The following is a 103,322-nucleotide window of genomic DNA, read 5'->3' as shown; positions in this document are numbered from 1 at the left end:
GGCTATCTCGCTCGAATCCTCAACGCCTGACCGTTAACCCGGATTCAGGGCCGTGTGATGGCACAGCGTCTCTCCCGATCCGCCGTTCTAGCAGGGAACGCGGTGCGGCCCAACCGCAGCGCCATCGGGGAATTGAACTGAGGCGCATTTGGCGGATCAGTTCAATATGATGGGCAAGCCGCAATAGGTCTCATTAGGAGGGCCTGCGAGGCAAGCAATCAGCAGGCTCTCGGCGCACGTAAAGGATGTGGCACCATTGTCGCGAAAAGCACTCGCCACCACCGGAAGCGATCGCTACATAGGTCAGCCGGCGACGTTTGGGGGCATTGCAAAAACAGAAACAAAAATTTTCAAATAAAAACATATCGTTATGTGCACAATTCGATGCCCTTCCGCGCACAAGTTTTCTTCAATGAAATCAATATCTTAGAAAGATGGCCGATTTTGAATTCGGCTTCGCGCGCCGTTCTTTCGGCACGCGGTCGGCACCACCGACGCGTTCATAACGATGGGTCGGGGTTCGGATCCCTTCCGAGAGCGACGTGTCGGCGATCGGGGCGATGTTCTCGCCGGTGCGGTCTCGACGATCGTCGGAATGCGGAAGCGGCGGCCATCGGTCGGCCGATCCGAGACGAAGTCGAGGCTCCGCCGCCGTTTTGCACCCGCCGGACGGTCGAGGTCGAAGACCGCCGGTTTCCCATGACGGGTCGGGCGAGCGTCGGCCCGGTCCGGGCGGACGGTGTCGCCGGAGATCGTGTCCGGGGCGGTCCGGGTCGACCGCGAGCGCTCGCCGCGGACCGGCGAAGGGTCTTCCGGTCGTACGCCGGGCGGAACGTCGCGGCTCGGCACGACGGGTCCGCTCGGCGCGCCTTCGTCAGCCGCCGAAGCCGAAGCCCTTGGGCATGTCGTCGAGCTTGATGCCGAAGGTGCCGAGGCTGTTGACGATCCAGGTCTGGTTGTTGCCGATGCGGCGATTGTAGTCGGCCCAGGCCGAGACGAAGGCCTTGAAGTTGGCATCGGCATTCTGGTTGATCGCCACCACCGACGGCGTCGACAGAACCGGGGTCGGCACCTTGACCGTCCCGAGGGTCGCGACCTTCTTGGTCATGACGAGGCCGTTCAGCATGGTGTTGACGAGACCGTCCGCTTTGCCGCCGGCGACCGCGACGATCGCCTCGTCACGAGTCTTGAAGCGCAGGATGTTGGCCTTGGGCAGATACTGCTGGGTGATCAGGTCCTGCGACGAGCCCATGTCGACCGAGAAGGTGTACTTCGAGTCGTTGAGCTGGGCCCAGCTCATCCCCTCGAGCTCCGGCTTCGGCGAGACGATGACGAAGCTGTTGAAGTAGGTCGGGTTGGAGAAGGACACCGACAGCGCCCGCTGCGGCGTGGCGGTGATGCCGAAGGCGACGTCGACCTTGCCGCTCTGCACGTCGAGGATCGAGTTGGCCCAGGAACTCTCGACCACCTCGAGCTTGACGCCGAGGGTCTTGGCGACGTCGCGCGCCATCTCGATGGCGAAGCCGCGCCACTCGCCGGTGCGCGGATCCTTGTTGAAATAGGGGTCCTCGTTGAGGATGCCGGGAATCTTCAGCACGCCACGGGCGCGGATCTGGTCGACGGTGCCGTCGGCATGGGCGGCGGTCGCGCCCAGCGAAGCGACCACGGCGACGGCCCCGAGGATCTTCTTCCACCAACTCATGTCCCGCTCTCCCTCTCTACGGATCCGTGTCGATCTCGACGTGATCCTGACGAGAAGTGTCGAGTGCGTCCGAGCCGGGAACAATGCTAGAAAGCCGGGGTGTCCTATCCCATTTCTTGTAGGAACACGCGGTCAGCCGGGGTCGTTCACGTCCCCCGATGGCGGTCGCAGCACGCTACCCACCAGACGTCGCCGGCAGATCTCGGAGAGGTCGCGGACGTAGGGGTTTGCGGTGAGATAGCCGGCACAGCCGAAATAGACGCGGATCTCCGGCAGGTTCTCGAGTGGAACCGCGGCGATACGCTCGTCGTGCGCGCCGACGCACCAGGACGGAATGATGGCGAAGCCCAGCCCCTCCTCGACGCAGCGCCGGATGTTCGAGCTGCCGGAGGCGGAGATCGACGGAGAGATGGTCTCACCGGTCTGACCGAGGAAGTTCATGGCGTGGTTGCGCAGGGTCTGGCCCGGCTCGAAGGTGACGAGCGGCCGGCCGATCGCCCAGGACGGGATGTCGTCCGGTGCCGGCGACGGCCCCCAGGACCGGGGATGCACGAGGCTCAGCCGATAGGTGCCGAGCAATTGCTGCGGCATCACCGGATCGCCGAAGTAGCGTTCGGAGAGGCATACGTCGAGGCTGCCGGAGGCGACGAGCTCGGCGAGCACCGTGTCGCGTTCGAACACCGCCAGTTCGAGATCGGGGTGGAGCGCCCGCAGCTCGGCCATGATGCCGGGGAAGAGGAAATAGAAGATCGCCTGCGGCATGCCGATGCGCAGGGTCGAGCGCTGGTTCTCGAGCAGCAGCGACAGCCGCTCCAGCATCACCTCGAGTTCGGGATCGAGGAGGCGGTAGAGCGCCCGTCCGCGCGGCGTCAGCGTCACCTGCTTGGCGCCCTGTTCGGAATCGATCAGCCGATCCTTGAGGATCTGCTCCAGCCGCCGCACGTGGTTGGCCGCCGACTGATAGGAGAGGTTCAGCTCGCGCGCCGCGGCCGAGAACGAGCCGCGTTTGGCCACCTGATAGAAGGTCTGGATGAGCGTCAGATTCAGCTTGGGCATGGGGCCACTCGGTGTCGAGCCGTCTCGGTAGGATGGGACGGACGTTCCGACGATACAAAAAATGCGAGGAGAGGGCTCGCCGTTCTTGTATCGACACCGGCGACGCGCCGACCCGACACTGACGCCGTCTTCGGATCAGCGGAAGGTGTCCGACGTGGCGTTCCCCTCCGATCTTCGCGTGGCCGTCGTCGGCGCCGGCATCGTCGGCGTCTCGACCGCGTGGTTCCTCGCCCGCGCCGGCGTCGACGTGCGTATCGTCGAGGCCCATGCGCCGGTCGCGGCCGCCACCGGGGCCGCCGACGGCGCGGTCTCGGTCGCCTCCAAGCGACCCGGCCCGATGATGCAGGCCGCCCTCGCCGGCATTCGCCTCTATCGCGAACTCGCCGAGAGCGGCGTCCTCGACGGGCTCTATCTCACCCGCTCGACCTTCCTCGTCGCCGCCGACCGAGCGGAGGCCACCGTCCTCGAGGGGCACGCCGCCGCTCTCGCCTCGGTCGGCGTCACGGTCGATCCGATCTCGGCCGCTCGGCTGCCCATCGTCGCTCCGGCTCTCTCGGATCGGGCCCGCGCGGCGATCGAGGTGCGCGGCGAGGGTCACGCCATCGGCTACGACATCGTCCGCCGGTTGGTGCACACCGGCGGCCTGCGCATCGATCGCGATCGCCGCGTCACCGGCCTGCGTCGCGCTCCGTCGACCGGCCGCCTCCTCGGGCTCGACACCGATCGCGGCCCCGTCGACGCCGATGTCGTCGTCATCGCCGCCGGAGGTGGATCGGCGGCCCTCCTCGGGCTCGGCGACGTCCTGCGCCCCCGACGCGGCCAGCTCCTCGTCACCGAGCGCGCGCCGGCCCTCGCCCGCGGCCTGCCGGGCGCGATCATGTCGGCGCGCTACCTCCTCTCCAAGGCGAGCGCCACCGGCGGTCCGCCGGTTTCGCCGCGCGGCTACGGACTGGTGATCGATCCGCTGCGCACCGGTCAGTTCCTGGTCGGCGGCACCCGCGAGAACGACGCCGAGCGTCCGGTCGCCGACCTCGAGGCGATCGCCCACGTCCTCGCCGATGCGGTCGCGCTGGTGCCCGGCCTCGCCGATGTGCGGCTGCTGCGCAGCTTCGCCGGCCTGCGCACCGCCGTCGTCGACGGCCTCCCCCTCGTCGGTCCGGTCGGCAGCGGCGACGTCCGCGTCGCCACCGGCTTCGAGGGCGACGGCATCTGCCTCGGCCCGCTGATGGGCCGCGCCACCGCCGATGCCATCCTCGGTCGGCCGAGTGAGATCGACCTCGCGCCTTTCGACCCCGCCCGCTTCACCGGAAGGATGGCCGCCGCATGAGCGCGAAGACCTTCCCGTGGAACGGCGTGCCGATCGCCTTCCGTGACGGCGAGACCATCGCCGCGGCGCTGGCGAACGCCGGGGTTCGAACTCTGGGCCGCGATCCCGCCGGGCGCGTGGCGCGCTATTTCTGCGGCATCGGCGCCTGCCAGAACTGCCTGGTTCGCGTCGACGGACGGGTGGTCGAAGCCTGCCTCACCCCGGCCGTGGAGGGCGTACCGGTCGAGAGCGCCGGTGAACCGACGGAGGCCGCACCATGAGCCCCGCTCCCGTCCTCGTCGTCGGCGGCGGCCCCGCCGGGCTCGCCGCCGCCGCCCATCTCGCCGCGGTCGGTCATGCGGTCGACCTCGTCGAGCTGCGCCCGGCGCTCGGCGGCGCCTATCACCGACGACCCATCCCCGGCGTCACGCCCCGGCCGATCGGGGCGGAGAGCGAGACGCGATGGGCGCGCCTCGTCGCCGGCATCGATCATCCCGCCATCCGCGTCCGGCTGCGCACCGGGTTCCTCGGCATCGACGGGGCCGGCTGTGCACTGCTCGACGACCGCACCGCCGGCCGGGTCGAGGCCGCTCGCCCCGCCGCCGTCGTCGTCGCCACCGGCGCACTCGAACGGGTTCGTCCGCGCCCCGGCTGGGAACTGCCCGGCGTCACCACCGCCGGCGGCCTCCAGGTGATGATGAAGGAAACGGGACGCATCCCCGAGGGGCGGATCCTCCTCGCCGGTTCCGGCCCCCTGCTCGTCGCCCTCGCCGGTCAGATGATCGCCGCGGGGCGTCCGCCGATCGCGGTGGTCGAGACCGGCGACCCGCTCCGCCGTCCGCTCGCCGGCTTCGGGCTGCTGCCCCATCCGGCGCGACTCGTCGAGGCGCTCGGACACCTCGGCCGGATCGTCGCGGCCGGCGTCCCCTGGCTGCGGGCGACGGCGCTCGAGACCATCGCGGCGGAAGGTGACGCACTCCGGGTCGAACTCCGCGACCGAAGGGAGCGCCGCCGCACCCTCTTCGCCGATCACGTCGCCCTCCACGACGGTATCCGTCCCAACGATCGCGGCTTCCCGGAGCCCTCGGTCTCCGCCGCCGATCGCCCCTTCGTCGCCCATGCCGGCGATTGCCGCGAGGTACTCGGCGTCGCCGCCGCCGAGATCGACGGGGCGCGGGTCGGCGCCGAGGTCGCGGCGATCCTCGCCGGGACGTCCACCACCGCCTCGAAGGCCCTCGCTCGCCTCGCCGCCGAGCGGCGGGTCCAGGCGGTCCTCACCCGTCTCTTCGCCCCGGCGATCCCGCCGACGCCGATCGCCGCTCTGCCGCGCGAGACGGTGCTCTGCCGCTGCGAGGGCCGCAGCGTCGGCGATCTCGCCGAACTCCTCGACGGGTCCGACGCACCCGGCGGACGGGAGATCAAGCTCTCCGGACGCTTCGCCATGGGCGTCTGCCAGGGCCGCTTCTGCGCGCACTGGGTGGCCGAGGCCGCGGCGACGCTGCGGCCCGAGGCGACGGCGCCGACTGCCGGCGATCTCATCGGCCGGCGTTGGCCGGCTCGCCCCGTCTCGATCGATGCGGTGATCGCCTCCGCCGATCGTTCCGATACCTCCCCTTCCCCCGAACGATGACGAGGTTCGCATGGTCCTGCCGCATCGCCTGCCGATCGAGGGCGAAGCTCTCCTGGTCGCCTCGCCCTTCTCCGGCCGTCCGGTCGGCGAAGTTCCGATCGCCGACGCCTCCGCCGTCATCGCCGCCGTCGTCCGCGCCAAGAGCGCCGCGAACGCCTTTCGCCGCTCCACCCCGGCCGAGCGCCGGGCGCTTCTCGTGACCCTCGCCGACCGCCTCGCGGCCGAGGCCGAGCCGATGGCCCGGCTGATCGCCGCCGAGATGGGCAAGACTCTCTTCGAGGCGCTGAACGAGATCCGCCGCGCCGGCAACACCCTGCGGCTGTCCGGCGACGCCGCCACCTTCCTCGACGGCGAGGTCCTGCACTGCGCCATCGTCGAAGGCTGCGCGGACCGGCTGGCCCGCATCACCCACGAACCGGTCGGCGTCGTCGGCGCGGTGACGCCGTTCAACTACCCGGTCAACCTGCTCTGCCACAAACTCGGCCCGGCGATCGCCGCCGGCAACGCGGTGGTGGCGAAGCCCTCGCCCAAGGCACCGCTCGCCGCGCAGCGCCTCGTCGAACTGGCCGAGGAGGCCGGTTGGCCGAAGCATCTCTTCCAGATGGTCCATGGCGGGGCCGAGACCGCGATCGCGCTGGCTCGCGCTCCGATCGACCTCCTGAGCTTCACCGGCGGCCCGACCGGCGGTCTGGCGCTGAAGACCGCCTCGGGTCTGGTGCGCTGCCTGATGGAACTCGGCGGCAACGACCCGCTCTTCGTCATGCCCGACGGCGACATGGACCGCGCCGTGGCGACCGCCGTCGCCCATCGCTTCGAGATCGCCGGCCAGAGCTGTTCGGCGGTGAAGAAGCTCTATCTCCACGCCGACATCGCCGACGCCTTCGTCGAACGCCTGCTGCCGGCGGTGGCCGCCCACCGCGTCGGCGATCCCGAGCGCGACGACGTCGACATGGGGCCGGTGATCGATCTCGCCGCCGCCGAGGAGGTGGAGCGCCGGATCCGCGCCACGGTCGCCGCCGGTGCGCGCCTCCTCGCCGGGGGCGGCCGCGACGGCACGCTCTTCGCACCGACGGTGCTCGCCGACGTCGCCACCGATGCCCCGGTGATCGCCGACGAGACCTTCGGGCCGGTGATCGCCATCCGCACCTTCCGCGATCCGGCCGAGGCGATCGCCGAAGTCAACGCCGGAAGCTGGGGTCTCCAGGCCGGCGTCTTCACCAACGACCACGCCGTCGTCAAACGCTTCACCCGCGATCTCGTCGTCGGCGGCGTCATGGTCAACGAAGGCCCCGACTTCCGCGCCGAGCACGTCCCCTTCGGCGGCGTGAAGAGCTCCGGCCTCGGCCGCGAGGGGGTGCGCGTCACCATGCGCGAGATGTCCGAAACCAAGGTGGTCATCGACTGATGCGCCGCTGCTTCTTCCGCACCGCTTCTCGCCCCCGAAAGGACGCCGCATGACCGCTTCCGCCGAACTCTCTCGCTGGGCGGGCGTCTTCACCGCCCTCGTCACACCGTTCCGCGACGGGGCACTCGATCTCGCCGCCTTCGATGCGCTGGTCGAACGCCAGCTCGCCGCCGGGATCGCCGGTCTGGTGCCGGTCGGCACCACCGGCGAGGCGGCGACGCTCGCCGACACCGAGAGCCGCGCCCTGATCGAGCGCTGCGTGGAGGCGGCGCGCGGCCGCGCCATGGTCGTCGCCGGCGCCGGCGGCAACGACACGGCGCGCACGGTCGAGAAGGTGCGCGCCGCCGAGGAGGCGGGGGCGGACGCCGTCCTGGTCGTCACGCCCTATTACAACAAGCCGTCGCAGGCCGGTCTCCTCGCCCATTACGGCGCGGTGGCGGGCGCGACCGGACTGCCGGTGATGCTCTATTCGGTGCCCGGCCGCACCGGCGTCGAGATCGCGCCGGAGACCTGCGCCCGGCTGATGGAGGCGCACGCCAACGTCCGTGTGATCAAGGAGGCCGGCGGCTCGGTCGAACGGGTGACGCGGCTCCGCGCCGCCTGCGGCGCGGATCTGGTGATCCACTCCGGCGATGACGCCCTCACCCTGCCCTTTCTCGCGCTCGGGGCGGTCGGCGTCACCAGTGTCGTCTCGAACCTGCTGCCGGAGGCCGTGGTCGCGCTGGTCGAGGCCTGGCGCCGTGGTGATCGCGCCGAAGCGCTGCGTCTCCACGAGGCGCTCGCCGAGGTCACCGCCGCGATGTTCGTCGAGTCGAACCCCGCGCCGGTGAAGGACGCCCTCGCTCACCGTGGTCTGATGACGCCGGAGTTGCGCCTGCCGCTCGCGCCGGTGACGCCCACCTCCCACGCGACCATCGTCGCGGCCGTGGCGCGCGCCGTCGATCTACCCGGAACGCGAGGGCTGGCGGCATGACCCCACCGCGCGCGCCTACAAGAAAGGCCACAGGCCCTACGCACGGCTTTGGATTGCGACGCCCGCCGAGCGCTCCGACAATGATCGAGGCCGGCCCGGACGCGACCCTCGCCCGATCGCGATCTCGGCGCGACCCGACCGCGGGAGATCTCGCATGACCTATCAATGGGACTTCCACGTCGTCGGGCAGTATCTCGACCTGTTCGTCTGGGGCGTGGTCTACACCGTGCTCTACACGCTCGGCTCGATCGTCATCGGCGTCGCGCTGGGGGCACTGGTCTGCGCCGCGCGCCTGTCGTCGTGGATGGCGTTCCGCGGTACGGCGCGGCTCTTCCAGGAGCTCTTTCGCTGCACCCCGCTGCTCGTCCAGTTGCTCTGGGTCTACTACGCCCTGCCGCTGTTGCTCGGCACCTCGATCGACAACCGGGCGGCGGCGCTGCTGACGCTCTCCTGCTACGTCGGGGCCTTCTATGCCGAGATCTTCCGCTCCGGCATCGTCTCCATCGACAGAGGGCAGCGGGAGGCGGCGCTGGCGCTCGGCATGAGCCGTGGCCAGTCGATGCGGCGCATCGTGCTGCCGCAGGCGATCAAGCGGATGCTGCCGTCGTTCATCAACCAGTCGGTGATCCAGTTCAAGAACACCTCGCTGATCTCGGTGATCTCGGTCGCCGACCTCGCCTACATGGCCTCGGTGGTCAACGGCCAGACCTATCGGCCGCTCGAGTCCTACACCGTGATGGCGCTGTTCTACATCGCCATGCTTCTGCCCCTGACCCAGGCCGCCGACTACGTCGAGAAGCGCCTCAGAGCGAGCGACTGAGAGGGATCCGCGCGATGAACGACACCACACGGGAAGCGCCGATCCTCGAGGCCGTCGGCATCCGCAAGAGCTTCGGCCCGCTCGAGGTGCTGAAGGGCATCGACCTGACGCTCGCCCGCGGCGAGGTGGTGGCCCTGATCGGCCCCTCGGGCTCGGGCAAATCCACCTTCATCCGCTGCCTCAACATGCTGGAGACGCCGACCGACGGGCTCATCCGCTTCCGCGAGAAGCCGATCGGCAAGGAGTTCCGCGACCGCGCCGACACGATCGGCATCGGCACGTTGCGTCGGCACGTCGGCATGGTGTTCCAGCACTTCAACCTGTTCCCGCACATGACGGCGCTCCAGAACGTCGTCGAGGGACCGATCACCGTCGCCAAGAAGCCGCGCGCCGAGGCCGAGGCCCATGCCCGCGATCTCCTCGGACGGGTCGGCCTCTCGGAGAAGTGCGACACCTATCCGGCCCATCTCTCCGGCGGACAGAAGCAGCGCGTCGCCATCGCCCGGGCGCTGGCCATGGAGCCGGAGGTGCTGCTCCTCGACGAGGTGACGAGCGCGCTCGATCCCGAACTCGTCGGCGAGGTGCTCAACGTCATCCGCTCGCTCGGCGAGGCCGGCATGACGATGGCGATCGTCACCCACGAGATGGCCTTCGCCGCCGACGTCGCCCATCGGGTCCTGTTCTTCGATCAGGGCGTGGTGGCCGAGCAGGGAACCCCGGACGAAATCATCGCCCATCCGCGGAGCGACCGCCTGCGCGGCTTCCTCGCGCGGTTCCATCAGTGAGGAGGCGCGCATGAAACCCTTCCGTGTCGTCGTCGTCGGCGCCGGCCGCGTCGGAACCGCCCTCGCCGTCGCCCTCGCCGATGCGCCCGGCATCTCGACCCTGCTCGTCGACGGCGTGCCCGAGGCGGTCGACGCCGCCGAACGCCTCGGATTCCGGGCGAAGGTCTGCGACGTCCTCGCGGAAGCCGAGCTCACCGCCATCCTGCGCGGCGGCGACGCCGTCGTCGCGGCGGTGCCGGAGTTCCTGGTCGCGCCGGTCGCGGCCGTCGCGGCGCGGGTCGGCATCCACCACATCGACTTCTGCGAGCCCGGCTCGACCGGCCTCGCGCGCCGCGAGGCGAGCGCCGACGCACCGGCCGTGCTGCCGGGATCGGGCGTTTCGCCGGGCCTCGTCGACGACCTCGTCGAGGATCTCCTGTCGCGCTTCGAACGGGTGGAGGATCTGGTGGTGCGCGTCGGGGCGATCCCGCGCGAGCCGATCGGTCGGCTCGGCTACGGCGACATCTGGGACGTCAACGGCCTGATCCGGGAGTACACCCGCCCGGCCGAGACCGTCGTCGACGGCCGGCCGGTCCACGTGCCGCCGCTCGGCGGCCACGAGACCTTCGAATGGGACGGCCGCACCTTCGAGGCCTTCGTCACCGCGGACGGATCGCGCAGTCTGATGGACCTCTGCCGAGGCCACGTCGCCCACGCCACGTTCAAGACCATCCGCCATCCCGGCCATCTCGACCACATGTTGTTCCTGCTCGACGAATTGGGATTGAGGTCGCGCCTCGACATGCTGGCCAACCTGCTGCGCAACGCCCTGCCCCATGTCGAGGAGGACATGGTGCTGATCCACGCGACGGCGCGCGGCCTCGTCGACGGGACGGCGACGGCGCAGACCATCGTTCACGAGATCGCCTCGGCCCCCGCGACGGCCGACCTGCCGGCGACCAGCGCGCTCGCACGCGGCGCCGCCGCTTACGCGAAACAGCAGCTGCTGCGCCTCTCCGAGACCCGAAGCCCGGAAAGCGCCCGGTGATACCGAGCCGATGAAGTTTCGACCTGTTCGGAACTTCATCCGCGAAGGCGAGCCCGAACGGGCGTCGGCCGGTCGGGCCGCAATCCACGAAATTCGGACGAGTCCGAATTTCGTGAACTCGTATGAGAACCGACCGGACGCCGATCGCACGGACCTCGTGTGGCGTGCCGGGAGTCCGATTCCGCCGCATCGCGGGCCTCCCCGACCCCTGCGCGGCGGCGTCGAGATGGTCGATTTCGAGCCGAAGGAGAGCCGGAGACGATGACCGCGTGAGCCCGAAAGACGGCCGCGGGGTCGGCCGCGAAGGCGTCGCGGAAGAGGGCCCGTATCGGTTCGTCCGTGCTCCGGACCTCATACCGGCGGGCATCGAAAAAGACCGTTTCATTCCCGACGCGAACTTCTCGTGCCTCTGATGCGAAAGAGAAATTCGCGTGTCTTCAGAAGGCCGCGCGCGTCGGTGCCTCCGGCCTGCGGCATTACGAGCGAGCCGGTCGACGCGGTGAAGGCGACCGATGCCAAACGACGGCGCCGAGGCGCCGTCGTTCGTCGCGGATCGTCGATCCGTCCGATCAGCGGATCGGATAGGTGACGAGCAGTCCTCCGTCCTTGGAGAGACGGTTCGGGGTCTTCGAACGGTCGATGCCGAGCGGCGTCGCCAGACCGAGGTGGCGGTCGAAGACGTCGCCGTAGGAGCCGACCTGTTTGACGATCTCGACCGCCCAGTTCGGGTGGATGCCGAGCTTCGTCGCCATGTCGGTCGCCGCGCCCTTGTCGCCGAAGATGCGTTGCACCGCCGGCGGCTGCGTGCCGATCTTGGCGACGATGTCGCCGATGTTCTTCTGGTTGATGCCGTACTGGTCGGCGGCGAGCATCACCTGGAAGCTCCAGAAGATCGCTTTCTGCAACTCGGTATCGGGGCGGGTGACGATCGTCAGCGGCTCCGAGGAGATCATCTCCGGCAGGAACTCGTAGGCGTCGGGCTTCTCCGCCAACTGGCGATTGGCGGCGAGCGCGGTGAAGTCGTTCGACATGACGTCGCACTTGCCGGAGAAGAACGCCTGCAGGCGGGCGTTCATGTCGGTGAAGTTCTCGATCTTGTACTTGAGCTTGTTCTCGCCGAACCAGTCGGCGAGGTTGAGAAGCGTGGTCGAGCCCTCCTCGGCGCAGACCGTGGCGCCGTCGAGCTGCTTGGCCGACTTCAGACTGGTGGCCTTGGGCACCATGAAGCCCTGGCCGTCGAAGAAGGTGGTGGCGACGAAGGCGAGACCGGGATCGGCGTCGCGGGTGCCGGTTTCGGTGATCGAGCGCGACGCCATGTGGCCACCGCCGGCGACCAGCGTCTTCAGGCTGTCGGAGAAGCCGACGCCGCGGATGTCGACCTTGGTGGCGTCACCGAAGATGGCGGCGGCGGCCATGCGGCAGAAGTCGACGTTGAAGCCCTGGAACACGCCCTGGGCGTCGGGAACCGAGAAGCCGGGGGACTTCGGGTTGACGATGCAGATGATCTTGCCGTCCTTCTTGATCTGGTCGAGGACGGGGCCGGCCTCGGCGGCGGCGGGGACGAGGACGGCGGCGGTGACGCACGCCGCCATGAGCGTTCTGATCGACATCTGAAACCTCTCCTGAGGTCGCCCGGGGGCGGTGAACCGTCGGACCTTAAGCTGGTTCAGCACCCCCTCACAAGCACGGCTGCGCCGGTTCTCGGACGAGTCCTCCGGCGGCGGCGGTGTCCGCCGACGAACTCACCATCTCAGCGCGAACCCCGTCCCGACAGGGCGCGCAGGTAGTCCACCTGCGCCGCGGTCTCCACCGCTTCGCCGGCATGGTCGCGCCTCACCAGGGCGATCGCCGCTTCGGCGTCGAAGCCGGCAGCTTCGACGACGAGACGCGCGGCGATCGTGCCCGTCCGCCCCAGACCGGCGCGGCAATGGAGCGCGACGGTCTCACCGCGGGCGAGCCGCTCGACGAGGCCCACCTCGCGCCACGCCGCCTCGAAGTCGACGTCGGGCACACCGAAATCGGCGATCGGCAGATGCAGGAGATCGAGGCCGGCCGCGGCGGCCTCTGCCCGCCAGTCTGCGAGCGGCAGGGGAAGTTCGGCCGCTTCGACGAGAGTGACGAGAAGGCGCGCCCCGCTCGCCGCGATACGCGCGAAATCCCGGCGCACCGCGGCGCGGTCGGCCGCGCCCTCCCAGGTACCCGGGCAGGCGGAGAGGTGGAGCCGCCCGGCCACGCCGGGAACCGAGACGAGAGAGGCGCGTCGGCGGTTTGCCATTTCGTCACATAGCCCTATGCTCGCGTTTCACGCCGCCGCGGGCCTCGGGCCGAAGGGGCGCCAGACCGCCGATCCGGAACCTCCATGGCCGCGACAGCCCCCGCCGCACCCGCCGACCTCGTGGTGGGCCGCCCGCCGCCGAAGCCCGTGCTCCTCACCCGCCGGCGGATCCGCTCGGCGACGTGGCAGACGGCGCTCGCCGTGGCGCTGATCGCCGCCGGCTATTACGCCCATCTCAATGTGACTCGCAATCTCGCCGCCTCCGGTGTCGCCATCGATTTCGGCTTCCTGACGCGCGAGGCCGGGTTCGACGTCTCCGAGCAACTCGTCGCCTACACGCCGAAGGACAGCTACGCCCGCGTCCTCTTCGTCGGTTTCCTCAACACCCTGCTGCTCGCGGCCACGACGCTCGTCCTGTCGAGCGCCATCGGCCTGGCCATCGGCATCGCCTCGACGAGCCGCAACTGGCTCGTCCGCAATCTCGCCCGCGTCTACATCGAACTGCTGCGCAATCTGCCGAAACTCCTGATCGTGCTGGCGCTCTACATCGCCATGGTGCGCGGCCTGCCACTCGTGCGGGCGGCCTGGACGCTGCCCGGCGGAGCGCTGCTCGCCAATCGCGGCCTCTACCTGCCGTGGCCCGAGATCCCGGTGGGGACGGCGGCGCTCGCGGCCATCGCCGTCGTCTGGATCGCCGCCACCTGGACCTGGGCGCGCGCGGTGAAGCGGCATCAGGACGTGACCGGCGTTCGCCGCGCTGTCGCGCTGCCCGCCGCCGCCGGTCTCGTCTTCGCGGTCGCGCTCGCACACGCCGCCGGGGTCGTCGAGGTCCGCTGGTCGGTGCCGGCACTGACGGGATTCAACATCACCGGCGGCGCCCATCTCACCGTCCAGTTCACCGCGCTGTGGCTGTCGCTGTCGATCTATCATGCCAGCCAGATCGCCGAGATCGTGCGCGGCGGCATCATCTCGGTCGACAAGGGGCAGCGCGAGGCCGCCGCCGCCCTCGGACTGAGGCCGAGCCGCGTGCTGCGGCTCATCGTGTTGCCGCAGGCGATCCGGGTCATCGTGCCACCGCTCGGCAATCAGTACCTCAACCTGATCAAGAACACCTCGATCGCCCTGGCGGTCGGCTATTCCGACCTCGTCGGGGTGATGAACACCGCCGTCAACCAGACCTTCCGTCCGGTGGAACTGATGCTGGTGGTGATGCTGGTCTTCCTCGCCATCAACCTGACGACGGCCGCCGCGCTGAACTGGTTCGCCGCCTGGGCGCGCCCGCCGGGGACGACGCGATGACCGACGCCGCCCCCGCCGCGCCCCCGCCGATCATCGATCTGCGGCCACGCCGACCCCGCCACGTCGTCGCCCTCGAATGGGCGCGCACCAATCTCTTCGACGGGGTGGTGAACACCCTCCTCACCCTCGCGACCGTCGCCTTCCTCCTGTGGTCGATACCGATCGCCCTGCGCTGGCTGGTGATCGACGCGGTCGGCATCGGCGGCGACGTCGCCGCCTGCAAGACCGCGGGCGGAGCCTGCTGGGCGTTCCTGCGCGTCAAGGGTGACGTCATCCTGACCGGCACCTACCCGTTCGACGAACGCTGGCGGGCGCAGATCGCCGCCGTCGTCACCCTCGCGACCGTCGCCGTGGCGCTGTTCTGGCGCGGCGGCGTCCTCGGATTGGCGGGGCTCTTCCTCGCCGGCTGCCTCGCCAATCTGGCGCTCCTGTCGGGCGGGGTCCTCGGCCTCGCACCGGTCGATGCGACCCGTTGGAACGGCTTGCCGCTCGTCCTCTTCCTGTCGGTCTTCACCATGGCGGCGGCGTTGCCGATCGGCATCTTCCTGGCGCTCGCCCGCAAGTCGCAGGCCGTGGTGATCCGACTGGTGGCGATCGCCTGGATCGAGACGATCCGCGGCATCCCCATGGTGGCGGTGCTCTTCGCCGGCGTCTTCATTCTGCCTCTGCTGATGCCGCCGGGTTGGTACACCTCGTCGATGGTCTCGATCTTCGTGGTGCTGACCGTCTTCCACGCCGCCTATTTCGCCGAGGATGTCCGATCCGGTCTCGACGACTTCGACGCCGGACAGATCGAAGCGGCCTATTCGATCGGGCTGACCCATTGGCGGACCCTGCGTCTGGTCGTCCTGCCGCAGGCTCTGCGCACCGCGTTGCCGGCGCTGACCAATTCGATCATCGGCGGCTACAAGGACACCTCGCTCGTCGCCATCGTCGGCCTGTTCGACCTGATGGCGACCTCGCGACTGGCCACCGCCGACGTCGAGTGGCAGGCCTATTCGCTGGAGGCCAACATCGTCGTCGGCGCCTTCTACCTCGTCACCTGCGTCGCGGTGTCCGAGCGTTTCCGCCGACTGGCCCACATCGACGCACCGAAATGAGGAGAAGGACGATCGGCTTCACCCGAATCGTCGAAGTGTCGCTCGGCGAACATACGACCCCGAAGTGATCCCGAAGCATCTCGCCTGCGCGCCGGTTCGGGTCGTCGACCACGACGGCGAATTGCTTCTTACGCAATTTCGCTTATCGTACCGGCAGGGTCACACGGCTTCCGAGGTTCTTCCAGTGCTCCGCCCCGGTGAAGTCGCTCTGGACAGGATCGGGTCGCGTCACGACGGCCGCCCTTATGTCGTGGCCCAGCTCGGCGTATCGCTGGACGGGCGCATCGCCACCCGCAACGGCGACTCCCGCGGGCTCGGCGGATCGCCCTCGCTCGACCATCTCCATGCCCTGCGCGCCCGCGTCGACGCCGTCCTCGTCGGCATCGGCACCGTCCTCGCCGACGACCCTCGCCTCAACGTCCGCCGCTGCGCCGGATCGAGCCCTGCCCGCGTGGTGCTCGACGCCCGCGGCGCCCTGCCCGCCTCGGCGCGGTGCCTCGAAGGCGGCGACGGCGCTCGGCGCATCGTCTTTCGCGGCGCCGACCGAGGCGGCGGCGACCTGCCGAGCGGGGTGGAGATCGTCCCCCTCCCGGCGCCGGAGGGCCGGTTCGACATGACCCGTGTGATGGAGATGCTCGCCGAGTTCGGCTTCGGCACCGTCCTCATCGAGGGCGGCGCCGGCATCGTGTCGCAGGCGATCGACACCGGTCTGGTCGATCGGCTCCACCTGATGGTTTCGCCCGTCATCCTCGGCTCGGGCCGCAACGGCCTCGATCTCTCGCCCATAGAACAGATCCGCGACGCCCGACGCCCGCCCACCGACGTCATCCCGCTCGGTGACGGCGATGTGCTGTTCGATTGCGACATGACGGCCGAAGAACCCAGGAGAAGCCCATGACGGAGCGCCCCGCCACCTATTCGGGTCTCCAGAAGCTCGTCCACTGGATCACTGCGCTCATGGTGTTCACCCTCGTTCCGGTCGGTGTCTACATGGTCCGCCGTGGCGCCGCGACCGACTTCGACGAACTCACCGGCCGGCTCTACACCGCCCACAAGACCTTCGGGGCGGTCGTCCTCGGGCTGGTGGTGCTGCGGATCGTCGTTCGGCTGACCCGCGGCACGCCGGCGCCGGACCCCTCTCTCGCTCGGATCCAGGTGATCGCGGCAGAGGCGGTGCACGGGCTCATCTATCTGGCGCTCGTCGCCGTGCCGATCCTCGGTTGGCTCGGCGTCTCGGCCTACGGCGCCCGCGAGATCCTCGGCGGTCTCTCGTTGCCCGAGATTCTCGCCAAGAACGAGGCCACGGCGAAGGTGCTGTTGGGGCTGCACGGCTGGGCCGCCTTCGGGCTCGCCGCCCTCGTCGCCGCCCATTTCGGAGCGGCGCTCATCCACCGCTTCGTCTTCAAGGACGGCGTGATGAAGCGGATGCTGTCCTGACCGGCGGATGGGCCAGGAGATCGGCGTGGCCGCAGACGATCCGCGCGCCCGCCTCGCCGCAGGTCGCGGCGCGGAAGGTGGCCCAGTCGTCGAGATCGGCGCGCGCCACCGCCCCGGTCTCGGCCACCGCTTCCGCCATGCCGGCGAGGAGCAGCCGCCCGAGATCCGCCTCCGCCGCGCCGAGCACCCAGTCCGAGGACCGTTCCGAGACCTCGTATCCGGCCGAACGCGCGGCGGCCGCGAGCACCGCGGTCGCCTCGGGCCCCGCCGCGATACCGAAGCCCTTGTCGCGCCGCATGTGACCGGCGAAGGCGGCGACCACCGCCGCGTCGAGCGGATGCGCGGGGGCGAAGGCGTCGCGGCCGTCGTAGGTGAGCACGGCATGGAGCATCGCCTGCCGCGCCGCCACGGCGGCCACCAATTCGGCCATCCAGGACGCCGACACGAGATCGAAGAGCGCCGACGCGGTCACCAGATCGCACGCCGCCGGGATCACCGCTTCGACCGCCGTCGCGAGATCGCCGGTGTGGAACTCGACGCGGATTTCGCGCCCCTTCTTCAGGAGGCGCAGCGTGTCGCCGGCCCTCTCGGCCTCGTCGGCCCAGTCCGCGAGCCGCCGCGCCGCCTCGTCCAGAAGGCCGGGATCGTCGTCGACGAGACGCCAGTCCTGCTTGGCAGGAAGAAGCGGCGCCAGCGCCCGGAGGTTCGAGCCCGTTCCGGCCCCGAGATCGACGACGCTGAGCACGTCTCGACCGACGAAGCGACGCGCCACGGCGTCCGCGAGGTCTCGCGACCGCGAACGATGATCGACCGGTTCGCGCAAGGCCAGCCACGCGGCCGAAAATCCGCTCATGCCCCGGTCTCCGCCGCTTCCTCGAGCACCGTGGCGACGATGTGCGCCGTCGCCTCCCAACTCGGCAGCGCCCGCCCGGCGGCGTAGGCGGCGGCGGCGAGATCGTGCCGCAGACCCGCGTCGTCGAGGCAGCGGCCGAGTGCGGCGGAAAGCCCCGTCGCGTCGCCCGCCGGCACCTTGAGCCCCGCACCCTCCGGCACGGTCTCCGTCGCCGCCCCGCCCGTGGTCGTCACGATCGCCACCCCTCGCCGCATGGCTTCGGCCAACGCCATTCCGTAGCCCTCGAAATGCGAGGCCGAAACGAAGAGATCGGCGCGCCCGATGAGCGCGTCGAGGTCCACCTCGTCGACGGCGCCGCGGAACCGGACCCGTTCACCGAGCCCGGCGGCGGCGATCCGCGCATCGAGCAAGTCGCGATGTTCCGGCTCCCGCTCCGCCCCGACGATGGCCAACCGCCAATCGCGGTCGACGAGCCTCGAAAGCGCCGCGATCAACAGGTCGTAGCCCTTGCGCGGCACCACCGCGCCGACCGCCAGGATCTCGACCCCGGGTCCGCCCGAACCGGTCGCGCGAGGCTTCGGCACCGTCCCCGGCGGCGCCACGGCGATGCGATCGGCCGGGACCGCGAAAGCCTCGACCAGGAGGCGGCCGGTGGCCGGCGAGGTGACGATCACCCGGCGTGCGAGCGCCAGCGCCCGCGTCTCGGACGCGCGAAGCCGGGCCACCCGCTCGGCCGAGAGGCCGCTTTCGAGCGCCAAGGGATGATGGCACAACGCCACGACCGGTCGGCCGAAGGCGCGGATGAGATCGGTCGGCATCGCCCCGTAGGCGAGCCCGTCGACGAGCACCGGGGTGCCTTCGGGAAGCGCGGCGACGCGTGCGGCGCAGGCCGCGAGATCCGCCGCCGTGGGGTCGGGGAAGCGACCGGACAGTTCGACATGGATCGGCGCCACACCGAAGGCGGGAAGATGGGCGAGCAGGGCGCGGTCGTAGGCGTAGCCACCGGTCGGCAGGCCGAGATCGCCGGGGATCAGGAAGCCGACCGTCCTCATCCCCCGACCGGACCTTCGAAGGACGCCCGCGCCAGATCGGTCTCCTGCAGGGTGACGCGGATGCGCGCGAGGTCGCGCCCGTCCTCGCCGAGACCGCCGTCGGCCACCGCCGAGGCGAGGCGGGTGAAGACGTGATGCGCGAGGAATTCGGTGGTGGTGAGGGTCCCGGCGAAGTCGGGAACCTCGTCGAGGTCTCGGTAGTGCAGCGGATCGAGCACCGCCTTCAAGAGGTCGATCGCCGCGCCGATGTCGACGACGACGTTGTGCGGGCCGAGTCGCGCGCGGAAGAAGGCGACGTCGACCACGAAGGTCGCGCCGTGCCTGCGTTGCGCCGGACCGAAGAACGGATCCGGCAACGAATGGGCGATCATGATGCGGTCACGGACTTCGACGCGGTACATCTTCACTCCTCGTAACGGACAAGGGTCACGATTCCCGGCGCCCCGGCCGCGAGCAGCCGCGGCATCGCCGCCGGCAGATCGGCGAAGGGCACGATCTCGCCGATCAGCCGGTCGAGACGGGGGTCGGCGGCGAGGTCGAGCGCCGCGGCGAGCCGCGACGCGAAGGTCCAGCCGCGCGCCGCGTGTCCGGGCGAGACCCGCCCGACCTGCGACGACACGAGGCCGATCCGGCCGGCGTGGAAGGCTCCGCCGAGCGCCACCGCGATCTCACCGGCCCCGTACCAGCTGAGTTCCACCACCTCGGCCTCCGGACCGGCCGCGGCGATCGCCGTCGCGAGGCCCGCCGCCGTCGCGGAGGTGTGGAACACCACGTCGGCACCTGTGGGCGCCGCCTCCGGCGGAGCGAAACTCGCCCCGAAATCCGCCGCCGCCGCCGCGCGAGAAGGATCGACGTCGACCACGGTGACCCGTGTCCCCGGCATGCCGGCGCACAAGGCGGCGACCAGGAGACCGACGAGACCACCGCCGACCACCACCACCCGGTCGGCGACGCTCACCCCGGAATCCCAGACCGCGTTGAGCGCCGTCTCCAGATTGGCGGCGAGCGTCGCCCGCATCGCCGGCACGGCGTCGGGGACGCGGTGGAGCCGCTCGAGCGGCGCCACGAACCGGTTCTGGTGGGGGTGGAGCGCGAAGACACGACGGCCGAGAAGATCCGCCGGTCCGTCCTCGACGATCCCGACGGCGGCATAGCCGTATTTGACGGGGAAGGGGAAGTCGCCCTCCTGCATCGGGCAACGCATGCGCCCATGTTCTTCGGCCGGCACCGCCCCCCGGGCGACCAGACGCTCGGTGCCGCGCGAGATCGCCGAGAATTCGGTGCGAACCAGCGCCTCGCCGGGGCCGGGCGCCGCGAGCGGCACCTCTCGCAATTCCGACCGCATCGGAGCGACGTGGAAGAGCGCGCGCGCGGTTTCCGCCATCCGGTTCCCTTCTCGTCGGCCGGTCGAGCGCCTAGGGTTGCGCATCATGCATCGGATTCGCAAGGTCGCCGATGCGTTCGGCTCGAACCACGGAGAGTTCCGCCCATGCAGCCGGACCCCGCGACCCCGTTCGGCGTGATCGCGACCACCCCGACCGGCACGCAGAGCGCAGCTCTGTTGACCCGCCGGCGGGTACTGGTGACCGCGATGAACCTCACACTCTTCGCGGCGCTCGCCGGCTGGGCCGTCGCCATCCTCGGTGTCGGCGGGTGGAGCGTGATCGACGTGCTCCTCCTCCTGTGCTTCCTCGCCATCCTGCCGTGGACGGTCCTCGGCGTCGTCAATGCGGCGATCGGCCTGTGGGTGCTGCACGGCGCCGCCGATCCGGTCGGCGAAGTCGCGCCCTTCGCCCGCTCGGTCGATCCCGCCGCGCCCGTCACCTCGAAGACCGTGGTCTTCATGACGCTGCGCAACGAGGATCCGCGCCGCGCGATCGATCGGCTGAAACTCGTCGAGGCCGATCTCGCGACGAGCGGCCAGGGCGACCACTTCGTCTGGTTCGTCCTCTCGGACACCGATCGAGACGCCGTCGCGGCGCTCGAAGAAGAGGCGGTGGCGCAATGGCGCGCCGAGATCGCCGGGCGGTCGCGCATCGTCTACCGCCGCCGCGCCGACAACACCGGATTCAAGGCCGGCAACGTCTTCGAGTTCCTCGATCGCTGGGGCGACGACCACGACCTGATGCTGCCGCTCGACGCCGACAGCCTGATGGACGCGGCGACCATCCTCCGACAGGTCCGGATCCTCGAGGCGCATCCGAAGATCGGCATTCTGCAGACCCTGGTGGTGGGGCTTCCCTCGGCGAGCGCCTTCGCCCGTATCTTCCAGTTCGGCATGCGCCAGGGCATGCGCACCTACATCAACGGGCAGGCGTGGTGGACCGGCGACTGCGGCCAGTTCTGGGGCCACAACGCCCTCGTCCGCATCGCCCCGTTCCGCGCGCACTGCCGGATACCGAAACTGCCGGGCGAGCCGCCCTTCGGCGGTCACATCCTCAGCCACGATCAGATCGAGGCCGCCCTGATGCGGCGCGCCGGATGGGAGGTGCGCATCGTGCCGGAGGAATGCGGCTCCTGGGAGGAGAACCCGCCGACCCTCCTCGACTACATGCGCCGCAACGTCCGTTGGTGTCAGGGCAATCTTCAGTACATCCGCCTGCTCGGCACCCCCGGTCTCCTGCCGGTGTCGCGCTTCCAGCTGATCTGGGCGATTCTGATGTTCGTCTCGATCCCCGGCGGCACGCTGATGCTGCCGCTGGCGGCGCTCAAACCCTTCGACGGCGAGAGCCTCGCCGATTTTCCCGTGGGCTCGGCGCTCGCCCTCCATCTCGTCTTTCTCCTCCTCGGCCAGATCCCCAAGCTCTGCGGCATCGCCGACATCCTCCTGACCCCCGGCGGCACCGCACGTTACGGCGGGCTTCGCCGCGTCCTCGCGGCCGGATCGCTCGAGATGGTGCACTCGTGGTTTCTCGCGGCGTCGGATTCCTTCCGCATCACGCTCTTCGTCGTCGCGCTGGCGTTCGGGCGGGCGGTCGGCTGGGGGGGTCAGTCACGTGACGCCCATGGCGTGTCGTGGCGTCGAGCCGTTGCCGAGCTGTGGCCGCAGACGCTGTTCGGCATCCTCGTGGTCGCGACCATGGCCGCGACGTCCCTCGTCTTCGCCGCGTGGGCGGCTCCGATCACCTTCGGTTACCTCTTCGCCATCCCCTTCTGCGTCGCCACCGCGTCACCGGCCACGGGTTCGCTGTTGCGCGCTCACCGTCTCTTCGCCGTTCCGGAGGAATTCGCGACGCCGGACATCGTCGCCCGCGCCCTCGCCGGCCACGATCGATCCGCCGGATGATCCGCCGGCCGCCGGACCGGACGATCGGAATCGGCGGCGCGGCGACGCGGGCGCGCGATGTGACGCCGATCACCCCGTCGACCGCGCCACGCCTTCGACGGCGGCCCAGGCCGTGGCGATCGCCAGTCCGGCGCCGCAGCGTTGGCGAACCCAATCCTGCCCGGCCAGGATCGCGCCGACCGCGAACAGATGGGGATGGACCGGCGACCCGTCGGAGCCCAGCGGTCGGAAATCGTCGTCGACGAGGAGGCCGGCGCGATTGATCGGATGGCCGCGCGGGTCGAACCAGTCGTCACGGTGCCAGTCGCCCCGCGTCGCCGGTTGGGCGACGGGAAGGTCGAAGAGCGTTTCGCGCACACCCGTCCGCTCGGCCGCCAGTCCGCCGGAAAGAAAGCGGCCGGTGGCCAGGATCGCCGTCGTCGCCTCGATCACCACCTCGCCGAAATTGTCGCGGTAGTGGAGGTCGATCCGGTCCGGCCTCAGCTCGGCGCGGGCCGCTTTGTGTTGGGAGACGAGCGTCGTCCCGCGCGCCGGCATCCCCTGTTCGAGAAGCTCGCGCAGGCGCAGGCCGGGAACGGCGGGCGGCATCGTCGGGATCTCGAAGATCGGCAGACCGACGAGCTCTTCCATCGCGGCGTGGACGCGATCGGGAGCGTGGACGCCGAGGATCGCCGGCAGACCGACGCATTCGGCCCCACCGACCACCGCCCGGATCCGTTCCGCCAACCGCTCGCGCGTCCCGCGGACCTCCAATGCCCGCGCCATCACTTCCGGGTAGGCTTCGGCACCGCTGTCGAGGTCGGGAAAGCCGATCCGCGCCGACGTCAGGCCCGGCCAATCGGCGGCGAAATTCGCGACGAATTCCTTGGCGCTGAAGCCGACCATACCGACGAGATCGAGGATCACCGTCCGCTTCTTCGCGGCCAGTGCCGCGGCGCCGCCGGCCATGGTCGCAGGAATGCTCAGGGTCGTCTTGGCGAGGCCGGTCGGCAGCAGCGCCCGGACGTTGGTCCCACCCGGCGGGACATAGGCGATGCCGAGGTCGCCGATCGCCTCGGTGAAGCGGCGCAGCGCCCGCTCGATGGTCGTGCGTGGCAGCCGCGCGAGCGGATGACCCGGCCATGTCGCGCCGAGATCGGCGAGCCCCGCCCAGGGATCCGCGATCGGCCGCCCTCGGTCGTAGCCGAGGAGATCGAAGTAGCCGGTGGTGTAGGAGAGCGCCCCGGCGTGGCCGAGCTGCACCGCGCGGATCCCCCGTTCGAGGCAGAAGACGGCGGCCGCGAAGCCGGCGATGCCGGTGCCGACGATGGCGACATCGGCCGTGATGCGGCGGGGCTCCGACTTCGTCACGGTTCGCCGTCCTCTCCATGGCCGTCGATCAGATCGAGGCCCGACAATCCGCAATGGAGCGTCTCGGCGAGTTCGGCCTGCGGCATCTGCGCCCCCCACAGCACCGGCCGGGTGCCCTTGTAGCGCTCGGCGAGGAAGTCGCGCATCGTCGCCAGCCCCTCGCGCCCGGTATAGGTGCCGCGGTCGTAGAGATGCGAGGTGACGCGGATCGAGCAGAAGGAGCCCTGACAGGTGCCCTTTCCGATACGGCTGCGCACCCCGATGGCTCTGAGCGGCATCTGTGGCTCGGCGCCGGGCGTGTCCTCCAGCACCGCATCGACGGTCGATTTCGGCACCATCTCGCATTCGCAGAGGATGTTGTCCGCCGGATTCTTGGCGGCGATCCAGACCCGCGCGGAATGACCGGGCTCGGTCCAACTCGACCGTTCCAGCGCCGGTAGCGGTTCGACCGCGGTCCGGCACGGTTCGCGGTTGCCGAGACGAGCGGCGACGAGGTCGCCGGTCCGCTCGGCCATCAGCCGGAAGGTGGTGAGCTTGCCGCCGGCGATGGTGGCGAAGTTCTCCAGCCCCTGGTCGAGATGGTCGAACAGGGTGAAGCCGCGGCTCGCCTTGCGGCCGTCGTCACCGATGCCGCCGGAGGGCAGGAGCAGAGGGCGGACGCCGGCGAAGGCGCGGATGAAGCGGGTTCGGGCGAGCGCCGGGATCAGCGCCGCCCCCTCTTGGATGTTGCGATCCACCTCCTCGGGCGTCGGTCGGATCACGTCGAGGCCGGCGATCGTGTCCGACGTGGTGCCGAGCAGCGAGACCGAGCCCCCGGGCACCAGGATGTCGCCGTCGCCGGAGCGCCTCAGGCGATTGACCACCCGGCGTGTCAGCCGGGTGTTGGCGATGACCAGCGTGCCCTTGGAATAGACGACGTGGACGTCGTCGCAGCCGGCGAGCCGCGCCACCGCCATCGACCACGCGCCGGCGGCGTTGACGAACTGGCGAGCCCGGATGATCCGCGTCTCGCCGGTCTTCGTGTCGCGGCAGCGGGCGGCGAGGATCCGACCGTTTTCGATCTCGAAACCGACGACCTCCGTGTGCGGCAGGAAGAGGCTGTCGGCGAGGCGACCCGCGTCGGCGACCTGCTCGATGGTCAGACGAAAGGGATCGACGGAGGCGTCCGGAACGGCATAGGCGGCGAAGGCCCGTTCCGAGATCGCCGGTTCCAGCCGCCGCGCCTCGGCGACGGTGAGCGGCACGCTATCGATGCCGGCGGCGGCGCAACGTTCGGCGAACCCTGCGGCGAAGGCCTCGTCGTCGCCCTCGACCGCGACGAACAGGCCGCCACAATCGTCGATCGCGCGCGGCGCCATGCGCTTGAGGATCTCGCCCTCGATGCGGCATTCGGCGGCGGTCTCGGTGTCGCTCGCGGCGTATCGCCCGCCGCTGTGCAGGAGGCCGTGGTTGCCGCCGGAAGCGCCCGAGGCGAGGTCGCCCTTGTCGATCAGGATGCCGCGGATGCCGCGCAGCGCCAGATCGCGCAGGATTCCGCAGCCGGTGACGCCGCCGCCGATGACGAGAACGTCCGCATCGTGGATCATTGCGGCAGCCCCAGGTCGCGAAGGTCCGGGCCGAGATACTTGCGTTCGTCGGGCCCGAGAATGCCGAGAGAGAGGCAGATCAGCGTCCAGAAGTGCACCACCCGGTAGCTCCCGCCGTAGTGATGGGCGAGGTCCTCCATCTGCGAATGGCAGTTGTGGCAGGGGGTGAGTACGTAGGTGGCTTCGGTCGCCTCGATCTGGTCGAACTTGCGCTTGCCGTAGGCGTGGCGCAATTCGTTCATCCCCGCCTGCAGGAAACCGCCGCCGCCGCCGCAACAATAGTTGGCGCTGCGGCAGGGCTGCATGTCGATGAAGTTCTCCTCGCCGACCAGCGTCCGGGCGACGAACCGCAGGTCGTCGGCGGCCGCGTCGCCGATCGACTTGCGCACCAGCTGGCAGGGATCCTGGAGGGTGAACCTGATGCCTCTGGTGTTCCAGTCGGAATTGACCGGCAGCTTCCCCTCGCGGATCCACTGGGCGTAATAGGTGACGAGGCTGGCATAATCGAAGTTCGCCGTCAGCCCGAAGCGCTCGACCCCCTTCCACAGCGTGTAGAAGGAATGGCCGCATTCGGTGTTGATCCACACCTTGCAGCCGAGCGCGTTGACCGCATCGACGCGCTTCTCGACCATCGCCTTCCAGGCCGCGTCGTCGCCCGAGAACATGCAGAAGTTCTCCGCCGCCCAGCCGCTCGAGCCGTAGGTCCAGTCGGCCCCGACGTAATCGAGCAGCTTCCACAGCGGCCGCATCTCCTCCGGTTCGGCGGCGGGCTCGCGCGAGTTCTGATTGATGAAGAAGAAGGCGCCCGGCTTGTCGATCGGCACTTCGATCTTCGCGAAGCGTTCGTCGTTGCGGCGCAGCTCCTCGGCGGTCTCCTCGACGATCTCGACGAAGTCCTCGGGGCTCACCCCCATGGCGCTGGTCGAATCCGACAGCATCTGTGCATGGCAGGAACGGACGATGCCACGCGGCTTCTTCTCCTCCGGCCACATCGAGCGCGCGTAGCCGACCAACACCGAGACGTCGATGTTCATCGGACAGACCTGGGCGCAGCGCTTGCACTGGGTGCAGGCCCAGATCCACGGCGTGGAGGTCAACTCTTCGTCGAGGCCGAGCATCGCCATGCGGATGAACCGCCGCGGGTCCATGCCCTCGAGCCCGGAGGCCGGACAGCCCGACGAGCACAGCCCGCAGGCGAGGCAACTGTCGTAGCTCGATCCGGCCGGTAGCAACCGATCGGCCACCGCCTTGAAATCGATGGCTGCGGACGCCTGCGACGCGCTCATCGCCACGTCTCCTCTTCGGCCGGGAACGACCGCCGGTCTCTCGTCATCGCATCGCTCCGGGACGCCGAAGCGTCCGAACCTCACGGAGGCGCGATGGTATCACACCGTCGTCGCGAAACGATCCGGACCATGCCTGCCTGCTCCGCGGCGACCGCGGCCCGAAGCATCGCCGCGAGGCCGCCGATGCGGCGGCGCCCCGGGCGCCGAGCCGAGCGGCGACGCGCGGTTCCGCCGCGCCACCCGACGGCGACGGCGAGGCCTGCGAGGTCGATCGGTCCGAACGCTCCGAGATATGGCCGAGCCGAGAGGAAATCGCGAAGGACGTCCATCCGTTGTCGAGGCCGGAAGAAGAGTCGAACCGTTTCGAAGCCAAGATCTTCCGTATCGACGTCCAGAAAACCGGTACGTCGACGATTCGAGATGCGCTGCGTATCTTGGGATGCCGCATCTGTGGCGTGCGCCGTCACCTGATACGGCCGATCCGCAGAGGCGCTCGGCTGTCCGAACCCGACGGCACCGGCCGCGGATCGGCCTTCGCACACGACGCACTCGATCCGCGGCGAGGATCACCCCGCCGCGGTCGGTGTGTCGCAGGAACGGACGAGCCCGTCAGGCGCCCTTGGTCTGGGCGAGGATCATCTTGGCGATCACGATCGAGATCGGGATCGTCACGACGAAGCCGGCGATCGACACGATCGGTAGCAGCTTCATGGCGTTGGCCGAGAGCGACGGAACGGCGAGCACGACGAGGAGCGCGGCACCGGCACCGACCACACCGATCAGAATCCAGACGAGAATGGCGACCTTCCACATGCGTGCGACCCTCCGCGACACGGCGGCGTCCCGATGAGGACCTCCGCCCTGCGGCACCCCTCGTGCCGCCTCCTCCGATGGTTAGAACCAGTTCCCCGTCGCTGCCTTTGACGTGAATCAAAATCGCTACCTGCGTAACGCCACGTACTGCCGTCTCGTTTTCGTCGCTCGAGGCTCATTCGTCGCAGAAATGTCGTACCGTCGACGTAATCGGCCCCACATCACCCCTTCACGCGAAATCGAACGACCTCGTGACGAGGCGGATTTCTCCGATATGACGGCGAATACACATGGTCGACACGTTCTGGACGGCATCCTACGGACGAATTCGCCGACAGGGTCACCGAGATCACGGGAGCGAGCGGCGAGCCGTTGGGGACATGCGGAATTTCTGAAGTGTTGCACGATTTCGTCTCGCCGCGACGAAACGCCACCGTGGACATGAAAACACCTCGACCCGCCGTCATACCTCACCTAAGTCAGGGTCGCCGTACGAGTGTTCGACAGGACGGATCACACGCCATGATCCATACCGTCTCCCGCGCCGCGGTGCGCTACGACGTGATCGTCACCGACATCACGACGCTCGACGTCGACGTGGTGGTGAACGCGGCGAACGCCGCTCTGCGCGGCGGCGGCGGTGTCGACGGCGCATCCACCGGGTCGCCGGCCCGGGCCTACTCGCCGAGTGCATCCCTCTCGGCGGTTGTCCGACCGGCGAGGCGCGGATCACCGGCGGTCATGCGCTCGCCGCCCGTCACGTGATCCACACCGTCGGTCCGGTGTGGCGCGGCGGCGGCCACGGCGAAGCCGACCTGCTGGCGAGTTGCTACCGCGCGTCGCTGCGCCTCGCCCGCGAACATCATCTGGAGACGATCGCCTTTCCGTCGATCTCCACCGGCATCTACGGCTTTCCCGGCGAGGAAGCCGCGGAAATCGCGGTGACCACCGTCCTCGCCGAGACGTTGCGCGCACCGCCCTCGCACGTCGTCTTCTGTTGCTTCTCTCCGCAGGCGGTCGATTGGCACCGCTCTGCGCTCGAAAGGTCTCTGCCGTCATGAATTGGCCGAAACTCGATCAGATCGCCGCCGTGGTCGTACTCGGCGCCGTCGGCGTGTGGGTCGGGCTCGGCGAGTTCGGTTCCTCCGGCTCGCGGCCCACCCCGGCCCGCGCCGCAGAAACCGCACCCACCGTGGTGAAGAAGGTCGGCGTCGTGAAGGTCGCCGCCGAGCCCTATCGCCGCAGCCTCATCGTCTCCGGCCGCACCGAAGCCAACAAGACGGTGGCGGTGAGCACGCGCGGACCCGGCATCGTCGACGAACTGCCGGTCGCCAAGGGCTCGACCGTGCCCGCCGGCACCGTCGTCGCCCGCCTCGCCGACGAGGGCCGCGGCGCGGCGCTCAAACAGGCCGAAGCCCAATACGCCCAGCGCCGGGCCGAATACGACGCCGCCGCCCGCCTGACCGAGACCGGCGCCAATCCGCGCCTCAACCTCTCCGCCTCGCGCGTCGCCGTCGACGCCGCGGCGGCGGCGCTGGAGATCGCCCGCGTCGAAGTCGACAAGAAGACGCTGGTGACCCCGATCGCCGGCATCGTCGACCAGATTCCGGTCGAACGCGGTCAGGCGCTCGGCGACGGCCGCCTGGTGGCGACCGTGCTGTCGCTCGATCCGATCGTCGTCGCCGGCGAGGTCTCCGAGCGCGCCGTCGTCCGCGTCGCCGTCGGTCGGCCGGCCGAGATCCGCCTCGTTTCCGGTGAGACCGTCCCCGCCAAGGTCTCCTACGTGTCGCGTTCCGCCGCCGAGCGCACCCGCACCTATCGCATCGAGGTGGAGGCGGCGAACCCGGAGAACCACATCGCCGCCGGCCTCACCGCCGAGATCTCGCTGCCCTCCGAACCGATGGCGGCGGTCCGCCTGCCGCGCTCGGTGCTGAGCCTCGCCGACGACGGCACCATCGGCGTCCGCTTCGTCGACGCCGCCTCCAAAGTGGTCTTCGCCCCCGTCGAACTCCTCGACGACACACCCCGGGGCCTGTGGCTCGGCGGTGTGCCGGACGGCGCCCGCGTGATCGTCGCCGGTCAGGAGTTCGTCAAGGCGGGCGAGACGGTGACCGCGGAGAACCTCGAATGAACCCGGTCGACATCGCCATCCGCAACTGGCGGCTGACCATCGTCTGTCTGGTCTTCACCCTGGTCGCCGGGGCCTTCTCCTATCTCGCCATCCCCAAGGAGGCGGAACCGGACGTCCGCATCCCGATCGTCTACGTCCAGCTCAGCCTGCGCGGCATCTCGCCGGAGGATTCCGAGCGCCTGTTGCTTCGGCCGATCGAGACGCGGCTGAAGTCGGTCACCAACGTCAAGGAGATGCGCTCCCAGGCCTTCGAGGGCGGTGGCTTCGTGCTGCTCGAGTTCAATGCCGGCTTCGATTCGTCGAAGGCGATCGCCGACGTGCGCGCCAAAGTCGACGACGCCAAGCGTGATCTGCCGACCTCGGCCGACGAACCCTCGGTGCACGAGGTCAATCTCTCGCTCTTCCCGGTCCTGGTCGTCACGCTCTCCGGCGAGGCGCCGGAGCGCACGCTGACGGCGCTCGCCCGCGAGCTGCGCCAACTGATCGAGCAGGTGCCCGGCGTACTCTCCGCCGACCTCCAGGGCGCCCGCGACGATCTCGTCGAGATCAATGTCGACCCGATGCTGCTCGACAGCTACGGCGTCTCCCTCGACCAGCTCCTGGCGGTCGCGGCCGGCTCCAACCAGCTCGTCGCCGCCGGCACGCTCGAGGGCTCGCAGGGCCGTTACGCCGTCAAGGTGCCGTCGCTCATCGAGGGCCTCGCCGACATCGCCGATCTGCCGATCGTCGCCGGGTCCAACGCGGTGATCCGCGCCCTCGAGGTGGCGAGCGTGCGTCGCACCTTCAAGGACGCCACCTCGATCACCCGCATCGACGGCCGTCCGGCGATCGCCATCGAGGTGGTCAAGCGCACCGGTTCGAACCTGATCGAGACCGTCGACGCGGTGAAATGGGTGGCCGGCAAGTTCGCCGAGCGGCTACCGGCCGGTGTCCACGTCGGCTTCAGCCAGGACAAGTCGACCGACATCCGTCGCCTGCTCGCCGAATTGCAGAACTCGGTGCTGGTGGCGGTGATCCTGGTCTTCGTCGTCATCCTGTGGGCGCTCGGCTTCCGCGCCTCGACGATGATCGGTCTCGCCATTCCGACGTCCTTCCTGATGGGCATCATGTGGCTGTCGCTGGCCGGGCTGACGGTCAACATCGTCGTGCTGTTCTCGCTGATCCTGGCGGTCGGCATGCTGGTCGACGACGCCATCATCGTCGCCGAATTCGCCGAACGACGGATGGAAGAGGGCATGCCGCCGAAGGAGGCCTATGCGCTGGCCGCCAAACGCATGGCCGGCCCGGTCTTCGCCGCCACCGCCACCCGCGTCGCCGCCTTTTCGCCGCTCCTCTTCTGGCCCGGCGTCGTCGGCGAGTTCATGAAGTACATGCCGATCACCCTGATCGCGACGCTGTCGGCGTCGCTGATCTTCTCGCTGATCTTCACCCCGACGCTGGGCTCGCTCTTCGGCCGGCCGCCGAAACACGAGGTGAAGAAGGTCGACGGCGCCTACATGGCGCTCGTTACCCGGGCGGTCGATCACCCCAAGACGGTGCTCGCCATCGCCGTCGTGCTGCTGATCGCGGTGCCGCAGGTCTACGGCCGCGTCGGCAAGGGCGTCGAGTTCTTCCCCGAGGTCGAACCCGACTACGGCCTCGTCCACGTCCACGCCCGTGGCAACCTCTCGCTCCACGAGAAGAACCTGGCGGTGAAGGCGGTCGAGGATCGGCTCCTCGCCATGCCCGAATTGAAGACCGTCTACACTCGCGTCGGCGAGCAGAAGGGCGGCTCGGGCGAAGTCGCCGAGGACGTCGTCGGCGTCATCCAGTTCGAGCTGGTCGACTGGCGCGAGCGCCGCCCGGCGCGCGAGGTCCTGGCCGAGATCCGCACCCGCACCGACGGCATGCCCGGCCTCGAGGTCGAGCCGCGCAAGCCCCAGGCGGGACCGCCGACCGGCAAGCCGATCCAGGTACAGCTCTCCGCCACCGACCCGGCGAAGCTGCCGGCCGCCGCCGAGAAGGTCGCCGCCCTCCTCGCCGGCCACCCCGAGATCGTCGACATCGACGACGCCAAGCCGGTGCCGGGCATCGATTGGCGGCTCGAGGTCAAGCGCTCGGAAGCGGCGAAATACGGCGTCTCCGTCGGCACCGTCGGCGCCGCCGTGCAGCTCGTCACCAATGGCCTCAAGCTCACCGAATATCGCCCCTCGGACACCACCGATTCCGTCGACATCGTGCTGCGCTATCCGCCGGAGCGGCGGACCCTGGCCACCCTCGACGAGTTGCGGATCGCCTCGCCGATGGGCTCGGTGCCGATCGGCAACGTCATGGAGCGCAAACCCGCCCAGCGCATCGGCCGCCTCGATCGCGTCGACGGCGAACGCGTGCTGACCGTCTCGGCCAACCTGCGCGAGGGCATCCAGGCGGCCGACGTGCAGGCCAAGGTGATCGCCGACGTCGAGAAGGCCGACCTCGGCACCGGCGTGCGTTGGAAGCTCAAGGGCGAGGACGAGGAGCGCCGCAAGGCCTCCGCCTTCCTGTCGAAAGCCTTCGGCACCGCCCTCTTCCTGATCTTCGCCGTCCTCCTCGCCCAGTTCGGCAAGTTCACCTCGGTCGGCCTCGTGCTCTCGGCGGTGATCTTCTCCACCATCGGCGTCTTCCTCGGCCTGATGGCGAGCGAGTTGTCGTTCTCGGTGGTGATGAGCGGCATCGGCATCATCGCGCTCGCCGGCGTGGTGGTGAACAACAACATCGTGCTGATCGACACCTTCGACCGGCTGATCGCCGAGGGTTGGGAGAAGCGGGCGGCAGCGCTCGAGACCTGTCGCGAACGCGCCCGCCCGGTGGTGCTCACCGCGGTGACCGCCATCCTCGGCGTCCTGCCGATCGCCTTCGGTATCAACCCCGACCTCATCCATCACGAGACGACGATCGGCGCACCCTCGACCCAGTGGTGGATCCACCTGTCGAGCGCCATCGTCTTCGGCCTGGCCTTCGCCACCGTGCTGACGCTGGTCGTCACCCCGTCGATGCTGATGATCTTCACCCGCAAGCGGAAATCGGCGCCGCCCTCGGTCGACATGACGTTGACGCAGCCGACCGCCGGTTCGTGAGCCACCGCCGCGGTCCGGCCACGGAGGATCGGAAAGCGCGATTCGGATCCGGCATCGAACTGCCTCGGCCGAGCGCCGGAAGTCAGTCGATGAGGGCGCGCCGAAGCGCCACGACGGCCGCCTGGGTGCGATTGACCGCACCGAGCTTGCGCGTCGCCGCGGCGATGTAGCCGTCGACGGTGTTGGTCGAGATCGCGAGAATCCCGGCGATCTCCCAGGTGGTCTTGCCGGCCGCCGTCCACTGCAGACACTCGCGTTCGCGCGGGCTGAGCGCCGGTCGCTCCGCCGCGCCGGACGAGCGGTCGGCGAGTTCGGCGAGCCGCGTCTCGGCGACGGAAACGAGCTGTCGTAAGAGATCCGCCTCGGAGCGGCCCGCGGGTACGCCGCCGGCGATCACGATCACCGGGTGGTCCGCCGGAGCCTCCGCGTCCGCGCCGGCGGAGGGCCGTGCCGGCTTCGCCGGCCGATCGGCCGAGCCCGCATCACCGGCCTGCGGCAATCGATGGACGACGGGTGCCGCCGGCGGCACCCGACCGACCGTCGCACCCGGGACCCCGACCCCGGCCACGTTCGCCGCACCGATCCCGTCGCCCGACCGCAACTCGAACCGCGCCACCACCGCGCCGACGGGCTCCGCCACATCCGCGACATCGAGCGCTCTCGAAATCATCCCGGCGGGATTTCGAAACCGGCGATCCGGAAAGGCGCGAAGTCTGTCGTGTCCACTCACCGGTCGCCTTCGACCTCCCCGGAGCGACCTTTCGCCGCGACGCCGACCACCGACGCCCGCACCCCGAAAGTGCCCGCCGAAGATCCGGCGAGCCAGCTCTCCAGAACGATAACTCGTTGTCGAATCGGGTCAATCGCACGCGCTGTCCGGTCCCGCCGGCCGAACTGGTTCCGGAGCATTTCCGTGACGCCGCTGTGACGCCGGCTGTGACGCTCCTCGGCAACACTCTTCAGAAAAACGTGATCGTGGCCGAGCTTTCGCCACGATCCGGTCAAGGCCGAGCCATGTTGAGGGGTGATCTTCACCTCATCGCAAAGGACGGTTCGGTCCCCGGTGGAGACCCCGGATACCCGAGCCCCCCAAGCCCCCGGACTTCGCCGGGGCCGGACCCTCCGAGCGACGGAAACGCCGAGCCCCCCCGACGGCGTATCCCGCCCCGAACGAGCGATATCCCTGGTACCCCCCGATACCCGAGACCCGTTGCCTCCCCCCGGCAGCGGGTTTCGCGTTTTCCGGGCGTGGTCGCGCCCGCGAGCGCTCAGGGCATCCTGGCGCCGTCTCCGAGCCAGTGGTCGAGAAAACGCTCCAACCACAACCGGTTGCGGTCGCCCCACAGACACTGGCCCTCGAAGTGGCGCTGGCGCGGCTGGGCGCCGGGGCTGTCGAGACGGCCGGCGCCGCGCACCGTCCACCGATGCATCATCGCCAGCGTCAGTTCGGGATGGAACTGCAGCCCGTAGGCGCGCCGCCCGACCCGGATCGCCTGATTGGGAAAGCGGTGGCCGGTGGCGAGCAGCTCGGCCCCGGCCGGAACTTCGAAGCCCTCGCGGTGCCATTGATAGACCTTCGACGGCCATCCCATCAGGTCGCGCCCGGCGCGAGTCGGCTCGATGTCGTACCAACCGACCTCGACCTCACCGGCGGCATGGGCCGTCACACGGCCGCCGAGGTGACGCACCATCATCTGCGCGCCGAGGCAGATGCCGAGAAACGGCTTCTCTTCGGTGAGCGCCACGCCGATCCAGTCGATCTCGCGATGCAGCCAGGCGTCGTCGTCGTTGGCGCTCATCGGCCCGCCGAAGATCGCCGCACCGGCATGATGGGCGAGGGTCTCGGGCAACGGATCGCCGTAGCGCGGCCGGCGGATGTCGAGACGATGGCCCCGACGGGTCAACGCCGTCCCCACCCGCCCGGGGGTGGAGGTGTCCTGATGCAGCACCACCAGGATCGGCGCCGGCGAGGTCGGATCGCGGTCTTCGAGGGGATCGGTCAAGAGGTCGGCTCGGAACGTCGGTGATCTCAGGTTTCGGGGCGAACGCCGATCTCGGCACGGCGCGCAGTGAAAATCAACGGCCGTCTTCCGCCGCCCGGAGCGCCGCGGCCTCGTGTTCGGCCTCGACCTCCTTTCGCAGGATCATGCGATCACGCGCCTCGACGCCGAGAAGACCGGCGATACGCCACACCACATTGTCCTCGAACTCCTGGATGACGCCGTCGGCGAGCACCAGGATCCACAGGCCGCGGACCAGATCCAGGCGTTCCTCGTGCGTGAGGTTGCGCTGGAGCCGTGCGGTGAAACTCGCCGGATCGGCGGTCTCGAGTTCGGCCGTCCGCCCGGCCTCCGCGAGCATCCGTGCCTCGTCGATCGACAGATCGAACCGGCGCGCCAGCTCCTCTTCCCAACGGCTCTTCTCGTTCGGCGTCACCCGGCCGTCGACCGAGATGACGTGGAACATCAACGCCGCCACCGCCAGGCGCGGATCGTCGAGATCGAAGGCCGCCTCCGGCCGCCGGGCGATCAGGTCGGAGACGAGGCGTCTGAAGAGGTTCGGCATGCCTGTTGCGGGTCTCCCGGCGGCTGTCGAGGCGATTTTCACCCCGACTATCGCAGATGGAAGGCCCCTTCGCCATCCGACGCTCCGCCGCGCCCCTCGTTGCGGCGGCGAACCGACGCCCTATAGTCGTGGATCGCGGCGAGAGGAGACGGCCGGATGCTTCTGAAACGGCTGTTCGACACCATCGAGGCGCGACGCGGCGAGCTCACCGCGCTGACCTGCGATCTCGTCCGCTTCCCGACCGTCAATCCGCCCGGCGAGGCCTACGAGCCTTGCGCCCGCTTCATCGGCGACCGCCTCGCCGCCCGCGGCTTCACGGTCGACTACGTCCGCGCCCACGGCACGCCCGGCGACAGCGACGCCCACCCGCGCGTCAACGTCGTCGCCCGCCGCGACGGCGCCCGGCCGGGCCCCTGCGTCCACTTCAACGGCCACATCGACGTGGTCGAGGCCGGTCACGGCTGGAGCGTCGACCCCTTCGCCGGCGTGGTCCGCGACGGCCGCGTCTACGGTCGCGGCACCGCCGACATGAAAGGCGGCCTCGCCGCGGCGATCGTCGCCGTCGAGGCGATCCTCGACGCCGGCATCGAATTTCCCGGTGCGCTGGAGATCTCCGGCACCGTCGACGAGGAATCCGGCGGCTTCGGCGGCGTCGCCCATCTCGCCCGCCACGGCTGGTTCGCCCCCGGCCGGGTCGATCACGTCATCATCCCCGAACCGCTCGACGTCGACCGCGTCTGCCTCGGCCATCGCGGCGTGTGGTGGGCGGAGGTCGAGGTGACCGGCCGCATCGGCCACGGCTCGATGCCTTTCCTCGGTGTCAACGCCATTCGCGGCATGGCCGACTTCCTGGCGCTCGTCGAGACCGAGCTGATGCCGAAGCTGGCGAGCCGGCGCACCCGCATGCCCTGCGTCCCCGACGGCGCCCGTCACGCCACCCTCAATCTCAATTCGATCCACGGCGGCCTCGCCGAAGCGATCGACGAGGGCCTGCCCGCCCCGGTGGTCGCCGACTCGTGCCGCCTCGTCCTCGATCGCCGCTGGCTGGTCGAAGAGGACCGCGAGGCGGTACGTTCGGAAGTGATCGAACTCCTCGACCGTATGAAGGCCCGCACCGCCGGTCTCGACTACCGGGTTCTCGATCTGATGGGCTTCGAACCGACCATGACCGAAGCGGACGCGCCGCTGGTCACCACCCTCGACCACTGGATCCACCGGGTGCTCGATCGCCCGGCGACCCACATCGCCTCGCCCGGCACCTACGACCAGAAGCACATCGCCCGCTTCGCCCCCCACGTCGCCTGCGTCGCCTACGGCCCCGGCGAACTCGACCTCGCCCACCAGCCCGACGAATGGGTGTCGGTCGACGACATGGTCGCCTCGGCGAAGATCATGGCGGCGACGGCGCTGAGCCTCCTCGGGGTGGACGTCGGCGAGGGGTGAGGCGTTGCGCCGGTACCGGTCCCGGCCGCCTCCGTTGCGGAGGTAGCGGAGTGCGCGATGGTTCGAGACGAGCGGCCCTGCCGCTCTCCTCACCATGAGGCGTTTGTTTTCAAAGAATTTTTCTTGAATGCCTCATGCTGAAGAGGCGTCCGCAGGACGTCGTCTCGAAGCATCGCGCACCGTCCCGAAGCCCGGGAGCCTTCACTCCACCACCGTGACCACCGCCCGGTTCTCGGTGTCGGAATCCGCCCCGACGAAGACCTCGAAGCGCCCCGGCTCGACCCGGTAGCGCCCGTGATCGTCATGGAAGCCGAGGTCCGCCACCGGCGCCTCGAGCCGCACCTCGCGGCTCTCGCCCGGCTTCAGATCCACCATGGCGAAGGCCTTCAACTCGCGCCGCGGCCGCGACCGCGAGGCGAGGAGGTCGTGGACGTAGAGCTGGACGCTCTCCCGGCCGGCCCGCGTCCCGGTGTTGGTCACCGTGACCGTCGCCGAGACGGTGTCGCCGAGACGGACGGTCCCCTGCGCCAGCTTCGGCGGCGAGATCGTGAAGCTCGTGTAGGAGAGGCCGAAGCCGAAGGGAAAGAGCGGTGTGATCTCCTCGTCGACGTAGCGGGTGGCGAGTTCGTCGCCCGGCTTCCACGGCCGCCCGGTCGGCAGCCGGTCGTAGGAAATCGGTACCTGCCCGACCGCCCGCGGCATCGACATCGGCAGCCGGCCAGACGGATTCGCCTCGCCGAGGATCAGATCGGTGAGCGCCGCTCCGCCCATCGTCCCCGGCGAATAGGCCCAGAGGATCGCCCGCGTCTTCGGCACCACGTCGCGCAGCACCATCGGCCGCCCGGCGAAGACGACGAGGAGGACCGGCTTGCCGGTCGCCGCCATCAGGTCGAGCAGCGCCTGTTGGTGATTGGGCAGGCCGAGGCGGGTGCGCGAGGTCGATTCCGCCGTCATCCACCACGGTTCGCCGAGCACCGCGACGACGAGATCGGCCGTCGCCGCCGTCTTCACCGCCGCGGCGAAGCCCTCGGTCGAGCGACAGGCATCGTCGCAGGCCGCCTCGTAGTCGACCGTCACGCCCTTCGCCGCGAGCCGCGTCCGCATCTCGTCGAGGAACAGCGGCACTTCTTCCCGCCGGCCCAAGGCCCCCCAGGCGCCCATGTGGTCGCCGGCGTCGGCCGCCATGGCGCCGATCACCGCGATCCGCTTCGGCGGTGCGACCAGCGGCAGGAGGTTCCCGTCGTTCTTCAGCAGCACCACGGAGCGCCGCGCCACGTCGCGCGCCGCCTCCCGCGTCTCGGGCCGGGCGAGCGCCGCGGCGGCCGTCGTCGGATCGAGCGAACGCCGCTTCTCCGCCGGCTCGAACAGCCCGAGGCGAAACTTGACCCGCAGCACCCGCGACACCGCCTCGTCGATCCGCGCCATCGGCACCCGACCGGTTTTCACCAGCTCGACCAGATGATCGCGGTAGAGCCCGCTCGCCATGTCGACGTCGACGCCGGCCATCACCGCCTTCTCGACCGCCTTGCGCTCGTCCGCCGCCACCCCGTGGGCGACGAGCTCGCGCACCGCGTCCCAATCGGACATGACGATGCCGTCGAAGCCCCATTCCCCGCGCAGGATCTCCGTGAGCGTGTGCGGATTGGCGGTGCCCGGCACGCCGTTCAGCGTGTTGAAGGCGGCCATCACCACCTGCGCCCCGGCGTCGATACCGGCCTTGAACGGCGGCAGGTAGAGATCGCGCAGGCGCGATTCGGAAAGATCGACGGCATTGTAGTCGCGTCCCGATTCGGCCGCGCCGTAACCGACGAAGTGCTTCAGCGTCGCCGCCATGCCGCCGGCCTTCAGTCCCCTGACCGCGGCGGCGGCGAAGCGGCGGGCGAGGAACGGATCCTCTCCCGGCCCCTCGACCACCCGCCCCCAGCGGGCGTCGCGCGACAGATCGAGCATCGGCCCGAGATTGAGATCGAGCCCCTGGGCCGAGCCCTCCTTCGCCGTGTGCAGCGCCGCGGTCTCCATCGCCGCCTCGTCGAAGGTCGCGGCGATGCCGAGCGGCATCGGAAAGAGGGTGCGATAGCCGTGGATGATGTCGCGCGAGAAGATGAGCGGAATGCCGTGGCGCACGCTCCGCGCCCGCCGATCGGCAGCGATGACGTTCGCCACCTCGTCGGTGTTGGAGAGGATGCCGATCGCCCCGTCGACGATCTCCTTGTCGTCGAACTGCGGCGACCAGCCGCCGAGGAACATCTGCCCGACCTTCTCCTCGAGGCTCATCCGCGACAGGAGATCGGCGACGCGCGCCTCGACCGCGGGATCGGCGGCCGGCCGCTCCCCGGCGGGGGCGCGGGCGGACGCGAAGGGCAGAAGCAGGGCGAGGAGAGCGAGGGCGGGGAAGAGTCGGGAACGGTTCGACATGGACCGGGCGATCGAGGAGAACGAGCCGCGCACCATCGCCCGCCCCGCCGGTCCGGTCAAACCCGCGAGAGCCCTTCCGACCCTCGCCTTGCGTGGAGACGCGAAGGGTGGTCTCTTGCGCGTCGTCGCGAGCGGGCGCGGATCGGGGGATTCGCGGCCGCACGATGCGTATCCGACGGCGGCTTCGGCCGGCGCGGACGGCGTCGACGCGACCCCGGGGGGCGACGACGAGAGGATGCCCATGGCGGCCCGCAAGATTCTCATCTGCGACGACGACGACGATCTGCGCGAGGCGCTGGTCGAGCAGTTGTCGCTCTACGAAGAATTCGAGACCCAGGCGACCGACGGCGCCACCAAGGCGATCGCCATCGCCCGCGCCGACCCGATCGACCTCCTGATCATGGACGTCGGCCTGCCCGAGATGGACGGCCGCGAGGCGGTGAAGCTGTTGCGCAAAGGCGGCTTCAAGGCGCCGATCATCATGCTGACCGGCCACGACACCGAGTCCGACACCATCCTCGGGCTGGAAGCCGGCGCCAACGACTACGTCACCAAGCCGTTCAAATTCGCCGTGCTGCTCGCCCGCATCCGCGCCCACCTGCGCCAGCACGAGCAGACCGAGGACGCCGTCTTCACCATCGGCCGCTACACCTTCCGCCCCTCGACCAAGCTGATGGTCGACGAGCGCGGCTCCAAGGTGCGGCTGACCGAGAAGGAGACCGCGATCCTGAAGTATCTCTACCGCGCCGGCGAGAAGCCGGTGACGCGCGAGGTGCTCCTCCACGAGGTCTGGGGTTACAATTCGGGCGTCACCACCCACACGCTCGAGACCCACATCTATCGCCTGCGCCAGAAGATCGAGCGCGATCCGTCGAACGCCGAGCTTCTCGTCACCGAGGCGGGCGGCTACAAACTGGTTCCCTGATCCCTCCGCCCCACCGAGCCGGCAGGCCTGAAGCCCTCTAGCGAAGCCGCAACCCGCGAACGCCCGTCGAATGACTCTCGAACGCGACATCGAACTCTTGAAGAGCGTTCCCTTCTTCGACGGGATTCCGGCGGAGCCGTTGAAGCTCATCGCCTTTTCCGCCGACAGCCGGGAGATCGAGGACGGCCGCTTCCTGTTCTCCGCCGGCGATTCGGCGGAAGGCGGCTTCGTCCTGGTCGAGGGTCGCATCGATCTCGTCGACGAGACGAAGACCCCGCCCAAGATCCTCGACCGCCTCGGCCCCGGCGCGCTGATCGGCGAATTGGCGCTGATCGTCGAGACGAAACGCCCGGCGACGGCGCTGGCCGTCGGCCGCGCCCGCGTCCTCGCCGTCCGCCGCTCCCTCTTCCGCCGCATGCTCGGGGAATACCCCGAGATCGCCGTCACTCTGCGCGACCGCATCGCCGAGCGCTTGGCATCCCTGGCGCCGGAGATCGGGCGGATCCGGGATGTGATGGCGACCCACGACGAGCGGGGGTGAGGAGGCCTACGCCGATCAATCCCGCGTGATGAAGGTAACATCGCTTCCGACCCGACGAAGACGGAATCGAGGCGCCAAGCGCCGATCCGTCGCGTCACGGGAGCGTCCCATGTCGATTCGAACCACCATCGCCGTCACCGTTCTCACTGCCGTCGAGCTCGCCACTGCAGTGACGGCGACCGCCGGTTCGCGACCGGTCGTCGTCGAACTCTTCACCAGCCAAGGCTGCAACTCCTGTCCGCCGGCCAACGCCAATTTCATCGGCATCATGGACCGCCAGAACGTCCTCGCCCTGAGTTTCGCCGTCACGTACTGGGATCGACTCGGTTGGAAGGACATCTTCGGCAAGCCCGAGTTCACAGCGCGCCAATACGCGTACGAGCCGGCTCTCGGCGAGAGTGGCCCGTTCACCCCGCAGATCGTCGTCGACGGTCGGGTGAGCGCTGTCGGCATGCGCCGTGGTGAAATCGAGTCCCTCATCGCCGCTGCCGGCGAACCCTCCAGCGTGGCGGTCGACCTCTCCCGTGACCGTGTCTCGATAGACGCCGGTGCGGCGCCCGCCGGCGGCGCCGACGTGTGGCTGGTGCGCTACCAGCCCGGCGTACTCGAGGTCTCCGTCGCTCGCGGCGAAAATGCCGGCCGCAAACTTCCGCACGGCCATGTCGTCCGCGATCTCGTACGCCTCGGCGGCTGGACCGGCGCGAAGACCGCCTTTCCGATCACGCCGGTCGACAGGCTGAAGACCGCCGTCCTGGTCCAGGCGGTGAATGGCGGCCCGATCCTCGGTGCGGCGGCCGAATGAGCGAAGCCCGGCTCAGGAGGCGGGCCCCCGCCCCCACCTCTCCTCGATGTACCGCCCCACCATCGCCTTGAACTCCTCGGCGATCCCCGCGCCCTTCAGCGTCGCGACCTTCTTGCCGTCGACGAAGACCGGGGCGGAGGGGGCTTCACCGGTGCCGGGGAGCGAGATGCCGATGTCGGCGTGTTTCGATTCGCCGGGGCCGTTGACGATGCAGCCCATCACCGCCACCTCGAGCGCCTCGACGCCGGGGTATTTCCCGCGCCATTCAGGCATCGACTCGCGGATGTGGGTCTGGATGTCGTGGGCGAGCTCCTGGAACACCGTCGAGGTCGTCCGCCCGCAGCCGGGACAGGCCGCGACGATCGGCGCGAAGGTCCTGAGCCCCATCGTCTGGAGGAGTTCCTGCGCCGCGATCACCTCTTTCGTCCGGTCACCGCCGGGCTCCGGGGTGAGCGAATAGCGGATCGTGTCGCCGATCCCCTGCTGCAACAGAATGCCGAGCGCGGCCGACGAGGCGACGAGCCCCTTCGAGCCCATCCCCGCCTCGGTCAACCCGAGATGCAGGGCATAAGGCGAGCGCGCCGCGATCTCGCAACTCACCTTCACCAGATCCTGGATCTGGCTGACCTTGGCCGAGACGACGATCTTGTCCCGCGAAAGGCCGATCTCCTCGGCCAGTTCGGCGGAGAGCACCGCCGACTGCACCATCGCCTCGTGCATCACCTCGCGCGCCGTCAGCGGCGCGCCTTTCGCCGTGTTCTCGTCCATCAGCCGGGTCAGCAGCTCCTGATCGAGCGAGCCCCAGTTGACGCCGATGCGCACCGGCTTGTCGTACCGGATCGCCGTCTCGACGATCGCCGCGAACTGGCGGTCGCGCTTGTCCTTGAAGCCGACGTTGCCCGGGTTGATGCGGTATTTCGCCAGCGCCGCGGCGCAGGCCGGGTGATCGGCGAGGAGCTTGTGGCCGATGTAGTGGAAGTCGCCGATCAGCGGCACGGAGATGCCCCAGGCGTCGAGCCGGTCGCGGATCTTCGGCACCGCGGCGGCCGCCTCGTCGCGATCGACGGTGATGCGGACGAGTTCGGAGCCGGCCCGCGCCAGCGCCTTGACCTGCTCGGCAGTGGCGAAGACGTCGGCGGTGTCGGTGTTGGTCATCGACTGCACGACGATCGGCGCCCCGCCGCCGATCTTCACCCCGCCGACGTCGACGGCGATGGACGAGCGACGGGCGAGCGGCGTGGCGAGCGGGTACATGGATCACTCCGGGCGGTCTGCGACGCCCGGGAATGTCGCCTTATTCGTGACGCCGTCAAGACGGGACGGCCGCCGCGGCGCTCACTTCTCGATCTTGCCGCCCGGCACCAGGAGACCGGCGAGCGCGCCCAGCGCCGTCGAGCCGATGGCGACGAGGAACTCGGGCACCTTCAGGTCTTCGGCACCGGGAATGGCGAACCACTTGTAGCCGACCACCCCGACGACGATCAGGATCACCGCCGACAACACCACCACCACCGCCGTCCGGTAGGTGATCTTGTCCTCGTTGGGAGGAACCGGCGGGTTCTCCTTCTTGGTTCGGGCCACGGCCTTGCGGATCGCCGCCTGCGGATCGACCCGCAGTTCCTCGGCCAGATCCTTGTCGTGTTCGAGGTGCGTCGAGAGCTTGTCGAGCAGCCGATACTCGATCCTTTCCAGCATGGCGGAACCCTCCCTCTGCCGCGATCGTCGCGCACGACCGAGTGTACGCGACCTCCGGTCGTAGAAATATAGGCCTGCCACCTTTCTTTCGCCGCTTCGTGACATGCCGGATGCGCCGCGTCACCCTTGCGCGGCGCGACGTTATGGCTAGAGTGCCGGCCGATTTCCGCCCTTCCCTCCACGCGATGCCTCGGAGACCTCGAGATGGCCGCGAACGACGTCAAGAAGGTGGTGCTGGCCTATTCCGGCGGCCTCGACACCTCGATCATCCTCAAGTGGCTGCAGGTCACCTACGGCTGCGAGGTGGTGACCTTCACCGCCGACCTCGGCCAAGGCGAGGAGCTGGAGCCGGCGCGCAAGAAGGCCGAGATGCTCGGCATCGAGGAGATCTTCATCGACGATCTGCGCGAGGAGTTCGTCCGCGACTTCGTCTTCCCGATGTTCCGGGCCAACGCCCAGTACGAGGGCGACTATCTGCTCGGCACCTCGATCGCCCGGCCGCTGATCGCCAAGCGCCAGATCGAGATCGCTCGGCAAGTCGGCGCCGACGCCGTCTGCCACGGCGCCACCGGCAAGGGCAACGATCAGGTCCGCTTCGAACTCGGCTACTACGCGCTCGAGCCCGACATCAAGATCATCGCCCCCTGGCGCGAATGGGACTTCAAGTCGCGCGAGGCGCTGATCGACTTCGCCGAGAAGCACCAGATCCAGATCGCCAAGGACAAGCGCGGCGAGGCCCCCTTCTCGGTCGACGCCAACCTGCTGCACTCCTCCTCCGAGGGTAAGGTGCTCGAGGATCCGTGGGTCGAGCCGCCCGAATACGTCCACATGCGCACCATCTCGCCGAAGGACGCCCCGGACGTGGCGACCGAGATCGTCGTCCGCTTCGAAAAGGGCGACGCGGTGGCGATCGACGGCGTCGAGATGAGCCCCGCGACCCTGCTCACCAAGCTCAACGAACTCGGCCGCGACAACGGCATCGGCCGCCTCGATCTGGTCGAGAACCGCTTCGTCGGCATGAAGTCGCGCGGCGTCTACGAGACCCCCGGCGGCACCATCCTGCTCGCCGCCCATCGCGGCATCGAGTCCATCACCCTCGACCGCGGCGCCGCCCATCTCAAGGACGAGATCATGCCGCGCTACGCCGAGCTGATCTACAACGGCTTCTGGTTCTCGCCCGAGCGCGAGATGCTCCAGGCGCTGATCGACCGCAGCCAGGAAGCGGTCACCGGCGAGGTCCGACTGGAACTCTACAAGGGCAACGTCCGCGTCACCGGCCGCCGCTCGCCCTGGTCGCTCTACGATCAGGAGCTGGTCACCTTCGAGGAAGGCAAGGTCGCCTACGACCACCGCGACGCCGCCGGCTTCATCAAGCTCAACGCCCTGCGCCTCAGGACCCTCGGCCGCCGCAAGAACCGCATGGGCGCCTGATCCCGGCGGATCGACGACGATCCTGAGAAGGGCGGCGGACCGACGGGTTCGCCGCCCTTCACGCTTCCCGAGGCACTTTCGATTCGGTGTCGAGAGTGAAGCCGCGATCGACGAGCCGTGCCCCCAGCGCCACGGCGAGCATCGTCGGAAACACCACCCCCAGCCCGACGACCGGATCGGCGAACACCGTCGCCGCGACGCCGCCGAGGAAGCCGGCGCCCATCTGGACGAAGCCGAGGAGTGACGAGGCCGAGCCGGCGTTCCGCGGGTGCAGCGCCATGGCGCGGGTGGTGAGCCCCGGGATGACCAGCGAGATCGAGAAGGCGAAGGCCCCGACCGGAATCATCACCGCCGGATAGGACGGGGCGAAGACCCGGCCGAGGAGCAGCGTGCCGCAGGCCCCGAGGAAGCCGAGGATCAGCCCCGGCAGGATCAGCCGTTCCGCCCCGACCCGCGGGATGAGGGCGCGGGCCACCACGCCGCCGGAGAGATAGGACAGCGTCTGCGCCAGCATGCCGACACCGAAGGTCGCCGGCGTGAGCCCGACGCGCTCGATCAGCACGAAGGGCAGCAGCGTGCCCAGGGTGAAGATCGCCCCGACCGAGAAGCCGATCGACAGGACCGGCAGGAGGAAGCGTCGATCGCGCGTCAACATCGCATAGGTGGCGATCACCCGATCGGGCCGTGCCTTGGCCGGATCACGGTCGCGATTGGTCTCCGGCAGAGCCGTGAACACGACGACCAGGGCCGTGATCCCGCACAGTGCCATGACGACGAAGACCGCACGCCAGCCGAACAGCGCCAGCAGAAAACCGCCGAGCGTCGGCGAGATCGCCGGGCCGATCGACAGCACGATGCCGATGGTGGCGAGGATGCCCGCCGCCTCCTCGCCGGTGAAGAGATCGCGCACCACCGCCCGTGACACGCCGACCCCGATCGCCGCACCGACTCCCTGCAGGGCGCGCGCCGCGATCAGCGTCTCGATCGTCTCGGCGAACAGCGCACCGACGCTGCCGAGGGTGTAGAGGGCGAGGAACAGCAGCGCGGCGAAGCGCCGGCCGAAGGCGTCGGACACCGGACCACAGACCAACTGCGACAGGGCGAAACCGGCGAAGAAGGCGGTGAGCGAGGTCTTCACCATCGCCATCGTCGTGCCGAAGGCGGCGACGAGCGTCGGCATCGCCGGCGTGTAGAGCGCCATCGACATCGAGGCGAGCGCCGTCAGCATGCCGCCGATGAGCACGGTTCGTGTGGCGGAGAGCGCGGGCGCCGTGACGGTCGCGGTCATGCGCGCGCCTCCCCTCGGGGCGCGGCAGCGAGATTGCCCCGGACCCGTTGCAGGAGCCCCCGCAAACTCGCGATCTCCGCCTCGTCGAACCCGGCCGTCTGCGCCGTGCGCACCCCCGCGGACGCCGCGCGCAGTTCTTCGAGCACACCCGCCGCCCGCTCGCTCGGATGCACCAGCTTCGCTCGCCGGTCACCGGGGTCGGGCCGCCGTTCGGCCAAACCCCGCCGCACCAGCCGGTCGAGATGGCCGACCAGCGTCATCGGCTCGATGTGGAGGCTCTCGGCGAGCTGCGCCTGACGCAGTCCCGGCTGCTCGACGATGGTCATCAGCACCCGCACCTCGGCCGAGCCGACATCGAAACCGGCTGCGCTCCACGCGCTTTCCAATCGTCGCCAGAAGAGCCGCGCCACGTCGGAGAACAGGATGCCGAGCGGTTCGTCCGCCGGATCGGTCGTCATGGGACCTCCATCATATATGTGGAGCATATGATAAGGGAGACTTATAAAATGTCGAGCCGACCGTCGCATGGCCGTCATGCGTACCTTCCATGGGAGAGCGACGGACCGGCTACGGCGGACCGCGCCGGCGCGCCGCCCCCTCTCGCGCTTGCGAAAGCCCCGCGAAGCGAGTAGAGACGGCGCAAATCCGTGACAGATCATCCGAACAGGACGCGGGCGGCCCAAAGCATCGTGGCGGCCCCGAACCCGGCAGGCGTTCCCATGAAGCTCCGCAACATCGCCATCATCGCGCACGTCGACCACGGCAAGACCACGCTGGTCGACGAACTCCTCAAGCAGTCCGGCACCTATCGCGAGAACCAGCGCGTCGCCGAACGCGTGATGGACTCCAACGAGCTGGAGAAGGAGCGCGGCATCACCATCCTCGCCAAGGCGACCTCGATCGTCTGGAAGGACACCCGCATCAACATCGTCGACACCCCCGGCCACGCCGATTTCGGCGGTGAGGTCGAGCGCATCCTCAACATGGTGGACGGCGCCATCGTGCTGGTCGACGCCGCCGAGGGTCCGATGCCGCAGACCAAGTTCGTCGTCGGCAAGGCGCTGAAGGTCGGCCTGCGCCCGATCGTCGCCATCAACAAGGTCGATCGCCACGACGCCCGCGCCCAGGAGGTGGTCAACGAGGTCTTCGATCTCTTCGCCGCCCTCGACGCCACCGAGGACCAGCTCGACTTCCCGATCCTCTACGGCTCGGGCCGCTCCGGCTGGATGGCCTATTCTCCGGAGGGTCCGGAGACCGACGGCATGGCGCCGCTCCTCGACCTCGTGCTCTCCCACGTGCCCGAGCCGCACGTCGAGGAAGGCCCCTTCCGCATGATCGGCACCATCCTCGAGGCCAATCCCTTCCTCGGCCGCATCGTCACCGGCCGCATCACCTCCGGAACGGTGAAGCCGAACCAGACCATCAAGGTGCTGCACCACGACGGTTCGCTGCTCGAGCAGGGCCGGGTCTCCAAGATCCTCGCCTTCCGCGGTCTCGAGCGCCAGCCGATCGAACTCGGCGAAGCCGGCGACATCGTCGCCATCGCCGGTCTCACCAAGGGCACCGTCGCCGACACCTTCTGCGATCCCTCGGTGACCCAGGCGATGACCGCCCAGCCGATCGACCCGCCGACCGTCACCATGTCCTTCCTGGTCAACGACAGCCCGCTCGCCGGCACCGAGGGCGACAAGGTGACGAGCCGCGTCATCCGCGATCGCCTGATGAAGGAGGCCGAGGGCAACGTCGCGCTGAAGATCGAGGAATCGGCCGACAAGGACTCGTTCTTCGTCTCCGGCCGCGGCGAACTCCAGCTCGCCGTCCTCATCGAGACCATGCGTCGCGAGGGCTTCGAACTCGCCGTGTCGCGTCCGCGCGTCGTCATGAAGAAGGACGAGGAGTCGGGTGAGACGCTGGAGCCGATCGAAGAGGTGCTGATCGACGTCGACGAGGAGTTCTCGGGCGTCGTCGTCCAGAAGATGTCTGAGCGCAAGGCCGACATGATCGAGATGCGCCCGTCCGGTGGCAACCGCCTGCGTCTGGTCTTCTACGCGCCGACCCGCGGCCTCATCGGCTACCAGTCGGAACTGATGACCGACACCCGCGGCACCGCCATCATGAACCGCCTGTTCCACGAGTACGCCCCCTACAAGGGCGAGATCCAGGGCCGCCGCAACGGCGTCCTGATCTCCAACGACCAGGGCGACTCGGTCGCCTATGCGATGTGGAAGCTGGAAGATCGCGGCCCGATGATGATCGAGCCCGGCTCCAAGGTCTATCGCGGCATGATCATCGGCGAGCACACCCGCGACAACGACCTCGAGGTCAACGTCCTCAAGGGCAAGCAGCTCACCAACATCCGCGCCGCCGGCAAGGACGAGGCGGTGAAGCTGACCCCGCCGATCCGCATGACCCTCGAGCGTTCGCTCGCCTGGATCCAGGACGACGAACTGGTCGAGGTGACGCCGAAGTCGATCCGCCTGCGCAAGGTCCACCTCGACCCCAACGACCGCAAGCGCCTCGCCAAGGCCGGCGCCGCCTGAGGCGACGCGTCTCCGCCACGCTCTGCCGAAGACCGGATCGCGCCCTGCGGGCCGTGGTCCGGTCTTCGTCGTTTCCGGACGACCGGCCGAGCCGACCCGCCGCGGGACGCCGGGATCCGCCCTGCGACGACGCGGCGCAGCCCGGAAGGTGGCGGATTCACCACATCCGACCAATTCCCGAGAGGCCTCGGCAATCTACTTATTGCGAATGATTTGCATAGTCGTTATTGCAAAGGTGTGAAGCCAACCGGGGCCGCGTCCGTCCATGAGTCTCGCCGTCGACATCGCCACCGCCGATCTCGTTCCTGCCGGCCTCGTCGCCGACACCTCCGATCGGCTCGGACGCCGGTCGCGCGGCTGGTCCGGCTGGGTCACCGGCCTCACGCCCGCCGCCGACCTCACCATCACCTGGACGGAGATGGAGCGTCGCCTGCTCGAGATGGGCTTCGTCGAGGGTGCGCGGGTCGAGATCCTCCAGGAAGGTCCGATCGGCCGCGATCCCATCGCCGTCCGTGTCGACGACCTCACCGTGGCGCTGCGCCGTCGCGATGCCGACGTGATCCTCGTCGCCGAGGCTTGAGGCATGAACGGCCCCGCCGCGCCGGAGATCGCTCTCGTCGGCTGCCCCAATTCCGGTAAGACCTCCCTCTTCAACGCTCTGACCGGTTCGCGCCAGAAAGTCGCGAACTACGCCGGCGTCACCGTCGAGCGCAAGGAAGGGTCCTTCGTCACCCCCTCCGGCCGGCCGGTGAAGATCCTCGACCTGCCCGGCACCTACTCGCTGCGCGGCCGCAGCCCCGACGAGATCGTCACCCGCGACGTCGTCCTCGGTCGCCTCGCCGGCGAGGAGATCCCCGACGCCGTCGTCTGCGTCGCCGACGCCACCAATCTGCGCCTCGTCCTGCGTCTGGTCATGGAACTCAAGGCCGTCGGCCGACCGATGGTCCTCGCCCTCAACATGATGGACGTGGTCGAGCGCCAGGGCGGCCGTATCGACGTCGAGCGCCTATCGCAGGAACTCGGCATCCCCGTCGTCTCCACCGTGGCGATCAAGAAGGGCGGCACCGCCGCGCTGCTGTCCGCCATCGACACCCTGCCGCTGCACGAGGATCCGCCGACCGAGCACGGCTGGCGCGAGCCCTCCGCCGCCGAGATCCGTGCCGCCCACGCCGAGGCCGCCCGCATCCTGCACGAATGCGCCTTCCACCCCGGCAACGAGCACCTCACCCGCAAGCTCGACGCGGTGCTGCTCCACCCGGTCTTCGGCATCGTCATCCTGCTCGCCGTGCTCTTCCTGATGTTCCAGGCGGTGTTCTCCTGGGCGGCGCCGGCGATGGACCTGATCAAGGCCACCATCGAATGGACCGGCGTCGAGGTCGGCGGCGTCCTGCCCGACGGATTGCTGAAGAGCCTCGTCGTCGACGGCATCTTCGCCGGCGTCGGTGCGGTGCTGGTCTTCCTGCCGCAGATCGTCATCCTCTTCTTCTTCATCATCCTGCTCGAGGATTTCGGCTACATGGCGCGGGCGGCGTTCCTGATGGATCGCCTGATGGCCGGCACCGGCCTGCACGGCCGCGCCTTCATCCCGCTCCTGTCGTCCTTCGCCTGCGCCATCCCCGGCATCATGGCGGCGCGCGTCATCGAGAACCGGCGCGACCGCATCGCCACCATCATGGTGGCGCCGCTGATGACCTGCTCGGCGCGCCTGCCGGTCTACACCCTGATCATCGCCGCCTTCATCCCCGACCGTCGTGTCCTCGGCGGCTTCGGCCTGCAGGGGCTGGTGATGTTCGGCCTCTTCGCCGCCGGCATCGTCTCGGCGCTGGCGGTCGCCTTCGTCATGAAGAAGCTCATCTGGCGCGAGGCGCCCGAGCCCTTCATCATGGAACTGCCGGACTACAAGATGCCGGCGCCGGCCAACGTGGCGCTGGGCCTGTGGATCCGCGCCGGCGCCTTCCTGCGCAAGGCCGGCACCGTCATCCTGGCGCTGATGATCCTGATCTGGTTCCTCTCCACCTTCCCGGCCCCGCCGGAAGGCGCGACCGGACCGGCCATCGACTGGTCGATCGCCGGCCGCATCGGCCATTTCCTGGCGCCCGTCTTCGAACCGATCGGCTTCAACTGGCAGATCGTCGTGGCGCTGATCCCGGGTATGGCGGCGCGCGAAGTCGCCGTCGGCGTCCTCGGCACCGTCTATGCGCTCTCCGCCACCGGCGACGAGGTCGGTCGGGCGCTGCAGCCGGTGCTCGCCGCCGCCTGGTCGCTGCCGACCGCCCTCTCCTTCCTGGTCTGGTACGTCTTCGCCCCGCAGTGCGTCTCGACCCTGGCGGTGGTGCGGCGCGAGACCAATTCGCGCTTCTGGCCGGCGGTGATGTTCGCCTATCAGTTCGCGCTCGCCTATGTCGCCGCCTTCGCCACGTTCCACATCGCCGGAGCACTCCTGAGATGAACGAGACGACCCTGATCTACGGCATCGTCCTCGGCGCCGCCGCCTTTCTCGCCCTGCGCTGGATGCCGGGAAGCCTCAGGACCCGCATCGGCCTGAAGAACGGCGCCGCCTGCGCCTCGAAGTCGGCCTGCGGCTCGAAGGACTGCGGCGGCTGCCACTGACCACCGGACCGTCGGCGCTCCCCAGGATCCCCCCCTCTTGCGCATCGCCGCCGCCGCCGCGATCCTGACGCCCCGCTCGCCCCCGGAGGACGCGTCCATCGTGGCTCATGACCTGAAGATCACCGCACCCCGCCGACCGACCGGCTCGAACCTCGCGGTTCTCGACGCCGAAGCCACCTGGGAAGCGCGGATAGATCTCGCCGCCTGCTTCCGCATGGCGGCCGCCCTCGGCCTGTCGGAGGGAGTGTGCAACCACTTCTCCGCGATGGTGCCGGGTTCCGACGACCTCTTCCTGGTCAACCCCTACGGCCGCGCCTTCTCCGAGGTGACCGCCTCGAGCCTGCTCGTCTGCGACTTCCACGGCAACGTCGTCGCCGGTGACGGCGTGCCGGAAGCGACCGCCTTCCACATCCACGCGCGCCTGCACGCCCGCTTGCCGCGCGCCCGCGTCGCCTTTCACACCCACATGCCCCGGGCGACGGCGCTGTGCATGGTCGAAGGCGATCCCCTGGTCTTCGCCGGCCAGTCGGCCCTGAAGTTCTGGGGTCGCGTCGCCGTCGATCCGGTCTACGGCGGCCTCGCACTGGACGAACGCGAAGGCGACCGCATCGCCGCCGCGATCGGCGACGCGGACATCGTCTTCATGCGCAGCCACGGCGTCATGGTCGTCGCCTCGACCATCGCCAAGGCCTGGGACGACCTCTACTTCCTCGAACGCGCCGCCGAGGTGCAGATCCTCGCCGAGAGCACCGGCCGCCGCCTCGTGCCGGTCCCGGCCGAAGTCGCCGCCCACACCGCTGCGCAGATGGCGATCGAGGACATCGACGCCCATCTCGTCTCGGTGAAGCGCCGGCTGGCGGTGACCGACCCGGATTTCGCCACCTGACGCCGCCGGCATCACGGCGGGGGAGACCTGCTCGCCGCCCTCTGGCGCTCCGTACTTCGCGACCTAAACTCGCCCATCGACCACGAAACCGGCTCCGGCCGGCTCCGACGCCACTCTCGGGAGTTCCCATGCCGACCACCAAGACCGATTTCTACATCGACGGCGCCTGGGTGGCGCCGCTCGCCCCCCGCACCCTCGAGGTGATCGACCCCTCCGACGAATCGGTCGCGGCGATCGTCTCGCTCGGGTCGGCGGCGGACGTCGACCGCGCCGTCGCCGCCGCCCGCCGCGCCTTCCCCGCCTGGGCCGCCACCCCGCAGGCCGAGCGCCGCGCCGCCCTCGTTCGGCTCGAGGAGGTCTACAAGGCCCGCTACGACGAGATGGCCGAGGCGATCTCGAAAGAAATGGGCGCCCCCATCGACTTCGCCCGTCGCGCCCAGGCGGCCGCCGGCCTCGAGGAAGTGACCGGCGCCATCGCCGCCCTCGACCGCTTCGCCTTCGAACGGCCGCTCAACCCCGACGGCTCCGGCGACCGGCTGTTCTGGGAGCCGATCGGCGTCTGCGGCCTGATCACGCCGTGGAACTGGCCGATGAACCAGATCGCGCTGAAGGTCGCCCCTGCCCTCGCCGTCGGCTGCACCGTGGTCCTGAAGCCCTCCGAGATCGCGCCGCTCTCGGGCCTGCTCTTCGCCGAGATGATCCACGAAGCCGGCTTCCCGGCCGGCGTCTTCAACCTCGTCGTCGGCGACGGCCCGACCGTCGGCGAGGCCATGTCGAACCACCCGGACATCGACATGATGAGCTTCACCGGCTCGACCCGCGCCGGCGCCGCGGTGATGCGCGCCTGCGCCGGCACGATCAAGAAGGTCGCGCTCGAACTCGGCGGCAAGTCGCCCAACCTGATCTTCGCCGACTGCGACGTCGAAGCGGCGGTGAAGCGCGGCACCCTCGCCGTCATGGGCAACACCGGCCAGTCCTGCAACGCGCCGACCCGCATGCTGGTCGAGCGTCCGATCTACGACAAGGCGGTCGAGGTCGCCGCGGCGATCGCCGCCAAGACGGAGGTCGGCCCGGCGTCGAAGCCCGGCCGCCACATCGGCCCGGTGGTGTCCGAAGCCCAGCGCGACAAGATCCGCAATCTGATCCGCATCGGCATCCAGGAGGGCGCCCGCCTCGTCGCCGGTGGCCCGGACGCCCCGGAAGGCCTGGACAAGGGCTACTTCATCCGCCCGACCGTCTTCGCCGACGTCACCAACGACATGACCATCGCCCGCGAGGAGATCTTCGGCCCGGTCCTGGCGATCATCCCCTTCGACACCGAGGAGCAAGCGATCGCCATCGCCAACGACACGCCCTACGGCCTCTCGTCGCGGCTCGAGACCGGCGACCCGGCCCGTGTCCGGCGCGTCGCCCGGGCGATCCGCGCCGGCATGGTCCACGTCAACGGCGTCCCCCGCACCCCTGGCGCTCCCTTCGGCGGCTACAAGCAGTCCGGCATCGGCCGCGAAGGCGGCACCTTCGGCCTCGAGGACTTCCTGGAGCTGAAGTCGGTGACGGGGTGGCCCGATCCGGCGTGAGCCGGCTCACACCGGCGTGGCGAAGCGCGGGTGATTGCGGCCGATGATCGGCGGCACCCGCGAGACGCCACGCCCGAGACCGACTCCGAGACCGCCGCCGCGCGGCGCCTCGAGGTCGAAGGCTTCCTCGACGATGTAGGGACCACCGCCACGCGAAGCGCGCGACGAGTAGAGGACGAAGCGCTCCGCCGTCCACGCCCCGCCGGTGAAACCGCCGCGCAGCGCCAGCCACTGCGCCACCGCCGAATGCGTCACCGCCTTGCAGCGAGCGATGGTGACGTGCGGTAGGAATTTGCGCGGCTCGGCCGGAAGCCCGAGGCGCTGGCAGATGCGCTCGTGCTCCGCCTGCAATTCGATCAGCGCCGGCACCGGCGTCACCTTGGCGATCAGCGAATGCGGCTGGCGCCCGCCGAAGGCGGTCACCCCCTCGATCCTCAGATCGAAACGCTGCCGACGCACCCGTCGCAGTTCGTGGGCGATCTCTGCGGCCGTCGGATCGTCGATATCGCCGATGAAGCGCAGGGTGACGTGGTAGTTCTCCACGTCGATCCACTTGGCGCCGGGCAGTCCGCCGCGCAGGAAGGAGAGCGACCGACCGAGATCTTCGGGAAGCTCGAGACCGGTGAAGAGGCGCGGCATCGTCAGGTCCCTCCGGTCTCGCCCGAGGACCGGGGATCCGGCCCTCCTACGAACTTCGGATGATCTCATCAGAAGTTCGTAGTCCGTTCGCCGAAAATGCGCCGTCCGAACAAGGGCGTTTTCGGCGAGCCGGATCCGGCGTCGCGAAGCGACCTGCCGGATCCCTAATCCGAACTCGGTCCCGCGGTCGAATCGCTTCGCCGCGATGCACCCGGAGAGAATCGTAGTCCACCCGAGTCGCGCATCAAGTCCATGTCGAATCATGACGATTCGCGGCCGGTCGAATCGGCGGAAATGTCACAGTTCACCCGGGGTGACCGCCACCGCCGCCGCCGCTCACAGGTCGAAGATCGCTTCGACCGGCACGTGGTCGGACGGCCGTTCCCAGCCGCGCGCCTCCCTGAGCACCTCCATGCCGAGAAGACGGCCGTCGAGATGCGGGCTCGCCCAGACGTGATCGAGCCGCCGACCCTTGTCGGCGGCGTTCCAGTCCGCCGCCCGATAGCTCCACCAGGTGTAGAGCTTACTCGACTCCGGCACGAAGCGGCGCATGACGTCGATCCACTCGCCACCCTTGCGGATCGTCTCGAAGGTCTCGGTCTCGATCGGCGTGTGCGAGACGACCTTGATGAGCGCCTTGTGCGACCAGACGTCTTCCACGAGCGGCGCGATGTTGAGATCGCCGACGACCACCGCCGGCGTCGCCGACGCCCCCGAACCGAGCCAGGCCTTCAATTCGTCGAGGAAGGCGAGCTTGTGGGCGAACTTGTCGTTCACCACCGGATCCGGCTCGTCGCCGCCGGCCGGGATGTAGAAATCGTGCAGATCCATCGGCCCGATCGCCGTGTCGATCGTCACCGCGAGATGGCGCGCATCGCCCTTCTCGCAGAAATCGCGCTTGTCGACGGAGAGGAACGGCCGTTTCGAGACGATGGCGACGCCATGATAGCCCTTCTGGCCGTGGATCGCCACGTGCTCGTAGCCGAGCCTACGGAACGCCGCGGCGGGAAACGACCCGTCCGGGCACTTGGTCTCCTGCAGGCACAGGATGTCGGGCGCGCGGCTCTCGAGATAGTGCTCGACGATCGGCAGGCGCAGGCGAACCGAATTGATGTTCCAGGTGGCGATGGACAGCGGCAAGGGTGACCTCGGCGGTGGGATCCCACCGCCGGCGTCGAGCCGCGAGGGACGTCAGCGGATGATGGTCCGATCGATCTTGAACAGCTTCTCGTCGGCCGGCTGGTTGGCGGTGACGTTGTAGACCGCCACCGACGTATCGTAGCCCTGCGCGTCGGTCACCGTCCATTGCTTCAGTTCGGAGGTCTTGCGGTCGAAGACCATGGTGAGGCGTCCGTCGCCGAACACCGTCGATTGCTCCAGCACCACCGACACCAGATCCGGCTCGATCGACACGTTGGTGATGTTCGCCTCCGAGGTCAGGTCGATGCGGTCGGCGAGCAGGAAGCGCAACGGCGTCTTCGACAGCGGATAGAGATCCTGCGTCTGGTTCTTGATGTCGCGCACGATCACGTCGATGCCGTCGGCGATGATGTCGAGATGCGACGGCTTGGCGTAGATGAAGCGGATCTTGCCCGGCCGCGACATGTGGAATTCGCCGCCCGACTTCTCGCCGTCGGGGCCGAACTGGACGAACTCGCCGTTCAGCGTACGCACCGAATTGAAGTACTTGTTGATCGCGCCGAGCGTCTCCTTCTGCTGGGCGCTGAGGCCGGCCGGCTTCACGCCCGGACCGGGTGCGGCGAGCACCGTCGGCGCGCCGGCCTTGGCCTGCTGCGCCACGGCGGCGGTCGGCAGCGACGCGACCACACCGACGCAGGCGGCGGCGGCGAGGAGACGGCGGAAGGTGGCGAACGACGGCATCGATGGACCTCGTGGATGTCTGTGAAGGACCCGCGGGCGAACCGTCTCGGTGATTCGCCGCACCGGCCCCGACCCTTTCGGCGAGGAGCTACCCCACCATCGTGGCGGAACCGGGGTGAGGGAGATCAGTCCCCCTCGCCCACCAGGATCTCGCGCTTGCCGGCGTGGTTGGCCGCGCCGACCAGCCCCTCGCGCTCCATCCGCTCGATCAGCGAAGCGGCGCGGTTGTAACCGATCTGCAGCCGCCGCTGGATGTAGGAGGTCGAGGCCTTCCTATCGCGCAGGACGAGCGCCACCGCCTTGTCGTAGAGATCGGCCGACTCCTCGAGATTGCCCATCTCGTCGCCCGGCACCGCCTCGTCCTCTTCCGCGGTGATCGCCTCGAGATACTGCGGCGCGCCCTGCTTCTTCAGGTGCGCCACCACCTTCTCGACCTCCTCGTCGGAGACGAACGGCCCGTGGACACGCTGGATACGACCACCGCCGGCCATGAACAACATGTCGCCCTGGCCGAGGAGCTGTTCCGCCCCCTGCTCGCCGAGGATGGTTCGGCTGTCGATCTTCGAAGTCACCTGGAAGGAGATGCGGGTCGGGAAATTGGCCTTGATCGTGCCGGTGATGACGTCGACCGACGGCCGCTGCGTCGCCATGACGATGTGGATGCCGGCGGCGCGCGCCATCTGGGCGAGGCGCTGGATCGCCCCTTCGATCTCCTTGCCGGCGACCATCATCAGGTCGGCCATCTCGTCGACGACGACGACGATGTAGGGCAAGGGCTCGAGCGCCAGCTCCTCCTGCTCGAAGATCGGCTCGCCGGTGGTGCGATGGAAGCCGGTCTGCACCTCGCGGGTCAGCACCTCGCCGCGGGCGTTCGCCTCGGCGACGCGGGCGTTGAAGCCGTCGATGTTGCGCACCCCGAGCTTGGACATCTTGCGATAGCGGTCCTCCATCTCGCGCACCGTCCACTTCAACGCCACCACCGCCTTCTTCGGGTCGGTGACGACGGGGGTGAGCAGGTGCGGGATATTGTCGTAGACCGACAGTTCCAACATCTTCGGATCGATCATGATCAGCCGGCACTGCTGCGGCGTCAGCCGGTAGAGCAGCGACACGATCATCGTGTTGATCGCCACCGATTTGCCCGAACCGGTGGTGCCGGCGACCAGGAGATGCGGCATGCGGGCGAGATCGGCGATGACCGATTCGCCGCCGATCGTCTTGCCGAGACAGAAGGCGAGCTTCGCTTTGGTTCCTTCGAAGTCGCGGCTCGACAGGAGCTCGCGCAGGAAGACCGTCTCGCGCCGCTGATTGGGCAGCTCGATGCCGATGACGTTGCGCCCCGGCACCACCGCCACACGGGCCGAGACCGCGCTCATCGAGCGGGCGATGTCGTCGGCGAGCCCGATGACGCGGGACGACTTCACCCCCGGCGCCGGCTCGAGCTCGTAGAGCGTCACCACCGGGCCCGGGCGGACGTGGTTGATCTCGCCCTTGATGCCGAAGTCGTCGAGCACGCCCTCGAGCGTCCCGGCGTTGCCCTCGAGGATGTCTTCGGAGAGCTCGCGGTCCGGCCCCATGCGTTTCGGCTCGGCGAGCAGCGACAGCGGCGGGAACTGGTAACCGCGTTCCGTCTCGACGACGTCGTCGCGCATGCCGACGTCGCGCGCCCCCGGCTTGCCCGGGGTCGGCGGCTTGGCGGCCGGCGTCACCGCGACGCGACGGTCGGCGGCGACCTGCGCCGCCGGTCCGCGCGACACCTGCGGCGCGGCGGGACGCGGCGCCGGGGCAGGGGCCGGCGCGATCTCGCGTTCTTGGATCTCCGGCTCGAAGGGCGGTTCGTCGTCCTCCCATTCCTCCTCCACCGGCGGAGCCGGCGGCGCAGCGACCCGCGGCGCGGCCTGGCGCGGCGCCGGCGCGAAGGCCGGCTCGACCCGCTGCGGCACCGGACGCGGCCTCAGGCCGACGCTCGGACGCGGCGCGTAGTCGTCCTCGTCGTCATAGCGATCGGCACGGCGATGGCGGAAGCGATCGAACAGACGACCGAGCGACAGGCCGTGGCGGCGATTGTCGAGGGTCGAGGAGCGGAACCCGAAGAAACGCAGCAGATTGGCCCGCACCACCATGAACGTGTGGTGCAGGTGCGCGAGCGGCATGAAGCCGCCGCGATCGTCGTCCCAATCCCCGTCGACCTCGTCCTCCTCGACCACCGTCGGATCCGGCCCGACCCAGGCGAGCGCCCGGAGATAGGCGTAGAGGGCGAGGCCACCGAAGCCGGCGACGAGCACCATGCGCATGATCTCGCCTTCGCCGAAGAGACGCTGCGGCATGCGGATCAGCATGTCGCCGACGACGCCGCCGAGACCCACCGGCAGCGGCCAGCCGTCGGCGAGCGGCAGCGCCGCGAAGGCACCCGCCGCGGCGATCGTGGCGATCACCCACCACACCCCGAAGCGGCGGTCGAAGCCGCCCGCTTCGCCGGTGACGAGGCGCCAGCCGACCACCAGGAACGGCGGCAACATCGTCGCCGAGGCGAGACCGAAGAGCTGCATCGCCAGATCGGCGATCGACGCGCCGAAGAAGCCGAGCGCGTTCTTCGCCGGAGCCGATGTGGCGTTCGACAGGCTGGGATCGGTCGCCGACCAGGTGGCGAGCGCCGCCGCCACCGCGGCGAGCCCTGCGATGGTGGCGAGCCCGGCCGCCCCACGCAGATTTCGCGCGAGGATCTGCCGGATGTCCTGGGCGGGCGCCGAGCGGGTCGGAACCGAACGTGCCGAACGCATGAGGAGCGTCCCCTTCCTGTCTCTCGGTCTCAGCCGAGGGTTTCGACGATGCGGCCGAGCGCTTCTTCCGTCAGCGCCGGCGATTCGACCATGGCGACCCTGAGATGGGCCGCCCCGGGATTGTGGCCGTCCGGCCCGATCCCGCAGAGATAACCGCCGGGCACGGTGCGCACGCCGGCGTCGCGCCACAGCCGCACCGCCACCGCTTCGCCGCCGCCGAGCGCCGCCACGTCGAGCCACAGGAAGAAGCCGGCCGGCGGCGTCGCGTAGCCGTATCGCGAGCCGAGGATGCGCGACGCCGCCTCGAACTTGACGTCGTAGAGCCGCCGGTTCTCGATCACATGGGCCTCGTCGCCGAAGGCCGCCATCGCCACCGCCTGGACCGGTCCGGGCACCTGCGGCGCCGCCATGCTGCGGAACCCCACCCAGGCGGCGAGGAAATCGGGATCGCCGGCGGCGAAGCCGCAGCGCAATCCCGGCAGGTTGGAGCGCTTCGACAACGAGTTGAAGGTGACCACCCGGGAGAGCCCGGCGCCGAGATCGTGCGCGGCGGAAAGCACGCCCTCCGGCGCGGCATCGCCGCGATAGATCTCCGAGTAGCACTCGTCGGCGAAGAGCATGAAGTCGTGCGCCCGCGCCCGCTCGATCACCCGCCGCCAGTCGGCCCGGCTCGCCACCGCGCCCTGTGGGTTGGCCGGCGAGGCGTAGTAGACCGCGATCACCCGATCGAGCAGCGCTTCGGGAAGCGCCTCGAGATCGGGCAGGAAGCCGGTCTCCGGTCCGGCGTCGATCATCACCGCCTCGCAACCCGCCGCCACCGCACCGGCCGCATAGGCCTGATAGAAGGGATTGGGCAGCAGGATCGCCGGCCGATCGGCCGGCTTCTTCGAGCGCCGCTTCGCCTCGAGCGCGGCGAAGAACAACCCCTCGCGCGACCCGTTGAGCGGCAGCACGCCCCGCTCCGGATCGACCGCGCCGACGAGCCCGTAGCGCCGATCGAGCCAGTCCGCCACCGCCTGCCGGAAGGCGTCGGTGCCGCGAATCGCCGGATAGCGACCGAAGCCGTCGATCTCACGCGCCAGAACCGGCCCGACGAAGCCCGGCACCGCATGGCGCGGCTCGCCCACCGTCAGATTGATCGGCGCGCGACCGGGCTGGATCGGAGCGAGAAGATCGGCGAGCCGCTGGAACGGCGACACGAAGGTCGCGTTCGCCGCCTCGGTGCTCGGAGAAGGGGATGCGATGGTCGATGCGGTCATGGAGCTCGAACGTCCGTTGTCGCATCCGAGCCTAGAGGTCGACGGTTAAGGCGCTGTTAACCAAGCCCGCTCCCGCACCGACGTTCTCGCCTTGTGACCCCGGCGCGCCTTCGCTCGGGCCGTTTCGAACCGGGTGTCACGAAAGAGAGAACCCCGGACGGCGGGCCGTCCGGGGTTCGAGAAGTCCAGGGAGGAACGATGAAGGGGGATCGGCGGCGGACCGCCGATCCCGTTCGCATCAGTTGTAGGCGCGTTCGCCGTGGGTCGAGATGTCGAGACCCTCGCGTTCGGCCTGCTCGGAGACGCGGACGCCGAAGAGCAGCTTGATGACGTAGAGGGCGACCAGGGAGACGACGCTCGTCAGGACGATGCAGACGAGGACGGCCTTGGCCTGGGTCATGAGCTGACCGGCGATGGTGTATTCGCCGACGCCGAAGCCACCGAGCGACGGGGCCGCGACGATCGCGGTGCCCAGCGCACCGACGATACCGCCGACGCCGTGCACACCGAAGACGTCGAGGCTGTCGTCGTAGCCGAGCATCGGCTTCAGCGACACGACGGCCCACAGGCAGACCACACCGGCGACGGCGCCGAGGACGATGGCACCACCCGCACCGGCGAGACCGGCGGCCGGGGTGATCGCGACGAGACCGGCGACGGCACCCGAAGCGGCACCCAGCACCGAGGCGTGACCACGGGTCAGCCACTCGACGAACATCCAGGCCAGGGCGGCCGCGGCGGTGGCGACGGTGGTGTTGAGGATCGCCTGAGCGGTGAGGCCGTTGGACTCGAGGTTGGAGCCGGCGTTGAAGCCGAACCAACCGACCCACAGCAGGCACGCGCCGATCATGGTCATCGGCAGGTTGTGCGGAGCCATGTTGTCCTTGTTGAAGCCGACGCGACGGCCGAGGACGATGGCGCCGACGAGACCCGCGACACCGGCGTTGATGTGAACGACCGTGCCGCCGGCGAAGTCGAGAGCACCCCAGCCGAACAGCAGACCCGACGGAGCGTCGGGCGCCGACGGGCCGCCCCACCACCAGACCATGTGGGCCATCGGCAGGTAGGAGAAGGTGAACCAGATCACCAGGAAGATCATGACCGCAGCGAACTTGATGCGCTCGGCGAAGGCGCCGATGATCAGCGCCGGGGTGATCGCGGCGAAGGTCAGCTGGAAGATGACGAAGCTGAGCTCGGGGATGTAGACGCCCTTCGTGAACGTCTCGGCGACGCTCTCGATGGTCACGCCGGAGAGGAACATCTTGTCGAGCGTGCCGATGAACGGCGTCAGAGCGGTGACTTCTTCGGCCTTGCCGGCGCCGGTGAAGGCGAGCGAGTAGCCGTAGACGACCCAGAGGATCGAGATCATCGAGAAGCCGGCGAACACCTGGACCAGAACCGACAGCACGTTCTTGGCGCGGACGAGACCACCGTAGAAGAGCGCCAGACCCGGAATGGTCATCATGATGACCAGGATCGTGGAGATCAGCATCCAGGTGGTGTCACCCTTGTCCACCTTGGGAGCGGCGGCGGCGGCGGCAGCGTCCTGGGCGAGGGCGGGCATGGCGGCGAAGGCACTCATGGCCGCCGCGAGCGCGGCGGTCTTGGCGGCGTCGGCGCCCCGGTGAAGAGTACGTACGAGATTCATTCGGATGACTCCCCTGGAAACTCAGAGCGCTTCGGAATCGGTTTCGCCGGTGCGGATGCGAACCGCCTGGTCGATGCCGTAGACGAAGATCTTGCCGTCGCCGATCTGGCCGGTCTTGGCGGCCGAGGAGATCGCCGCGACAACCTTGTCGACCTGGTCGGTGCCGACCGCGATCTCGATCTTGATCTTCGGCAGGAAGCTGACCGCGTACTCGGTGCCGCGGTAGATCTCGGTATGACCCTTCTGGCGGCCGTAGCCCTTCACCTCGGTCACGGTGAGACCCTGGACGCCGATCGCGGTGAGGGCGTCACGCACCTCGTCCAGCTTGAACGGCTTGATGATGGCCATCACGAACTTCATGTGGTGGTTCCCGTTTGCCTGTTGCCCGATGGTGGGCCCTGAACTGACGAATGGTGACGGCGGGCCCATGGTCCGTCGGCGCCGCCCTCTTGGAATCAAGCTTCGTGCCAACTCCCTCGCGATCGCGGCAACTCTTTGAAAAAACACCAATTTCGAGGCATTTCGCGAATCGGTCCGCTCAATCTCGATTCAGCGTTTGCATAAAATATGGGCGGCTCGGCGGGGATTCGTCGGCTGCGCCCCGATTCCGCCGTCATTTGTGCCGCGATTTTGTGCAGAGTTACGAGCGGCCGGTGATCCGGGCCGGATTTTCGCCGTCTTCGCGATGACCTGCCGCAGAAGAGGGTTGATCGAAAGACAGGCAATCGCGGCCGCACACCGTCATCCCGTCGCCACGATCGGACCGCCGCTCGATCGGCGGCCGCCGAGCGCGCGACGGCGGCGTCGCGGACGGGTGAACACTCGTCGGTTCGATCGGTGAGGCTGGATCAGCTCTTCGGCCGCGCCCGGCGGATCAGGCCTTCCTGGGCGGTGGAGACCACCAGCCGGCCGTCCGGCGTGAACAGCGACCCCCGACAGAAGCCGCGTGCGCCGCCGGTATAGGGGCTGTCTTGGGCGTAGAGCAGCCAGTCGTCCACCCGGAAGGGGGCGTGGAACCACATGGCGTGGTCGAGGCTGGCGAGCTGCAGGTCCTTGTCGAACACCGACCGGCCGTGGGCGAAGAGCGCGGTGTCGAGCAGGGTGAAGTCCGAGGCGTAGGCGAGGACCGCGGCGTGGATATCCGGGTCGTCGGGCAACGCTCCGGTCGTGCGCACCCACACCTGCTGGTTCGCCTCGCGTCGGTGACGGCTCAGGTAGTGATCGAAATCGACCGGCCGCATCTCGATCGGCCGCTCCCGTTCCCAATAGTGCCGAACGTTGGGCGGCGCCTTCGACAGGAACTTGGCCTTGAGCTCCGCCTCGCCCGGCAGAAGCTCCGGCGCGGTCGTCTCCGGCATCGGCATCTGATGTTCCAGACCGTCCTCGCGGATGTGGAACGATGCCTCCATGGAGAAGATCGCCGCACCGTGCTGGATGCCGCGCACCCGCCGCGTGGTGAAGGAGCCACCGTCGCGGATCCGGTCGACCTCGTAGATGATCGGCACCGACGGATCGCCCGGCCGCATGAAATAGCCGTGCAACGAGTGCACCGGCCGCCCGGTCACCGTCCGTGTCGCCGCCACCAGCGCCTGCGAGATCACCTGCCCGCCGAAAACGCGCTGCCAACCGACCTGCGGACTACGTCCGCGGAAGAGATCGACCTCGAGCCTTTCGAGGTCGAGGATCTGCAACAGCCCGGCGACGGCGGAGGACATGGCGATTCCCGAGAAGAGATGGACGAATAGGGAAAGTCTCTCTCCGAAGGTGAGCCGGCGACCGGGACCGCGTCAAGTCGACGATCGTCCGTCGGTGGCCTTCGCGGCGCGCCCGGTTTATGAGTGATGACCGACCGGCCGCCGCGCGGCGGAGCGGAGAAGCGAGGATTGCGCCCCATGTCGTCCGAATTCGATGTCGTCGTCGCCGGGGGCGGCCATGTCGGGGCCTCGCTGGCCTTGGCGCTGAAGCAGGGCGATCCGCGTCTCACCGTCGCCGTGATCGACCCGACCCCGCCGACCGCCGGCCCCGACGCCCGCGCCTCGGCGATCGCCGCCGCCGCCCGCCGCATGCTCGAACGCCTCGGCGTCTGGGGTGAGATCGCCCCACACGCCCAGCCGATCGTCGACATGATCGTCACCGATTCGCGTCTCGACGATGCCGTTCGCCCGGTGTTCCTCACCTTCGACGGGGCGCTTTCGACCGGCGAACCCTTCGCCCACATGGTGCCGAACGCGGTGATGGTCTCCGCCCTTCTCGCCGCCGCGCGCGACCTCGGCGTCGCCGTTCTGATGCCCGAACGGGTGACCGGCTTCGACGTCGGCGAGACCCGCGTCGACGTCCGCCTCGCTTCGGGCGCGACCCTCTCCGCCGGCCTGCTCGTCGCCGCCGACGGTGTCCGTTCGAAACTACGCGATCTCGCCGGCATCGGTGTGGTGCGCTGGGACTACGGCCAGTCGGGCATCGTCACCACGGTCGCTCACGAGCGGCCGCACGATGGCCGGGCGGAAGAGCACTTCCTGCCCTCCGGCCCCTTCGCCATCCTGCCGCTCACCGACGATGCCGCCGGCCGCCACCGGTCGTCGCTGGTGTGGAGCGAGAAATCCACCACCGCCGACCGTCTGGTGAAGGGCGACGACTTCACCTTCGGCCTCGAACTCGAGCGCCGCTTCGGCCGCCATCTCGGTGCGGTGGAGGTGCTGGCGAAGCCGAAGGCCTTCCCGCTCGGCCTGACGCTCGCCCGCGATTTCGTCCGGCCGCGCTTCGCTCTCGTCGGCGACGCCGCGCACGGCATCCACCCGATCGCCGGCCAGGGCCTCAACATGGGCTTCCGCGACGTCGCGGCCCTCGCCGAAGTGATCGTCGAAGCCCGCCGTCTCGGCCTCGATCCCGGCCGCATCGACGTACTCGAGCGCTATCAGCGCTGGCGCCGCTTCGACGCTGTCGAGATGGGCATCGTCACCGACGTGCTCAATCGCCTCTTCTCCAACGACCTCGGCCCGCTCCGGGCCTTGCGCGACTTCGGCCTCGGCGTCGTCGATCGCCTCGCCACCCTCAAGGCGCGCTTCATCGGTGAGGCCGCCGGCGTCGGCGGATCGATCCCGCGACTGCTGCGCGGCGAGGCGTTGTGAGCGGCCTCTTCGCGGCTTTCCGTCGTGAACGGCCGATTAACGACGGCCTCAGGGATCGTTCACGGCTCCTGCAGTACGGTACGACCATGGAATTTCGCGAACGGAGGTCGGCACGGCCTTCGATGAGATCGAATGAATTCGCCGAAGGAGGGTGACCTCATGTGGAAGAAGACGCTCCTGGCGCTCGCCGCCGTCGTCGCATTCGCCGGACTGACCGCCGTCGTGGACAGTGCCCCCGCCGCCGCTCAGCCGGGAATGCACCGCCCGCCGATGGCCGGCATGCCGTCCGCGCGCCCGCGCATGGGCGGGATCCATCGTCCCCCGTCCGGCCGTTTCGTCGGCGCGCCGCGCCATCGCTGGGACGGCCCGCGCCGTCATCACCGCTCGCGCGGTTGGTATGGCCCCGGACTGCTGGTCCCCCCGGGCGTCTACGGCTTCTACGACGGCTATACCGATTGCCGGATCGTGCGGAAGCGCGTCCGCGTGCTGACCGACCACGGCTGGCGCTGGCGTTGGCGCAAGGTTCGTTACTGCTCGTGACGGCCGCGAGGCGGTGATCGTCGACCACCGCACCATCCAAAATCGCGACGGCCGGCCCGAAAGGGCCGGCCGTTCGTCGTTTTCGCCCATTCGGCCGAAAGGCGCGGCGGTTCAGACGAGGTTCATCCTCGACCCGCCAGTCTGGTGGCAGGGAACCCCGTCGCCCGCGAGTCCGTGCCCGCCGGCGACGTCACAGCGGCGCCTCGCCACGAAGAGAGGAGAACCCCGTGAAGAAGATCATCACCGCCTTCGCGCTCGCCACCGGCATCCTCTTCGCCGACGGTCTCGCCGTCGCCGAAGCCCAGATCATCGTTCCCGGCTCGGGTGTCATCGTCGGAGCCCCGCCGCCGCCCGGCTTCCGCCGCCATCGTCACTGGCGTCGCGACGGATGCTACACCGAGCGTCGCCGCGTCCGGGTGATGACCAGCTACGGCCCGCGTTGGCGCTGGCGTCGGGTGCGGGTCTGCTACTGATCGCTTCGAAACGATCGGTCGGCGTGTTTCGGCGCGCCGGCCCCCTCACGAGGCGGGCTTGCCGCGCGCCGCCGCCTTGTCGATTTCCGGTGCGAGAACCTGCTTCAACGAGGTTTCCGACAGCGGACCGACGAATTTGTAGGTGATGGTGCCCGTCGCATCGACGACGAAGGTCTCCGGCACGCCGTAGACGCCCCAGTCGATCCCGACCCGCCCCTTCTCGTCGGCACCGATCGCCGAATAGGGATTGCCGAGCGCGGCGAGGAACCGGCGGGCGTTCTCGGGCTGGTCCTTGTAGTTCAGCCCGACGAGCCGAACCCGCGGATCCTTCTCGATCAGCGACAGGATCGGGTGCTCCTGTCGGCACGGCACGCACCACGACGCGAAGACGTTGACCACCGTCACCTTGCCCGGCGTCTTCAGCTCGCTGCTGCCGAACCCCGGCACCGGCTTGCCGTCGCGCGACATGCCCTCGAGCGCCGGCAGGGCGAAATCGGGCACCGGTTTGCCCACCAGCGCCGACGGCAGCTTGTGCGGGTCGTGACCGCTCTCCAGCTGATAGAGGAAGAGCCCGGCCAGCGCCGCGAACACGATCGCCGGCAGCGCCACCAGAATGCGCCGGTTGCCGGGTCGGCCCGTCGCTTCGGCTTCGGGTTCGGCGGGCGTGTCGTTCATGCCGTTCCTCCGTCGGCGCTGCGCTCGGAGCGACGACGCACCCCGCGAGATTCGAGATCGGCGAGCTGCCGGCGCTGACTGCGACCGTCGACGACGATCCAGACGAACAGCGCCGCGATCACCAGAATGGCGATGCCGTAGGCGGCGAAGATGAAGCCGGCGTGGTTTCCGAACATGGTCATTCCGCTCCCGCCGCTTCGATCATGCGCATGGCGCGGATCCGTCGCCTCAGGATCTCGTTGCGCATCGCCATGAGATGGAAGACGAGGAAGAGCAGGGTGAAGGCGACCGCCATGACCAGGAGCGGCACCAGCATCGACGTCGCGATGGTCGATCCGCCCATGCGGAACACCGACGACGGCTGATGCAGCGTGTTCCACCAGTCGACCGAGAACTTGATGATCGGGATGTTGACGACGCCGACCAGCGTCAGGATGGCGCTCGCCTTGGCGGCCCGCGCCGGATCCTCGATCGTCTCCTGCAGTGCGATCAGGCCGAGATACATGATGAACAGCACCAGCACCGAGGTGAGGCGGGCGTCCCACACCCACCAGGTGCCCCACATCGGCTTGCCCCACAGCGAACCGGTCGCCAGCGCCAGGAAGGTGAAGGCCGCACCGATCGGCGCCGCACACTTGGCCGAAACGTCGGCGAGCGGATGGCGCCACACCAGCGTGCCGAAAGCCGAGGCCGCCATGGTCATGTAGCAGAACATCGACAACCACGCGAAAGGCACGTGGATGTACATGATCTTCACCGTCTCGCCCTGCTGATAGTCGGCCGGCGCGACGAAGAAGACCATGTAGAGCCCGACCGCGAAGGTGATCGCCGTCACCGCGGCGAGCCATGGCAGCAGCGTCGCCGACAGGCCGAGGAAACGTGTGGGATTGGCGTAATCGATCAGACGCATCGTCTCGTCCCGTGGGGTCCCCGTCTCGGGTCCCGGCGTCGTCGGCGACCTTCCGGCCCACCGCTTCCGCTCTGCTTCTCCGTCGCGACCCGTTCTAGAGCCCGAACGGCGCGGCATCAATGAGGCGTATTCGGCCGCAACGCCTTGCGACGGATCAAGTCGACGTGACCTCAGTCGCCGGCGAAGCGCAGCGCCGCCGCCCCGGCGATCGGCCCGAGCACCATCGAGAACAGTCCGAGCGCGGCGAGGATCGAGAACGGCGTGGCGAACGGCACCGGTTCCTGGACCGCCGCCGTCGCCGCCGACACCCCGAAGATCATCACCGGCACGGTGAGCGGCAACACCAGGATGGCGAGCAGCAGCCCGCCGCGCCGCAAGGAGACGGTGAGCGCCGCGCCGATCGCCCCGACGAAGGTCAGGGCCGGCGTACCGACCGCCAGCGTCAGCGTCGTCGCACCGATCGCCACCGGCTCCATGTTCATGAAGATCGCCAGCACCGGCGAGGCGATCACCAGCGGCAGCCCGGTCGCCGTCCAATGGGCCAGGCACTTCACCAGCACCACCAGCTCGAGCGGCGTTTCGCCCATCAGGATCAGATCGAGCCCGCCGTCGTCGCGGTCGGCCTGGAACAGGCGATCGAGCGATAGCAGCGTGGCGAGCAGGGCGCCGATCCACAGGATCGCCGGACCGATTCGGGCGAGGAGATTGAGGTCCGGTCCGACGCCGAAGGGGACCACCGTCACCACGATCAGGAAGAACAGCGCCCCCATCAGCGCGCCGCCGCCGACCCGGGTGGCGAGCTTCATCTCGCGCACGAAGAGGGAGGAGAGCGCGCTCATGCCGCCTCCACCACGCTGGCGCCGAGGCGCAGGCTGTCCATGCGCTCGAACGGCAGGGCGAGATGCGTCGCCGCCACCACCAGACCGCCGGCGGTGAGATGTTCGCCGACGATCTCGAGCAACCGCGCCTCCGACGCCGCGTCGAGCGCCGAGGTCGGCTCGTCGAGCAGCCAGATCGGCCGCTTCGTGACGAGCAGCCGCGCGAAGGCGAGGCGCCGCCGCTGGCCGGCCGACAGATACGCCGCCGGCAGCGTCGCCAGACGTGCCAGCCCGACGCGATCGAGCGCCTCGATCACCGTGTCGTCCGGCGTGCCGGCGAAGGTACGCCAGAAGCCGAGATTCTCCTCCACCGACAGCTGCGGTTTGAGAGCGTCCATATGGCCGAAATAGTGGCACTGCTGCGGAATGGTCAGCTCCGGATCGCCGCCCTCGACGGAGATCTCCCCGGCGACCGGCCGGAGCAGCCCGGCGATCAGGCGCAGCAGCGTCGACTTGCCGGCGCCGTTGGAGCCGGTGACGACGAGCGCGCTGCCGGCCACCGCCTCGAAGGAGAGATCCTGCAACACCCGTCGGCCACCGCGATCGAGCGACAGGGAACGGCCGATGAGGCGTTTCACGCTGGTCGACATGCTCCCGTCCGCTCGTCTGAAGGCGCCGACCTCTCGGCGCGACCGGTTCTCGCCTGCCTCTTACAGGAAGACGCCGCGACGGGAAACCGCGAGAATGTCGGTCGGTGGAGCGCGGATCGGTCGCGACGGCCAGGGTTCACGACGAAATTCCGTCATTTCGCGGGTTCTCACCCCGAAGTGACTGGTTCGAGAGCCGACCAGCGGACTATTCTCCGCCCGCGGTTCCGACCGACGCCGTCGCCCCTGGACGACGTCGGCGCGCCACGCATCAACCCCGACGAGGTGGAACAGGTGTCGACGAAACCGGGCGCACTCGCCATAGCGGTCACCGCCGCATGTGCCGCCGTCGTCGCAACGGTCTTCGTCGCGGGTGGGGCCGCCGTCGCCGGCGAGAGCCGGCCGCGCGCCGTCATCGAGCTCTTCACCAGCCAGGGCTGCGGCAAGTGCCCGCCCGCCGACGCCCTCCTCGGCCGCCTCGCCGCCGACGACACGCTGGTCGCGCTCACCTTCGCCGTCGACTACTGGGACTATCTCGGCTGGAAGGACACCGCCGCCCGCCCCGAATTCACCCAGCGCCAACGCGGCTATGCCGAAGCGCGCGGCGACCGCACCGTCTACACCCCGCAGGTGGTGATCGACGGCCGCACCCATGTCGTCGGCAGCGATCGCGACGCGATCGAGAGCACCGTTTCGGCCCTCGTCGACAAGAACGAGGCGCCGATGGTCGACGTCGACGCCGAGACGACCCGCGATTCGCTCGTCGTTCGTATCGCCGACGGGCCGGACGCCCTCGCCGGAACCCGCGCCACCGTCTGGCTCGTCCGCTACGACCGCACCCGCACGATCCCGATCGGCCGCGGCGAGAACTCCGGCAGGACCGTCACCTACACCCACCTGGTCAAGGCGCTCCAGCCGATCGGCATGTGGAAGGGCAAGGCGCTGCGCATCGAGTTGCCGCGCCAGGAGATGGTCCACGAGAACGAGGAAGGGTGCGCCATCCTGTTGCAGGCGGAAGGCGAGGGCGGTCCCGGCCCGATCCTCGGCGCCCGCCGGGTCGAGCGGCTCGGCTCCTGAGCCCCCCGCGCGAAAGCGCCGGCCGCATCGTTCGGTGCGGCGTGATCGTCAGATTTCGACGAGTTTCGGCTTCTTCTCCAGCACCGCGACGACGCGGGCGAGATCGGCACCGCGCTTGAGGATGCGCCCGCCCTGGTCGATCACCGCATAGGCGCCCTGACGCGCCGCCAGTTTCGGGGTCTTCTCGATGCGGAAGAGCGGCGTCTCCGAAGTGCGCCGGAACACCGAGAACACCGCCCGATCGGCGAGATGGTCGATGGCGTAGTCGCGCCACTCGCCGCTCGCCACCATCCGCCCGTAGACGCGCAGGATCTCGAAGAGCTCGCGCCGATCGAAGGTGACCTCGCGATCCTCCTTCGCCCGAGCCAGCCGGATCACCGACGGTCCGGCGTCGTCGCCCCCCGGCACGCCGCCGCCCATACCCTCGCTCAAGAGACCGCCTCCCGAACCGTTTCGTCGAAATGTCATGATCCGACGGACCGCCGGTGCTGGCAAGCGGTGATCTCCGGGGCGGCGCCCGGCATGATTCCGGGGCGGCGCCGGCATTTGCGCGACACGGCGATTGCCAAGTGGCGCGCCCGCGGCGAAGGTCGATCTCCGAGCGCATTCTCGAGGAGGCTCGTTGCCCTTGTCGCTTCGCCGCCCCGCCGCCGCCTCGAAGCCGCGTCTCCTTCGCGTCCGCCGGCGTCCCGGCGCCGCGCCGCATCTCGGCCTCCTCACCGTCGCCGGCATCACCCTGCCGTGCGCCCTCGGTCGCTCCGGCCTGACGCGTTTCAAGCGGGAAGGCGACGGCGCCACTCCGGTCGGCCGCTTCGCCCTGCTCTACGGCCATCGCCGCGCCGATCGCGCTCTGCCGCCGGGCGGTCCGGTGCCGCTCTCGCCGATTCGCGCCGACGACGGCTGGTGCGACGATGTGGCCGACGGCCGCTACAATCGCCCGGTCCGTCTACCGTTCCGCGGATCGCACGAAGTGATGCGGCGCGACGATCATCTCTACGACGTGGTGATCGTCCTCGATGCCAACGTCCGGCGGCGGGTGATCGGGCGTGGCAGTGCCATCTTCTTCCACCTCGCCCGCGACGGCTTCGAGCCGACCGCCGGCTGCGTCGCGCTCCGCCCCGAGGACATGCGCCGGCTGTTGCCGCGGCTCGGTCCACACCCGGTGATGGTGATCGGCTGACCGACTCGGGCAGAGAGCAGACGGCTCGGTGACCGACCTCGCTTCGGCCGAATCGAAACGGGCTCGAATCGAAGATCGACGCCAAGGCCCCTGAGAGTCTCACCCACGGCCGTTCGTCGCCGCTGCACCGAAGGGTCGAACCACTGCGGAAACAGCCGCCCAGGAGTCTCTGTGCGAGTCTATCGTTTCGATATCGAAATCATTTCGTGATTGCATCGAATCGCCGGACTCGTCCGACGGGCACTCACACCGGTTTCGGTCGCGTCCCGAAGATGGCGCTGCCGACGCGGACATGGGTGGCGCCGAGATCGATCGCCGTCTCGAAGTCGGACGACATGCCCATCGACAGCCCGCCGGCCCCCGCCTCCTTCGCCAGCATGGCCAACAGCGCGAAATGCGGACCCGGCGCGTCCTCGGCCGGCGGGATGCACATCAGCCCGTCGATCGCCAATCCGTGCTCGTTCCGGCACCGCTCGACGAAGGCGACCGCCTCCCGCGGATCGACACCCGCCTTCTGCGGCTCCGCCCCGGTGTTGACCTGGACGAAGAGCCGCGGCCGCCGTCCCTGCTTCGCCATCTCGGCTGCGAGTGCCGCGGCGATCTTGTCGCGATCGACCGTGTGGATCACGTCGAAGAGCTCGACCGCCTCGCCGGCCTTGTTCGACTGCAGCGGACCGATGAGGTGCAGCTCGAGATCGCCCGTCTCGGCGCGCAGGGTCGGCCACTTGGCCTTCGCCTCCTGCACCCGGTTCTCGCCGAACACCCGCTGCCCCGCTTCGATCACCGGGCGGATCTCTTCGATCGAGAAGGTCTTCGACACCGCCACCAGCGTGACCGATCCGGCCGGGCGGCCGGCGATGCGGGTGGCGCGGGTGATGCGGTTGCGGATCTCGGCGAGATTGTCGGCGGCGGTCATGGATGAGCGGTCCTCGCGGGTCTCGATGCCCGCCGCCTTAGCACGAAGGGCGACCGATCCGCCACGCACCCTCTCGCGAACGCTGCCGCAGGCGCCGGAATCGGCCGGAAACCATTGACCCGTCCGCGTCTTTCTGGTGAAGGTCGGCGCCGACCAGAGACGACGCACATCGCGCGATCCCGAACTCTCGCGTGGCGCCGCCCGAACCCGACCCGACGGACGACGAGATCCATGGCTTCCGAGCGCTACAACCCCCGCGAATCCGAACCGAAGTGGCAGAAGACCTGGGCCGAGAAGGACGTCTTCGCCACCTCCAACGACGATACGCGGCCGAAGTACTACGTCCTCGAGATGTTCCCCTATCCGTCGGGACGCATCCACATGGGTCACGTCCGCAACTACACCATGGGCGACGTGGTGGCACGCTACAAGCGCGCCAAGGGCTTCTCGGTGCTGCACCCGATGGGCTGGGATGCCTTCGGCCTGCCGGCCGAGAACGCCGCCATGCAGATGAAGGTCCATCCCGCCAAGTGGACCTACGAGAACATCGCCACCATGCGCAACCAGCTGAAGACCATGGGTCTGTCGCTGGACTGGAAGCGCGAGGTCGCCACCTGCTCGCCGGACTACTACCGCCACCAGCAGAAGATGTTCGTCGACTTCTTCGAGGCCGGCCTCGCCTATCGCCGCGCATCCAAGGTCAACTGGGACCCGGTCGACATGACCGTGCTCGCCAACGAGCAGGTGATCGACGGCCGCGGCTGGCGCTCCGGCGCCCTGGTCGAGCAGAAGGAGCTCGTCCAGTGGTTCCTGAAGATCACCCACTATTCCGACGACCTGCTCTCCGCCCTCGACCGCCTCGATCGCTGGCCGGACAAGGTGCGGCTGATGCAGAGGAACTGGATCGGCAAGTCGACCGGCCTCGAGGTCCGCTTCGAACTCGCGGCCCCCGGTCCGTCCGGTGAGACCACCCTCGAGATCTTCACCACCCGCCCCGACACGCTGTTCGGCGCGTCCTTCCTCGCCATGTCGCCGGATCATCCGCTGGCCAAGGCGCTGGGTGACAAGGATGCCGATCTCGCCGCCTTCCAGGAGAAGTGCCGGCGCATGGGCACCTCGGTCGCCGTGCTCGAGACCGCCGAGAAGGAGGGTTACGACACCGGCCTGCGGGTGAAGCACCCCTTTGTCGAGGGCAAGACGCTGCCGCTGTGGGTGGCGAACTTCATCCTCATGGACTACGGCACCGGCGCCATCTTCGGCTGTCCGGCCCACGACCAGCGCGACCTCGACTTCGCTCGCAAGTACGGCCTCGAAGTCACGCCCGTGGTGCTGCCGCGCGGCACCGATCCGGCGACCAACACGGTCGAAAACGTCGCCTTCGACGGTGACGGCACCCTCTACAACTCCGACTTCCTCGACGGTCTCGAGGTCGACGCCGCCTTCGAGGCCACCGCCGACCGCCTGGAAGCCCGCATCGTCGACGGTGCGCCGATGGGCAAGCGTCGGGTGAACTTCCGCCTGCGCGACTGGCTGATCTCGCGCCAGCGCTACTGGGGTTGCCCGATCCCGATGATCCACTGCGACGACTGCGGCACCGTTCCGGTCCCGGTCGCCGATCTGCCGGTGCTGCTGCCCGACGACGCCTCCTTCGACCGTCCCGGCAACCCGCTCGATCATCATCCGACCTGGAAGCACGTCGGCTGTCCGAAGTGCGGCAAGCCCGCCCGGCGCGAAACCGACACCATGGACACCTTTGTCGATTCGTCCTGGTACTTCGCCCGCTTCACCGATCCGTGGAACGAGACCGCCCCGACGACCCGCCCGGTCGTCGATCGTTGGCTGCCGGTCGACCAGTACATCGGCGGCATCGAGCACGCGATCCTGCACCTGCTCTATTCGCGCTTCTTCACCCGCGCCATGAAGGCGACCGGCCACGCCGGTCTCGACGAGCCCTTCGCCGGCCTGTTCACGCAAGGAATGGTGGTCCACGAAACCTACAAGAGCCCCGAGGGCAAGTGGGTCTCGCCGGCCGAGATCCTCGTCGAAGAGGTCGACGGCAAGCGCTCCGCCACCATGAAGGACGGCTCCGGCCCGGTCGAGATCGGCGGCATCGAGAAGATGTCGAAGTCGAAGAAGAACACCGTCGATCCCGACGAGATCCTCTCGACCTGGGGCGCCGACACCGCCCGCTGGTTCATGCTCTCCGACAGCCCGCCGGATCGCGACGTCATCTGGACCGAGGCCGGCGTCGAGGGCGCCCATCGCTTCGTCCAGCGCGTCTGGCGCCTGATGAGCGACGGCATCGCCCTCACCGCCGGCAAGGGTCCGGGCGAGCGCTCCGCCGCCGCCATGGCCCTCGCCAAGGCCACCCACAAGACGCTGGCCGCCGTCGAGGACGACATCGAGAAGCTCGGCTTCAACCGCGCCGTCGCCCGCCTCTACGAGTTCGCCAACACCATCGGCCGCGTCGTCGCCTCCGCCGAGGCGATCGCCGACGATCCGACGCTGGCGAGCGCGCTCGACGAGGCCCTCGATGTCCTCGTCCGCCTCATCGCCCCGATGATGCCGCATCTCGCCGAAGAATGCTGGACGGCGCTCGGCCGCGGCGGTCTCGTCTCACAGGCCGCCTGGCCGGTGGTCGACCGCGCTCTGGTGATCGACGACACGGTCACACTGCCGATCCAGATCAACGGCAAGAAGCGAGCGGAGTTGACGATAGCCCGTTCGGCGGGCGAGGCTGAGGTTCGCGAAGCGGTTCTCGCTCTCGACGCGGTCAAGGCCGCGCTCGGCGGCAAGGACCCCAAGAAGGTCATCGTCGTACCGCTGAGGATCGTCAATGTCGTCGCCTGATCGGTTCGCCCACCTTCGCCGCCTCGTCCTCGGCACCACCCTCGGCCTCGCCGCCGCCGGCCTCGCCGGCTGCACCGAAGGCCCGCGTCCGCTCTACGGCAAGGCCTCCGGCACCGTCCCGGCGATGCGCTCGATCGACGTCGGCGCGGTCTCCGGCCGGGTCGGCCAGCAGGTGCGCAACGAACTGGTCTTCGGCCTCTACGGCGGCGCCGGCGACGTCGAAGGCAAGCCGGTCTATCGCCTCGAGCTGACCGTGACCTCGATCGACAATGCCGTCGGCGTCGAGCGCTATCGCAATCTGCCGTCCGCCTATGTCGAGCGGATCACCGCGACCTACGCCCTGGTCGACATCGCTTCCGGCGCCACCGTCACCACCGGCACCAGCTTCGCGCAGGCGGCTTACGACTATTCGCCCCAGCGCTACGCCGACGTCCGCGCCAAGCGCGACGCCGAGAACCGCGTCGCCACCGTCGTCGCCGGCGACATCCGCAACAAGCTCGCGGTCTTCTTCGCCACGCACCGCTGACGTCGGCGCGCGGCGTTTCGGAAGCGAATCATGGTCGCGTTGAAACCGTCGGAGATCGAGCCTTTCATCCGCCGCCCGTCCGAACGGGCGGCGGTCGTGCTCGTCTACGGCCCGGACGACGGCCTCGTCGCCGAACGCGCCTCGGCGATCGTCAAGGCGGCCGCCGGAAAGGTCGACGATCCCTTCTCCCTCGTCCGTCTCGACGGCACCGAGATCTCCTCCGACCCGGCCCGATTGATCGACGAGGCGACGACCGTCTCGCTCTTCGGCGATCGCCGCGTCGTGTGGGTACGCGATTGCGGCGCCCGAAACGTCCTGCCCGCCGTCCAACCTCTGCTCGAACGCCCCGATACCGGGTCGCTGGTGGTGATCGAGGCCGGCGATCTGAAGAAGGGCACCGGCCTCAGGAAGAAGGTCGAGGACCATCCGACCGCCGTCGCCATCCCCTGCTACCCCGACACCGCCCAGGACATCGCCCGCCTGGTCGATCAGGAACTGAAGGAGGCGAAGCTCGACATCGATCGCGACGCCCGCGAGGCCCTCGAAGCCCACCTCGGCGCCGATCGCCTCGCCTCCCGCGGAGAATTGCGCAAACTCTGCCTCTATGCCCACGGACAGCCGCGCATCACCCTCGCAGATGTCGCCGCCATCGTCGGCGACGCTTCCGCCTTCGCCATGGATGAACTCATCGACGCGGCCGCCGGCGGCGATCTCGCCGATGCCGACGCCACCCTGCGCAAACTCGAGGCCTCCGGCATTCCGCCCTCGGTCGCCGGCACCATGCTGATCCGCCATTTCCAGCTGCTCGACCGCGCTCGCGCCGAGATCGGCCCCGGTCGCAGTGCCACCGACGTCGTCGAGCGCCTGCAGCCGCCGGTCTTCTTCCGCCGCCGCCCGGTCGTCGCCCGCCAGCTCGGCCTGTGGTCGAAGGAGCGCATCGCCCGCGCCCTCGACCTCCTCGACGAGACCATGCATCAGAGCCGCGCCAAGCCACATCTGGCCGGCGCCATCGTTTCGGAGGCGATTCTGAAGCTCGCCCGGGCCGCATCGGTCGCCGCACGCCGCTGAGCCGGCGCGACAGGATCTCTTCCGTCTGCCGTAGCGCAAAAGGTGCAATTCGCTTCGCTCATTGCACCCTATCGTCCGCCGCTCCGAAGCCTGCCGAAACGAAAAAGGCGGACCCCTACGGATCCGCCCCCTCGAACTCCGATGCGATGCGATGCGACCGGATCAGCCGCGCTGCAGCCGCTGGCAGACCTCGTCGAGCTGCTCCAGTGAGCGATAGCGGACCTTCACCTCGCCCGAGCCGTCCGGCTTGTGGTCGATGATGACCGCGAGGCCGAGCGCGTCGGAAAGCGTCTTCTCCAGCGCCAGCGTATCGGCATCTTTGTCCTTGCGCGGCCGGCCGGGCTTCGGTGTGTCGTTCGGCCGCGGCGCCTGGGCGAGCGCTTCCGCCTGCCGCACCGAAAGCCCCTCGTCGACGATCTTCGACGCCAACCCTTCCGGATCGGCCGCCGCGAGCACCGCACGGGCGTGACCGGCGGTGATCCGGCCCGAACGCAGATGCGCCTTCACCGGCTCCGACACCTTGAGGAGGCGCAGCGTGTTGGCGACGTGGCTGCGGCTCTTGCCGATGATCTCACCGAGATCCTGCTGGGTGTAGCCGAACTCGGCGATCAGCTGCTCGTAGCCGAAGGCCTCTTCCAACGGGTTGAGATCGGTCCGCTGGACGTTCTCGATGATCGCCAGTTCCAGCGCCTCCTTGTCGGAGACGTCCTGGACGATCACCGGGATCTCGTGCTGCCCGGCGCGCTGCGACGCCCGCCACCGCCGCTCGCCGGCGATGATCTCGAAATGACCCGCCATGCCGCGCGCCGGCCGCACCAGGATCGGCTGGACCACACCCTTCTCGCGGATCGACTTGGCCAGATCGGCGAGGTCGGCCTCGTCGAAGGCGCGACGCGGATTGCGCGGATTGGGGTGGACCATCTCGATCGGCACCCGCTTCGACCCGGCGCGTTCCGCCGCCGCGATCTCCGGCTCGGCCATGTCGCCGAGCAGCGCCGCCAATCCACGTCCGAGCCGCCTGCGTTCTTCCACTGTCGCCTCCCGAGGTTCCGGGCCGCCGCCGACCCGCCCCTGTCCGTCCGATCCCGGCGTCACGCCGGGACGATGTCACCGATCGATCAGGCCGCCACTTCGGCCCGGATGCGCCGTTCGCGCTGGATGATCTCCGAAGCGAGGCGCAGATAGGCCTGACTGCCGGCCGACTTCAGATCGTAGAGCAGCGCCGGCTTGCCGTGCGACGGCGCCTCCGAGATGCGCACGTTGCGCGGAATGATCGTGTCGTAGACCGCCGAGCCCATGTGCTCGCGCACGTCCGCCACCACCTGACCGGAGAGATTGTTGCGCGCGTCGTACATGGTCAGCACGATGCCGTGGATGGTCAGCTCCGGATTGAGCGCACCCTTGACCTGCTCGACCGTCGACAGCAGCTGCGACAGACCCTCCAGCGCGAAGAACTCGCACTGCAGCGGCACCAGCACCGAATGCGACGCACTCATCGCATTGATGGTCAGCAGGTTCAGCGACGGCGGGCAGTCGACCAGCACGTAGCTGAACTGCGGGCCGCCGTCCTGCGCCGTCTCGATGTAGTCGGCGATCGCCTTGCGCAGCCGATAGGCGCGGTCGGCGGTCGCGGCGATCTCCAGCTCGACGCCGAGCAGATCGAGCGTCGACGGCGCCACCCACAGCCGCGGCACGGCGGTCTCGATCAACACCTCTTCGAGGCTGTGGTCGCCGACCAGCACGTCGTAGGTGGAGCGCTTACGCGCCCGCCGATCGATCCCCAGACCCGTCGAGGCGTTGCCCTGCGGATCGAGATCGACGATCAGCACCTCCTCGCCGATGGCGGCGAGGGCGGTGCCGAGATTGATGGCGGTCGTGGTCTTGCCCACGCCGCCCTTCTGGTTGGCCAGGGCGAGAACGCGAGGCGACTTGGCGAGCTTGGCCATGAAAGGCGCTCCGTCAGGACATTTCACGTGAAACGATCTTGCGAACCTCGACCACGCGGCCCGTCGGTTCCGTCTTACTCATATGTTCTACCAGATCCAGATCCCAAGATAGAGTGGCTTCCGCCAATTCGGACGCAAAATCTTGTCCTTTGTGGAAAACCGCGACGGCTCCTCGAGCCACCAACGGCGCTGCCCAACCGCACAGCCGCGAGAACGCCGAAAGCGCCCGCGCCGACACGCCGTCGACCGATTCCGAGAAGTTTTCGACGAAATCCTCGATGCGTTCGTCGTGCACGACCGCCGGCGCCCCGGTCTCCCGCGCGACGGTTCTGAGGAACGCCGCCTTGCCCTTGTTGCTCTCGACCAGATGGACCACCGCCCCGGGCGTCTCGGCGAGCAGGATCGACGTCACCAGTCCCGGAAAGCCGGCCCCGGAGCCCAGATCGACCCAGCGCGTCGCCTTCGGTAGCAGGGCATGGACCTGCGCCGAATCGGCGACGTGGCGACGCCAGATGTGGGGGAGGGTGCTCGGCGCCACCAGGTTCTGGCTCTTCTGCCATTTCCGCACGAGCCCGACGTAGGCCTCGAGACGCGCCGTCGTTTCACGTGAAACCGCGATCACGTCGTCCAGCGCCGCGGAGCCGTCCTCTCCGGCCGGTGTGGTCTTCATCGTTGCCTCTCCGAATCGATGCCCGTCATCGCGGCCGGCCATCCACACCGACACCGCTGCCGGCAGTGAACCGCCCGGGGATCTCGCTTTCCCCGAAATCGACGCCGTCCGTCCCCGCGGCCACCTCGACCCGGCGATTCTTCCGGACGTGTGCCAGCAACAGCGTCAACGCCGCCGGGGTCATCCCGTCGATACGCCCCGCCTGCCCGAGCGTGCGTGGCCCGACCGTCACGAGCTTCTGCCGGATCTCGTTCGACAGACCGGCGATCTCCGCGAAGTCGAGATCCTCCGGCAATGCCACCGCTTCCTCGCGCCGCAGTTCGCCGATATCGGCTTCCTGACGCCGCATGTAGACCGCGTATTTCGCATCGATCTCGACCTGCTCGACGACATCGGCCCGCAGCGCATCCAGCTCCGGCCAAACCACCCGAAGCCGCTCGATGGTCACATCCGGATAGGCGAGCAGGTCGAAAGCGCTGCGCCGGACGCCGTCGCGATTGACCGTGATCCCGTATCGCTCGGCTTCCGTCGGCGTCAGCGACAACGACCCGGCCAGTTCGAGCCCCTGCGCGATCGCCTCCGACTTCGCAGCGAAGGCCGCCCGACGCGCCGATCCCACCAGCCCGAGCCGATCCCCGATCGGCGTCAGCCGCCGATCGGCGTTGTCGGCCCGCAGCGTCAGCCGATATTCCGACCGCGACGTGAACATCCGATAGGGCTCGGTGATCCCCCGCGTGATCAGATCGTCGATCATCACTCCGAGATAACCGTCGCCGCGATCGAAACCTTGCGGGGTCGTTCCGCCGGCGAATCGAGCTGCGTTGAGACCCGCCACCAACCCTTGCGCCGCCGCTTCTTCGTAGCCGGTCGTACCGTTGATCTGCCCGGCGAGAAACAGTCCCTCTGCGCTCTTCACCGCCAACGACGCATCGAGCTCTCGCGGATCGACGTGGTCGTATTCGATGGCATACCCCGGCCGGAACAGCTCCACCCGCTCGAGCCCCGGGATCGACCGCAGCATCGCCACTTGAGCGTCCGCTGGCAGGGAAGTCGACAATCCGTTCGGATAGACCGTCGGGTCGTCCAGCCCTTCCGGCTCGAGGAAGATCTGATGTCCCTCGCGATCGCCGAAGCGAACGATCTTGTCCTCGATCGACGGGCAGTAACGCGGACCGCGACTGTCGATATGCCCCCCGTACATCGCCGACCGTGAGAGGTTCTCCCGGATGATCCGATGTGTTTCCGGCGTCGTCCGGGTGATGCCGCAGGCGATCTGCGGATTGACGATCCGTTCGGTGAGCGTCGAGAACGGGATGGGAGCCGCGTCGGCCTCCTGCCTCTCGATCGATGCCCAATCGATCGTCCGCCCGTCGAGTCGCGCCGGCGTACCGGTCTTCAGGCGACCGAGCCGAAGATCCAGCTCCGTCAGACTCTCCGACAGCCCGGTCGCCGCGCGCTCTCCGACGCGCCCCCCCGACGTCCGCACGTCACCGATGTGCATCAGCCCGTTGAGGAACGTCCCGGTGGCGATCACGACCGCGCCGCAGTCGATCTCCCGCCCGTCCTCGAGTACCACCCCGATCACCCGCCGCCCGTCGAACTTCAGCCGCGCCGCTTCACCCTCGACGACCGAGAGACCGGCGATCGCACCGATCTCAGCCTGCATCGCCGCGGCGTAGAGTTTGCGGTCCGCCTGGGTCCGCGGTCCCCGCACCGCCGGACCCTTGCGGCGGTTGAGCATACGGAACTGGATGCCCCCGGCGTCGGCGATGCGCCCCATCAGGCCGTCGAGAGCGTCGACCTCGCGCACGAGATGGCCCTTACCGAGACCGCCGATCGCCGGATTGCACGACATGGCACCGATCGTGTCGAACCGATGGGTGAGCAGGATCGTCCGCGCCCCGACGCGCGCCGCAGCCGCAGCCGCCTCGCAACCAGCATGCCCACCCCCGATCACCACCACATCTTCGAACCGCACACCCACGTCTCGGCCTTCCCGTTTTCACTTTCGTCGCGACCGATTTCGTCCGACCCACCAGAGCAGCGCCGCGTTCGCGTCCCGCGACCTTGCGGAGCCGTATCGAGTCGATGTTCCAATTCGAACCGGTTTCGAATCCATGTTTCACGTGAAACAGAATCGATCAGGTTACGAATCGAATATCGCCTATTTCCCGATACAGAACTCGCCGAAGATCACATCCAGAAGATCTTCCACGCCGATCTCCCCGGTTATCCTCCCGAGTTCGTCACCCGCTCGCCGCAGGTCTTCCGACCTCAGTTCCGCATCCTTCTCGCCATCACCCACCGCACGATCCAACTCGACGAGCGCCTCCGCCAAATGGATGCGATGTCTTTCCCGGCTCGGCACGGCACCGGCACCACCTCCTGCCAGCTCCGCTTCTTTCGCCAGAGCGGCGATCAACGTCTCGATGCCCTCTCCGGTCTTCGCCGACACCGCCAGCGATTTCGTTGCGGCACCGAATCGCTCTCCTCCCTCGAGCGGGACGCCCAGATCGGCCTTGGTCACGACTCTCCAGATAGTCGTACCCGGAAAATCCGCCTCCAATTCGTCCCCGTCCCCCTCGTCCGCAGCTTTCAACCACAGAACAAGATCGGCGCCCCGGCCCCGCTCGACCGCCCGCCGGATCCCCTCGGCCTCCGCACGCCCGACATCCTGCCGGAGACCCGCCGTGTCGACGAGCGTCACCGCCCAACCGCCGAGATCGAGATGCACCTCGATCAGATCACGCGTCGTACCGGCCTCTTCCGTGACGATCGCCACATCGCGGCGCGCCAGTGCATTGAGGAGGCTCGACTTGCCGGCATTCGGCCGCCCCATCAGAACCACCTGCAGGCCGGTCCGCACCCGTTCGCCGCGTTCTGCCTCGCCGAGGTGAGACCGGATCTCCTCCGCCAGACGCGACGCGTCGCGCCAGGCTTCGTCCGCGACCGATCCCGGCACATCCTCCTCGTCGGCAAAATCGAAATCGGCTTCGATCAGAGCTCGAATGCGAACGAGGCGCTCCCGCCAGGTTCCATAGAGCCGCCGGAGAGCACCCGACGCCTGCGTCGCCGCCTGCCTTCGCTGCGATTCCGTTTCGGCCGCGAGAAGATCGGCCAGACCTTCCGCCTCGGTGAGATCGATCCGGCCCGCGAGAAACGCCCGCCGGGTGAACTCTCCCGGATCGGCCGGCCGCAGCCCACCGATCTCGCCGAGACGCCGAAAAATCGAGTTGATCACCGCCCGACTTCCGTGGACCTGGAACTCCGCCATGTCCTCGCCGGTGAAACTCGTGGGCCCGGGAAACCACAGCACCAGACCGCGATCGATCTCCGAACCGTTCCGGTCACGAATCGACCGCAGGGTCGCCCGTCGTGTCTCCGGGAGGACCCCGCTCATCGTTTCGAGGACGAATCGGCATCTCGGCCCGCTGAGCCGGATCAGCGCGACACCGCTGGGAACGCCACCACTCGACAGGGCGTAGATCGTCTCCATATCGTCTCCACTGTTCCACTCGCCACCCCTCGCGCACGCCCTATCTACCGAATCGACCCCCTCGATCGGAGTTCTCTTCGTGCCGCTGCCTCCCGCCAATCTCCTCGCCGGATCCGCCAGCCCCTACCTCCTGCAGCACGCGGACAATCCCGTCCACTGGCGCCCCTGGGGAGCGGAGGCGCTCGCCGAAGCGAAGGAGACGGGGAAGCCCATCCTCCTGTCGGTCGGATATGCCGCCTGTCACTGGTGCCACGTGATGGCGCACGAGTCCTTCGAGGATCCCCGTATCGCCGAGGTGATGAACCGATTGTTCGTGAACATCAAGGTCGATCGCGAAGAACGCCCCGACGTCGATCAGATCTACATGAGCGCCCTTCACGCCCTCGGAGAGCAGGGCGGCTGGCCTCTGACCATGTTCCTCGATTCCGCGGCGAAGCCCTTCTGGGGCGGCACGTACTTCCCGCCCGCCGCCCGCTGGGGCAAACCCGGCTTCGTCGATCTGTTGCGCGAGATCGCCCGCATCCACGCCGAAGAGCCGGACAAGGTCGCCCACAACGCCGAAGCCATCCGCGACCATCTCGCCGAGCGCGTCCCCTCGCCCCCCGCCGATCTTGGCGTCGCCTTCCTCGACGGCGCCGCCGCGCGCCTGCTCGGCGCCGCCGACCCGATAGAGGGCGGCATTCGCGGCGCTCCGAAGTTTCCCCAGACACCGATCCTCGAAAGCTGGTGGCGCGCAGCCCGCCGCGGCCCCGGCCGCCCGGCCCGCGATGCGGTGTTGCGCACGCTCGAACGCATGAGCCTCGGCGGCATCTGGGATCACCTCGGCGGCGGCTTCGCCCGCTATTCCACCGACGAGCACTGGCTGGTGCCGCATTTCGAGAAGATGCTCTACGACAACGCCCAGCTGCTCGACCTCCTCGGCCGAGCGTGGTCGGCGACCGGCGATACCCTGTTTCGCGACCGAATCGGAGAGATCGTCGGATGGCTCACGCGAGAGATGCGCCGTCCGGAAGGCGCCTTCGCCGCGGCGATCGATGCCGACAGCGAGCACGAGGAGGGCCGCTTCTACGTCTGGACACTCGCCGAGATCCGCGAGGTGCTGGGAGACGACGCCGACCTCTTCGCCGACGCCTACGACGTCCGCCGTCACGGCAACTGGGAAGGCCACACCATCCTCAACCGGTCGAGCGACGCCTCCCGCGGCGATCCGGCCCGCGAGGCCGTGCTCGCCGATTGCCGCCGGCGTCTGTTCGAGCGCCGCGCCGGCCGCGTCCGTCCGATGACCGACGACAAGGTCCTCGCCGATTGGAACGGCGGGCTCATCCATTCCCTGACGCTCGCCGCAAGGCGCCTCTCTCGCCCCGATTGGCTCGACCTCGCCCGCTCCGCCTACGGCTTCATCCGCGACGTCATGGGACGCGACGACCGCCTCGCCCATGCCTGGCGCGACGGCGTCTCCGTCTATCCCGGACTGTCGAGCGATCTCGCCCAGATGTCTCGCGCCGCCCTGACCCTGCACGAGACCACCCGCGAACCCGGTTTCCTCACCGACGCCCGACGCTGGATGGCCTCCCTCGACCGCCACCATGCCGACCCTGCCGGCGGTTGGTATCTCACCGCCGACGACGCCGAAGCCCTGATCGTCCGCCCGGCCTCACCCCGTGACGAGGCGACCCCCAACCCCAATGCGGTCGCGATCGAGAACCTGCTGCGCCTCGCCGTCTTCACCGGCGATGACGAATACACCCGGCGCGCCGAAGAGACGCTGCGCCGCTTCGCCGCCATCATGACCGCCGACATCTTCTCGACCGCGTCGCTGGCGAACGCCCTCGATCTCGCTCTCGGCCTCGTCGAAGTCGTCCTCGTCTCACCGCCCGGCGGCGACCCGGAGCCGCTGCGCCGTGTCGTCTACGAATCGACCGACCCGCGCATCGTCCTTTTCGAAACCGAATCGACCGCTTCGCTGCCGCCGTCGCACCCGGCGCACGGCAAGACGCCGATCGACGGTCGCCCCACCGTCTGGGTCTGCCGCCGCGGCGCCTGCGGACTGCCCACCATGGATCCCGCCATGTTGCGGATCACCCTCGAGGACGGTGGATCCGAATGAGTTTCGGCCCGGTCGGTTCGCATCCGATTCGATCGTGATTCACGTGAAACACCGCCGGAAAGCAGAAGGGCGCCACGGTCCCCCGTGACGCCCTTCGCCGTTTCGATCGATCCGACGATCATGTGTTCATCGAATCGAAGAAGTCGGCATTGCGCTTGGTCTGGCGCAGCTTGTCGAGCAGGAACTCGATGGCGTCGACCGTACCCATCGGCGTGAGGATGCGGCGCAGGACATACATCTTTTTGAGCTGGTCCGACGGCACTAAGAGCTCTTCCTTGCGGGTGCCGGAGCGGGTGATGTCGATCGCCGGGAACACGCGCTTGTCGGCCACCTTGCGGTCGAGAATGATCTCCGAGTTGCCGGTGCCCTTGAACTCTTCGAAGATGACTTCGTCCATGCGGGAGCCGGTGTCGATCAGCGCCGTGGCGATGATGGTCAGCGAGCCGCCTTCTTCGATGTTGCGGGCCGCGCCGAAGAAGCGCTTCGGCCGCTGCAGCGCGTTGGCGTCAACACCGCCGGTCAGGACCTTGCCCGACGACGGCACCACGGTGTTGTAGGCGCGACCGAGGCGGGTGATCGAGTCGAGCAGGATGACCACGTCGCGGCCGTGTTCGACCAGACGCTTCGCCTTCTCGATCACCATCTCGGCGACCTGGACGTGACGCGACGCCGGCTCGTCGAAGGTGGAGGAGACGACCTCGCCCTTCACCGTGCGCTGCATGTCGGTCACTTCCTCCGGCCGCTCGTCGATGAGCAGCACGATGAGAAAACACTCCGGATGATTGGTGGTGATCGACTTGGCGATGTTCTGCAAGAGAACCGTCTTACCGGTGCGCGGCGGCGCGACGATCAGACCGCGCTGACCCTTGCCGAGCGGCGTGACGATGTCCATGACCCGCGCCGACATGTCCTTGGACGTCGGCTCCTCCGGCTCCATGCGGAAACGTTCGTCCGGGTAGAGCGGCGTGAGGTTGTCGAAGTGGACCTTGTGACGGGTCTTCTCCGGGTCCTCGAAATTGATGGTGTTGACCTTGAGAAGGGCGAAATAGCGCTCGCCTTCCTTCGGGCTGCGGATCTGACCCTCGACCGTGTCGCCGGTGCGGAGCGAGAAGCGGCGGATCTGCGACGGCGACACGTAGATGTCGTCCGGTCCGGCGAGATAGTTGGCGTCCGGCGAACGCAGGAAGCCGAAGCCGTCCTGCAGCACCTCGACGACACCCTCGCCGATGATCTCGACGTCGCGGGCCGCCAGCTGCTTGAGGATGGCGAACATCAGCTCCTGCTTGCGCATGGTGCTGGCGTTCTCCACCTCCAGCTCCTCGGCGAAGGCGAGGAGTTCGGTCGGCGACTTGGACTTGAGGTCCTGGAGCTTCAATTGCTGCATGAGGCGGGTCTTTCGGGGGGAAGCATCGGAAACGTCGTCGGATCCTGGCGGCCCGGCGACGCGGAATCACGGTGAGACGAGACATCGCACGGGATACGCGACCGGCCGCGCGATGATCGAAGAGGAAGGGCAGACGGCAGGGCGGCGCTTCGGCCGCGCCTCTCACCGCACCGGTCGACGAAAGCGACGAATGCGGGGTCTGCTTCGGTGGGACGCGACGAAAATAGTCCGCCTCGCCGTATCCCACAAGCCCCTGCGACGGGCAGGTCGGAAGCTCGCCTGCGAATGGGCCGAAATCGTGACGGCCGCCCGTCCGATCAGACGAAGGGCTTGACGATGACCAGGATGACGATGGCGATCATCAAGAGGGTCGGCACTTCGTTCATGAAGCGCCAGAAGCGATGATCGCGCCGGCCCTCGTCGCGGGCGAAGTCGGCGACCGCCTTGGCCAGATACCCGTGCACCGCCGACAGCGCGATCACCCCGGCGAGTTTCGCATGGAACCAGCCGTCGCTCAGGAACGACATCCGCCAGGCGATCCACAAACCGGCCGCCCACGACACGATCATCGCCGGGTTGATGATGTAGCGCAGCAGCTTGCGCTCCATCACCTTGAACGTCTCCGACGTTTCGGAGCCGACGGCGACGCCACAGTGATAGACGAAGAGTCGCGGCAGATAGAGCATGCCGGCCATCCAGGAGATGATCGCCACCACGTGCAGCGCCTTCATCCACAGATAGGCGCCGTCGCCGAGCACCCCGACGAAGAAGCCGATGAGGCCCACCGTCACCGCCAGGAAGACCACGGCGCGTTTCGTCCGCCGAATCACCTCCTCGTGGGTCGCCGCCATCTCGTCACTCCTCACCGCTTCGCCGCGCGGACCCGTTCGACCAATCGGGCGACGTTGGCCGGATCCGCATCCGGGGTGATGCCGTGGCCGAGGTTGAAGACCAGCCGACCGCCGCCGAGTCCTTCGAGCACCCGGTCGACGCCCTCGTCGAGCGCCCGACCACCGATAACCACCCGCATCGGATCGAGATTGCCCTGCACGGCCACCTTCGACTGGATCCGATCCCGCGCGAACCGCGCCGGCATGGTCCAGTCGAGACCGACCGCATCCACTTTCGTCTCGTCGATGTAACGCTCCAACGACGCCTGCGCCCCTTTCGGGAAACCGATGACCCGCGCGCCCGAATGGATCTCGCGCAGCCCCGCGACGATTCGCTTCGTCGGCGCGATCACCCAGCGCTCGAACTCGTACTCGTCGAGGACGCCCGCCCAGGTGTCGAAGATCTGCACCGCATCGGCCCCGCGCCGGATCTGTTCGGCGAGATAACGGATCGAAGACCGAACCAGAACGTCGATCAGCCGGGCGAAGCCGTCCGGGTCGGTCAACGCCGCTCGCCGCGCCGGTGCCTGATCCGGTGTTCCTCGACCGGCGATCATGTAGGTCGCCACCGTCCAGGGAGCCCCACAGAAGCCGAGGAAGGTCGTCTCCCTCGGCAGACCCGCGCGGATCATCTCGACCGCCTCGTAGACCGGTCCCAGGCGTCCATCGATCCCGTCCGGATCGAGCTCGCCGACGCGGGCCAGGTCGAGCGGCTCCAGTACCGGTCCTTCGCCTTCCTGGAACGCCACCTTGCGACCCAGCGCATCGGGGATCACCAGGATGTCGGAGAACAGGATCGCCGCATCGAAGCCGTAACGCCGGATCGGCTGAAGGGTCACTTCGGTCGCCAGCTTCGGCGTGTAGCAGAGATCGAGGAAGCCGCCGGCTTCCGCCCTGGTCGCCCGATATTCCGGCAGATAGCGACCCGCCTGCCGCATCACCCAGATCGGCGGAGGGAAGAGCGCTTCACCCGCCAGCACCTGCAGCACCTTCCGCACGGGAGCGGATCCTTCGGTCGCCGGCGTCGTCACGCACACCCCCTTCTTCAAATCATTCTTCGAATGAAGATCTGTTGAGACTCTTTGACCGTGGATTACCGGGATCCGCGATGAACCACAATGACTCACGTGAAACACGCCGCCGCACCCCGGCTGTGGACGACGAATCCGAGCCCCGATCCGAGCCACCGCGTTAACCGAATTTCAACCTTGGTTACCAAAGGGTTTACGACGACCCCGGGCCCGGCGCTCCTGTGGACCGCACGTCGATCGATTCCGGACGGCTCGCCGCTCGTCCCCGCAGTCGTCCGAAGCCCCTCTCTCGCCCTTCGTCCTTCGACCCTGTTGATCGTTTTGCTCGAAGGGGAGAAAGTCGGCGGGCCGAAGCCGATCGACGGGGGTTCTCCACCGCTCGCCCTCGGCCTGGGGACAGACCTGTGACGACACAGTCCAACTTCTTCCATCTCCATCTGATTTCGGATTCGACCGGCGAAACGCTGGTGACCGTGGCGCGCGCCGCCGCGGCCCAGTACGAGGCGATCGAGCCGATCGAACACGTCCACCCGCTGGTACGGACCGACCGCCATCTTGATCGCGCCCTGGTCGAGATCGAGCAGTTCCCCGGGATCGTTCTCTACACCCTGGTCAACCGCGATCTCGCCGACCGGCTCGAGCGCTTCTGCCGCGACCAGGGACTACCCTGCGTCTCGGTGTTGGCGCCGGTGCTCGATATCTTCCGGTCGTTCCTCAACGTCTCGCAGACCCATCGCGCCGGTGCCCAACACGCCCTCGACGCCGACTATTTCCGCCGCATCGAGGCGATGAACTTCACTCTCGCTCACGACGACGGCCAGCTGCCGCACGATCTCGACGACGCCGACGTCGTCGTCCTCGGCGTGTCGCGCACCTCCAAGACGCCGACCTCGATCTATCTCGCCGGTCGCGGCATCAAGACCGCCAACATCCCGATCGTCCCCGGCATCGAGCCGCCGCCGGCCTTGAAGACGGTCTCCAAGCCACTGGTCGTCGGCCTCATCGCCAGCCCCGACCGAATCGCCCAGATCCGCGAGAACCGCGTCCTCGCCATGGGATCGAAGAGTTTCGACACCACCTATGTCGACCGCCCCTCGATCGCCATCGAACTGACCCTGATGCGGCGGCTCTGCGCCGATCACGACTGGCCGGTGATCGACGTCACCCGCCGTTCGATCGAAGAGACCGCGGCGGCGATCATCGCCCTGCTGCGGGCTCGCCGCTGACCCCATCCACGACGGAGCCGCATGTCCTCTCTCGTCCTCGCCTCGAAGAGCCCCTCGCGCTCCGCCCTTCTCGCCGGCGCCGGCCTCGCCTTCGCCACCGAACCGTCGAACATCGACGAGCGCGCCGTCGAAGAACCGCTGCTCGCCGCCGGCGCCGATCCGGGGGCGATCGCGCTGCACCTCGCCGAGGCCAAGGCCCTCGACGTCGCCACCCGCCGCCCCGGCGAACTGATCCTCGGCGCCGACCAGACCCTCGGGCTCGGTGCCGAGCGATTCGTCAAACCCGATTCGGTCGCCGAGGCCCGCACGCATCTCGAGCGCCTGCGCGGTCGCGCGCATCGGCTCCATTCGGCGCTGGTGCTCGCTCGAAACGGCGCCGTGCTGTGGCGCCACGTCTCCGTCGCCACCCTGACAATGCGCGCCTTCTCCGACGCCTTCCTCGACCGCTATCTCGAAACCGTCGCCGACGAGGTGACCGGCACCGTCGGCTGCTATCGGCTCGAGGGGCCGGGCATCCAGCTGTTCGAGACGATCGACGGCGACTATTTCACCATTCTCGGCCTGCCGCTGTTGCCGCTGCTCGCCGAACTCCGAAACCGGGGGATCGTCGAGGGATGACCGCAACCTCCACCGCAGTCCGGCGCGCCTTCGTCGTCGGCTGGCCCATCGCCCAGTCGCGCTCACCGCTGATCCACGGTCACTGGCTGAAGGTGCACGGCCTCGCCGGCTCCTACGAGAAACTGGCGGTCCCGCCGGAGGAGATCGAGGCCTTCCTGCGCGATCTGCCGACCTCCGGCTGGGTCGGCGGCAACGTCACCGTCCCCCACAAGGAGGTCGCCTATCGGATCGCCACCGAAAGGGACGAGATCGCCGAGGCCATGGGGGCGGTGAACACCCTGTGGATCGACGGTAGACGGATCTGCGGAACCAACACCGATGCGATCGGCTTCATCGCCAATCTCGATGATCGCGCCGCCGGTTGGGACGCGAACCCGGGCGTCGCCGTGGTGCTGGGGGCGGGCGGCGCCGCGCGCGCCGTGGTCTGGGGACTGATCCGCCGCGGCTTCACCGTGCGCGTCGTCAACCGCACCCTCGCCCGCGCCGAGGAGCTCGCGGCACGTTTCGGCCGCGGCACCACCGCGCACGGCTTCGACGAGCTGCCCCGCCTCCTCGGCGAGGCGAAGGTGCTGGTCAACACCACCTCCCTCGGCATGACCGGCAAGGACGGCCTGACGATCGATCTCTCGGCCCTTTCGCCCGACACGCTCGTCACCGACATCGTCTACGTGCCGCTCGTCACGCCGCTCCTCGCCGCGGCCGAGGCCCGCGGCCTCAGGACCGTCGACGGTCTCGGCATGTTGCTGCATCAGGCGGTCGGCGGGTTCGAACGCTGGTTCGGGGTGCGGCCGACCGTCACCGACGAACTGCGCGCCCTCGTCCTCGCCGACATCGGGTGATGCCATGATCCGTCTCGGCCTCACCGGATCGATCGGCATGGGCAAGTCGACCACCGCGGCTTTCTTCCGCGGCTTCGGCGTGCCGGTCCACGACGCCGACGCCACCGTCCACGCTCTCTATCGCGGTGCCGCCGTCGCGCCGATCGAGGCGGCCTTCCCGGGGACGACCCGTGACGGCGTGGTCGATCGGCCGATGCTGGCCGCCCGCGTCCTCGGCGACGATGCCGCGGTGAAACGGCTCGAGGCGATCGTCCATCCGCTGGTGCGCGACGCCGAGATCGCTTTTCTCGGCAAGGCCCGCGCCGAAGGCCGGCGGATCGTCGTCCTCGACATCCCGCTGCTGTTCGAGACCGGCGGCGACACCCGCGTCGACGCCGTCGTCACCGTGACCGCGCCGGCCGAGGTCCAGCGGGCGCGCGTCCTCGCCCGTCCCGGCATGACCGCCGAGAAGTTCGAGCAGATCCTCGCCCGGCAGGTCTCCGACGCCGAGAAGCGCTGCCGGTCGCATTTCCTCGTCGACACCGCCGGCGGTCTCGAGCCGGCACGCCGCCAGGTCGGTGCCGTTCTCGCCGCGCTGGCGGCGATGAACCGTTGAGAAACGGCCGCCGCGCTCTCGTCCCGCTTGAAACCGCCGCACCGTCCTGATTCTCTCGTCTCCGGTCGGAGCATGGTCTCTCCGACCGGGTCGGTTCGACCCGATCGGAACATCCTCTGCCGAACCGCGACGCGGAGAGAAACCTTGCGCGAGATCGTCTTCGACACCGAAACCACCGGCTTCGACCCGCGCACCGGCGACCGAGTGGTGGAGATCGGCTGCGTCGAGCTGGTCAACCACATCGTCACCGGCCAGACCTTTCACGTCTATCTGAACCCCGAACGGTCGATGCCGCGCGCCGCCTTCGAGGTCCACGGCCTCTCCGACGAGTTCCTCGCCGACAAGCCGAAATTCGCCGAGGTCGCGGAAGATTTCCTCGCCTTCGTCGGCGAGGCCCGCCTCGTCGCCCACAACGCCGAATTCGACTTCAAGTTCATCAATGCCGAATTCGGCCGCCTCGGCCTGCCGCCGATCGGCCTCGAACGGATGGTCGACACGCTGGCGTTGGCCAAGCGCAAGCACCCCGCCGGCCCCAATTCGCTCGACGCGCTGTGCTCGCGCTACGGCATCGACAATTCCCGCCGCGACCATCACGGGGCGCTGCTCGACAGCGAGCTTCTCGCCGAGGTCTACGTCGAACTGATCGGCGGCAAGCAGGCCGCCCTCACCCTGGTCTCCGCCGACGAGCCGCGCGGCGGCGGCGCCAAGGTCGCCGGCCGGACCGCGGCCGGTCCGCGGACCCGCCCCGCCCCGCTCGCCTCCCGCCTGAGCGAGGCCGAACGCATCGCCCACGACGCCTTCGTCGCCAAGATGGGCGAGAGTGCACTCTGGCGACGCTACGCCGACGACTGATCCGCGAAACACGCGATCCCCGAAAACGCGAAACCCCGGCGCCCTCCCGCTGGAGCGACGCCGGGGTCACGAATGTCGTGGTCGCGATCGACCGATGTCATACCGAGTTCACGAAATTCGGACTCGTCCGAATTTCGTGGGTTGCGGCCCGACCGGCCGACGCCCGTTCGGGCTTGCCTTCGCGGATGACGTTCCGAACAGGTCGGAACTTCATCCGCTCGGTATCACCGGTCCGCGCCGAGCCGCCGTCCGGTGGCGCCGACTTTCGCCGAGGCGGCGGTCAGCGGAAACGGTCGCGCAGCGCCCGGGTGGCGTTGCGGAACACCCCGAGATCCGAACCGACCGCCACGAGGTTCACGCCGAGGTCGAGATAGCGGCGCGCATCGGCTTCGACCGGCGCCAGGATGCCGCTCGACTTTCCCGCCTTCGCCGCCGCCGCGAAGACGAGGGCCATCGCCGACTGAACCTCGGGGTGACCTGGGTCGCCGAGGTGGCCGAGCGCCGCCGCCAGATCGGACGGTCCGACGAAGAGACCGTCGACCCCGTCGACCTCGGCGATCTCCGCCGCCGCCTCAACGCCTGCGAGATTCTCGATCTGCACCACGACGGCGATGTTGTCGTTCACGATCTTCAGGTAGTCGGCGACCGTTCCGTAGCGATTGGAGCGTTGAGCGACCGAGACGCCCCGCACCCCCTGCGGCGGATAGCGGGTCGCCGCCACCGCGCGCCTCGCCTCCTCCGCCGACTGGACGAAGGGAACGAGGAAGTTGTGGAAACCGGCGTCGATCAGACGCTTGATCTGCACCGTGTCGTTCCACGCCGGCCGCACCACCGCGGCGGAGGGACTGTCCTTGAGCGCCATCAGTTGCGGAATGAGCGTGAGGACGTCGTTCGGCGCGTGTTCGGCGTCGAGCAGGATCCAATCGAACCCGGCGAGCCCCAGGATCTCCGTCGTGATCGGCCCGGCGAGGGAACACCAGACGCCGATCAGGCGATCCCTGGTCGCGAGCGCCGAGCGAAAACGATTGGGGAAGGCCTCCTGGGGACCGGACTCGCTCATCGAAATCACACTCCGTGTTCGCTCGGGAGCCGGCACGCGCCAGCGTCGGGGTTAGGCCATCGTCGCACCACCTTCGGGTCGCCGTCGAGGGCGGACTTCGCCTCGCCCGGCCGAAGTCGACCCGTCGTTCGGCCCCCGACGGCGGGTCGCGAGCGGCAGCGGGCCGTCGGTCTTGTGGCTGCGCATGGCGAAGGAGGTGCGGATGTCGGCGACCGCCGGCAGGGACAGCATCCGCCGCAGCACGGTCGATTCGTAGGTCGCCATGTCGGGCACCACCACCTCGAGCAGGTAGTCGGTGTCGCCGGAGGTCAGGTGACAGGCGACCACCTCGGGCATGGCGAGCACCGCGTCGACGAAGGCCTCGGCGTTCTCGCGCGAATGGCGGGCGACGCGGACCCCGGCGAAGACGGTCAGGCCGAAGCCGACGGCGGCGCGATCGAGGACGGCACGGTAGGCGGCGACGACACCGGCCTCTTCCAGGAGCCGCACCCGGCGCGAACAGGGGGACGGCGACAGGCCGACCTTGTCCGCCAACACGATGTTGGGGATACGGGCGTCGGCCTGAAGCTCGCGGAGGATCTTCAGGTCGATGTCGCCGAGGGCGATGTTGGCACGATCGGTCATTTTTGATCTCTCGAGGGAACGAAGCTGCGACGACGGATGGTCGTTCGAAGCGAATTCGGCATGATCGCACGGGGCGAGCGGCGTATCATCTCCTCTCGAAGGAGATCGCCATGTCGGACACCTCGCACTTCCGCGGCTTCGCCACACGCGCCATCCACCACGGCTATGATCCGTTCGAGCACCAGGGGGCGCTCAATCCGCCGGTCTTCCTCACCTCGACCTACGCTTTCGGCAGCGTCGACACCGGTGCGGCCCGCTTCGCCGGCACGGCCGAGGGCTACATCTACAGCCGGGTCGGCAATCCGACGGTGACGGTGCTGGAGAAGCGGCTCGCCGATCTCGAGGAGGGTGAGGCCGGGCTCGCCACCTCCTCGGGCATGGGGGCGTTGACCGCGGTGTTGTGGACGCTGCTCGCATCCGGCGACGAGGTCGTCGCCGACGAGACGCTCTACGGCTGCACCTTCGGGCTGCTCGAGCACCACATGCCGAAATTCGGGGTGACGACGCGCTTCGCCGATCTGACCGACCCGGCGAACCTCGGTGCCGCGATGAGCGCCAAGACGCGGCTGGTGATCACCGAGACGCCGTCGAACCCCAACATGCGGGTCATCGACATCGCGGCGATCGCCGAGATCTGCCGCGCCGCCGGGGCGACCTTCGTCGTCGACAACACCTACTGCACCCCCTATCTGCAGCGGCCGCTGACGCTCGGCGCCGACGTGGTGATCCATTCGGCGACGAAATATCTCGGCGGCCACGGCGATCTCCTCGCCGGGGCGGTCGTCGCCTCCAAGGAACTCGTCGATCGGTTTCGTTTCGTCGGCATCAAGGAGCTGAACGGCGCCTGCATCTCGGCTCTCGACGCCTTCCTGGTGCTGCGCGGCCTGAAGACGCTCGCCCTGCGCATGGACCGTCACTGCGAGACCGCGGCCCTTCTGGCGGCAGAGCTCGAGGCCCATCCGGCGGTCGAACGGGTATGGTATCCCGGCCTCGACAGCCACCCGCAGAAGGCTCTCGCCACCCGGCAGATGCGGGCGATGGGCGGCATGATCGCGCTGGAGCTGAAGGGCGGGCTCGAGGCCGGCAGAACCTTCATGGACGCGGTCGAACTCGCCACGCGGGCAGTCAGCCTCGGCGACGCCGAAACCCTGGTTCAGCACCCGGCGAGCATGACCCACTCGACCTATGCGCCGGAGGAGCGGGCGAAGCACGGCTTCACCGACGGTCTCGTCCGCCTGTCGGTCGGGCTCGAGGACCACGACGACATCCGCGCCGACCTGTTCCGGGCGCTCGATCGGGTCGGGCGCTAGAGCGCGCGTCTCGGGCCTCGGCGGGAACCGCGGGCGGCGGCGCGATGCGGGGAGCCCGGCTCCGCCGCGACGGCGGATCTCACGGCTCGGACCCCGATCGATCGGTGGGCAGGCTCGCCGGGATCACCACGGCGCGGCCGTGACGCACGCCGCGTTCGGCCTGCACCGCCTCGACGAAGGCGCGCACCGCCGGGGTCGGCCCCTCCAGCACCGCCACCTCCAACACGTCGCCGCCGTCGAGCGGGCGTTGCAGACGGGTGCTGCGCAGATCGGATCGATCGCGGAAGGCGGCGGCGAGGCGTTTCGACAATTCGCGGGTCTGCGGATCGAAGACGTAGGTGAGGGTGGCGACGCAGTCGCGCGTCTCGCCCACCGCCTCGACGCCGTGGGCGAGACCGGCGCGGGCGAGATCGCGCACCGCCTCGGAGCGGTTGGAGTAGCCGCGCGACTCCATGAAGCGGTCGATCTCGGCCATCAGGTCGTCGTCGAAGGTCAGGGTCACGCGTTGCAAGGGGTCCGGCTCCGGCGGGCATCGACAGGTCGTCGGGATCCTACGCCGATCGAGGCGCGTGAGAAGTCGGGACGATCACGTCGCCGGGTCTTCGGGGGCGTGAACGTGGGGGTGGGCCCGGGGATGGGTGTGACCGTGGTCGTCGTCGAGCCCGTGGATGTGGACGTGGTCGTGCACGTGGACATGGCGATGCAGGCTCGCCGGCGCGAGGCGGCCGTTCTTCAGCAGCACGGCGCGAGTGGCGAGTTTCTCGAGGAACAGCCGATCGTGGGCGACGATCACCATCGCCACGTCGAGGCCGGCGAGGATGTCGATCAACCGGTCACGATGGGTCTCGTCGAGGGCGTTGGTCGGCTCGTCGAGCAGCAGCGCCCGTGGCTCCATGGCGAGCACTGTGGCCAGACTCACCAGCCGCTTCTCACCGCCCGAGAGGCGATGGGTGACGCGCGCGGCGAGGCCGGCGAGGCCGAGGCGATCGAGGGTGGCGCGGGCGCGGGCTTCGGCCGCGGCCGCCGACAGGCCGAGATTGAGCGGGCCGAAGGCGACGTCCTCGATCACCGTCGGCGAGAACAGCTGGTCGTCGGGGTCCTGGAAGAGGAAACCGGCGCGGGCGCGGACCTCGTGGAAGTCCTTCTCGATGCGGCGTTCGCGACCGAAGGCGACGATCCGGCCGGCGCTCGGCCGCTCGAGGCCGACGAGGGTTCGAAGCAGCGTCGTCTTGCCGGCGCCGTTCGCCCCCACGAGCGCCAGACGCTCGCCCGGTTCCAGCGTCATCGACACCGAAGTGAGGATCGGCCGGCCGGCGCGCGCCACGGCGACGTCGACGAGATCGAAGAGCGCGCTCACGTCAGCCGCTCCGTCACCAGGGGGAGGAGCAGAAGAACGGTGGCGACCACGGCAAAGCGACGATCGGCGGTACCGTAACCGCCGCCGTCGACGAGGGCGAAGCGGCCGGTGAAGGCACGGCAGCGCATCGCCTCGTCGACCCGCTCGGCGCGCTCGACGGCACCGACGAGCAGGCGGCCGGTGAGATGGGCGAGAGTGCGCAGGGTGTGGATCGAGGTGCGGGGGCGGAAGGCGCGGGCGCGGAGCGAATCGTGACGGCGGGCCACCTCCTCGCGCAGCAGCGCGACGAAGCGCACGGCGAAGAGCAACAGATGCACCAGTTTCCTCGGCATCCCGAGCCGGGCGAGGGCGTGGCCGAAGCGCACCGGTTCGAGCCCGGCGACGAGAGTGAAGATCACCGCCGCCGCCAGGGTCACTCGCAGCACCACCAGCACGGCGCGGTCGACCCCCGGCTGGGACAGCACGAGCGGCCCGAGCCGCGCCCAGTCCGGACCCGGCACGGTGAGCGGCAGCAGCACCAGCAGCACGGCGAGAAAACCCTCGACATGGGCGAGGCGGCGCAGCAGGTCGCCGGGCTTCGCGCCGACGGCGAGCGCGAGCCCGATGGCGAGCGCCGTGGATGCGGCGAGGACCGGCGGCGAGCGCAGCGCGAGGACCACGGCCACGGCGACGACGGACGCGAGGATCCGGCTGCGCGGGTCGAGCCGGTCGAGGAGCGGCCGGGCGGCGACGGCGCGATCGTCGAGGAACGCTTCGCTCACGGCTTCTCCTCCGGGTCGCGGCGACGGCGCGACGAGGCCCACAGAGCCGCCCCGGCGAGACCGACGATCATGCCGATGCCGCCCATGATGTCGTTGAAGCGCAATCGCCCTTCGGCTCGCTCGTAGGCCTCCTCGAGCGGCCGCAACCGCCGTTCGAGCGCCGCGTCGACCCGATATTCGACGAGACGGGCGAGGGCGTCCTCGTCGATCCCCGACGGGCGCGGCGGGGCGGCGGAGGGCGGCGAGGGGGCCGGCGGGGGAGCCGCCGCGGGGGCCATCGACGGCTCGGGTGGCGGCGAGGCGGGCTTTTCGGTCCGGTCGGCGGACGTCGGCTCGGTCGGCCAGGCCGGTCCGGCGAGGCGATCGGCGGTGACGGTTCCGCTCACCCAGTGGCCGTCGCCGGCGTTCACCGTCACCGCGTAGTCGGCGGCCGAGACCGGCCGCCAGCGGAAGGCGCCGTGTTCGTCGGTTCGACCGCGGTGGACCTCGCGGCCGGCCGCATCGGCGACGACGTAGTCGACGCCGTCGGGCCGGCCACCGCCGACGAAGAAGGCGTAGCCGGCGATTTCGCCGGCCTCGGTCGTGAGGAAGAGCTTCAGGCGATGGGCTGCGGCCGGAGCCACGCCGGCTGCGATCGTCGCCGCGGCGAGCACGGCGACGGCGAGGCGGCGAGCGAGGGCGCGCGCGGCGATCATCCGGTCGCCCCCGCCGGGGCGAAGGGCAGGATCTCGGGCTTCACCCGCTTCAGGTAGGCGACGACGAAGCCGGTGACGACGGCCTCGACCGCGGCGAGCGGCAGGCCGGTGAGCACGACGACGCGCAGGCTCGGCAGGTAGTCGGCCGAAGAGAGCGCCAGCGCCAGGGCGACGCAGGCGAGCGTGCCGAGCACCGACGCGGCGGCCACCGCGGCGGCGATTCCCCCGGCGAGGAGACCGTCGGTGCGGGCGAGGAGCGGCGCGGCGAGTGTGCCGAGGATCACCCCGGGAAAGGCGATGTCGACCACGTCGACGCCGAGCGACGTCAGCCCGCCGAAGCCGAAGAACACCGCCTGCAGTAGAAGGCCGACGAAGATCGCCGGGATCGCCTTCACCCCGAGAACGATGCCCATCAGGCCGGAGAGCAGCAGATGGACGCTCGACGGGCCGAGCGGCACCGAGACCAGCGAGACGACGAAGAACACGGCGGCGAGGATCGCGGTCGCCGGAATGTCGCGTTCGTCGAGCCGCGACAGCCCGAGGGCGAGGCCGCCGGCGGCGAGAACGCCGCCGCCGAGGAGGACGGGGAGCGAGAGGACACCGTCGGGGATGTGGGCCATGGCGATCTCCTCAGCGCTTCGGGGCGGGGGCGGTGCCCATGTCGGTGGTCTTGACCCAGATGAGGCCGCCGCGTTCGGTCGGCGCAGGCTTACCGTCGGGGCCCGGGGCTTCCGGCCCGTCGACGAGGGCGGCGAAGCCCCACCAGCCGGCGCGCGGCATGGCGTAGGCGAAGACGCCGCGCTCGTCGGCCCTGATCACCTGGGTGAGGAAGGCGTCGTTCGGCGGTGTCACCGAGCCGTCGTTGGCCCATTCCACCTCGATCTCGGCGAAGGGCACCGGCTCGCCGTCGCGACGGACGATGCCGCGGAAGAGGTTGCCGGTCCACAGGCCGGTCGGGCGGACGAGCGGTTCGATCTCGACCGGCAGGCCGACCGAGGCCGCCCAACCCTCGCCCGAGGCGAAGGCGTCGACCACCACCTTGGCGTAGTGGACGATCCATTTCTTCTCCGCCGCCTCCCAATAGGGTTTCGGCTCGACGAAGAAGACGCCGGCGCCGGGCCCGGCGAGCCGGGTGGCGAGACGCCAGGCGGTCCTGCCGCCGATGTCGACCGCGGTGAGCGAGCCGATGAGGTCGACGGTCTTGCCGTCACGGACCATGCCGACCCGCGCCGGACGCGCCATCTCCATCACCGGGCCGCGTTCCATCGGATGGGTGAAGACGAGGTCGAAACTCACCTCGCCGCCCTCCGGCAGGACGTCGGAGGAGGGGATGATCTCCTGGAAATGGGCGAAAGACGGCGTCGCCGTGAGCGCGAGGACGAACGAGGCGATCGCGAGGCTGCGCATGACGGGCTCCGAAGCGGGAAGCGACCAGCGTCAGGATAGGACGTTTTTCGGCATTCTGCATACTCGAAAAAACACGATCCCCGCCTCGATCTCGAGCACGCCGGTGCGGGAGCCGAGGCGCCGGAGGTTTCGGACGTCCGCGAAGGGCGGATCGATGCCCGCAGGCGGCGACCGGAAGGGTCGGTCGCGCCGAAAGCGCGACCGTGAGCCGCACGACGAAGCTCGAGCCGTGTCGGGCGCGGCGGCGACGGAGGAGCAGCCGAAGCGGATACTTCGGCATCTCCTCCCGCCGCGCGTCCGACCTCAGCCGTAGCGCTCGACGTAGAGCCACTGCGACGGGCTGTAACGGTCGCCGGCGGCGAAGCCCGGCGGCAGCAGATGTTCGAGTTCGGCGATGCGCTCCGCCGTCAATTCGACCGACCCGGCGCTCGCATCGTCCTCGAGATGGGCAGCGGTGCGGGTTCCCGGGATCGGGACGACGTGGGATCCCTTGGCCAGCGTCCAGGCGATGGCCAGCGCGGAGGGCGTGACCCCCCAGGATGCCGCCAGTTCGAGATACGCCTGCAGCTTGGCGCGGTTGCGCTGCCAGTTGACGCCTTCGAAGCGCGGGTTGGCGCGACGGAAGTCGGACGGCGCGAGGGTGCCGGGATCTTCGAGGTCGCCGCAGAAGTAGCCGCGGCCGAGCGGCGAGAAGGCGACGAAGAGGGCGCCGAGTTCGGCGCAGGCGTCGAGGAGGCCGAGTTCGGGGGTGCGCGTCCACAGCGAATATTCCGACTGGACGGCGGCGATCGGGTGGATGGCCGCGGCCCGGCGCAGGGTGTCGGGCGAAACCTCGGAGAGACCGATGGCGCCGATCCGGCCGGCCTTCACTTCGTCGGCGAGCGCCCCGATGGTCTCCTCGATCGGCACGGCCGGGTCGTAGCGGTGGACGTAGTAGAGATCGACACGGTCGGTTCCGAGCCGTTTCAGCGAGGCGGAGAGCGCCTCGCGCATATGGCCCGGCGAGTTGTCGATCACCCGTTTGCCGTCCGGCGACTTGGTGATGGCGAACTTGGTGGCGAGCATGACGCGGTCGCGGGTGCCGGGGTGGTCGGCGAAGAAGCGGCCGATGAATTCCTCGCTGACGCCCTCGCCGTAGATGTTGGCGGTGTCCCAGAAGGTGACGCCGAGGTCGAGGGCGCGAGCGAGCGTGGCGCGGCTCGTCGCCTCGTCGGTCGGCCCGTACATACCGCCGAAACTCATGCAGCCGAGACCGACGGGAGAATGGCCACGGGCACGTTCGGCGTAGAATCGATCGACGAGAGTCATGGACGGCTCCGGAAAGGACGAGGGGGAGGTGGCGCGATCATGGCCGACCGGGCGGGTCCGCGCCAGTGTCTGCGACCCCGATCCCGGTTCGACCGCCCGACGACGACGAGAAGCCGTTGGTTCGTCGTATGAATTCGGTGCAGCGTGACCGACCGCATCGGTCCGGTCCGGCAGGAGGAGATCGGGTCCGCCGACCTCGGACGAAGAGGAAGTCGGCGGCGGTGATCTCGGCGGCATCCACATCGACCAGCAGCGGGCTGCCGGCGACGGTGGCCGTGACGCGAACGTGATCCCGTGAGCCGCTGAGCATGATCTCGCCCTCACCGTCGGTGAAATCGCCGATCCTGTCGTTGCCCGCCGTTCCGGCGAAGTCGAACTCGTCGGCGCCCGCTTCACCCCACGGGTGGTCGCCGCCGGTGCCGCCGTAGAGTTCGTCGGTGCCGTCCTCGTCGAGGAACGAGTTGGCCGGCGGCGCCCACGACGGCGCCACCGGCCCGAGACGATCGACGGGACGACCGCGGATCGATCCGATCAATCCAGCGGCTCCGGCCTCCGCCGGGGCCCCTCTCCGCGATTGTTCCCCAGACCGTTCAGAATGCCCTCCAGGACCTTCCGCCCGGCGTCCGGATCACGACGCGGGCGTTCCTGCTGCGGCCGGCGATTGTCGGGCCTGCGCTGCTGTTCGCGGGCCGGACGGGCGGGCTTGACCTCGCGCGGAGGACGTTGCTGCTTCTCCGACTGCCGCTTGCTCGGCCGGACCGGCTCGGTCCGCGACGGCCTCGCCGGCACGTAGCGCTGGGTGGGAGCGTTCGACCGATAGGCCGGCGCGGGCGGCGTATAGGCCGGTGCTGCAGGCCTGTAGGTCGGTGCCGCCGGGGCGTACGCCGGGGCGGGCGGCGTGCGTCCACCGGTGCAGCTGCGGGTGCGCGGGTCGTAGGTCGTTCCGGCCTCACAGACGCAGCGCCCCGCCGCATTGAGGACCTGTCCCGGGATCACGCAGACCGGAGCCTGTCGGGCGGACGACGGCGGAGCGACCGGCGGCGGCAGGTTGCGCGGCAGTTCCTGGGAGGGCACCGGCGGCGGGAGGTTGCGTGGCAGCTCCTGGGTCGGTACCGGCGGCGGCAGACCGACCGCCCCGCGCGGAATCACCGGTGGCGGCGGGACGGGCGCCGGCGGAACGTCGATCGGGGGCTTTTCGATCTTCGGAATCCGGATCTTCGCCGTGGCACAGGACTGCGGTCCGGCACCGCCCGCGGAGTCGCGGAGCGCCGCGCAGTTGGTGACGTCGGCCATCCCTCCGTTCGCCGACGCGGCCAGCGCCGGGTCGACGGTGACTTCCACGAGCAGGGTCATCACCGCCCTCGGCGGCAGCACCGCATCGCTCCTGGTGCGGCACGAAAGGCGTCCCGCCTGCGGAATCTGGCAGTTCCACCGATCGGCGGGGCTGATCCGGATCTTCTTCGGATTCTTGTACGCCAGTTGGTCGTCCAGAGAGACCGGACCGCGATGGGGCGTGCCGCCGATGTTCGTGACCTCGATGGCGAACCGACACACTCCGCTGGCCGAGCAGACCGGAGAGAGCGTCTTCTTCTCGAGCTTCAACCGTGGCGGCTCGTTCACCGTCTTCTTCGGCGGCGGCGTGGAGCCGAAAGCACAGGCGACGTCCGACCGGCGGCGTGCATTCCGAGGAATCTGGCCGTCGATCCGCGCGCAGTTGAGCGCCTGGTTCCACCGGCGCGTCGAGAGATCGTCGAGCGTCAGGTCGACCGAGATCGACTGCCCCGGCGCCAGCGTGGTGGCCGGATGGCGACAGACGGTCGGCGTGGCCGTGGCGGAGCACTGCCACGGGGCCGCGGGCGCAACCGCGATCCGAGCCTGACCGCCCATGATGGTGTCGGTGAAGCTCAACTCGCCGACATGAGGCGCGGTGCCACGATTGGTGAGCGTGATGCGGAAGGTGCACTGCGCGGCGCCGGGATCGCAGCGGCCGGGCAGAGCCTGCTTCTGCACCACGAGCCTCGGCCGTTCGGGCCGCGGGCAATCTTCGACGGGAACGACGATCTCGACGAGTTGCCTGCAGCAGATGCCCCAGCCTTCCGCCGGTCCGGTGGTCACCTCGTGGCCGACGGTGGAGAAGAGGAGCGTCATGCCCGGCCGGGCGCCGTGGATGGTCCATTCGAGAACGCCACCGCCGTTCGGCACCACGGCCATCGGCGGATCGACGAAGACGCCCGGCGTGCCCGGCATGAACTCGACGGTCCTGCCGCTCATCTCCGGGCCGAAGGGCATGCGGTAGACCCGGGTGCCGTTGCCGGTCGGCGAGCACAGGAGCTCGCCCTGAACCAGCTTGAAACACGCTTCGCCGCCGAGGGGCGGCTGCGCGTTCGGTCGGGCGAGACCGAACTGGGTGGTGCTCGACGCCGTGCCCTGCGAAGAAGCGGAGGTGTCGCATCCGGCCATGTCGACCACGAGCGCCGTCGGGATCCCGTTGAACTCGTCGGCGTCCTCCGGGTAGGCCGGATCGTGGGAGCCGATGGTCGCGTAGGGACCGGTGGCGGTCGCGATCTCGAGCACCGCCTGATTTTCGATCGCCGCCGGAGACCCGAAGGCGGTGCGATCGATCCGGGCATCGATGTCGATCTCGAAGGAGAGCGACGACCTGCCGGGCGCGAACGCCGCCGGATCGAAGCGGATATCGGGGATCGTCACGGGACCGCTCGCAGCGACCTGGAGCGGGATCCCGGACGATGCGGCGAGAACATCACCGGCGATGTCGACGCGCGTGGCGGTCAGGCCGGCGGGAAGCGCGTCACGGAAATCGAATCGCGTGGACGCCAGGCTTCCCGCGAAGGTGCCGTCGGCGAGAAGACCCGGATCCATGTCCACCTGGACCCGGATCCTGTAGCTCACGTGGTCGCAACCGATCCGTCGCGCCGTCTTGTAGAAGCCGAGACGGTAGGGGGAGGCCACGCTCGCCGCGGCCGGGCTCGACGGAACGAACCCCGGTGGCGGGAACGTGGTGGTGGCGAAGGGCAGCACCCGCTTGTCGGCCTGCGCTTCGGCGGGGGCGGTCATGGCGACTGTCGCCAACACCGCTAAGAGTCCGTTTTGAAAATCACGGATGAGCGTTTCGCCTGAGGAGATTGCCA

The 103,322-nt window shown here is 69.0% G+C and carries 96 protein-coding genes and 2 pseudogenes; 43 read left to right on the top strand and 55 right to left on the bottom strand.

Features of this window, described 5'->3' with window-relative positions; all coding sequences use genetic code 11:
* Nucleotides 1–874: 874 nt before the first annotated feature.
* The gene (locus tag V7Q42_RS07510) at nt 875–1,702 is read right to left on the bottom strand and encodes a transporter substrate-binding domain-containing protein (RefSeq protein WP_333823302.1); all 828 of its coding nucleotides are present in this window, start codon (nt 1,700–1,702) and stop codon (nt 875–877) included.
* Nucleotides 1,703–1,834: 132 nt separating this feature from the next.
* On the bottom strand, nt 1,835–2,758 hold the full coding sequence (locus tag V7Q42_RS07505; RefSeq protein ID WP_333823301.1) for a LysR family transcriptional regulator: 924 nt from the start codon (nt 2,756–2,758) through the stop codon (nt 1,835–1,837).
* 154 nt (nt 2,759–2,912) lie between these two features.
* Here V7Q42_RS07505 and V7Q42_RS07500 point away from each other — a divergent pair, with 154 nt between their 5' ends.
* From V7Q42_RS07500 to V7Q42_RS07460, 9 genes are all read left to right on the top strand, one after another.
* A complete protein-coding gene (locus V7Q42_RS07500) occupies nt 2,913–4,085 on the top strand; it encodes an NAD(P)/FAD-dependent oxidoreductase (protein ID WP_333823300.1) in 1,173 nt (390 codons plus the stop codon).
* On the top strand, nt 4,082–4,345 hold the full coding sequence (locus V7Q42_RS07495) for a 2Fe-2S iron-sulfur cluster-binding protein (RefSeq protein WP_333823299.1): 264 nt from the start codon (nt 4,082–4,084) through the stop codon (nt 4,343–4,345). Before V7Q42_RS07500 ends, V7Q42_RS07495 begins: the two co-directional genes overlap by 4 nt.
* Complete coding sequence (locus tag V7Q42_RS07490; RefSeq protein WP_333823298.1) at nt 4,342–5,694, top strand: FAD-dependent oxidoreductase; 1,353 nt, start codon at nt 4,342–4,344, stop codon at nt 5,692–5,694. The genes V7Q42_RS07495 and V7Q42_RS07490 overlap by 4 nt, the downstream gene beginning before the upstream one ends.
* Nucleotides 5,695–5,704: 10 nt before the next feature.
* Nucleotides 5,705–7,099: an aldehyde dehydrogenase family protein gene (locus tag V7Q42_RS07485; RefSeq protein WP_333823297.1), complete on the top strand. Its 1,395-nt coding sequence runs from the start codon at nt 5,705–5,707 to the stop codon at nt 7,097–7,099.
* A 49-nt stretch (nt 7,100–7,148) separates the two neighbouring features.
* Entirely contained in the window at nt 7,149–8,072 is a 924-nt protein-coding gene (gene dapA, locus V7Q42_RS07480; RefSeq protein ID WP_333823296.1) for a 4-hydroxy-tetrahydrodipicolinate synthase, read from the top strand.
* A 154-nt stretch (nt 8,073–8,226) separates the two neighbouring features.
* Nucleotides 8,227–8,892, top strand: coding sequence for an amino acid ABC transporter permease (locus V7Q42_RS07475; protein WP_333823295.1), 666 nt, complete (start codon nt 8,227–8,229; stop codon nt 8,890–8,892).
* Nucleotides 8,893–8,906: 14 nt separating this feature from the next.
* The gene (locus V7Q42_RS07470) at nt 8,907–9,677 is read left to right on the top strand and encodes an amino acid ABC transporter ATP-binding protein (protein ID WP_333823294.1); all 771 of its coding nucleotides are present in this window, start codon (nt 8,907–8,909) and stop codon (nt 9,675–9,677) included.
* Nucleotides 9,678–9,687: 10 nt separating this feature from the next.
* Nucleotides 9,688–10,704, top strand: coding sequence for a saccharopine dehydrogenase family protein (locus tag V7Q42_RS07465; protein ID WP_333823293.1), 1,017 nt, complete (start codon nt 9,688–9,690; stop codon nt 10,702–10,704).
* A gap of 269 nt (nt 10,705–10,973) precedes the next feature.
* Nucleotides 10,974–11,117 (top strand): hypothetical protein, encoded by a 144-nt coding sequence (locus V7Q42_RS07460; RefSeq protein WP_333823292.1) that lies wholly within the window; start codon nt 10,974–10,976, stop codon nt 11,115–11,117.
* Nucleotides 11,118–11,273: 156 nt separating this feature from the next.
* Here the strand turns inward: V7Q42_RS07460 and V7Q42_RS07455 are convergent, their stop codons facing one another.
* On the bottom strand, nt 11,274–12,314 hold the full coding sequence (locus tag V7Q42_RS07455; protein ID WP_333823291.1) for a transporter substrate-binding domain-containing protein: 1,041 nt from the start codon (nt 12,312–12,314) through the stop codon (nt 11,274–11,276).
* A 140-nt stretch (nt 12,315–12,454) separates the two neighbouring features.
* On the bottom strand, nt 12,455–12,979 hold the full coding sequence (locus tag V7Q42_RS07450) for a phosphatase domain-containing putative toxin (protein WP_333823290.1): 525 nt from the start codon (nt 12,977–12,979) through the stop codon (nt 12,455–12,457).
* Nucleotides 12,980–13,063: 84 nt separating this feature from the next.
* Here V7Q42_RS07450 and V7Q42_RS07445 point away from each other — a divergent pair, with 84 nt between their 5' ends.
* From V7Q42_RS07445 to V7Q42_RS07430, 4 genes are all read left to right on the top strand, one after another.
* Nucleotides 13,064–14,278: an amino acid ABC transporter permease gene (locus V7Q42_RS07445; protein WP_333823289.1), complete on the top strand. Its 1,215-nt coding sequence runs from the start codon at nt 13,064–13,066 to the stop codon at nt 14,276–14,278.
* Nucleotides 14,275–15,378 carry an amino acid ABC transporter permease gene (locus V7Q42_RS07440; RefSeq protein ID WP_333823288.1) on the top strand — a complete coding sequence of 368 codons (1,104 nt, stop codon included), beginning with the start codon at nt 14,275–14,277 and terminating at the stop codon, nt 15,376–15,378. The genes V7Q42_RS07445 and V7Q42_RS07440 overlap by 4 nt, the downstream gene beginning before the upstream one ends.
* A 184-nt stretch (nt 15,379–15,562) precedes the next feature.
* Entirely contained in the window at nt 15,563–16,276 is a 714-nt protein-coding gene (locus V7Q42_RS07435; protein ID WP_333823287.1) for a RibD family protein, read from the top strand.
* Nucleotides 16,273–16,815 (top strand): cytochrome b, encoded by a 543-nt coding sequence (locus V7Q42_RS07430; RefSeq protein WP_333823286.1) that lies wholly within the window; start codon nt 16,273–16,275, stop codon nt 16,813–16,815. The genes V7Q42_RS07435 and V7Q42_RS07430 overlap by 4 nt, the downstream gene beginning before the upstream one ends.
* Here the strand turns inward: V7Q42_RS07430 and V7Q42_RS07425 are convergent.
* The 4 genes from V7Q42_RS07425 to V7Q42_RS07410 are packed head-to-tail and all read right to left on the bottom strand — an operon-like array spanning nt 16,781 to nt 20,104.
* Nucleotides 16,781–17,668, bottom strand: coding sequence for a class I SAM-dependent methyltransferase (locus V7Q42_RS07425; RefSeq protein ID WP_333823285.1), 888 nt, complete (start codon nt 17,666–17,668; stop codon nt 16,781–16,783). The two genes, V7Q42_RS07430 and V7Q42_RS07425, sit on opposite strands and share 35 nt — an antisense overlap.
* Nucleotides 17,665–18,720: a glycosyltransferase family 4 protein gene (locus V7Q42_RS07420; RefSeq protein WP_333823284.1), complete on the bottom strand. Its 1,056-nt coding sequence runs from the start codon at nt 18,718–18,720 to the stop codon at nt 17,665–17,667. The genes V7Q42_RS07425 and V7Q42_RS07420 overlap by 4 nt, the downstream gene beginning before the upstream one ends.
* Nucleotides 18,717–19,121, bottom strand: a complete 405-nt coding sequence (locus V7Q42_RS07415; RefSeq protein ID WP_333823283.1) for a 6-pyruvoyl trahydropterin synthase family protein — start codon at nt 19,119–19,121, stop codon at nt 18,717–18,719. Before V7Q42_RS07415 ends, V7Q42_RS07420 begins: the two co-directional genes overlap by 4 nt.
* 2 nt (nt 19,122–19,123) lie before the next feature.
* Nucleotides 19,124–20,104 (bottom strand): dehydrogenase, encoded by a 981-nt coding sequence (locus V7Q42_RS07410; protein ID WP_333823282.1) that lies wholly within the window; start codon nt 20,102–20,104, stop codon nt 19,124–19,126.
* A gap of 105 nt (nt 20,105–20,209) precedes the next feature.
* On the opposite strand from V7Q42_RS07410, the gene mdoH reads away from it, so the two are divergent.
* The gene (mdoH, locus tag V7Q42_RS07405; RefSeq protein WP_333823281.1) at nt 20,210–22,006 is read left to right on the top strand and encodes a glucans biosynthesis glucosyltransferase MdoH; all 1,797 of its coding nucleotides are present in this window, start codon (nt 20,210–20,212) and stop codon (nt 22,004–22,006) included.
* Between the two features lie 69 nt (nt 22,007–22,075).
* On the opposite strand, the gene glpB is transcribed toward mdoH, so the two are convergent.
* The 4 genes from glpB to V7Q42_RS07385 form a co-directional block, all read right to left on the bottom strand.
* Entirely contained in the window at nt 22,076–23,356 is a 1,281-nt protein-coding gene (gene glpB, locus V7Q42_RS07400) for a glycerol-3-phosphate dehydrogenase subunit GlpB (RefSeq protein WP_333823280.1), read from the bottom strand.
* The gene (glpA, locus tag V7Q42_RS07395; RefSeq protein ID WP_333823279.1) at nt 23,353–24,942 is read right to left on the bottom strand and encodes an anaerobic glycerol-3-phosphate dehydrogenase subunit A; all 1,590 of its coding nucleotides are present in this window, start codon (nt 24,940–24,942) and stop codon (nt 23,353–23,355) included. Before glpA ends, glpB begins: the two co-directional genes overlap by 4 nt.
* Entirely contained in the window at nt 24,939–26,228 is a 1,290-nt protein-coding gene (locus V7Q42_RS07390) for a (Fe-S)-binding protein (protein WP_333823278.1), read from the bottom strand. Before V7Q42_RS07390 ends, glpA begins: the two co-directional genes overlap by 4 nt.
* 609 nt (nt 26,229–26,837) lie before the next feature.
* Entirely contained in the window at nt 26,838–27,041 is a 204-nt protein-coding gene (locus tag V7Q42_RS07385; RefSeq protein WP_333823277.1) for a hypothetical protein, read from the bottom strand.
* A gap of 522 nt (nt 27,042–27,563) precedes the next feature.
* On the opposite strand from V7Q42_RS07385, the pseudogene V7Q42_RS07380 reads away from it, so the two are divergent.
* The 3 genes and pseudogenes from V7Q42_RS07380 to V7Q42_RS07370 all read left to right on the top strand — a co-directional run bounded on the left by V7Q42_RS07380 (nt 27,564) and on the right by V7Q42_RS07370 (nt 32,267).
* Nucleotides 27,564–28,102 (top strand): annotated as a pseudogene (locus V7Q42_RS07380) (O-acetyl-ADP-ribose deacetylase).
* A complete protein-coding gene (locus tag V7Q42_RS07375) occupies nt 28,099–29,172 on the top strand; it encodes an efflux RND transporter periplasmic adaptor subunit (RefSeq protein WP_333823276.1) in 1,074 nt (357 codons plus the stop codon). Before V7Q42_RS07380 ends, V7Q42_RS07375 begins: the two are co-directional and overlap by 4 nt.
* Nucleotides 29,169–32,267 (top strand): efflux RND transporter permease subunit, encoded by a 3,099-nt coding sequence (locus V7Q42_RS07370; protein WP_333823275.1) that lies wholly within the window; start codon nt 29,169–29,171, stop codon nt 32,265–32,267. The genes V7Q42_RS07375 and V7Q42_RS07370 overlap by 4 nt, the downstream gene beginning before the upstream one ends.
* A gap of 82 nt (nt 32,268–32,349) precedes the next feature.
* On the opposite strand, the gene V7Q42_RS07365 is transcribed toward V7Q42_RS07370, so the two are convergent.
* The 4 genes from V7Q42_RS07365 to V7Q42_RS07350 form a co-directional block, all read right to left on the bottom strand.
* Nucleotides 32,350–32,907 carry a helix-turn-helix domain-containing protein gene (locus V7Q42_RS07365; protein ID WP_333823274.1) on the bottom strand — a complete coding sequence of 186 codons (558 nt, stop codon included), beginning with the start codon at nt 32,905–32,907 and terminating at the stop codon, nt 32,350–32,352.
* Between the two features lie 86 nt (nt 32,908–32,993).
* On the bottom strand, nt 32,994–33,302 hold the full coding sequence (locus V7Q42_RS07360; RefSeq protein WP_333823273.1) for a hypothetical protein: 309 nt from the start codon (nt 33,300–33,302) through the stop codon (nt 32,994–32,996).
* Between the two features lie 233 nt (nt 33,303–33,535).
* Nucleotides 33,536–34,270, bottom strand: coding sequence for a glutamine amidotransferase (locus V7Q42_RS07355; RefSeq protein WP_333823272.1), 735 nt, complete (start codon nt 34,268–34,270; stop codon nt 33,536–33,538).
* Nucleotides 34,271–34,343: 73 nt separating this feature from the next.
* Nucleotides 34,344–34,832 carry a tellurite resistance TerB family protein gene (locus tag V7Q42_RS07350; protein ID WP_333823271.1) on the bottom strand — a complete coding sequence of 163 codons (489 nt, stop codon included), beginning with the start codon at nt 34,830–34,832 and terminating at the stop codon, nt 34,344–34,346.
* A 156-nt stretch (nt 34,833–34,988) separates the two neighbouring features.
* Between V7Q42_RS07350 and V7Q42_RS07345 the strand changes: the two genes are divergently transcribed.
* Nucleotides 34,989–36,275 carry an acetylornithine deacetylase/succinyl-diaminopimelate desuccinylase family protein gene (locus V7Q42_RS07345; RefSeq protein ID WP_333823270.1) on the top strand — a complete coding sequence of 429 codons (1,287 nt, stop codon included), beginning with the start codon at nt 34,989–34,991 and terminating at the stop codon, nt 36,273–36,275.
* A gap of 201 nt (nt 36,276–36,476) precedes the next feature.
* Here V7Q42_RS07345 and V7Q42_RS07340 read toward each other — a convergent pair whose 3' ends face one another.
* Nucleotides 36,477–38,690 carry a glycoside hydrolase family 3 N-terminal domain-containing protein gene (locus V7Q42_RS07340; RefSeq protein ID WP_333823269.1) on the bottom strand — a complete coding sequence of 738 codons (2,214 nt, stop codon included), beginning with the start codon at nt 38,688–38,690 and terminating at the stop codon, nt 36,477–36,479.
* Between the two features lie 241 nt (nt 38,691–38,931).
* Here V7Q42_RS07340 and V7Q42_RS07335 point away from each other — a divergent pair, with 241 nt between their 5' ends.
* The 3 genes from V7Q42_RS07335 to V7Q42_RS07325 all read left to right on the top strand — a co-directional run bounded on the left by V7Q42_RS07335 (nt 38,932) and on the right by V7Q42_RS07325 (nt 40,958).
* On the top strand, nt 38,932–39,615 hold the full coding sequence (locus V7Q42_RS07335; protein ID WP_333823268.1) for a response regulator transcription factor: 684 nt from the start codon (nt 38,932–38,934) through the stop codon (nt 39,613–39,615).
* Nucleotides 39,616–39,685: 70 nt separating this feature from the next.
* Nucleotides 39,686–40,156, top strand: a complete 471-nt coding sequence (locus V7Q42_RS07330) for a cyclic nucleotide-binding domain-containing protein (protein ID WP_333823267.1) — start codon at nt 39,686–39,688, stop codon at nt 40,154–40,156.
* 109 nt (nt 40,157–40,265) lie between these two features.
* Complete coding sequence (locus V7Q42_RS07325) at nt 40,266–40,958, top strand: DUF1223 domain-containing protein (RefSeq protein WP_333823266.1); 693 nt, start codon at nt 40,266–40,268, stop codon at nt 40,956–40,958.
* Nucleotides 40,959–40,970: 12 nt separating this feature from the next.
* Here V7Q42_RS07325 and ispG read toward each other — a convergent pair whose 3' ends face one another.
* Together ispG and V7Q42_RS07315 are read right to left on the bottom strand one after the other, a co-directional pair.
* Nucleotides 40,971–42,212, bottom strand: coding sequence for a flavodoxin-dependent (E)-4-hydroxy-3-methylbut-2-enyl-diphosphate synthase (gene ispG / locus V7Q42_RS07320; protein WP_333823265.1), 1,242 nt, complete (start codon nt 42,210–42,212; stop codon nt 40,971–40,973).
* A gap of 81 nt (nt 42,213–42,293) precedes the next feature.
* Nucleotides 42,294–42,653 carry a hypothetical protein gene (locus V7Q42_RS07315; RefSeq protein ID WP_333823264.1) on the bottom strand — a complete coding sequence of 120 codons (360 nt, stop codon included), beginning with the start codon at nt 42,651–42,653 and terminating at the stop codon, nt 42,294–42,296.
* Nucleotides 42,654–42,857: 204 nt separating this feature from the next.
* On the opposite strand from V7Q42_RS07315, the gene V7Q42_RS07310 reads away from it, so the two are divergent.
* Nucleotides 42,858–44,084 (top strand): argininosuccinate synthase, encoded by a 1,227-nt coding sequence (locus V7Q42_RS07310; protein WP_333823263.1) that lies wholly within the window; start codon nt 42,858–42,860, stop codon nt 44,082–44,084.
* A 58-nt stretch (nt 44,085–44,142) separates the two neighbouring features.
* Here V7Q42_RS07310 and V7Q42_RS07305 read toward each other — a convergent pair whose 3' ends face one another.
* Both V7Q42_RS07305 and V7Q42_RS07300 read right to left on the bottom strand, forming a co-directional pair.
* Nucleotides 44,143–45,372, bottom strand: a complete 1,230-nt coding sequence (locus V7Q42_RS07305; RefSeq protein ID WP_333823262.1) for a multidrug effflux MFS transporter — start codon at nt 45,370–45,372, stop codon at nt 44,143–44,145.
* On the bottom strand, nt 45,369–45,830 hold the full coding sequence (locus V7Q42_RS07300; protein ID WP_333823261.1) for a MarR family winged helix-turn-helix transcriptional regulator: 462 nt from the start codon (nt 45,828–45,830) through the stop codon (nt 45,369–45,371). The genes V7Q42_RS07305 and V7Q42_RS07300 overlap by 4 nt, the downstream gene beginning before the upstream one ends.
* A 261-nt stretch (nt 45,831–46,091) precedes the next feature.
* Between V7Q42_RS07300 and typA the strand changes: the two genes are divergently transcribed.
* The 6 genes from typA to V7Q42_RS07270 all read left to right on the top strand — a co-directional run bounded on the left by typA (nt 46,092) and on the right by V7Q42_RS07270 (nt 52,985).
* Nucleotides 46,092–47,912: a translational GTPase TypA gene (typA, locus tag V7Q42_RS07295; RefSeq protein WP_333823260.1), complete on the top strand. Its 1,821-nt coding sequence runs from the start codon at nt 46,092–46,094 to the stop codon at nt 47,910–47,912.
* Nucleotides 47,913–48,177: 265 nt separating this feature from the next.
* The gene (locus V7Q42_RS07290) at nt 48,178–48,492 is read left to right on the top strand and encodes a FeoA family protein (RefSeq protein ID WP_333823259.1); all 315 of its coding nucleotides are present in this window, start codon (nt 48,178–48,180) and stop codon (nt 48,490–48,492) included.
* A gap of 3 nt (nt 48,493–48,495) precedes the next feature.
* Nucleotides 48,496–50,361: a ferrous iron transport protein B gene (gene feoB, locus V7Q42_RS07285; RefSeq protein WP_333823258.1), complete on the top strand. Its 1,866-nt coding sequence runs from the start codon at nt 48,496–48,498 to the stop codon at nt 50,359–50,361.
* Complete coding sequence (locus V7Q42_RS07280; protein ID WP_333823257.1) at nt 50,358–50,522, top strand: hypothetical protein; 165 nt, start codon at nt 50,358–50,360, stop codon at nt 50,520–50,522. Before feoB ends, V7Q42_RS07280 begins: the two co-directional genes overlap by 4 nt.
* A gap of 100 nt (nt 50,523–50,622) precedes the next feature.
* Nucleotides 50,623–51,408, top strand: coding sequence for an aldolase (locus tag V7Q42_RS07275; protein ID WP_442958175.1), 786 nt, complete (start codon nt 50,623–50,625; stop codon nt 51,406–51,408).
* Nucleotides 51,409–51,536: 128 nt separating this feature from the next.
* A complete protein-coding gene (locus tag V7Q42_RS07270) occupies nt 51,537–52,985 on the top strand; it encodes an aldehyde dehydrogenase family protein (protein ID WP_333823255.1) in 1,449 nt (482 codons plus the stop codon).
* A 111-nt stretch (nt 52,986–53,096) separates the two neighbouring features.
* On the opposite strand, the pseudogene thpR reads toward V7Q42_RS07270, so the two are convergent.
* The 8 genes and pseudogenes from thpR to tesB form a co-directional block, all read right to left on the bottom strand.
* A pseudogene (gene thpR / locus V7Q42_RS07265) lies at nt 53,097–53,624 on the bottom strand (RNA 2',3'-cyclic phosphodiesterase); the annotation flags it as partial.
* 336 nt (nt 53,625–53,960) lie between these two features.
* Nucleotides 53,961–54,764, bottom strand: coding sequence for an exodeoxyribonuclease III (locus tag V7Q42_RS07260; RefSeq protein WP_333823254.1), 804 nt, complete (start codon nt 54,762–54,764; stop codon nt 53,961–53,963).
* A 51-nt stretch (nt 54,765–54,815) separates the two neighbouring features.
* Nucleotides 54,816–55,505, bottom strand: a complete 690-nt coding sequence (locus V7Q42_RS07255; protein WP_333823253.1) for an outer-membrane lipoprotein carrier protein LolA — start codon at nt 55,503–55,505, stop codon at nt 54,816–54,818.
* A gap of 125 nt (nt 55,506–55,630) precedes the next feature.
* The gene (locus V7Q42_RS07250; protein WP_333823251.1) at nt 55,631–58,285 is read right to left on the bottom strand and encodes an FtsK/SpoIIIE family DNA translocase; all 2,655 of its coding nucleotides are present in this window, start codon (nt 58,283–58,285) and stop codon (nt 55,631–55,633) included.
* A gap of 29 nt (nt 58,286–58,314) precedes the next feature.
* Nucleotides 58,315–59,544, bottom strand: coding sequence for an aminotransferase class I/II-fold pyridoxal phosphate-dependent enzyme (locus V7Q42_RS07245; protein WP_333823249.1), 1,230 nt, complete (start codon nt 59,542–59,544; stop codon nt 58,315–58,317).
* 238 nt (nt 59,545–59,782) lie between these two features.
* Nucleotides 59,783–61,192, bottom strand: a complete 1,410-nt coding sequence (locus V7Q42_RS07240; protein ID WP_333823247.1) for an ammonium transporter — start codon at nt 61,190–61,192, stop codon at nt 59,783–59,785.
* 21 nt (nt 61,193–61,213) lie between these two features.
* A complete protein-coding gene (locus tag V7Q42_RS07235) occupies nt 61,214–61,552 on the bottom strand; it encodes a P-II family nitrogen regulator (protein ID WP_333823246.1) in 339 nt (112 codons plus the stop codon).
* A 488-nt stretch (nt 61,553–62,040) separates the two neighbouring features.
* The gene (tesB, locus tag V7Q42_RS07230; RefSeq protein ID WP_333823243.1) at nt 62,041–62,907 is read right to left on the bottom strand and encodes an acyl-CoA thioesterase II; all 867 of its coding nucleotides are present in this window, start codon (nt 62,905–62,907) and stop codon (nt 62,041–62,043) included.
* Nucleotides 62,908–63,084: 177 nt separating this feature from the next.
* On the opposite strand from tesB, the gene V7Q42_RS07225 reads away from it, so the two are divergent.
* The 3 genes from V7Q42_RS07225 to V7Q42_RS07215 all read left to right on the top strand — a co-directional run bounded on the left by V7Q42_RS07225 (nt 63,085) and on the right by V7Q42_RS07215 (nt 65,330).
* On the top strand, nt 63,085–64,317 hold the full coding sequence (locus tag V7Q42_RS07225; RefSeq protein ID WP_333823242.1) for a ubiquinone biosynthesis hydroxylase: 1,233 nt from the start codon (nt 63,085–63,087) through the stop codon (nt 64,315–64,317).
* A 159-nt stretch (nt 64,318–64,476) separates the two neighbouring features.
* A complete protein-coding gene (locus tag V7Q42_RS07220) occupies nt 64,477–64,857 on the top strand; it encodes a hypothetical protein (protein ID WP_333823241.1) in 381 nt (126 codons plus the stop codon).
* Nucleotides 64,858–65,084: 227 nt separating this feature from the next.
* Nucleotides 65,085–65,330, top strand: coding sequence for a hypothetical protein (locus V7Q42_RS07215; RefSeq protein WP_333823240.1), 246 nt, complete (start codon nt 65,085–65,087; stop codon nt 65,328–65,330).
* 45 nt (nt 65,331–65,375) lie between these two features.
* Here the strand turns inward: V7Q42_RS07215 and V7Q42_RS07210 are convergent, their stop codons facing one another.
* The 5 genes from V7Q42_RS07210 to ccmA form a co-directional block, all read right to left on the bottom strand.
* Nucleotides 65,376–66,005: a DsbE family thiol:disulfide interchange protein gene (locus V7Q42_RS07210; protein WP_333823238.1), complete on the bottom strand. Its 630-nt coding sequence runs from the start codon at nt 66,003–66,005 to the stop codon at nt 65,376–65,378.
* Nucleotides 66,002–66,187, bottom strand: coding sequence for a heme exporter protein CcmD (gene ccmD, locus V7Q42_RS07205; RefSeq protein WP_442958174.1), 186 nt, complete (start codon nt 66,185–66,187; stop codon nt 66,002–66,004). Before ccmD ends, V7Q42_RS07210 begins: the two co-directional genes overlap by 4 nt.
* Nucleotides 66,184–66,915, bottom strand: coding sequence for a heme ABC transporter permease (locus V7Q42_RS07200; protein ID WP_333823237.1), 732 nt, complete (start codon nt 66,913–66,915; stop codon nt 66,184–66,186). The genes ccmD and V7Q42_RS07200 overlap by 4 nt, the downstream gene beginning before the upstream one ends.
* Before the next feature lie 170 nt (nt 66,916–67,085).
* Nucleotides 67,086–67,754, bottom strand: a complete 669-nt coding sequence (gene ccmB / locus V7Q42_RS07195) for a heme exporter protein CcmB (protein WP_333823236.1) — start codon at nt 67,752–67,754, stop codon at nt 67,086–67,088.
* Nucleotides 67,751–68,383: a heme ABC exporter ATP-binding protein CcmA gene (gene ccmA, locus V7Q42_RS07190; RefSeq protein WP_333823235.1), complete on the bottom strand. Its 633-nt coding sequence runs from the start codon at nt 68,381–68,383 to the stop codon at nt 67,751–67,753. The genes ccmB and ccmA overlap by 4 nt, the downstream gene beginning before the upstream one ends.
* A gap of 291 nt (nt 68,384–68,674) precedes the next feature.
* On the opposite strand from ccmA, the gene V7Q42_RS07185 reads away from it, so the two are divergent.
* Nucleotides 68,675–69,457 carry a DUF1223 domain-containing protein gene (locus tag V7Q42_RS07185; RefSeq protein WP_333823234.1) on the top strand — a complete coding sequence of 261 codons (783 nt, stop codon included), beginning with the start codon at nt 68,675–68,677 and terminating at the stop codon, nt 69,455–69,457.
* Nucleotides 69,458–69,505: 48 nt separating this feature from the next.
* On the opposite strand, the gene V7Q42_RS07180 is transcribed toward V7Q42_RS07185, so the two are convergent.
* Nucleotides 69,506–69,889, bottom strand: coding sequence for a DUF2794 domain-containing protein (locus V7Q42_RS07180; RefSeq protein WP_442958173.1), 384 nt, complete (start codon nt 69,887–69,889; stop codon nt 69,506–69,508).
* 196 nt (nt 69,890–70,085) lie between these two features.
* Here V7Q42_RS07180 and V7Q42_RS07175 point away from each other — a divergent pair, with 196 nt between their 5' ends.
* A complete protein-coding gene (locus tag V7Q42_RS07175; RefSeq protein ID WP_333823232.1) occupies nt 70,086–70,637 on the top strand; it encodes a L,D-transpeptidase family protein in 552 nt (183 codons plus the stop codon).
* A 244-nt stretch (nt 70,638–70,881) separates the two neighbouring features.
* Here V7Q42_RS07175 and V7Q42_RS07170 read toward each other — a convergent pair whose 3' ends face one another.
* Complete coding sequence (locus tag V7Q42_RS07170; protein ID WP_333823231.1) at nt 70,882–71,553, bottom strand: YggS family pyridoxal phosphate-dependent enzyme; 672 nt, start codon at nt 71,551–71,553, stop codon at nt 70,882–70,884.
* A 231-nt stretch (nt 71,554–71,784) separates the two neighbouring features.
* Here V7Q42_RS07170 and leuS point away from each other — a divergent pair, with 231 nt between their 5' ends.
* From leuS to holA, 3 genes are read left to right on the top strand one after another with little or no spacing between them, the layout of a single operon-like run.
* Nucleotides 71,785–74,403 carry a leucine--tRNA ligase gene (leuS, locus tag V7Q42_RS07165; protein ID WP_333823230.1) on the top strand — a complete coding sequence of 873 codons (2,619 nt, stop codon included), beginning with the start codon at nt 71,785–71,787 and terminating at the stop codon, nt 74,401–74,403.
* Nucleotides 74,390–74,929 carry an LPS assembly lipoprotein LptE gene (gene lptE, locus V7Q42_RS07160; RefSeq protein WP_333823229.1) on the top strand — a complete coding sequence of 180 codons (540 nt, stop codon included), beginning with the start codon at nt 74,390–74,392 and terminating at the stop codon, nt 74,927–74,929. The genes leuS and lptE overlap by 14 nt, the downstream gene beginning before the upstream one ends.
* A 30-nt stretch (nt 74,930–74,959) precedes the next feature.
* On the top strand, nt 74,960–75,997 hold the full coding sequence (holA, locus tag V7Q42_RS07155; RefSeq protein ID WP_333823228.1) for a DNA polymerase III subunit delta: 1,038 nt from the start codon (nt 74,960–74,962) through the stop codon (nt 75,995–75,997).
* A 162-nt stretch (nt 75,998–76,159) separates the two neighbouring features.
* Here the strand turns inward: holA and V7Q42_RS07150 are convergent, their stop codons facing one another.
* From V7Q42_RS07150 to mnmE, 5 genes are all read right to left on the bottom strand, one after another.
* The gene (locus V7Q42_RS07150) at nt 76,160–76,978 is read right to left on the bottom strand and encodes a ParB/RepB/Spo0J family partition protein (RefSeq protein WP_333823304.1); all 819 of its coding nucleotides are present in this window, start codon (nt 76,976–76,978) and stop codon (nt 76,160–76,162) included.
* 137 nt (nt 76,979–77,115) lie between these two features.
* Nucleotides 77,116–77,943 carry a ParA family protein gene (locus V7Q42_RS07145; RefSeq protein WP_333823227.1) on the bottom strand — a complete coding sequence of 276 codons (828 nt, stop codon included), beginning with the start codon at nt 77,941–77,943 and terminating at the stop codon, nt 77,116–77,118.
* 13 nt (nt 77,944–77,956) lie between these two features.
* The gene (gene rsmG, locus V7Q42_RS07140) at nt 77,957–78,613 is read right to left on the bottom strand and encodes a 16S rRNA (guanine(527)-N(7))-methyltransferase RsmG (protein ID WP_333823226.1); all 657 of its coding nucleotides are present in this window, start codon (nt 78,611–78,613) and stop codon (nt 77,957–77,959) included.
* 25 nt (nt 78,614–78,638) lie between these two features.
* Nucleotides 78,639–80,591 (bottom strand): tRNA uridine-5-carboxymethylaminomethyl(34) synthesis enzyme MnmG, encoded by a 1,953-nt coding sequence (mnmG, locus tag V7Q42_RS07135; RefSeq protein ID WP_333823225.1) that lies wholly within the window; start codon nt 80,589–80,591, stop codon nt 78,639–78,641.
* A 186-nt stretch (nt 80,592–80,777) separates the two neighbouring features.
* The gene (mnmE, locus tag V7Q42_RS07130; protein WP_333823224.1) at nt 80,778–82,109 is read right to left on the bottom strand and encodes a tRNA uridine-5-carboxymethylaminomethyl(34) synthesis GTPase MnmE; all 1,332 of its coding nucleotides are present in this window, start codon (nt 82,107–82,109) and stop codon (nt 80,778–80,780) included.
* A 79-nt stretch (nt 82,110–82,188) separates the two neighbouring features.
* On the opposite strand from mnmE, the gene V7Q42_RS07125 reads away from it, so the two are divergent.
* On the top strand, nt 82,189–84,216 hold the full coding sequence (locus V7Q42_RS07125; RefSeq protein ID WP_333823223.1) for a thioredoxin domain-containing protein: 2,028 nt from the start codon (nt 82,189–82,191) through the stop codon (nt 84,214–84,216).
* A gap of 118 nt (nt 84,217–84,334) precedes the next feature.
* On the opposite strand, the gene rho is transcribed toward V7Q42_RS07125, so the two are convergent.
* From rho to hemE, 3 genes are all read right to left on the bottom strand, one after another.
* Nucleotides 84,335–85,600: a transcription termination factor Rho gene (rho, locus tag V7Q42_RS07120; RefSeq protein WP_333823222.1), complete on the bottom strand. Its 1,266-nt coding sequence runs from the start codon at nt 85,598–85,600 to the stop codon at nt 84,335–84,337.
* Nucleotides 85,601–85,917: 317 nt separating this feature from the next.
* Nucleotides 85,918–86,451 carry a protoporphyrinogen oxidase HemJ gene (hemJ, locus tag V7Q42_RS07115; protein ID WP_333823221.1) on the bottom strand — a complete coding sequence of 178 codons (534 nt, stop codon included), beginning with the start codon at nt 86,449–86,451 and terminating at the stop codon, nt 85,918–85,920.
* An 11-nt stretch (nt 86,452–86,462) separates the two neighbouring features.
* On the bottom strand, nt 86,463–87,488 hold the full coding sequence (hemE, locus tag V7Q42_RS07110) for a uroporphyrinogen decarboxylase (protein ID WP_333823220.1): 1,026 nt from the start codon (nt 87,486–87,488) through the stop codon (nt 86,463–86,465).
* 437 nt (nt 87,489–87,925) lie between these two features.
* Between hemE and V7Q42_RS07105 the strand changes: the two genes are divergently transcribed.
* The 5 genes from V7Q42_RS07105 (at nt 87,926) to dnaQ (ending at nt 91,651) form a co-directional block, all read left to right on the top strand.
* A complete protein-coding gene (locus tag V7Q42_RS07105) occupies nt 87,926–88,747 on the top strand; it encodes a pyruvate, water dikinase regulatory protein (RefSeq protein WP_333823219.1) in 822 nt (273 codons plus the stop codon).
* A 21-nt stretch (nt 88,748–88,768) separates the two neighbouring features.
* The gene (locus V7Q42_RS07100) at nt 88,769–89,365 is read left to right on the top strand and encodes a Maf family protein (protein ID WP_333823218.1); all 597 of its coding nucleotides are present in this window, start codon (nt 88,769–88,771) and stop codon (nt 89,363–89,365) included.
* Nucleotides 89,362–90,204, top strand: coding sequence for a shikimate dehydrogenase (locus V7Q42_RS07095; RefSeq protein ID WP_333823217.1), 843 nt, complete (start codon nt 89,362–89,364; stop codon nt 90,202–90,204). Before V7Q42_RS07100 ends, V7Q42_RS07095 begins: the two co-directional genes overlap by 4 nt.
* Before the next feature lie 4 nt (nt 90,205–90,208).
* Nucleotides 90,209–90,799: a dephospho-CoA kinase gene (gene coaE / locus V7Q42_RS07090; RefSeq protein WP_333823215.1), complete on the top strand. Its 591-nt coding sequence runs from the start codon at nt 90,209–90,211 to the stop codon at nt 90,797–90,799.
* A 144-nt stretch (nt 90,800–90,943) separates the two neighbouring features.
* Nucleotides 90,944–91,651, top strand: a complete 708-nt coding sequence (dnaQ, locus tag V7Q42_RS07085; RefSeq protein ID WP_333823214.1) for a DNA polymerase III subunit epsilon — start codon at nt 90,944–90,946, stop codon at nt 91,649–91,651.
* A gap of 280 nt (nt 91,652–91,931) precedes the next feature.
* Here dnaQ and garL read toward each other — a convergent pair whose 3' ends face one another.
* The gene (gene garL, locus V7Q42_RS07080; protein WP_333823213.1) at nt 91,932–92,711 is read right to left on the bottom strand and encodes a 2-dehydro-3-deoxyglucarate aldolase; all 780 of its coding nucleotides are present in this window, start codon (nt 92,709–92,711) and stop codon (nt 91,932–91,934) included.
* Nucleotides 92,712–92,762: 51 nt separating this feature from the next.
* Nucleotides 92,763–93,335: an Lrp/AsnC family transcriptional regulator gene (locus V7Q42_RS07075; protein WP_333823212.1), complete on the bottom strand. Its 573-nt coding sequence runs from the start codon at nt 93,333–93,335 to the stop codon at nt 92,763–92,765.
* A 110-nt stretch (nt 93,336–93,445) separates the two neighbouring features.
* Here V7Q42_RS07075 and megL point away from each other — a divergent pair, with 110 nt between their 5' ends.
* On the top strand, nt 93,446–94,645 hold the full coding sequence (megL, locus tag V7Q42_RS07070; RefSeq protein ID WP_333823211.1) for a methionine gamma-lyase: 1,200 nt from the start codon (nt 93,446–93,448) through the stop codon (nt 94,643–94,645).
* Between the two features lie 79 nt (nt 94,646–94,724).
* On the opposite strand, the gene nikR is transcribed toward megL, so the two are convergent.
* From nikR to V7Q42_RS07025, 9 genes are all read right to left on the bottom strand, one after another.
* Nucleotides 94,725–95,147 (bottom strand): nickel-responsive transcriptional regulator NikR, encoded by a 423-nt coding sequence (nikR, locus tag V7Q42_RS07065; protein WP_333823303.1) that lies wholly within the window; start codon nt 95,145–95,147, stop codon nt 94,725–94,727.
* A gap of 84 nt (nt 95,148–95,231) precedes the next feature.
* Nucleotides 95,232–96,002 carry an energy-coupling factor ABC transporter ATP-binding protein gene (locus V7Q42_RS07060; RefSeq protein WP_333823209.1) on the bottom strand — a complete coding sequence of 257 codons (771 nt, stop codon included), beginning with the start codon at nt 96,000–96,002 and terminating at the stop codon, nt 95,232–95,234.
* Nucleotides 95,999–96,763, bottom strand: a complete 765-nt coding sequence (gene cbiQ, locus V7Q42_RS07055) for a cobalt ECF transporter T component CbiQ (RefSeq protein WP_333823208.1) — start codon at nt 96,761–96,763, stop codon at nt 95,999–96,001. The genes V7Q42_RS07060 and cbiQ overlap by 4 nt, the downstream gene beginning before the upstream one ends.
* Nucleotides 96,760–97,458, bottom strand: coding sequence for a hypothetical protein (locus tag V7Q42_RS07050; protein WP_333823207.1), 699 nt, complete (start codon nt 97,456–97,458; stop codon nt 96,760–96,762). The genes cbiQ and V7Q42_RS07050 overlap by 4 nt, the downstream gene beginning before the upstream one ends.
* Complete coding sequence (gene cbiM / locus V7Q42_RS07045) at nt 97,455–98,078, bottom strand: cobalt transporter CbiM (protein ID WP_333823205.1); 624 nt, start codon at nt 98,076–98,078, stop codon at nt 97,455–97,457. Before cbiM ends, V7Q42_RS07050 begins: the two co-directional genes overlap by 4 nt.
* Before the next feature lie 10 nt (nt 98,079–98,088).
* Nucleotides 98,089–98,865, bottom strand: a complete 777-nt coding sequence (locus V7Q42_RS07040) for a DUF4198 domain-containing protein (protein WP_333823204.1) — start codon at nt 98,863–98,865, stop codon at nt 98,089–98,091.
* A 303-nt stretch (nt 98,866–99,168) separates the two neighbouring features.
* Entirely contained in the window at nt 99,169–100,173 is a 1,005-nt protein-coding gene (locus V7Q42_RS07035) for an aldo/keto reductase (protein WP_333823203.1), read from the bottom strand.
* Nucleotides 100,174–100,210: 37 nt separating this feature from the next.
* Complete coding sequence (locus V7Q42_RS07030) at nt 100,211–100,708, bottom strand: hypothetical protein (RefSeq protein ID WP_333823202.1); 498 nt, start codon at nt 100,706–100,708, stop codon at nt 100,211–100,213.
* A complete protein-coding gene (locus V7Q42_RS07025; protein ID WP_333823201.1) occupies nt 100,705–103,248 on the bottom strand; it encodes a DUF7929 domain-containing protein in 2,544 nt (847 codons plus the stop codon). Before V7Q42_RS07025 ends, V7Q42_RS07030 begins: the two co-directional genes overlap by 4 nt.
* Nucleotides 103,249–103,322 lie beyond the last annotated feature (74 nt).

Origin of the sequence: Pinisolibacter sp. (assembly GCF_036782435.1) — a bacterium.
Taxonomy (GTDB): Bacteria; Pseudomonadota; Alphaproteobacteria; order Rhizobiales; family Ancalomicrobiaceae; genus CALBKH01.
Note: the sequence above shows the minus strand (reverse complement) of the source record. Positions and strands in the feature narration are given on the sequence as shown.

Coding starts and splice junctions, on each gene's coding strand:
- rsmG (WP_333823226.1), bottom strand. CDS start 78,613: ATGAAGACCACACCGGCCGGAGAGGACGGCTCCGCGGCGCTGGACGAC.
- V7Q42_RS07255 (WP_333823253.1), bottom strand. CDS start 55,505: ATGCCGTCGTTCGCCACCTTCCGCCGTCTCCTCGCCGCCGCCGCCTGC.
- V7Q42_RS07300 (WP_333823261.1), bottom strand. CDS start 45,830: ATGACGACCGATCCGGCGGACGAACCGCTCGGCATCCTGTTCTCCGAC.
- feoB (WP_333823258.1), top strand. CDS start 48,496: ATGAACGGCCCCGCCGCGCCGGAGATCGCTCTCGTCGGCTGCCCCAAT.
- V7Q42_RS07370 (WP_333823275.1), top strand. CDS start 29,169: ATGAACCCGGTCGACATCGCCATCCGCAACTGGCGGCTGACCATCGTC.
- glpA (WP_333823279.1), bottom strand. CDS start 24,942: ATGATCCACGATGCGGACGTTCTCGTCATCGGCGGCGGCGTCACCGGC.
- V7Q42_RS07050 (WP_333823207.1), bottom strand. CDS start 97,458: ATGATCGCCGCGCGCGCCCTCGCTCGCCGCCTCGCCGTCGCCGTGCTC.
- V7Q42_RS07145 (WP_333823227.1), bottom strand. CDS start 77,943: ATGGCCAAGCTCGCCAAGTCGCCTCGCGTTCTCGCCCTGGCCAACCAG.
- V7Q42_RS07315 (WP_333823264.1), bottom strand. CDS start 42,653: ATGCTGGAAAGGATCGAGTATCGGCTGCTCGACAAGCTCTCGACGCAC.
- V7Q42_RS07075 (WP_333823212.1), bottom strand. CDS start 93,335: ATGACCGATCGTGCCAACATCGCCCTCGGCGACATCGACCTGAAGATC.
- V7Q42_RS07330 (WP_333823267.1), top strand. CDS start 39,686: ATGACTCTCGAACGCGACATCGAACTCTTGAAGAGCGTTCCCTTCTTC.
- V7Q42_RS07035 (WP_333823203.1), bottom strand. CDS start 100,173: ATGACTCTCGTCGATCGATTCTACGCCGAACGTGCCCGTGGCCATTCT.
- V7Q42_RS07025 (WP_333823201.1), bottom strand. CDS start 103,248: ATGACCGCCCCCGCCGAAGCGCAGGCCGACAAGCGGGTGCTGCCCTTC.
- V7Q42_RS07430 (WP_333823286.1), top strand. CDS start 16,273: ATGACGGAGCGCCCCGCCACCTATTCGGGTCTCCAGAAGCTCGTCCAC.
- ccmA (WP_333823235.1), bottom strand. CDS start 68,383: ATGTCGACCAGCGTGAAACGCCTCATCGGCCGTTCCCTGTCGCTCGAT.
- V7Q42_RS07410 (WP_333823282.1), bottom strand. CDS start 20,104: ATGGCGGAAACCGCGCGCGCGCTCTTCCACGTCGCTCCGATGCGGTCG.
- V7Q42_RS07280 (WP_333823257.1), top strand. CDS start 50,358: ATGAACGAGACGACCCTGATCTACGGCATCGTCCTCGGCGCCGCCGCC.
- holA (WP_333823228.1), top strand. CDS start 74,960: ATGGTCGCGTTGAAACCGTCGGAGATCGAGCCTTTCATCCGCCGCCCG.
- V7Q42_RS07245 (WP_333823249.1), bottom strand. CDS start 59,544: ATGACCGCATCGACCATCGCATCCCCTTCTCCGAGCACCGAGGCGGCG.
- V7Q42_RS07485 (WP_333823297.1), top strand. CDS start 5,705: ATGGTCCTGCCGCATCGCCTGCCGATCGAGGGCGAAGCTCTCCTGGTC.
- V7Q42_RS07415 (WP_333823283.1), bottom strand. CDS start 19,121: ATGTACCGCGTCGAAGTCCGTGACCGCATCATGATCGCCCATTCGTTG.
- cbiM (WP_333823205.1), bottom strand. CDS start 98,078: ATGGCCCACATCCCCGACGGTGTCCTCTCGCTCCCCGTCCTCCTCGGC.
- V7Q42_RS07325 (WP_333823266.1), top strand. CDS start 40,266: ATGTCGATTCGAACCACCATCGCCGTCACCGTTCTCACTGCCGTCGAG.
- garL (WP_333823213.1), bottom strand. CDS start 92,711: ATGAGCGAGTCCGGTCCCCAGGAGGCCTTCCCCAATCGTTTTCGCTCG.
- V7Q42_RS07170 (WP_333823231.1), bottom strand. CDS start 71,553: ATGACCGCCGCCGACAATCTCGCCGAGATCCGCAACCGCATCACCCGC.
- V7Q42_RS07305 (WP_333823262.1), bottom strand. CDS start 45,372: ATGACCGCGACCGTCACGGCGCCCGCGCTCTCCGCCACACGAACCGTG.
- V7Q42_RS07310 (WP_333823263.1), top strand. CDS start 42,858: ATGGCCGCGAACGACGTCAAGAAGGTGGTGCTGGCCTATTCCGGCGGC.
- megL (WP_333823211.1), top strand. CDS start 93,446: ATGTCGGACACCTCGCACTTCCGCGGCTTCGCCACACGCGCCATCCAC.
- V7Q42_RS07420 (WP_333823284.1), bottom strand. CDS start 18,720: ATGAGGACGGTCGGCTTCCTGATCCCCGGCGATCTCGGCCTGCCGACC.
- dapA (WP_333823296.1), top strand. CDS start 7,149: ATGACCGCTTCCGCCGAACTCTCTCGCTGGGCGGGCGTCTTCACCGCC.
- V7Q42_RS07510 (WP_333823302.1), bottom strand. CDS start 1,702: ATGAGTTGGTGGAAGAAGATCCTCGGGGCCGTCGCCGTGGTCGCTTCG.
- mnmE (WP_333823224.1), bottom strand. CDS start 82,109: ATGGAGACGATCTACGCCCTGTCGAGTGGTGGCGTTCCCAGCGGTGTC.
- V7Q42_RS07340 (WP_333823269.1), bottom strand. CDS start 38,690: ATGTCGAACCGTTCCCGACTCTTCCCCGCCCTCGCTCTCCTCGCCCTG.
- V7Q42_RS07220 (WP_333823241.1), top strand. CDS start 64,477: ATGTGGAAGAAGACGCTCCTGGCGCTCGCCGCCGTCGTCGCATTCGCC.
- V7Q42_RS07200 (WP_333823237.1), bottom strand. CDS start 66,915: ATGCGTCTGATCGATTACGCCAATCCCACACGTTTCCTCGGCCTGTCG.
- ispG (WP_333823265.1), bottom strand. CDS start 42,212: ATGTACCCGCTCGCCACGCCGCTCGCCCGTCGCTCGTCCATCGCCGTC.
- V7Q42_RS07505 (WP_333823301.1), bottom strand. CDS start 2,758: ATGCCCAAGCTGAATCTGACGCTCATCCAGACCTTCTATCAGGTGGCC.
- ccmD (WP_442958174.1), bottom strand. CDS start 66,187: ATGACCATGTTCGGAAACCACGCCGGCTTCATCTTCGCCGCCTACGGC.
- hemJ (WP_333823221.1), bottom strand. CDS start 86,451: ATGGCGGCGACCCACGAGGAGGTGATTCGGCGGACGAAACGCGCCGTG.
- ccmB (WP_333823236.1), bottom strand. CDS start 67,754: ATGAGCGCGCTCTCCTCCCTCTTCGTGCGCGAGATGAAGCTCGCCACC.
- V7Q42_RS07385 (WP_333823277.1), bottom strand. CDS start 27,041: ATGTGGAAGGTCGCCATTCTCGTCTGGATTCTGATCGGTGTGGTCGGT.
- V7Q42_RS07425 (WP_333823285.1), bottom strand. CDS start 17,668: ATGAGCGGATTTTCGGCCGCGTGGCTGGCCTTGCGCGAACCGGTCGAT.
- V7Q42_RS07250 (WP_333823251.1), bottom strand. CDS start 58,285: ATGCGTTCGGCACGTTCGGTTCCGACCCGCTCGGCGCCCGCCCAGGAC.
- V7Q42_RS07465 (WP_333823293.1), top strand. CDS start 9,688: ATGAAACCCTTCCGTGTCGTCGTCGTCGGCGCCGGCCGCGTCGGAACC.
- V7Q42_RS07100 (WP_333823218.1), top strand. CDS start 88,769: ATGTCCTCTCTCGTCCTCGCCTCGAAGAGCCCCTCGCGCTCCGCCCTT.
- V7Q42_RS07270 (WP_333823255.1), top strand. CDS start 51,537: ATGCCGACCACCAAGACCGATTTCTACATCGACGGCGCCTGGGTGGCG.
- V7Q42_RS07475 (WP_333823295.1), top strand. CDS start 8,227: ATGACCTATCAATGGGACTTCCACGTCGTCGGGCAGTATCTCGACCTG.
- tesB (WP_333823243.1), bottom strand. CDS start 62,907: ATGTCCTCCGCCGTCGCCGGGCTGTTGCAGATCCTCGACCTCGAAAGG.
- leuS (WP_333823230.1), top strand. CDS start 71,785: ATGGCTTCCGAGCGCTACAACCCCCGCGAATCCGAACCGAAGTGGCAG.
- V7Q42_RS07470 (WP_333823294.1), top strand. CDS start 8,907: ATGAACGACACCACACGGGAAGCGCCGATCCTCGAGGCCGTCGGCATC.
- typA (WP_333823260.1), top strand. CDS start 46,092: ATGAAGCTCCGCAACATCGCCATCATCGCGCACGTCGACCACGGCAAG.
- V7Q42_RS07150 (WP_333823304.1), bottom strand. CDS start 76,978: ATGGCCGAGCCGGAGATCGCGGCGGCGGAACGCGCCGGGTCGAAGCGG.
- mdoH (WP_333823281.1), top strand. CDS start 20,210: ATGCAGCCGGACCCCGCGACCCCGTTCGGCGTGATCGCGACCACCCCG.
- V7Q42_RS07445 (WP_333823289.1), top strand. CDS start 13,064: ATGGCCGCGACAGCCCCCGCCGCACCCGCCGACCTCGTGGTGGGCCGC.
- V7Q42_RS07210 (WP_333823238.1), bottom strand. CDS start 66,005: ATGAACGACACGCCCGCCGAACCCGAAGCCGAAGCGACGGGCCGACCC.
- V7Q42_RS07350 (WP_333823271.1), bottom strand. CDS start 34,832: ATGCCGAACCTCTTCAGACGCCTCGTCTCCGACCTGATCGCCCGGCGG.
- V7Q42_RS07335 (WP_333823268.1), top strand. CDS start 38,932: ATGGCGGCCCGCAAGATTCTCATCTGCGACGACGACGACGATCTGCGC.
- coaE (WP_333823215.1), top strand. CDS start 90,209: ATGATCCGTCTCGGCCTCACCGGATCGATCGGCATGGGCAAGTCGACC.
- V7Q42_RS07390 (WP_333823278.1), bottom strand. CDS start 26,228: ATGAGCGCGTCGCAGGCGTCCGCAGCCATCGATTTCAAGGCGGTGGCC.
- V7Q42_RS07455 (WP_333823291.1), bottom strand. CDS start 12,314: ATGTCGATCAGAACGCTCATGGCGGCGTGCGTCACCGCCGCCGTCCTC.
- lptE (WP_333823229.1), top strand. CDS start 74,390: ATGTCGTCGCCTGATCGGTTCGCCCACCTTCGCCGCCTCGTCCTCGGC.
- V7Q42_RS07040 (WP_333823204.1), bottom strand. CDS start 98,865: ATGCGCAGCCTCGCGATCGCCTCGTTCGTCCTCGCGCTCACGGCGACG.
- V7Q42_RS07440 (WP_333823288.1), top strand. CDS start 14,275: ATGACCGACGCCGCCCCCGCCGCGCCCCCGCCGATCATCGATCTGCGG.
- V7Q42_RS07290 (WP_333823259.1), top strand. CDS start 48,178: ATGAGTCTCGCCGTCGACATCGCCACCGCCGATCTCGTTCCTGCCGGC.
- V7Q42_RS07240 (WP_333823247.1), bottom strand. CDS start 61,192: ATGAATCTCGTACGTACTCTTCACCGGGGCGCCGACGCCGCCAAGACC.
- V7Q42_RS07450 (WP_333823290.1), bottom strand. CDS start 12,979: ATGGCAAACCGCCGACGCGCCTCTCTCGTCTCGGTTCCCGGCGTGGCC.
- V7Q42_RS07490 (WP_333823298.1), top strand. CDS start 4,342: ATGAGCCCCGCTCCCGTCCTCGTCGTCGGCGGCGGCCCCGCCGGGCTC.
- V7Q42_RS07095 (WP_333823217.1), top strand. CDS start 89,362: ATGACCGCAACCTCCACCGCAGTCCGGCGCGCCTTCGTCGTCGGCTGG.
- V7Q42_RS07345 (WP_333823270.1), top strand. CDS start 34,989: ATGCTTCTGAAACGGCTGTTCGACACCATCGAGGCGCGACGCGGCGAG.
- V7Q42_RS07235 (WP_333823246.1), bottom strand. CDS start 61,552: ATGAAGTTCGTGATGGCCATCATCAAGCCGTTCAAGCTGGACGAGGTG.
- V7Q42_RS07225 (WP_333823242.1), top strand. CDS start 63,085: ATGTCGTCCGAATTCGATGTCGTCGTCGCCGGGGGCGGCCATGTCGGG.
- V7Q42_RS07495 (WP_333823299.1), top strand. CDS start 4,082: ATGAGCGCGAAGACCTTCCCGTGGAACGGCGTGCCGATCGCCTTCCGT.
- rho (WP_333823222.1), bottom strand. CDS start 85,600: ATGCAGCAATTGAAGCTCCAGGACCTCAAGTCCAAGTCGCCGACCGAA.
- V7Q42_RS07375 (WP_333823276.1), top strand. CDS start 28,099: ATGAATTGGCCGAAACTCGATCAGATCGCCGCCGTGGTCGTACTCGGC.